Consider the following 111,030-nt stretch of genomic DNA (forward strand, 5'->3'; position numbering starts at 1 on the left):
GCGCTTTCCGGCTTGCCGGAAAGGTCAGCAGATCCGGTGCGATTCCGGAGCCGACGGTTATAGTCCGGATGGAAGAGAACGAGCGGATCAACGGTGGCGCAAGCTGCCGCTTTTCCGTGTCGTGCGTCCTGATTCTGGTTCGAAACGGAAGGAAGGACCCATGAATCAGCAATCCCAGAAACAGTTCGAAACCCGTCGCGTCGCCGTCATTCGTGCACGTTGGCATGCCGATATCGTCGACCAATGCGTCGAAAGCTTTACCAGGGAAATCGAAGCGTTGAGCGGAGGTAATCTGGTCGTCGACGTCTTCGATGTGCCGGGTGCCTATGAAATTCCGCTGCATGCCAAGACGCTTGCCCAGGCAGGCCGCCATGCTGCGGTGCTTGGCGTTGCCTTCGTCGTGAATGGTGGCATTTATCGCCACGAATTCGTGGCGCAGGCCGTGCTGGACGGCATGATGAACGTGCAGCTCGCGACCGGCGTTCCCGTGCTCTCAGCGGTGCTGACGCCACACAATTTCCACGACGGCGCCGAGCACCACCGCTTCTTCTTCGAGCATTTCACGGTCAAGGGCAGCGAAGCGGCCCATGCCTGTGTCGAGATCCTCAAGGCGCGTGAACTGATCGCAGCTTAAGCGGGGGAGTAAGGCATAAGGGGAGTAGGGCAGTGAGGTTTGGGCTGATACTGCCCTAATGCCTTACTGCCCTACTGCCTTTCCCGTTAGAACAGTCCCTCGATCTGTCCCTGGTCGTTGAGGAAGATCTTCTCCGACGATGGCTTGGAGGGCAGGCCGGGCATGGTCATGACTTCGCCGCAGATGATGACGACGAAGCCGGCACCGGCAGCCAGGCGAACCTCGCGCACCGGAACCGTGTGGCCGGTCGGAGCACCACGCAGGTTCGGATCCGTCGAGAAGGAATACTGCGTCTTGGCCATGCATACCGGCAGGTTGCCGTAGCCGGCCTGTTCCCACTGGTGCAGCTGGTCGCGGATCGACTTGTCGGCAATCGCCTCGTCACCACGATAGATGCGCTTGACGATGGTGTTGATCTTCTCGAACAACGGCATGTCGTCGGGATAAAGCGGCGAGAACTGCGAGGCGCCGCTCTCGGCGATCTCCACCACCTTGTGGGCAAGCTCCTCGATGCCGGCAGAGCCCTGCGCCCAGTGCTTGCACAGGATCGCCTCGGCACCTTGCGCCGCCACGAACTCCTTCATCGCCTCGATCTCGGCATCGGTGTCGGAGACGAAGTGGTTGATGGCCACCACCGCCGGCACGCCGAACTGCTTCACGTTCTCGATGTGGCGGCCAAGATTGGCGCAGCCCTTCTTCACCGCCTCGATGTTCTCCTGGCCAAGGTCTTCCTTCTTGACCCCGCCATTCATCTTCATGGCGCGCACGGTGGCGACGATGACGGCGGCGGCAGGCTTCAGGCCCGCCTTGCGGCACTTGATGTCGAAGAACTTCTCGGCACCGAGATCGGCGCCGAAGCCTGCCTCGGTCACCACATAGTCGGCAAGCTTCAAGGCGGTGGTGGTGGCAACCACCGAGTTGCAGCCATGGGCGATGTTGGCGAAGGGACCGCCATGCACGAAGGCCGGGTTGTTCTCCAGCGTCTGCACGAGGTTGGGCTGGATGGCATCCTTGAGCAGCACCGCCATGGCGCCATCGGCCTTGAGATCACGGGCATAGACCGGGGTCTTGTCGCGGCGATAGGCGACGATGATGTCGCCGAGGCGCTTTTCCAGATCCTTCAGGTCGGTGGCCAGGCACAGGATGGCCATGACTTCGGAGGCGACAGTGATGTCGAAGCCGGCCTCGCGTGGGAAACCGTTGGCGACACCCCCCAATGAGACGATGATCTGGCGCAGCGCCCGGTCGTTCATGTCCATGACCCGGCGCCAGGCGACACGACGGATGTCGATGCCCAGTTCATTGCCCCAGTAGATGTGGTTGTCGATGAGGGCGGAGAGAAGGTTGTGGGCGGTGGTGATGGCGTGGAAGTCGCCGGTGAAGTGCAGGTTCATGTCTTCCATCGGCACGACCTGGGCGTAACCGCCGCCGGCGGCACCACCCTTGACGCCGAAATTGGGTCCGAGCGAAGCCTCGCGAATACAGACCACCGCCTTCTTGCCGATGCGGTTCAGGCCATCGCCCAGGCCGACCGTGGTGGTGGTCTTGCCTTCGCCGGCCGGTGTCGGGTTGATGGCGGTGACCAGGATCAGCTTGCCGTCCTTGTTGCCTTTGACCGACTTGATGAACTCGGCCGAGACCTTCGCCTTGTCATGGCCGTAGGGCAACAAATGCTCGCTCGGAATGCCGATCTTCTCGCCGATCGCCTGGATCGCCTGCTTCTTCGCGCCTCGCGCGATCTCGATGTCACTCTTGTAATCGGCCATATCCGGTGATCTCCCAAATCATCAGGCGAGGCATTCGCCGTCGGTGTCGCGCGGCATAGAAGCCGAGTGTGGGGCGTTCCCGCCGTCTCAAAACAGCCGCGCAATACGCGAAATGCGACAGGTCTGTCGGGAGCGAATAGTGAATAGCGAGTGGCGAATAGAGGAAAGCATGACGATCTCAGCCAGCCAGCTTGCGACATAACCACAACCGGCTAACTTCATTCGCTATTCGCTATTCGCTATTCGCTATTCGCTATTCGCTATTCGCTATTCGCTATTGCGCCAGCACGTTGCTGATTTCGACCAGGTTCGAGCGGACGCGCAGGACATAGAAGCCCATCGTCGTCAGATGCGTGGCGAAGATGCCTGTTTCGTCGCTGTTGGCGATCAGCCATGGCTGAATGCGCAGGGCGGAGACGAACTGGGCATCCATCGTGTCCCACAGGCTCTTGAGATTCTTCTGCTTGAGCACGTCCTCGTAGTCGGCCTGTGCCGCCATCATCAATCCGTAATAGGCATAGAGCTGGCCGTAGGCGAACCAGAAACGATCATCCGCACGCGGATCGAAGAAACCGTAATTGTAGTTCTCCGCCCGGTCCTTGAGGATTGCCGAGGTCGAGCCGATGTCGGATGCGATGCGGTCGAGATACTGCTTGAGATTGTCGGCGCGGGCGTCGAAGACCGCCTGGCAGGCGCCGAGCCTGGCATTGAAAGCACGCAGCTTCTTGATGGCATCACGGTAATAGCTCGGCGTCGGCGTCTTGGGGCCGAACGGGCTCAAGCCGAAATACCAAGTATATTCGTCGAACTGCAGATTACCGCGTGCATCCTGCAGGTCGCCGTCGATCTGCGAGGTGGTGCGCACGCGGCCCATATTGTCGGCGAGTTCGGTGGCGGTGCGCCGCACCGCCTGGTTGATGCCGCGCTGGAACGAGGCCTTGTTGTCCATGAACGGCGTCTTGTCCCAATCATAGCCGAACAGGCCGACCTTGTAGAGGATCATCGACGAGATCCAGGCGTTCTGGTTCACGTTGAAATCGGTCAGGTCGGCCGCGACGCCCGCAATCGCAGAGCGCCCGCATGATTTGGTCGTGTCGGTGCCGCCACCGGCGGTCACCTGTTCACCGGCCGATACGTTGCGGCTCTCGAATTTGTACTTGTCGACGTAGTTCGGGTCGAAATTGTTCCACCACTGCGTCGCGTAGAAGAAGTTGGCATAGAGGGCGAGGAGGATGAGCAGGCCGACGCCCACCAGCGTCTTCAGGATCCAGCCGCGCCGAAAATACCAACGGCCCACCCACATGAACGGCCACAGGATGATACCGATCAGCAGGCCAATGCCTCGGCCGATCCACTGGAATATCCGGGTGATGAAATTCACGATCGGATCTAGCATGCCGTGGCACCCCCTAGTCGGTCAGGCCGTAGAGACGGTTTCTGAACGTCTCCTTGTCCCTGAGATATGTGGTTTTCAGGACGTCGACAACATGGGACCGCCAGGCCTCGCTGAAGCCTTCATAGTCCTTGTAGAAACCTTGCTTGTTGAAGACGTACCGGGCAACGAAATCCGACGGTACGAAATCCGAGATCAACCGGTTGGTCAGCCAGGCATCGGCATGCCTTGGTCTTGCGCGCACGACGAGGAAGCGCTGCCGAGGTTGCACATCCTCGATCCTGAGCTGGCCGAGCTGGCCGATCTCGCGCTTGGCGGCATTCAGGAAGGGGAAATCGCCGTCACGGTTGATCGTTGAAGCATTGTTGTGGATCCACGTCTGCAACCAGACCTTGTCGACACTGGACAGATTGCGATCCGGATCGGACTGCCAGATCAGGTTGCGCACCACCATTTCGGCGCGGTGCTCGAGATAGCCTGAGCTTTCGATCCACGAGGCGCGCGGCAGCTCGATACGACCGCTGGAAGCGAGGAAACGGAAGACGGCGTCAGGATCCTTGATCGACAGGTAGCTCACCTGCCATGGCCGGGAGCGCCGGAATCCCGGTGCGGCAGGGTCGCCGATGACGGTGGTCACATCTGGGTCGACGAAAACGTAGAGCCCGCCGAAATGGCTTGTCCAATAGGCGTTGTGGCGGAAAATGACCTGGTCGGGCACCAGCGCGTTTTCGCGGATGTCGCCGGTGACCTTGGCCAGTTCCACCATGCGCTCCAGCATCTTGTTGTCACGCCAGGCGTCGGGTTCCTGCTTCAGTCGGTCGACCAGCGTGCCCAGTTCCGAAGCCTTGCCGAGAACGTCCTCGGCCGAAAGGACACGGAATTCCACCTGGTTGATGGAAAGCAGGTCCTCGATGTCGTTCACCGTCGAGACCGAATCCTCTATCTCACCATAGATGACGTCCTTGATGGTCAGCGCATCGATGGCGCGGCTGTTCTTCGACATGAACTCGAACATCAGCTGCGAGGTGTTCGAGAAAGCCGTGTGCACCACCGGCAAGTCGATCTGCGACGGGGTCAGGATGATGAACCGGCGATTGATACCGTTGGGATCGAGATAGTCATAGTCGCCGCATTCCTCGGCGATCTCGGGCGAGAAGCCGGTGCGGTCGACGTGAAAGCTCTTCAGCCTGGTCGGCTTGAAGCCGAACGCCTTCAGCGCCTTGTTGTAACGGTCGATGAGATGCGGCTCGTCGACCGGCAGCAGCCGGCCGTAGATGAGTTCGTTGTCGCGCAGGAGGTCCATTACGCGTTCCACAGCCCCTTCTTCTTCAATTCCTCCATTTCCCTGGCTGCCCGTTCGCGCAGGCGGGCGTCGCGCAGCAGCCTGTCGACTGCGGCATCATCGGACTTGTCGGCGTAGCGGAATTCGGAATCGGCGTAGCGGTTGATCTCCTGCATGATAACGTCCATGTCGAATGGACGGCGCAACTCCTCGATCATCGCCTTCTTGTCGTCGTAGCTCTTGTGCATGAAGGCTTCCGGCTTTTCGAACCACTCGTCAGGCAATTCGATGTCCATGGCACGCATCTTGATGGCGTCGGTGACGTTCTTGATGGCGCGGCCGGTAAAGCGCGGCTCGGCCTGCTTGATCAGGTGCAGGTAGCTGCCGACATCTTCCAGCGTCTTCGGTTCGCCGCTTTCCTTGATGAAGCGGTCATAGACTTTCAGCAGCCCGTCCTCGTGCGGCTTGTCATGGCCCTCATAGGCCTCCGCCACGGCGCGCTGGATCTCCTGGGCGGCATAAAGCTTGTGGTCGCCGAGCGGAACCTTGTGGTTCTTGCCGGCAAGCAGCACGAAGATGTCGATATAGTCGTCGCGGGTCTGCGGGCCGTCGACCAGCCAGCGGGCGCCGGCGCGCTGGCGCAATGCGTCGTCGACATTTTCGGGATAGTTGGAAAACATGCCGAAGGCGCAGTTGCCGCGCACCACTGTCCCTGCGCCGGCAAAGGCGTCCATCAGGACGCCGGTGATTTCCTGCTGGCCGGCGGAAGCACGGTCGTCGGAACGCTTGGCCGCCACCTGGTCGATATCGTCGATGGTGCCGAAGCCGATCGCACGCGGATTGAGCACATTGTTGATGAATTGCCGGCAGTTCTGGCCGGACTTGCCCTGGTAGGACGAGATCTGGTCGACGCCGAAATTCTCGTAGGCGAAAGCATAACCGGCGACCTTGCAGTAGTCGTTGACCAGGCCGGCGATCATCTGGATCAGCGTGGTCTTGCCGGTGCCCGGTGCTCCGTCGCCGATGAAGGTGAAAAGGAAGCCGCCGAGTTCGACAAACGGGTTCAGCTCCCGGTCGAAGTCGTAGGCCATCAGCATCTTGGCCAGCTTCACCGACTGGTATTTGGCGATGTGATTGCCGACGACCTCTTCGGGCTTCTTGAAGGTCATGACAAGCGGTTTCGACTTCTTGCCGGGCGCGACATCGAAGCCGTCGATGGTGAAGTCGTCGGTGTCGATGCGAAGATGTGTGTTCTCGAAGGCCCCAAGCCCGTCGAAGCGGGCCTTGCGTGCAAGCAGGCCATCGATGGCGACGCGCGCGAAACTCTTCGCACGGGTCAAGAGATCGGCGTCGTCCCTGGTGCCGGCGAGCGCCCTGTCGAGGCCTGCAACAAGAGATTTCACCGCATCCTGCGGCGTGTCGAACAGAAAGTCGGGTTCGGCAATGTCGTTCGGCGCCTCACCATCGCTGTCGATGAGCTGAGCCAGATAGGAAGCAAAAGCGAAAGCGGCGACATAGGCGGAAGCGGAAAGCAGCTTCTTGAATTGCGTGGCTGGGTCACCCTCGAGCGGCGAACGCGCGTTCTGTGCCTGCAGGCCTTCAAGGTCGGTCGAGCGCGCAAAGATGTCCGAAACCGCCAATGCCACGGCAATGCCGCGTCGAGCACGGTAGAGCAGCGTGTGTTGCGGGATCGACATCAACTGGTCGTCCGGCCGGATGGAGGCCACTGTCTTCTGCAATTCGACCTCGCGCGTCTTGCGCAGCGATCCGGTCGAAACCGTGGAGACGAAGCGGCGACCCGTGCCGGCAAGCGCAGTGCCGGATTCGCCGGACGAATCCTCCAGTACGACGATGCGGTTGATGAAGCTCTGCGCGGTCGCGCGGTGCTTCTCGATGTCGGCCTCGGGAATGGTGGTAAGCCCGGTGTCCATTCGATCCCTCGTTACGTAGTCTCGGTCAGGCTCGTTGTTGTCGTCGCATGATCCAGTTCTGAAAAGCCTGGGCTTGCTTAGACGTCCGAAATCACCCGCCCGCCAGACAGGATGTGCACCTTGTAGCCGTTGAATATCTTCTGGGCTTCGCCGGCCGCATAGAGCGCCTGATAGGCTTCATGCGGCACGAGCGCATGGTTTTCGAAACTGGAAACGCCCTGACGCGTCGCTTCCAGGTCGTCGGTGTTGATGAAGAATTCCTGAGTGGTCTTCTCGCTGGAGAAAAGGCCGCGGCGGCCGGGCTTTTCGCCTTTCGAATAGACCTCCTGGATCGTCCAGGTGAGCAGCCAGGCGTTTTCCGGCTTGCGCACCTTGGCCAGCACCTCGGTCACCGTCGAGTTGTTGTCGGTGATGCCGGCGGAATAAAAGGGGCCAAGAACCACGCGCCGCAACTGCTTGGGATGCAGCGGCTCGAAATCCTTGTCGAGATTGACGGCGATCGTCAGCGGAGACAGCGAATAGGACGAGTTCTTTTCGGTGAAGTCGTCAAAGCGCCGTGCGAGATCAGGGTTCAGCAAGCCGTCCACGGGCAGCGGGATCTCGACCTTTTCATTGAGTCGACCATCCTTGCCGACCAACTGGCGCACGACGTCATCAGAAGAATCCTCCACTGTCACCATATAGACCAGCGGCAGGTTGGCGGTGCCGTCGAAACTTGCCCAATGCACCAGATAATAGGGCAGGCCGGACTTCGGATTGACCGAGACCTTGGCGGTCTGTGCCAGCGTAAAGGGACCAAAGGTCTCGCCGCTCTTGATGTCTTCCAGGTAAAGCCGCTCCGCCATCGACTTCTGCAGCGTCGTCGGAAATTCCTTGTGGCGCAGGATGAAGTCGGCCATTTCGGCGCGCAGTTCGCGCGCCGACGGAATGGTGGCCAGCCTGCTGTCGGCCTGGCGTCGGTCGTTCTCCAGCTCAAGCAGGTTCTGAAAGACCGGATAGCCGCTTTCGGCGCGGGAGATCTTGAAAGTCTCCATGAAGCCGAGACGGTTGCGCCAGCAGGTGAAGGACTTGTCGAGACGGCTTATGTACTCGGCCACGATCTTGGCGACGATGCCATGCCGGTAAAGCGGCGAGCGATCGTCGCGCATGAAGATCTCGAGACCGGACAAGGCGGCCGTTATAGCCGAGAAATAGCGCTCGGCCGCATCGGTTTCGATGCTCATGCCTTGGCTCCCTTCCGTATCAGGGGAGCCAAACAATTGGTGGGGTTACAAAAAGGCATGGATGAAGGTGAACTGTCCTGCCGGGCTAGCGCAATTCCAGGAAAAGTGTGCACGGTTTTCCGTTCGGAATTGCGCAAAAACAAAGAGTTAGAGCGTTTCCGCGTTTCCTTGAAAAACGGAAACGCTCTAAGGTCAGGACTGAACATAGTTCGCTGAATTGTGCTTCTTCATGACTTCGTCGAAGCGGCGGGCAAAGGCATCGTCGGCCAGCTTCTTGCGGCGCTGGATGTCGGCGGTTGCGACCATGTTCTTCTCGTGCATTTCGAGCAGGTCGCCAATGTGTTTCTGGGCGGCGGCGCCAATCCCGGCCATCGTCTCTTCAGCGGTGGTGTCCACCTGCGAGCCCAGCGTGTTGATCTTGTGCGCGACATCCTGCTGGGCGGCCGTCTTCAACGAATCCTCCAGCGCCTTGTAGAGTACGATGCGCTGTTCGGTATCGATGGTCAGCTTGTTGATCAACGTCGACTGTGCGGCAATCTGATTGTTCAGCGAGTCCACGAAGGTCTGGAACATCGACGTATAGCGTTCCAGCGTCTGGCTGGCCGCGAGCAATTCCTGTTCCTTGGCCTGACGCTCGTTGTATTCCGTGGCGAGCTTGGTGCGGTCGCTCTCCAGCGCGGTGCGCTCCTTCTGGCTGGTCGAGGCGGCGATCTTGTTTTCGATGTCCAGCAGCAGCGGGTTCAGCTCCTGGATACGCTTCTGGACGGCCTCGAGTTCGGCCATGGTCGCCTTGCGACGTTCGATCACCTGCGAAAGGCTGGTCTCGGAGGTCTTGTAGCGCTGGTCGAGCACTTCCTTCTGCGCTTTCAGGATGCCGACGATCGTGTCGGACTTGGCCAGAAGCTCCTGCAGGTTGCCGGCGAGCGACATGTTGCGTACGCGGTCGGTACGCATGCGCTGCTTCTTCTGCGCTGAAAAGATGCCGACGAAGCTCTCCCAGCCGGTGTAGTTCTTCATGCTTTCGAATTCGGAGCCGAAGACATTGGTCGCGTCTTCAAGGCCGATAATGAGATCGGCGATGTTGGCTTCCATCGTCTTTTGCTGCTTGAGAACGTCCTGGATGCGGGCGTTCTCAATGTCGAAATTGGCGTCACCGATCTTTTGATCGGCCTTGGCGAGCGTGTCGAGCACCGTACCGGACTGCTCGATCTTTGAACGCATGTCCTCGACGACCTGCCTGGTCTTGGCGATTTCGGTGTCGAAGTTCTGCAATGTCGCCATCAGATCCCCCTAGCGGTGGCAAACCCAAAACTGCGCGTGGCAGCCTGCGGCGAATATATGTGGGGCGATTGGCGATTGAAAGACACATGCGTTGCTTTCGCTGCGGAGGTGATCGTTGCCGGCAGCGATGCACACGACAATTGCCTTTGGGCTAAGGCTTTGGATCGGCTTTCAGATAGGCGATGACATTGGCGATCTCGGCATCGTCCTTCAGGCCCATGTAAGCCATCTTGTTGCCTGGAACCTTCTGTTTCGGGCTGCGCAGATATTCGGCCAGCGAGGTGTCGTTCCAGACCAGGCCCGCTGCGCCGGCGTCCTTCATGGCTTGCGAATATTTGGCGAGATAGCTTGGTGCGGTGCCGGCGGTCCGCCCAAAGACGCCCATCAGATGCGGCCCGAGCCTGTCCTTTTCCGATGTGGCGTCATGGCAGGCCATGCACTTGTTGAACACCTTCTTGCCAGCGACCGCATCACCGTCGGCGAGCGCGGGCAGGGCAAAAAGCGTGGTGAGAATGGCGATGGCTGGGCCGAGTGCCTGGCATTTCATGATCGTTCCTCGGATGGACAGTGACGCCGTCAGCGTATCAGCAGCTGCCGGCGAACGGCCATAGTACTCTTGGCCGCAGCTTGTAGCCCAAGTCGCAAACATGCGTCTCAGGGACGCGAAAAGCCGATGAAATCGTCGGGTTGCGCGCGGCCCATCTCTTCTTCCCAGTGACGACGGCAAAGCGAAACATAGATGTCCTTGCCGATCGCCACCTGCTCGCCCTGCCGGGCAACCTTGCCGTCGGGGCCGAGGCGCACGACCATCGTCGCCTTGCGGCCGCAGCGACAGATGGTGCGCACCTCGCGCAGGTCGTCGGCGATGGCCAGAAGCGCACGCGAACCGGTGAACAGATTGCCCTGGAAATCGGTGCGCAATCCGTAACACATCACCGGAATGCCGAGCCGGTCGGCAACACGGGCGAGTTGCCAGACCTGATCTTCCTCCAGGAACTGTGCCTCGTCGATGAAGACGCAATGCACGGTGGTGTGCTCGTGGTGCTCGGCGATGCGGGCGTAGAGGTCGTCGCCGCCACGGAACATCTCCGCCTCGGCTTCCAGGCCGATGCGCGAGGAAATGAAACCCGTGTCGCCCTTGCGATAGTGGCCGGCCACGAACAGCATCGTCGTCATGCCGCTTTCGCGATAGTTGTAGGAAGCCTGCAAGAGCATGGTGGTCTTGCCGGCGTTCATGGTTGCGTAATTGAAGTAGAGCTTGGCCATGACCCTTTATGCAGAAGTTGAGGGCGGCGGGGAGAGGTGCTTTCGGACCTTCCACCAAAAAAGCTTGGCCGTGTCGCTGATCGGCCAATGCGCGCCGTCAATCGTATCTCCTGGTGCTTGAAACAACACAAGAATGGTGTTTGGCTGACACAACAAGGCCAGGCGCAGGAATCCGCTTCGCCAAACAAACACAATGGGAGAAAGTTCATGTTGCGCATGAAGTCTATCGTCGCAGGATTCGGCCTGGCTGCCTTGCTGTCCACCAGCGCGGCATTTGCCGGCGACGCCGCAAGCTGCAAGAAAGTACGCCTGTCGGATGTCGGCTGGACCGATATCCAGGCTACCACGGGGGTTGCATCCGTGCTGCTCACTGCGCTCGGCTACGAGCCGGAGGTGATCCAGCTCTCGGTGCCGGTCACCTATGCCTCGCTGAAAAACAAGGACCTCGACGTCTTCCTCGGCAACTGGATGCCGTCGATGACCAACGACATCAAGGACTATACCGCTGACGGTTCGGTCGAGACCATTTCGGAGAACCTTTCGGGTGCAGGCTACGGCATCGTCGTGCCGACCTATGTTGCCGAAGGCGGCGTGAAGACGCTGACCGACCTCGGCAAATTCAAGGACAAGTTCGAGGGCAAGATCTACGGCATCGAGGCCGGCAATGACGGCAATCGCATCATCCTCGACATGATCAAGAATCCGGCCGACAACCTGCAGGGCTTCGAACTGGTCGAATCCTCGGAAGCCGGCATGCTGACGCAGGCCGAGCAGTCGATGAAGGACAACAAATGGATCGCTTTCCTCGGCTGGACGCCGCATCCGGTGATGGGTGCCATGAAGATCACCTATCTCGATGGCATGGGTGACTCGGGCTTCGGCGCGGCGACCGTCTCGACCAATGTTCGCAAGGGCTATCTGCAGGAATGCCCGAATGCGGGCGCCTTCATCAAGAACCTGAAGTTCAATCTGGATATGGAAGGCCAGATGATGGACGGAATCCTCAAGGGCGGCAACGCCAACGACGTCGCAAAGGACTGGCTGAAAAAGAACCCGGACGCCGTAACACCCTGGCTTGCCGGCGTGACGACCTTTGATGGTGGCGATGCTGCTGCTGCCGTGAAGAGCGCGATCGGCGGCTGACCGAAATCGCTCTAGCGGGCGACGTGATAGGGCGGCCGCCCGTCGGGGGCTGCCCTTTTTTGCAGGCTGTGACAAGATAACAATGCCCCGAGGGTGGGACGGAGGCATGACGAGGGAGGGCAGATGGATCCCGTTTCGAATTTCCTGCGTCGCTTGGAAAATACCGGTCGGCTTGTGGGGAAAAGCGTTCTTCACGTTCCTAACCGACAACTTCAACACCATCTTTCGCGGTTTCTCGAACGGGCTGAACACGCTGCTCGATGGTATCGTCAATCTGCTGTTGATGATGCCGCCGGTGGTCGTCGTCCTGCTGATCGCGCTGCTCGCATGGTGGCTGCAGCGCTCGAAGGCGCTGGCGATCGGCGTTCTGCTGAGCCTGCTTTTCATCATCAACCAAGGCCTGTGGAAGCAGACCGTACAAACACTCGTGCTGGTGGTGGCTGCCGCTGCCGCCTCGATGGCAATCGGCGTGCCGCTCGGCATCTGGGCCGCGCACAAGCCAAAGGTCTACAGGGTCATGCTGCCGGTACTCGACCTGATGCAGACGCTGCCGACCTTCGTCTACCTGATCCCGGTGCTTACGCTGTTTGGACTTGGCAACGCGCCGGGCCTTATCGTCACCATCATCTTCGTCATTCCGACTGCGGTTCGCCTTACCCATCTCGGTGTCACTTCGGTGCCGAAAGCGATCATCGAAGCTGGCGAAGCCTTCGGCGCCACCAAGCGCCAGCTTCTGTGGAAAGTCGAACTGCCGGCGGCGTTGCCGACCATCATGGCCGGGCTGACCCAGTGCATCATGCTGTCGCTGTCGATGGTGGTGTTCGCAGCGCTGATCGGTGCCGGAGGTCTCGGAACAGAAATCAACCGCGCGCTCGGTTCGCGCAAGATCGACCTCGGACTTGAAGCCGGTCTTGCCATCGTGGTGCTGGCAATCGTGCTCGACCGCATGACGCGTATCGGCGTGGGAGGCAAGAAATGACCATCGCCGTCGATTTCAAGAACGTCGACATCGTCTTCGGCCCGGATACGCGCGATGCGCTGGCGATGGTCGACAAGGGAGCGACCCGCGCCGAGATCCTGGAGCAGACCGGCAATGTGCTGGGCTGTGCCGGAGCCAACCTCACCGTCAACGAGGGCGAAATCTCCGTGTTGATGGGGCTGTCGGGCTCCGGCAAGTCGACGCTGCTGCGCGCCGTCAACCGGCTCAACATCGTCAGCCGCGGCCAGGTGATGGTGAAGAACGGTGACGGCATGGTCGATGTCGTCTCCTGCGACGAGGCGACATTGCGCCAGTTGCGCCAGCACCAGGTGGCCATGGTGTTCCAGCAATTCGGCCTTCTGCCCTGGCGCACGGTGGAGGAGAATGTCGGTCTGGGCCTCGAGCTTGCCGGTGTGCCGGAAGCCGAACGCAAGACGCGTGTGGAAAAGCAGCTCAAGCTGGTCAACCTCGATCCATGGGCGAAAAAGTACGCACACGAGCTGTCCGGCGGCATGCAGCAGCGTGTCGGCCTGGCACGCGCCTTTGCCACCGAAGCACCGATCCTGTTGATGGACGAGCCGTTCTCGGCACTCGATCCGCTGATCCGCACCAAGCTGCAGGACGAGTTGCTGCAACTGCAGAAGACGCTGAAGAAGACCATCATCTTCGTCAGCCACGATCTCGAGGAAGCTCTCAAGATCGGCAGCACGATCACCATCATGGAAGGCGGCCGCATCGTGCAATCCGGCCCGCCGGAAGACATCGTGCTGAAGCCGGCCAACGACTATGTGCGCGAATTCATTTCCAACGTGAATCCGCTTTCCGTGCTCACCGCCTGGAACGTCATGCGCGATCGCCGGGACCTGGAAACCACCGATGATGGCTGGATTTGGCTCGACCGGCGCAAGACGACCCGGTTCAAGATCGACAGCCACGGACTGGTGGCTGCCGCGGAGCGTGACGGCAAGCCGGCGGTGTGGATTTCCTGTGCGGACGTGGAGCGCCAGCCCGACGAGGCATCGCAGGTATTCTGGGCGACACCTGGAACTTCGCTCAAGACGGTGATGCTTGCGATGCATCGTTCGCAGACAGCGCCGGTGGCGCTGTTCGACGACCAGTCGCGGTTCGTCGGCGCCATCGGTATCCGCGACGTGCTCTCGGCTGTCCTGCGACGCTAGAGCAATTCCCCGCTTCCGTGAAAACGAAAGGAACGTCGGGCAGGCCGTATCGTTTCTGAAATTCGTTGCGGGCGGGTTCCGCCGGTATTTTCGAATATAAGCATATTGTGCCAGGCTTCCTGACCCGGTGGTCCATCGGGGCAGGGGAGGCTTGCTGGCTTTGGAATGTGACCCATATCGCTCGTCCGGTCTCCTGGGAGGGAATGAGATGAGTACCCGGAATGCTCCCGCTTCAGTCCGTATGGCGTACTGGTTCTGGATTGTCGCGATCATCACAGCGCTGACCGAACTGGCGGCGCGTTTCCTGAGTGATCCACGCGGACCGATGCAGGCGCTTTCCGAGAGCGGCACCGAGCTTGCAGTCCGCACCTGTGCCTATGTGCTGCTGTTTTCGCTGGCGACTTTCATGCGGCGCGGCTCGAATGTCGCGCGTCACCTGCTGGCGCTGATCTATGGCGGCCTCGGTACGCTTTCCCTGGTACTGGAACCGATCATGTGGGGCGCGGATGGAGGCGACGCACTGAACTTCCTCAGTGATGCCGGGCTGGCGATGTGGTCGATGATCATCAGCCGCGTCCTGCATCTCGTGGCTGTCTGGGGTGGCGTCATCCTCGCCTACCGCAGCGACGCCAGTGCGTATTTCCGCCGCCTGCCGGCAACACGAACTTTGTAAGCGTCGAATATCCGCTTGTTGACCGACAACCGACAGCCAAGCTTTTTACCCTCGGCCTTATGTGGCGAGTGGCAGGCGAAGTTCTGTCTGAAGTCCACCCTGGGGATGGTTTGACAGATAGATCTCGCCGCCCGCGGCGCGTGCAATGTTGCGGGCGATCGTCAGCCCCAGGCCGAGGCCACCCGTCTCGCGATTGCGCGATTTCTCCAGCCGGATGAACGGGCTGAACACGGCATCAAGCTTGGCCTGCGGTATGCCGGGGCCTTCGTCCCGGATGACCAGGGCAATCTGGTTGTCCGAATGGTGCAGACTGAGCTGCGCCCGCTGACCATAGGTCACCGCATTCTGGACGAGGTTGGTGACGCATCGCCTGAGTGCGACAGGTCTCGCCCTGCAGATCAACTCACGCGAAGGCAGTCCGTTGTCATCCAACGTCACTTCCGGGAAGCCATCGGCAATCGACTCCACAAGGGATACGAAATCGATGCGCTCGCTTTTCTCTTCAGCCACCTCGAAGGTGGCGAAGTCGATGACCGAGCGGGCGATGTCCTCGATATCGCCGAGGTCCCTGGCAAGGTCTTCGCGCAGCTTTGACTTGCGCAGCAGCGCAAGCCGCAGGCGCATGCGCGTGAGCGGGGTGCGCAGGTCGTGCGCCAGCGCAGCCGCCAGCTGTTCGCGGTCCTCGACATATTCGCGCAGCCGCGACTGCATCACATTGATGGCGCGCGCCGCGGTCCTGATCTCACGACTGCCGGCTTCGGATATCGCAGGACTTTTCAGATCCTTGCTGATGCGCTTCACCGCCGTTTCCATGATCCTGTAAGGTGCGGTCAGGCGGCGGATGGACCAGACCGACATCACCACCACCAGTCCGGCCATGATGCCGTAGAGCGGCAGGCTTTCCGGGCTCAGCACCGGTCCCGGCGGGATGATCGGCTCGGTGAAGTTCAGCCATTGACCGTCGGAGAACTGGATCGAGGCGGTCAGCTTGTCGCTGTGCGCAAACCCGGCGGAGAGCGTGAGCAGATCCTTTTCCACCTGACCGATGTCGGTGCCTGGCCTGCGCGGCGGCTTTTCGGACTCGGTGGCTGCGTCACGCCGCACCCTCGCTTCGATGACGCCGAAGCGCGACAGGCGGCTGACCAGGATGTCTTCCAGTTCCGCCAGTTGATCGTCCTGGGCGATCGACGAAGCGACGACCGGCGTGTCCGAAACCGTCAGCGCATAGCTGGTGCTTGCCACCCCCGAAGCCATGCGCTTGCGGTCCACGGGTGTGGCCGAATAGAGCAGCTGCACGACGGCGAAGGCCCGATCGTTGAGCCGATAGTAGTCGACGACGTCGGATGCCGCGGCGCGGTCGCGCGCAACGATGTAGAGGGTTGCAACCTGGCTGACGAGCAGGCTGGCGATCACCACCAACAGGACCCAGGCCGGCAGGGTCTGAGGCAGGAATCGCTTCATTCGCTGACGGTCTCGGGAATGAACTGATAGCCGCCGCTGCGTACCGTCTGGATCAGCTGCGGCGTCTTCGGATCGTCTTCCATCTTGCGACGCAACCGGCTGACCAGGATGTCGACGCTGCGGTCATAGGCGATGGCGCCATCGCCGCCCGAAAGCTCGATGAGCTGATCTCGCGTCAGCACGCGCTGAGCACTCTTGACGAACGTATGCAGCAGATTGAACTCGGCGGCGGTCAGTTCCACCCGCACATCGCCGGGCGCCACCAGGCTGCGGCGCGAACAGTCCATGGTCCAGCCGGCAAAACGGTAGATCTGCCGAGGCGGCAGACGCTTTGCTTCGACAGCTCCGCTGTTGCGCCTCAGCACGGCCCGGATCCGCGCCAGCAATTCGCGCGGGTCGAACGGTTTCGGCAGATAGTCATCGGCGCCCATCTCAAGGCCGACGACGCGGTCGGTCGTCTCGTTGACCGCTGTCAGCATGATGATCGGGATGTCCTGATTGGCACTGCGCAGTTCGCGGCAGAGTTCGAGGCCGCTTTTGCCCGGCAGCATCACGTCGAGGACGACCAGGTCGAAATGACCACGCCGCATGATGGTTTCCATCTCGGTGCCGTCCCGAGCCACCGAGGTGCGCAGGCCGCGTTTCTCGAAGAATTCCTGCAGCAGATCGCGGATGCCCCTGTCGTCGTCGACGATGAGAATATGCGGATCGGTTTTCACTCAATACCTGTCTTCTGGACTGGTCGCTCAGCCGGCCACGTGGTCGTGATTTGCGTCATATAGGATAGGGCCGCTCAGGTGTCTTGGCCAGCGGATCGACAAAATGTCCGCAGAAACAATCCAGAAACAAAATTCAACAAACCAGAAAAACTCCTGAAAAAAATCAATGGCATAACGATAACCGCAGCGGCCAGAACACCGGTCGCGGCGCCTCGCAACAGGGAGATCAGGACCCCGCCATGCCCAGAAGTTCGTATCGATGGATGGGAGCGCTGTTCGGCATTTCGCTCGCCATGGTCGGTGCCGGACATTCGAATGCGGAAGCGGCGATCACCCGAAGCGAACGTTGCAACCGGCTAAGTCAACAGCTCGACGAGGCCATCGAAAACCACGCCCAGGCGGTGCAGGTCGCCCAGGCAAAGGCGCTTCAGAAAAAGGCGACCCGATATTGTGCCGACCACAAGCAGGCGCAGGGTATCCGGACCTTCGCCAACGCATTGAAGCTCCTCGGAGTGACACCGGACGATTCCAGCCAGTGAAGCTCGAAATCCAGCCTGCGAACAAAGGAAAGTTGATCATGAAAAAGACCCTTCTCTCCGCTCTCGGCCTCGCCGTCGCTCTCGCCTTCTCGATGCCGGTTCTCGGCACCTCCGCCGCCAACGCCGCTTCGGCGACCGCGACGACCACGACGACCGCCCCTGCGGCTGCCCCGGCGGCTACCGCCACCACGACTGCCAAGAAGCCGGTCGAGAAGATGGCGGTCAAGAAGGTGAAGAAGCACAAGAAGGCTGCCAAGAAGGCCGAAGCCAAGAAGACGATGTAATTCGTCCTGGCGACCTCGAGGCCGTCTTCGAACCCCCTCACGAAGGCGGCCTTGCAATCCAGAGCGTTTCCGTTTTTCACGGAAATGCGGAAACGCTCTAACCCTTTGTTTCTAAGCAATTCCAGACGGAAAACCGCTACGCACTTTTCCTGGGATTGTTCTAAAACCCGCCGTGGCCATGCGGGCCCCTGCGGAAAGGCGCTTCGACGCGCAGAACGGGTCACGCCCGATTGGCCGCCCGCTGTTCCGCCCCAGCACCAGGGTTCTTGAAGACCGCTGGCAGTCGGCCCTCGGCCGTGCCTCCGGACAGGCCCGCGCAACAAGGAACAACTCCCATGAAGAAGTCCATCCTTTCAGCTCTCGGCCTTGCTATGGCGCTTGCCTTCGCGGTTCCTGCCCTCGGGACTGGTACGGCAAATGCAGCCGAAGTCGCCAAGCATGTCGTGCACAAGAAGCATCACCGTCATCACAGCGTCGCGCCCAAGAGGCATCACGCAAGCAGGCATCACGCCCGTAAGCATCATCGGCATCATGCCCGTCGGCACCATGTCCATATGGCCGCAAAAAAGGCTTGAGCCTCAGCGTCGACGGCAAAAGAGAAAGGCCGCCTCCGGTATCCGGCGAGCGGCCTTCCTTTTATCGATGGCCGATGCGCGTTGTTGTTTCGGCTGCCCAACCGCGAGAGACTGCTTGCTCTCGTCCTACCGGCCTTCGCGATACCACATGCTACCCATCGCCAGGAGCAGCAGACCCAACCCAAGGAAGCCGCCGAAAAGCGGGACACGCGAGACTGCTTTCAGCACGCTGTCATTGGTGGTCCTCAGCCCGATCCAGTCACGACCTGCCGCTTCAGCCTGGTCCCTGATCGGTACGATCGAGGGCAAGGCAACATCAGCGCCGGTCCCGGCGGCCACGCGCCGCACGCTGCCGCCGGTGGCCTCGGCTGCGGGTTTCAGGATGTTCTGCGTCGAAACCACGTCGCCGAATTCCGGTGCGTTGACGGGACCGACATGTGCCAGTGCGGTGAGCTCGCCGCTGGCGACCTGATAGAGGCCGATCTCGCTCACTTCGATGCTGCCGCTGAAGATGCCGGGTTCCGACTTCTGCAACTTGATCGTCAGCGCCTTGCCGGATGGGGTGATGATCCGCGCGCTGCCGGGATCCTCGCTCATGGTCTGGCGACGGACTTCGAGCGTCATGCCTCGACCTTCCGTCGTCAGGCGTTCCTCTTCGAGTTCCGGCTCCTTCATCAGCCAATGCGCGATCCGGCGGTAGAGTTGCACATAGGGGCCGCCGCCTTCGAAACCGCGTGCCCACAACCAGCCCTGATCGGACAGCAGCATGCCGACGCGGCCCTCGCCCTTGCGGTCAAGCACCAGCAATGGGCGATCGTCGGCGCCCTTCATGACAACCTCGCCTTCGGGTCGGTCGATACCGATGGTACGGAACCAGCGCCCCCAGCGTGGTGGGTTGAGCTCGGAGCCCTCGAGGCCGCGCGTAACGGGGTGCCGTTGGCCGAGATCGGTCAAGCGCGGGTAGAAAGCCTTGTCGATTACTTCACCCGTTGGCATGCCCGGCAAGGCTCCCATCAGGGGGGTGCGTGCGATGGTTGCCTGGCCGCCATATTCCGGACCGGCGGCGATGAGCAGGGCGCCGCCCTTTTCGACATATTCCGTGATGTAGTCGTAGTAGAGGGTCGGCAGCACATCGCGGTGCTGATAGCGATCGAAAATGATCAGATCGAACTCGTTGATCTTTTCGACGAACAACTCGCGGACAGGAAAAGCGATCAGCGACAGCTCGTTGATCGGCGTTCCATCCTGCTTTTCCGGCGGCCTCAGGATGGTGAAGTGAACCAGATCCACCGAAGCGTCGGATTTCAGCAGGTTGCGCCAGGTGCGCTCGCCGGCATGCGGCTCTCCGGAAACGAGCAGCACGCGCAGATTCTCGCGGATGCCGTCCACCAGCGCGATCGTGCGGTTGTTGACGTCGGTGAGTTCGCCGTCTTCCTTGGGAATGGCAAGCTCGACGATGTTGCGGCCCGCGGTCGGGACCGTGATCTGCAGCGGCATTTCCTGGCCGACGAAGGCGCGTTCGACGGCCACCTGCTGGCCGTTGACGGAAACGCGCACTTCGACCGGACCGGTCTGGCCGTCGGTGGCGATGACGCGGTAGGTCATGTCGAGCGGCTTGCCGACAAGTCCGAAGCGGGGCGCCTTGTCGAAGCGCACGCGGCGGTCCTTTTCACCCTCCTGGCCGGTGATCAGCGCATGCAGCGGCGCGTTGAGTTCCGAACGTCCGGCCGGTACGTCGTGCACTTCGCCATCGGTGATCATGACCGCACCGGCAACACGCGACGGCGGCACGTCGCGCAGGGCGCCGTTCAAGGCGGAGAACAGTCGTGTTTCGGTACGCTCTTCGGCTGCTCCACTCTTGCCCGCTTCGACAACACGCACGTCGAATTGCTTGAAACGGGCAATCCGTTCCTTCAGGCCGGCAAGGGCTGCGTCCGTCTGTGCCTTGCGATCGCCGATATCCTGGCTCTGGCTGCGGTCGACGACGACCGCCACGACGCTTTTCAAGGCTTCCCGTTCTTCATCGAGCAGAACAGGGTTCAGGAGAGCAAGCGCAAAGGCGGCGAGCGCTGCAAGGCGCAGAAGAGCGCCGCGCTGCCGGAACCACAGACCCGCACCTGCGATAAGCGCCAGCGGTGCCAGGATCGCCGCCAGAAGCGGCCAGGAGAGCAGGGGTTCTAACGCCACCGACCAGTTCATGTCACTGCCCAAGTCTTTGCAGCAGATCCGGTACGTGGACCTGATCGGATTTGTAGTTGCCCGTCAGCATGTACATCATGATGTTGACGCCCGAGCGGAATGCCAGTTCGCGCTGCATCGGGTCGGACGGCACGGTCGGCAAGAGCGGGCTGCCGCTGGCATCTTCCGCCCAGGCGCCGGCGAAATCGTTGGCGGTGATCATGATCGGGGTGACGCCGTCGCCCGTTCGCACCGGCCGGTTGTCGGGATTTGTCGCTTCCAGGGAAGCCTCCACCCACAGCGGGCTGCCCGCGAAACGACCCGGGAAATCGTTGAGGATATAGAATGATTTGGTCAGGACGTGATCGGACGGTACCGGTTCCAATGGCGGCACGTTGAGATTGCCGAGGATTTCGCGCAGGCGCAGGGTTGCCGGACTGGTCGAGGTTTCGATCGACGCCGCGTACTGGTCGCGCGTGTCGAACAGGATCGTCCCGCCATTCTTCATGTATTCGTCGATACGGGCGATCGCCGCTTGTGACGGTACCGGAACATTAGCGTCGACCGGCCAGTAGATGAGCGGATAAAAGGCCAGGTCATCGCTCTCAACGTTGACACCGGTTGCTTCTCCAGGTTCCAGGGCAGTCTTTTCGCGCAGGAACCGGGTCAATCCTGCCATACCGGCCCGGCTGACGGAATCGATGCTGGAGTTGCCGGTCAAGACATAGGCAAGACGGGTGACCGAGGTGGCCTCGATTGCCTGCTGGTCGTCCGGCTTGGCGTCGTTCGCCGACGCTGGCGGGACCGGCAGGAACAGCGCAGGAAGAATGATCAGTGCGAGGGCCGCCGTGGTGATGCGCCTAGCGTTCCGGCGCCAGAGGCCGGCAAGCCACAGCACAATGAGGCCATCGAGGATCAGCAAAGCGAGCGCAGCGAACAAGAGCGGGCCTTTCATATCGCGTGACTCGTCGACCGCGTAGCTCTCGGCGACAATCGGCACCGATGTCGCCGGCCTGGCGATCGGCGTCAGCGTGGCGTCGGCAGTGAGCAGGTTGTGCGCGAACACGCTGTCTTCCGTACCGTAAAGACCAGGCGGGTTCTCGATCGTCACGGCAAGCGGTCCTTTGCCGGTCTGCAGCGGTTTTGCATCACCATTGGGAGGTTCGATCTGCCCGTCGGCGGCGATCATCCGGTATGGCGGCAAAGAAGCAGCCGTTCCACTTTCCGCTGTTCCGGTTGCACCCTGATTGCGAGAGAGCTGGACGATCGCCCGCAGCATTTCCACGAAGCTTCCGGAGATCGGCAGGTTCGACCAGGTTGCCGCTGGCGTGATGTGGAAAAGCACGACGATGCCCTTGCCGCGGCGATCCGCCGTCACCAGCGGTGTACCGTCAGCCAGCGTGGCCCAGGTGCGTTCGGCAAGCGTTGGGGTCGGTTCTGCCAGGATCTGGCGGGTCACCGTGACATCCTGTGGTGGAGCGAGTTTCGCGAAGGGGCCGTTTGGCGGGAATTCGGTCACCTTCTGCGGTTCGGTCCAGGACAAGGTGCCGCCGAGCTGACGTTCGCCCAGCCGCAGTTTCACCGGCAGCAAGTCTTCGTCGTTGCCGGCGGTGAGCAGGCGCGTGCTGGCAAACCGGACCAATGTGCCGCCGTTCTGCATCCATTTGATCAACGGTTCGCGCGTGGCTTCCGGCACCGTGCCGACGTCGCCCATGACAATGACGGCAGGCTTCTGCTCGAGCAGTTCGGGAATGGCCTGCAGCAGGTCCGGACTCTTCGGCTCGATGATATCCGCCGAAGGCTCCAGCGCCCGGCGGATGTAATAGAGCGGGGAGAGGAGCTGTCTTGTGTCGTCTGTCGGCGCCTGGGAGAGCAAGCCGACACGGCGCCGTTTTGCCGTGCCGTCCAGCAACCTCACGCCAGCCGCCTGATTTTCGCCGTCGAGTGCAATGGACGCGAAATCGTTGCGCAATTCGAAGGGAACGACGATCTCGCCGGACGCCGATGTTTCGCCTGGCCGGAAAGTGATTGCAGCGTCGCCGATGCGGCGGCCCTTCTCGTCGAAAGCACCGGCAGTCACGAAGCGGGGAGTTGCACCTGACGGCGCGCGCACCGCCGTGACGCTGAAACGATCGAGGCCGTTGTCGGCCGTTGTGAGCCCGACCATGTCGAGGCGATCCGGCGTGGCCCAGACAATGTTGGCAAGCTTGCGTTCGAGCAGTGGTGCGAAGGCCTTCGCATCGTCTTTCGCGGCAAGGCCATCGGTCAGCAGAGCCAGAGTTACACCGGCCTTGTCGCCGATCGTGTTGGCGACCGCGAGAAAGACGCCTTCCCGATCGACTGGCACCGGGCGCGGCCGGACCGCATTGAGGCGACTGCGTGCTTCACCGGCGCCGTAGGGGCCGATGTCCTGATTGGCCTTCTCCGATGTGAAGGCCAGGATGATCGGCATTTCCTTCTTTTCGGCGTCGTTGATCAGGCGGCCGGCGGTCGCGACACGCTTGTCCCAGTCCGGCGCGCTCGCCCAGCCATTGTCGATGACAAGCGCGAGCAGGTTGCCGCCGACCGGGATGCGTTCACGCGGATTCCATACGGGTTCGGCGATCGCGAAGATGACGAGGGCGGCCATGACCAGCCGCAGCAGCGTCAGCCACCACGGGCTGCGGTTCGGCGTGTCATCGGATTTGAGGACCCTGGCCAGGATCCTGAGCGGTGGAAACACTTCCGTTTGCGGCTTTGGCGGCGTGAAACGCAGCAGCCACCAGATGATCGGCAGGACGATCAGGCCCCACAACACCATCGGCGCGCCGAATGAGAGCGGAAGCCAGCTCATGCGCCGACCCTTCCGAGATGGCTGTCGTCGGAGCTCAAGGCCATATGCAGGCCGACCAGCGCTTCCGAGGCCAGGCGGTCGGTATGGTTGACGGTGTAGCTCCAGCCGCGGGCGTTTCGCCCAGGTGGCGACCGTCTCGCGGCGGGCGATATAGAGATTACGATACTCGTCCGCCAGGATCTCGGCGCGACCCGCGGTCAGCTTGTCGCCGGTTTCAGGATCGGTGAATTCCGTCCGGCCGGCATAGGGGAAGGTCTCTTCGGCAGGGTCCACCACTTCGACCAGATGCGCGCGAGCGCCACGCCGCGCCAGACCATCGAGCCATTCGAGCGTCTCTTCGGCCGGATCGAGAAAGTCGCTAACCAGAACGACGTCGGAAAAGCGACGGATGCCAGAGAAATCCGGCTTTGCGGGCAAAATACTGGCCTGCGCCAGGCGCGACGCGATGCGCTCGGCACCGTTGCGATTGATGAACGGGTCGATGAGACCGGGCCAGGCGATACGCTCGCCGCTGCGCGACAGCAGTTCAGCCATGGCGAGCGTCAGCACGAGTGCGCGCGATTGCTTGGAAACCTTGGCTCCCGCCGATCTGTAGAGCATTGACGAAGACGGATCGGCCCACAGCCACACGGTATGGGCCGCTTCCCATTCGCGGTCGCGCACGTAGATGTGGTCGTCGCGTGCCGAGCGGCGCCAGTCGATGCTGGCAATCGCTTCGCCTTCGACATAAGGCCGGAACTGCCAGAAATCCTCGCCGATGCCGCGTTTGCGGCGACCGTGCCAGCCGGCGATCACGGTGTTGACGATGCGGCGTGCCTCGATCAGCAGATCCGGCACTAGCGAAGCACGCAGGCGTCCCCTGGCCAGCGCATCCCGCGCGGCTGCTGGTGCCTGTGCCTCGCCTATCCTTGCCATCAGGCCGCTAAAGTCCCTTGGTCAGCTTGGCCACCACGTCGCGCACGCTCATGCCTTCCGCGCGTGCCGCAAAGGTCAGCGCCATGCGGTGCTGTAATACGGGCTCCGCCAGGGCCCTGACGTCGTCGACGGATGGCGCAAGGCGCCCGTCATAAAGCGCGCGGGCGCGGGCGCACAGGGTCAATGCCTGGCTGGCGCGCGGACCCGGGCCCCAGGCGATGTTCTTGTCGGTCTCGGCGTCGCCCTGGCCTGGACGGGCGGACCGCACCAGTTTGAGGATCGCTTCGACAACGCTCTCGGGCACCGGCATGCGGCGGATCAACGTCTGGATGTCACGCAGCCTTGCCGGGTCGAGCACATTCCCGGGCTTCGCTTCGTCGACGCCGGTTGTCTCAAGCAGAATGCGCCGTTCGGCTTCGATTTCGGGATAGAGGATGTCGACCTGCATCAGGAAACGGTCGAGCTGTGCCTCGGGCAGCGGGTATGTGCCTTCCTGTTCCAGCGGGTTCTGCGTTGCGAGCACATGGAAGGGAGCGGGCAGGTCGTGTCGCGCACCCGCGATGGTGACATGGTATTCCTGCATCGACTGCAGCAGCGCCGACTGCGTGCGCGGCGAGGCACGGTTGATCTCGTCCGCCATCAGCAGTTGCGCGAAGATCGGGCCACGAATGAAGCGGAAGGAGCGCTTGCCGATGTCATCCTGCTCCATCACTTCGGAACCCAGTATGTCGGAAGGCATCAGGTCCGGCGTGAACTGGATGCGGCGGGCGTCGAGACCCAGCACGACACCCAGTGTCTCCACCAGCTTGGTCTTGGCGAGGCCCGGCACGCCAACCAGCAACGCATGGCCACCGGCCAGGATCGCGACCAATGTGCGTTCGATGACACTTTCCTGGCCGAAGATAACCTTGCCGACGCCATCACGGATGCGCGAGATATCGGAAAGCGCCTTTTCTGCTTCGGCGATCATCTGCTTTTCGTCGATCGGGCTTTCCTTGACCATCACGCTCATGAGGCATCGATCCTTGTCGTTGGGGACACCCGTGTTGTCGTAAACATGGGCCCCGCATCATCTCAGCGCTTATTATGCCGCGATTCGGCCGTCGCCGGGCTCTGGCCCCGAGCTTATTTGACCGTGTAAGGCTGACAAGCGCAACAACAGTGACTATTTCGTGACGATGACCGAAGCTTCCGGACAAACGCCTGACAGCCTGACCGCCGTCGCCGACGCGCGCGGACTGGAAGCGCTGGTCGCCCGCGCGACCCGCGCCGGCAAGGGGCTGCCGCCGGTGGAGCGGTGGAATCCGCCTTTCTGCGGCGATATCGACATGGAGATCCGGTCGGACGGTACCTGGTTCTATCTGGGCACCCCCATCGGCCGGATGCCGCTGGTGCAGTTGTTCTCGACCGTGCTGCGCAAGGATGACGACGGCAGGACCTATCTGGTCACGCCCGTCGAAAGGGTCGGTATCCGGGTGATCGACGCTCCCTTTGTCGCGGTCGAGGTCAATGTCTCCGGCACCGGAGACGGCCAGGTCATCACCTTCCGCACCAATGTCGGCGATGTCGTCGAGGTCGGACCGTCCAATCCGCTGCGTTTCGTGGACGAAGCCGAGACCGGCGGGCTGAAGCCCTACGTCCTGGTGCGCGGTCGGCTGGAGGCGCTGGTGTCGCGTGCCGTGATGTATGAACTGGTCGGGCACGGCGAAGAGATCGATGTCGATGGCGTTGCCATGTTCGCGGTGCGCTCGAACCAACAGACCTACCCGATCATGCCGATGGCGCGGCTTGCGGAGTTGAGCAGCTGATGGATCAGCCGGTTCCTTCGTTGTTTTCGGCTGCCGATTTTCGGGCGAGGGCGGCACGCGAGGACAATTTCATCGTCCATCCGGACGAGGATGGCGACCATCGTTTCAATCCAGGACATCCCCGCCTGAAGCGCAGCGAACCGCTGCGCGACGCGGCGGTGCTGATCCCGGTGGTCGACCGGGGCGCGCAGGCGACTGTCCTGCTTACCAAACGTGCCGAGACATTGCGCAGCCACACCGGGCAGGTCGCCTTTCCAGGCGGCCGTATCGACAGTGGCGACCGCTCAGCCGAATTCGCGGCATTGCGCGAGACCGACGAGGAGGTCGGGCTCGGACGCGAGTTCATCGAGGTCATCGGGCGCATGCCCGACTATGTCTCGGGCAGCGGCTACCGCATCGCGCCGGTGCTTTCGATCGTGCGGCCGGGTTTTTCCCTGACCTTGAACAGCGACGAGGTCGATGCCGCCTTCGAGGTGCCGCTCGGCTTCCTGATGGACCCGGCCAACCATCGCCGTGACAGCCGCTTCTGGAACGATCTCGAATGGTTCTTCTATGAAATGCCCTATGACGGGCAGCGGATCTGGGGTGTCACGGCCGGGATCATCCGCACCCTTTATGAAAGGCTGTATGCCTGATGAGCCAGGTCTCCATCGCAGACAAGGCCGATTGGCTCAACGACAAGCATCTCAAGCGGTTGCTCGAAACACTCTCGAGCGATGGCGAGGAAGCGCGCGTCGCCGGCGGTGCGGTTCGCAATGCGCTGATCGGCGAGCCCGTGGCCGACATCGATGTCGCCACCACCACATTGCCCGACGAAACGATGCGGCGTGCCAGGGCTGCCGGATTCAAGGCAGTGCCGACCGGCATCGATCACGGCACGATCACCGTCGTTGCATCGGGTAAGGGCTATGAGGTGACGACGCTGCGCGCTGATGTCGAGACTGACGGCCGTCACGCCAAGGTGTCGTTCGGCCGCGACTGGAAAGCGGATGCGGAACGGCGCGACTTCACCATCAACGCTTTGTATGCCGCGGCCGACGGTACGGTCATCGACCTGATTGGCGGCATCGCCGACATCGAAGCCCGTCGGTTGCGTTTCATCGGCGATGCCGAAAAGCGCATCCGCGAAGATTACCTGCGCATTCTGCGCTTCTTCCGCTTCTTCGCCTGGTATGGGGCAGGGCGTCCGGATGCGGAAGGTCTGAAGGCGTGTGCCCGGCTGAAGGAAGGACTCGACCAACTCTCCGCCGAACGCGTCTGGACAGAGCTCAAGAAGCTATTGTCGGCGCCGGACCCTTCGCGGGCGCTGCTGTGGATGCGCCAGGCCGGAGTGCTGTCGCGTGTGCTGCCGGAAAGCGAGAAATGGGGCATCGACGCCATTCACGGGCTGGTCGCCGCCGAGCGCGATCTCGGCTGGCCCGCAGAGGCGCTGCTCAGGCTGGAGGCGATCGTGCCGCCGGACGCCGCGCGCATGAAAACCCTTGCCGAGCGGTTGCGCTTTTCGACCGATGAGGGGAACCGGCTGCAGCGCTGGGCGCTCGCACCGGCGATCGAGGTGAAGATGACGGAAGGCACATTGGCCAAGACACTTTATCTTGGCGATCGCCAGTCTGTCGTGGACCGGTTGAAGTTGTCGCTTGCTTCGGCGCGTGCGCGCGTTGCGGCGCATGACAGTGCGGCATTGACCGACGTCGGCGGCTACGCGCGCCTGCTTGGCTTTGCGGAAAAGTGGGAAAAGCCGGTGTTTCCGATCAAAGGCGCGGATATTTCCGCCCTCGGCGTGCCGCCGGGACCGAAATTCGGAACCCTGCTCAAAAATCTGGAAGGCGAATGGATCGGCAAGGGCTTCCAGCCCGACCGCGGCGCGCTGCTCGAACGCGCCGCCGAGATGCTTGCGGATTAGAGCAATTCCAGGAAAAGTGCGTAGCGGTTTTCCGTCCGGAATTGCGTAAAACAAAAAAGCTAGAGCGTTTCATAACGGAAACGCTCTAGGGACGTTCGACGCGCCTGGTCAGGCCGCGTCGCGGACCTTGTCGATGCGCGAGCGGATCGCTTCGATCATGGTTTCACGGATGATGGTCTCGCCATGGGTCTCGCGCATGTGCTCGACGGCCCGGCGCATGACTTCGGCTTCTTCCTCGGCGCGGGTGTGCCATTCGCAACCGGGGACCAGCGAGCCGCAATGGAATTCCTTCATCGGAGTCCTCCTATCTCGTCATCTGGAACGTCCAGCATAACACGCGCCGGCCATTTTGGTTGCTTCGAAAACGGCGGAGCAGGGACATTGTGATTGCCGGGATGCGGCAGCCTAGAGCGTTTCCGCTTTTCACGGAAACGCGGAAACGCTCTAACTTCTTGTGTTTCGCAATTGTGGACGGAAACCGCTACGCACTTTTCCTGGAAGTGCTCTAGGGCCATTTCACCTGTGGCGGCAGGCTGGACAGGATGGAATTGACGTTGCCGCCCGTCTTCAGCCCAAACAGCGTACCACGGTCGTAAAGCAGATTGAATTCAGCGTAGCGGCCGCGCCGCACCAACTGCTCGTCGCGGTCGCCATCGGTCCAGTTCTCATTGAAATTGCCGCGCAAGAGGTGCTGATAGACGACCAGGAAGGCACGGCCGACATCCTGCACAAAGCGGAAGTCCGCCTCCCACCCGCCCTTTTCCTCAGTCGAGTGCAACCAGTCGAAGAAGATGCCGCCGACGCCACGCGCTTCGTTGCGGTGCGGCAGGAAGAAATATTCGTCGCACCAGTCCTTGAACCTCGCATAATCCGCGACGGTGAGGTGTTTCTCGCAGGCGAACTGCATGGCCCGGTGAAAGCGGAGCGTGTCGGGGTCATCCTGGGTGCGGCGGCGCTCGAGCACCGGCGTCAGGTCGGCGCCGCCACCGAACCAGTGCCGGGAGGTGACGACCATGCGCGTGTTCATATGCACGGCGGGCACATTCGGGTTCCAGGGGTGTGCGATCAGCGAAATACCGCTTGCCCAGAAGCTCGGATCCTCCTCGGCACCCGGTATCTGCTTGCGAAACTCCGGCGAGAATTCACCGTGGACAGTCGAGGCGTGCACGCCGACTTTTTCGAAGACGCGTCCGTGCATGATCGACATGACGCCGCCACCGCCTCGGCCTTCTTCGCGTTGCCAGGGAGTGCGCTCGAAGCGTCCCGGCGCCCAGGAAGACTGCGGGCCGGTCAGTTCGTCCTCGATCGCCTCGAAGGCGGTGCAGATGCGATCGCGCAATTCCTCGAACCATGTCCGCGCGCGTTCCTTCCTGTCCTGGATGTCTGCCGGCAAGCCGACCGGTATTTCGGGTCTTTCCAACTGCCATCTCCGCTCGCGGGCATGGTTGCCCGACAAATGACTCGTCTTTTTCGGGCGCGATCCCTAATCTCTTGAGACGTTGGGTCAAGGAGTTCTTTCATGCGTACTCCATCAAGACCACCGCTGGATGGCCTCAAAAAGAGGCTGGATCGGGCCCGCGCCGAGGCAACGCCGCGTGATGGCTTCCTGCGTGAGACCTTCGTCCTGCCGCGCACCGATGCCAGGCTGAAGGCCAAGGAATGGTTCGAGCGCTGGCCGAAACAGGCCTATTGGACCAGCATTGAAAGCTGGTTCGAGCGCCCTGGTGATGTGATCGAGTTCACCATCCGCAGGCTGCCGGCAGCGGATTGAGCGCCGTTGGCGTGCCAATATCCGGGTGAAGGTCCTTCAAAACAGATGATCAGAGCGCCGTGCCGATAAACCCCACTGAATTCGTCGCTTGACTTCAAGTTAACTTGAACTTTTAGAACAATGACCTTCGGGAACGAAGGTTGGAGCGATGTGTAAAACAGGCTGGGCTCTGTCGCAGAGTCATCCGGGAACAAGCCGACGGCAGCAACTTACCGAACCAGGAGGATTGAAAGCGGTCGCCAAGGCGGTCGGTGACGCATCATCCAAGCTGCCGCAGCGCTTCGCCGGCAACCATGGCCACCGAAAGCGCGACATTGAGGCTGCGAGCGCCGGCCTGCATCGGGATAAGCAGGCGGGCATCGGAGGTGTCGTGAACGGCCTCGGGCACGCCGGCCGATTCGCGCCCGAACAGCACGACGTCGTTCCTGTCGAAAATGAAATCGGTATAGGGCACTGCCGCCTTGGTCGACAGCAGCACCAGCCGGCGCGCTTCGCTTCGTCGCCAATCCTCGAAGCCCGCCCAGTCGACATGGCGGGTCAGCGCCGCCATTTCGAGATAATCCATGCCGGCGCGCCTGAGATTGCGGTCGGAGAGGTCGAAGCCGGCCGGTTCGATGATATCGACAGCAAGGCCCATGCAGGCTGCGAAGCGGAGGATTGTCCCGGTGTTGCCGGCGATATCCGGCTGGTAGAGCGCGACGCGCAGACCGTGCTTCATTTCCGTGTGTTCTCAAGTTCTGCCGCAGGTCCTGATCGCAAAGTGCGTGGCAGATCGGCCACAGGCGTCCCGTGGTTTCGGCGATTGCTGGACTGGCGTCTGGTCATTTTCTGCGAATGCGTGTATCAGGCCGGCATTGTCAACACGAGCCGACGGAGGCGTTCATGGAAATGATGACCATGCGTAATGCACGCTTTCTCGCCTGGGGCGTATGCCCGACGGCTGGCTCGGTTCGACGTTTCTCCTAACTCTTTAGGCCCAATCGCACCGATTCCAGCCGGACCTTCCTTCCGGCAACCAAGGGAATCCTGCGATGTTTTCTCATCTGTCCAAGGGACCTCCGGTCCCGTCCGAGTTTAACCAGTCTCAACCGTTTGGCGCTCCCGGTTCGCATTCCGCCGGCGCGCGCAATCCATCTTTCGACCTGTTCTTTTCAATGGAGGACGGACCCATGTTCGATCCCTTTAAGATACCGGGCTCCCGCAGCCTGCACGACCGCAAACTGGCGACCTGGGCGTTGCTGGTCGGTGAAACCCGTTCCTCGGCGGTCCACGCCGAAATGCGTCGCAGGCCGCATCGCGGCATGCTGCCGGACGTCGACTTCTCGCGCGCTGTTCCGGTTCCGGGCCGGCCGTCGCTGGTGCGTCGTTTCATCCGGCTGCTGCGACCTCGTCTGGTAAAGACGGAATCTCCTGCTGCAGCTTTCCAGGAGGGTGAGCGTAGCGGAACCGAGCATTCCGGTGCACATATCGATGGCGCCCGTAGTGCCGGTTCGGCAATGCCACGAGCCGAAGACGATCGCGAAATCATGACCCTATCGCGCGCAGCATAAGGCTGCGCGCGATCCCATTCCTTATTAGAGTACGAAACCATGTTCCGCTGGTTTGAAAAGAAACTGAACCCGTTTCCGGCTGCAGAGCCGGTCGAGCCGCCGAATACGTTGTGGGCTTTCTGCTGGTATTTCACCAAACCGGCATGGCCGTTCGTGCTGCTGGCAACGGTGCTGATGGCGCTGATCGCCTTCCTGGAAGTCTGGATGTTCGGCTTCCTTGGTCACATCGTCGACTGGCTGTCGGCTCAGAACCGGGAAACGTTCCTGCAGACCGAATGGTGGAAGCTGGCGGGCATGGCACTGGTGATCGCGATCCTGCTGCCGGCGGCAGTGACGCTTTCGTCCTTCAACACCTACCAGACGCTGTTCGGCAACTATCCGATGCGCATCCGCTGGCAGGTGCACCGCTATCTGCTCAAGCAGTCGATGGCCTTCTACCAGGACGAATTCGCCGGACGCATCGCCACCAAGCTGATGCAGACGGCGCTTGCCGTGCGCGAAACCGTGCTGAAATTCGCCGAGGTCCTGAACTACGTCGTCGTCTATTTCCTCGGCATGCTGTTCATCGTCGGTTCGGCAGATTGGCGCCTCGCGGCACCGATCGTGTTGTGGCTACTCGCCTATCTTGTTGCCTTGCGTTATTTCGTTCCGCGCCTCGGCAAGGTGTCGGAAGCGCAGGCCGACGCGCGTTCGGTCATGACCGGCCGCATTGTCGACAGCTACACCAACATCCAGACCGTGAAGCTGTTCTCGCATGGACGGCGCGAGTCCGACTACGCGCGTGAAGGCATGACCGAGTTCCTCGACACCGCCTACGCGCAGGGCAGGCTGATCAGCAAGTTCTACATCGTGGTGTACCTGCTGAACTCGCTGCTGCTGCTGGCTGTCGGCGCGATGGCGATCGGCTTCTGGCTGCACGAGATCGTGACCGTGGGTGCCGTGGCGGTGGTGGTGGGCCTGGTGCTGCGCCTCTACGGCATGTCGCAATGGATCATGTGGGAGGTGTCAGGCCTGTTCGAGAACATCGGAACCGTGCAGGATGGCATAAGCTCGATCTCGATGCCTCGGCTGGTCGAAGACAAGCCGCGCGCCGGTGACCTCGAGGTCAGCAAGGGCGAGATCCGTTTCGACGACATCCGTTTCCACTATGGCAAGCAGAAGGGTGTCATCGAAAACCTGTCGCTGACGGTGAAGCCGGGCGAGAAGGTGGGCATTGTCGGTCGTTCGGGCGCCGGCAAGTCGACGCTCGTCAACCTGTTGCTGCGCTTCTACGACCTGGAGGGCGGCCGCATCCTGATCGACGGCGACAACATCGCCGATGTCACGCAGGATTCGCTGCGCGCCCATATAGGCATGGTCACGCAGGACACATCGCTGCTGCACCGTTCCGTGCGCGACAACATACTCTATGGTCGTCCCGAGGCTGGAGAAGAGGCAATGCTCGAGGCCGCGCGACGTGCCGAGGCACTCGGCTTCGTCGGCGGGCTGTCGGATGCGAAGGGCCGCAAGGGCTTTGACGCGCATGTCGGCGAGCGCGGCGTGAAGCTCTCCGGCGGACAGCGCCAGCGTATCGCGATTGCACGCGTCATGTTGAAGGACGCGCCGATCCTCATCCTGGACGAGGCGACCTCCGCGCTCGATTCGGAAGTCGAGGCGGCGATCCAGGAGAACCTGTACAAGTTGATGCAGGGCAAGACGGTGATTGCCATCGCGCATCGCCTGTCGACCATCGCAGCGATGGATCGGCTGGTGGTCATGGACCAGGGCCGCATCATCGAGGAAGGTTCGCATGACGAGCTGGTCGCCAGGGGCGGACTCTATGCCCAGCTCTGGCAGCGCCAGTCGGGTGGGTTCCTGCTCCATGACGACCCCGGCCACGAACCCGCAGCCAAGATGAAGCTCGAGGTGACGGACGAGGCGGCGGAATAGACCGCGTCTCCGCTCCAGCCGGAACGGATGGGTATCCTGGGCTGTCCGAAAGACGATGCTGGGCGAGGTCCGGAACGGAAAACGAAACTATCAGAGTCCCTGGGGCCTGTAATCCCCAGGGACTCAAGCCCGCATGAGTGAAGAAGATGTTCGCCAAAGTTTTCGAGTGGTTTGAGACCCGCTACTCGCCCATCGCGCTGGCTGAAGAGCGTCAGCCGCCAATGGGGCTGTGGAACTTTTTCCGCTATTTCATCATGCAGTTCCGTGCCGGTTTCGCGATGCGCATGCTGTTCGTCGCCGCCGGCGCGATCGTGGACGCGATGCTGCCGATCTTCGTCGGCATCATTGTCGGCATGCTGGCGAGTTCGGATCCGCGCAGCTTCTTCCTGGAGCATGGAACGACGCTGGCCGTCATGGCAGGCGTCGTCTTCCTGCGACCGCTCACCATCGTGCTGGACGCGCTTGTGCGCAACCACGCGATCGCCCCCAACTTCATCGATCTCATCCGCTGGCAGAGCCATTGGCATGTCACGCGGCAGGACTGGACGTTCTTCCAGAACGATTTTGCCGGCCGCATCGGCACCAAGGTCATGCAGAGCGGCGATTCCATCGAGATCGCCGTCAACCTGACCATCGATACCGTCTGGTATGCGGTGGTGTTCGTCGTCGTGGCCATCACCGTGCTGGCGCAGTTCGACGTGACGCTCGTCGCGGCGATCGCCGTCTGGCTGGTGCTTTATGGTGTGCTGCTCAGATACTGCATGCCGCTGATCGCGCGGCGCTCGACGGACCTTTCGGAGGAATGGTCTGTCATGAGCGGCCGCATTGTCGACAGCTATACCAACATCCTGACGCTGAAGACGTTCTCGACCGGCGAACATGAGGACAGGTATGTTTCACAAGCGGTGGTGAAACACGCCCAGACCTTCTACCGGCTGATGCGGGTGTTCACCGGCATGTGGTCGGCCCTGTTCGTCATGAATGCCAGCCTGCTCGTTGCCATCAGCTGGCTGGCGCTGGCGCGCTGGAGCGCGGGCGGAATGAGTGCTGCGGCAGTGGCCACCGCCATTCCCTTCGCGCTGCAGATTGCGGGCATCTCCTACCGGATACTGGATGCGGGCGGCAACATCTTCCGCCAGATCGGTACGGCTGCCAACTCGATGACGACGATTGCCAGGCCGATCAGAATGTTCGACAGGCCCAACGCCGAAGCCTTGCAGGTGACCAGGGGCGCGATCGAACTCGATCGTGTCAACTTCAATTACGGGCGCAAGGACGGAAAGGGCGGGCTTATCGAAAACCTGTCGCTGAAAATCGCGCCGGGCGAGAGGGTCGGGATCGTCGGGCGATCGGGCGCCGGCAAATCGACATTGGTGAACCTGTTGCTGCGCCTCTACGACGTTCAGGATGGCCGCGTCCTGATCGATGGACAGGATGTGCGTGACGTGACGCAGGAGAGTGTCCGCGCCGCGATCGGATTCGTCAGCCAGGACACCTCGCTGCTGCATCGCTCCGTGCGCGAGAACCTGAAATACGGACGCCAGGATGCGACGGACGCCGACATCGCGCGGGTTGTGGATGCAGCCCAGGTGGCCGATGTCGTCGCCGGACTGGTGGACCGCGAGGGACGATACGGCTTCGATGCCCATGTCGGCGAGCGTGGGGTGAAGCTTTCCGGCGGGCAGCGCCAGCGCATCGCGATCGCGCGGGTGGTTCTGAAGGACGCACCGATCCTGATCCTGGACGAAGCAACCTCGGCACTGGATTCGGAAGTCGAGGCGGCGATCCAGGAGAACCTGTATCGTCTGATGGAGGGCAAGACGGTGATTGCCATTGCTCACCGACTCTCGACCATCGCGGCGATGGACCGGTTGGTGGTGATGGATCAAGGCCGTATCATCGAGCAAGGCTCCCATGACGAACTGGTCGCCAGGGGTGGCATCTATGCCCAACTCTGGCAGCGCCAGTCGGGCGGCTTCCTGCTGCGCGACGATCCTGCACAGGAGCCTGTCGCCGTCACGAATGCGGGGGTGGTCGAAGAGGCGGCGGAGCGATGACATAGGGCGTTTCCGTTTTTCACGGAAACGCGGAAACGCTCCAAGTTTTTGTTTTCGTCGCGTTTTGTAACGCCAAGTGATTCCACTTGGCTACAAAATGCTCTAGGGCGCCAGGCGACTGTATGCGACAGGAGACGGCACATCCGTCGCTCCGATCCGCGCCGAAGGTCGCTCTCGCGAAGACGTGAATCGGAACAAAAGGATGCGCGTGGCAATTGATGCCTTGATTCAGGTTCCTGATGCCAAGAGTGAGGACACCGATACGTGACCAGCGGACGTTTCCGTGACCGCATCTGGCGCTCCGTCGAAGGTGCCATCGACCCGTTCAGCGATACGGATCGTGAAGTGCTGCCGGCGGACGCCTGGCGGTTCATTCTCTACTTTGCCAATCAGGCCAAGGGCGCCTTTGTGCTGCTGCTGATCACCGGTGGCCTGGCCGGTGCGGTGGATGCGGCCATGTACTGGTCGGTCGGCTGGCTGATCGACCTGCTCGACAAGTCTTCACCCGCCACCCTGCTTGCCGATCACTGGCCGGCGCTGGTCGGGCTGCTGTTGCTGATCCTGGTCGTACGCGCGGTCATCATGATTGCTTCGGCGGTGGTCGAACAGCAGGTGGTGGTGCCCGGCTTCTACTCGATGGTGCGCTGGCAGGCATTCCGGCGTGTGATCCAGCAGCCCTACGGTTTCTATCAGAACGATTTCGCCGGCCGCATTGCGACCAAGATCATGCAGGGCGGCGAAGCCGTCGGGGATTTCATCATCAACGTGCTGCAGACGATGTGGTCGTTCCTGACTTTCCTGATCCTGGCAATCACCATCCTGATGTCGCTGGATCCCCTGATGGGCGTCGTCGTGGCGTTGTGGTTCGCGGGCTATGCCGCCATCGTCTGGTTCCTGCTGCCGGAAATGCGGCGCGCCGGCCGCGAGACCGCCGACCAGCGCTCGGTCTTCAACGGGCGCCTTGTCGACGCCTTCACCAACATCGTGGCGGTCAAGCTGTTCGACAGCGGCAAGCGCGAGCACGCCTATATCCGCGACGGGCTGGAAGGCTTCCTGACTGCGGTGGTGCGGCTGACGCGGGCGATCACCACCGTCCGTTCTTCGGTCGCCGTCCTCAACGGCATCATGATGAGCCTGATCGCCATCATCGCTGTCATGAACTGGACGTCGGGCCACATCTCGACCGGCGCGATCGCCGCAGCACTCGGTCTCGTCTTCCGGCTGAATCAGATGTCGGGCTGGATGATGTTCAACATCAACGGGCTGGTGCGCAACTACGCCACCGTGCAGGATGCCACGCGCACGATCTCGGTGACGCCGGCGATCCGCGATGCCGAGGATGCCGCGGTGCTGCCGCGTGCCAGCGGCGACATCCGTTTCGAAGATGTCTCTTTCCACTATGGCAAGGAAGGCGGCGTCATCGACAATCTGAGCCTGCATATCCGTCCCGGCGAGCGCGTGGCGATCGTCGGACCTTCGGGGGCCGGCAAGACGACGATCGTCAACCTGATGCTGCGGCTGTTCGATGTCGAAAAGGGCCGTATCCTGATCGACGGTCGCGATATCCGCGACCTGACCCAGGCTTCGCTGCGCGCGCAGTTCGGCGTGGTCAGCAGGAAGCGATGCTGATGCATCGCTCGATCCGCGACAACATCGGCTATGGCCGCGAGGGTGCTTCCGAAGCGGAGATCGTGGAGGCGGCCATGCGTGCTGCCGCGCATGACTTCATCGTGGATGTCGAGGACCCGCGCGGCCGCAAGGGGTACGAGGCGCAGGTCGGCGAACGCGGTGTCAAGCTTTCCGGCGGACAGCGGCAGCGCGTGGCGATCGCCCGCATGATGTTGAAGGATGCGCCGATCCTCATCCTCGACGAGGCGACCTCGGCGCTCGATTCGGAGGTCGAGGCGGCGATCCAGGACAATCTCTATCAGCTGATGGAGGGCAAGACCGTGATAGCGATCGCGCACCGGCTGTCCACCATAGCTGCCCTCGATCGCCTGGTGGTCATGGACAAGGGCCGAATCGTCGAAGAGGGAACCCATGAGGAACTGGTCGCCGCCGACGGCCTTTATTCGCGGCTATGGAAGCGGCAGTCTGGCGGTTTCCTGTTCAGCGGCGACGACTCACTGGACGCCGCAAGCGCAGCGGAGTGAGTTGTCATGGCATCCGGCAGGTATCGGGCGACACGTGAAAGGGTGAATCATGACGCTTAGGCCTCCTTCGGGTTACTCGGGCTCCTCCAGCGGTTCATTGGCCGAGGCGATGTTCGATGCGCTGGGGCACGAGGTGCTGGCGGAGAAGGCTGCAGCGCTCGGCCGAGCGGGTGAACGTGCCGAAAAAGCACTGTTGCAGCTTAAAAACCATGCCGGCAACGAGGCAGACAGGGCAAAGTTGCTCAAGGAGACGGCCGGTTTGGTCTATGCCTGGTTCATCCAGCGTGAATTGTGCGGTTTCCGGCGCCATGACGCGGTGATCCGAGATCTTCAGATACCACGCGAAGTGCTCGTCAGGCTGGGGGCGGCATAGGATCATTTTCCGGCGCGGCATTTCTCCCCGCGACAATCTGCCCTGTAGTCTTCACCCGACTGGACAAAAACGGGCCGCACGCATAAACCGAAATCCAAATGCCGGAGGAATTCGCTAGCCTGTTGCCATGCGCTGTCGGGCGGGTGCGGATTGAGCGGGGATGCTCAAGCGGGACAGGGGCTCGCCTTTCGGTACGGAAGAGGCGAAAGGACCAGGCAGCCGTGAGCGCAACCGACGAAACCCATGATCCCAATCGCCGTGATTTTCTTTACATAGCCACCGGCATGGCCGGCGTGGTTGGCGCGGCCTCGGTCGCATGGCCGTTCATCGATCAGATGCGTCCCGATGCTTCCACGCTGGCACTGGCTTCGGTCGAGGTGGATGTGTCCTCGCTGACGCCCGGCATGTCCCTGACGGTGAAGTGGCGTGGCAAGCCCGTCTTCATTCGCAATCGCACGCCGGAAGAAGTGCAGGCCGCGCAGGAGGTCAAGCTCGAACAGCTGAAGGATCCGCTTGCTCGCAACGCCAACCTTCCCTCGGATGCCACAGCCAATGACATTGACCGCTCCGCCGGCAAGGGCAAGGAGAACTGGCTGGTGATGATCGGCGTGTGCACCCATCTCGGCTGTATTCCACTTGGCCAGCAGGGTGAATATGGTGGCTGGTTCTGTCCGTGCCACGGCTCGGTCTACGACACGGCGGGTCGCATCCGCCAGGGACCGGCACCCGAGAACATGGCCGTTCCGGTCTTTTCATTCATCTCCGATACCAAGATCCGCGTCGGCTGAGGCAGGGGGGACATTTCCATGAGCGAGGGACACTCGACCTATACGCCAACGACCGGTCTTGGACGCTGGTTCGACGCACGCATGCCGCTGCCGCGGCTTGTCTATGATTCCTTCATCGCCTATCCGGTGCCCCGCAACCTGAACTACATGTGGACGTTCGGTGGCATTCTGTCGATCATGCTGGTGTCGCAGATCATCACCGGCATCGTGCTGGCGATGCATTATGTCTCCGACACGAGCCTCGCCTTCGGTTCGGTCGAAAAGATCATGCGCGACGTCAACAGCGGCTGGCTCCTGCGCTACATGCACTCCAACGGTGCGTCGTTCTTCTTCATCGCTGTCTATCTCCACATCTTCCGCGGTCTGTACTACGGCTCCTACAAGGCCCCGCGCGAATTGCTGTGGGTGCTGGGCTGCATCATCTATCTGCTGATGATGGCGACCGGTTTCATGGGGTATGTGCTGCCGTGGGGTCAGATGTCCTTCTGGGGCGCCACCGTCATCACCGGCTTCTTCACCGCCATTCCGTTGATCGGAGACTGGATTCAGCAGCTTCTTCTCGGCGGCTTCGCGGTCGACAATCCGACGCTGAACCGCTTCTTTGCACTGCATTACCTGCTGCCGTTCATGATCGCCGGCGTCGTCGTGCTGCACGTCTGGGCGCTGCATGTCACCGGACAGAACAACCCGACCGGCATCGAGGTGAAGTCGAAAACCGACACCGTTGCCTTCACGCCTTACGCGACCGTCAAGGATGCGCTGGGCATGGTGGTGTTCCTGCTGGTGTTCGCCTACTTCATCTTCTACATGCCGAACTATCTCGGCCATCCGGACAACTACACGGTTGCCGACCCGCTGAAGACGCCGGCCCACATCGTTCCGGAATGGTACTTCCTGCCGTTCTACGCGATCCTGCGCGCCATCACCTTCAACATCGGGCCGATCGATTCGAAACTTGGCGGCGTGCTTGCCATGTTCGGTGCAATCGCGATGCTGTTCATCCTGCCATGGCTGGATACCTCGAAAGTGCGCTCGGCGGTCTATCGCCCTTGGTACAAGCTGTTCTTCTGGCTCTTCACCGCAAATGCCATCTTCCTCGGCTGGCTCGGTTCGAAGCCGGCGGAAGGCTGGTATATTCCGGCCATGCAGGGCTCGACGCTGTTCTACTTCGCCTTCTTCCTGGTCGTCCTGCCGGTGCTCGGCCTGATCGAGACCCCGCGCCGCCTGCCCAATTCCATCACCGAAGCGGTGCTGGAAAAGAACAAGGCGGGTTCGGGACATCCCGCTGGTGCGACTGCCGCGCCGGAAACCAAGGGCTGAGCGACAAGAGAATCGAGGGGATATTGGTATGAAGAAGATTCTCATTTCGCTGGCTGCGGTTTCCGCACTGCTCGTCGGCGCGGCCGCCTACGCCGAGGAAGCCGGTAAGGCAGGTGAGGCCTCGCACGCGGCCAACCCGACCCATTTCCCGATCCATGAACCGAAGGAAATGAAGTGGACCTTCGCAGGGCCGTTCGGTACCTACGACAAGGCACAGCTGCAACGTGGCCTCAAGGTCTACAAGGAAGTGTGCTCGGCCTGCCATTCGATGAAGCTGGTGGCTTTCCGCACGCTTTCGGACCTCGGTTATTCCGAGGCGCAGGTGAAGGCACTGGCCGCCAGCTACACCGTGCAGGATGGCCCGAACGACGCCGGCGAGATGTTCGAGCGTCCCGGTCTGCCGTCCGACCATTTCCCTTCGCCCTATCCGAACGACCAGGCCGCCGCGGCAGCCAATGGCGGTGCGGTTCCGCCGGACATGTCGCTGCTCGCCAAGGCGCGCGGTCTGACGCGCGGGTTCCCGCAGTTCGTCATCGACATCTTCACACAATATGCCGAAAGCGGGCCGGACTATATCCATGCGCTGCTCAACGGCTATGACGAGCAGCCGCCGGCGGGCATGAAGATACCGGAAGGCACCCACTACAATCCGTATTTCAATGCGGGTGTGTCGCTGAAGATGCCGAAGCCGATTTCGTCCGACCAGGTGACTTATGACGACGGTACGGCGCAGACAGTCGAGCAGTACTCGGAAGACGTCACCGCGTTCCTGATGTGGGCGGCCGAGCCGAAGCTGGAAGATCGCAAGAAGACCGGCTTCCGTGTCATCGTCTTCCTGCTGCTGTTTGCGGTGCTGATGTATCTGACCAAGCGCAAGGTCTGGTCGAACGTCGCGCACTAAGCGACGTCATACGCTGTTCAAAAAGGGTCGGCCTGTTCGTTCAGGCCGGCCCTTTTGTTTGCGAGTTGCGTCACATGCCTGTCACCGCATGGGAAGAAGCTCCACCATCCCACTCGACAGGATGGTCCCCATGCGCAAAACGAGCTTCCTCGCCGGCTTTCTCCTTCTTGTCCTGACCACTACCGGTCAGGCTGAGGACGCCAAGCCTTTCATCACCAATGCCGATGTCGATCTGACCGCGATTCTGCCGCCGCCACCGGCCAACGATTCCGCCGCAACCAAGGCGGAGCTCGCCGAGGTCTTGACGCTGCAGCTCACGCGTACTCCCGAAATGGAAGCGCGGGCCAAGGCTGACGCCGAAGAAAATGTCTGGCGTTTTACCGACGTCATGGGGCCGAAGTTCACCAAGGAAGCGTTGCCGAAGCTCGATGCTTTCTTTGAACGGGTCGTGGCGACCGAAGGTGCCGTCGTCGATCCAGCCAAGGATGTCTGGAAACGCCCCCGTCCGCACATGCTGAGCGATCTGGTCAAGCCTATCGTCAAGCCGTCGACCTCGGGTTCCTGGCCATCAGGCCACACGACCCTTGGTACCATGATGGGGATCGTCCTTTCGGACATGGTTCCTGAGAAGCGTACCGAGATCATGGCACGGGCTTGGGAGTATGGTCACAATCGGGTCGTCGCCGGGATTCACTATCCTTCCGATATCGAGATGGGGCGGATCTCTGGCGCGGTGATTGCCTCCAACCTGCAGCACAATGCGGAATTCGAGACCGAATATGCTGCAGCCAAGGCCGAATTGCGGTCCGACCTGGGCATGTGAGACGGGCTGACATCGCTGCGGGAACGAGATGGAGGAGGGGGGCCTGTGCTGTCCCCTTCGGCTTTTCTGGATAAGTCGCCTGCCTGATAGACACCTCCACATGCGCATGTTTACGTTGCGGCCGGGGGGCGTCGTTAGGGAGGAAAGCCGTGGCTGGTCCATCTCACTCGACTGCCGCTGATTCCGGCATGCGCGAGCGCGTCGTTCGAAAAGTTGCCTGGCGGTTGATGCCGTTTCTCGGCCTGCTTTATTTCATCAATTATCTTGATCGCACCAATATCGGCTTTGCCGCACCGCACGGCATGAACGATGCGCTGGGCTTCGACAAGGCTGCCTTCGGGCTTGCCTCAGGCATCTTCTTCATCGGCTATCTGCTGCTTGAAGTGCCCAGCAATCTTATCCTGCACAAGGTGGGGGCGCGGCGCTGGATCGCGCGAATCATGGTGAGCTGGGGCATCGTCGCCTCGCTGATGGCCTTCGTGCCAAATGCGCTGTCCATGTATGGCCTGCGTTTCCTGCTCGGCATCGCCGAAGCCGGCTTCTTTCCCGGCATCATTCTTTATCTGACGTTCTGGTTTCCCAAGCGGGAGCGCGCGCGAGCGGTCGCACTGTTCATGATTGCGATACCGGTGTCGTCGGTGATCGGCTCACCGTTGTCCGCATGGCTGATCTCGGTCGGTCACGGACTGGTGTTCGGGCTCGATGGCTGGCGCTTCATGTTCCTGGTCGAAGGTCTGCCGGCCATCCTGATCGGCGTACTTTGCTGGTTCTATCTCACCGACAAGCCGCAGGACGCCGCCTGGCTGACGGCGGAAGAACGCAACTGGCTGCAGAACGAGATGGACACGGAGCATGCGCAGACGAGCCAGCGCTACCACTATCCGCTCAGAAAGGCGCTGACGCAGCCTCGTATCCTGGCGCTGGCCTTCGTCTATTTCGGCGTCGTCTACGGGCTCTATGCGGTCGGCTTCTTCCTGCCGACGATCATCGCCGGCTTCAAGCAGGCGTTCAACACCGAGTATTCGATCATCGAACAGGGCTTCATCGTCGCGATCCCTTATGCGTTTGGCGCGATCGCCATGTATCTGTGGGCACGCCACGGCGACAGCACCGGCGAGCGGGTGTGGCACGTGGCCATTCCGGCCATCGTTGGCGGCATAGCCATTCCGGTCGCGCTCTACATGCAGTCGCCTTTCACCACGATGATCGCGGTGACGATCTGCGCCATAGGCATCTGTTCGGCACTGCCGACCTTCTGGGCGCTTCCAACACGGTTCCTGACGGGAGCCGCAGCAGCCGGTGGCATCGCCCTCATCAATTCACTCGGCAACCTCGCCGGGTTCGTCGGTCCTTATGTGACCGGCTGGCTCACCGACCTGACGGGCAATCCGAAAGCGGGACTATGGGTGGTTGGTACCTTCATGATCGCCGCCGGCATCGTTGCCATCCTGCTCAAGGCGGCGCCGGAACCGGACGATGAGCGGGTGGCCGAGACCGATACGTTGCCGGCGTAGACGCCTGCAGTCGTGCGCCGGAAGTCGCATCTATGTCGGTTTCCGGCTTTTCTTTGCCTGCCGCAGCCGCTAGAGCGTTTCCGTTTTTCACGGAAACGCGGAAGCGCTCTACCTCTTTGTTTTTGCGCAATTCCAGACGGAAAACCGTTTCACACTTTTCCTGGAATTGCTCTAGAGCGTTTCCGTTTTCACGGAAGGCTGAAACGCTCCAATTTTTTACGCAGTTCCCGACGCAAAACCGCTACACACTTTTGCTGGAATTGCTCTATCGATTGGCGGAACAGGGAATGGATTCTTGATGTCATCGATCGAAGAGACGCTGCTTTCCGCCATCCGCACCATCCCGGACTACCCGAAACCAGGCGTCCTGTTTCGCGACATCACCACGCTGCTTGGCAATGCGCGCGCCTTTCGGCGGGCCATCGATGAGCTGGTTCATCCCTATGCCGGCCAGAAGGTAGAGAAGATCGCCGGCATCGAGGCACGCGGCTTCATCCTGGGCGGTGCCATCGCGCACCAGCTCTCGGCCGGCTTCGTGCCGATCCGCAAGAAGGGCAAGCTACCGCACGAGACCGTGCGCGTCGCGTACAGCCTGGAATATGGGCTCGACGAGATGGAGATGCACAAGGACGGTGTTGCGCCAGGCGAGAAGGTGATCCTGGTCGACGATCTGATTGCCACGGGGGGCACGGCGGAAGCGGCGGTGAAGCTGCTGCGCCAGATCGGGGCCGACATTGTAGCGGCCTGCTTTGTTATCGATCTGCCGGATCTCGGCGGGCGCAAGAAGCTCGAAGCACTCGACGTGCCGGTGCGCACGCTGATCGCCTTCGACGGGCATTGAGAGGCCCACTTTCCCGCAGGCGCTGTCTTGCCCGGCAAAGGCGGATTTCACATCCCCTTGATTGCTCGAAACAGCGTGAAGGCAGCGACGGCGATCAGCAGCAGACCGGCGCCGCGGCCGATCCAAACGGTTGCCGCGTGATTTTCAGTCAGTGCATCGCGGCCGCGCAAGGCAGCGAGCGCCAGCCCGCCATAGACGGCCATCTGCACGGTGATGGTCATGGTGCCCATGATCAGCGCCTGCAGCCAGATCGGGCCGTAGATCGGTTTCATGAATTGCGGGTAGACAGCCAGCACGAACAACCAGGCCTTGGGGTTGAGCACGCAGGTAAGCACGCCCTGAGCAAGGATGGTACCGAGCGGACGGACCGCTGCTGCCTCGACCCTGTCGACAGAAATCGCGCTGCGGGACAGCGTGAAGCCGATCCACATCATGTAGAGCGAGCCGGCCACCATCATCGCTGGCGCCACCACCGGCAGCAACGTGGACAGGCCGGTCACGAAGATCGTGCCGAAGATGGTGTGGCAGATGCCGCCAATCATGATGCCGGCGGTTGCTGCAACACCTGCCTGCCGTCCCCCGGTGAGCGCATTGGCCAACACAAACAGCATGTCCATGCCGGGCACGACGATGATGCCGACCAACAGAACGAAGTAGAGCCACAAGGCGCTGGCATCCATCGGCCGTATCTCCCAAACCGGATCCGCCGCTACGGCGAACCTCGCTCCCTATCGAGGGCCGACCCAATAGCGCAGCGATCCTGACACCCTGCTGTCAGGATCGATGGCAATGCTCGGGTTTTGTAAGGCTTATTCCGCCTTCACCAGTACGGAGCTTTCGAACTCGATCACCTTGTCGCCGGTGGAATCGAAGGCCTCGCACAAGATGGTCAGCAACCGCCAGCCTGGTCGCGAGGCCAATGCGCGGTGAGCAAGGCCGGTGCGTGTGAAGGTGACCGTTTCGCCCGCGAATACCGGTTTCAGCCATTTGAGATTGCGGAAACCGGGCGAGGGGCCGTATTCCGGTTCCGGACCGGGGCCATCCCAGGCGATATCGGGCCGCTTCGGCGTCTTCAGATTGTATTTCATCCAGGTCGAGGCCGTGTGCCATCCTGAAGCGCACAAACCGCCGAGCAGGCTTTTCCTGGCGGCCTCTTCATCGACATGGAAGACCTGCGGGTCGAACTTGCGGGCGAAGGCTTTGATCGCCTCCGGTTCGAACGTGTGAGAGCCAAGCGTTACGGTGACTCCGATGCCGAAATACTCGTCGAGCGTCATGCTTCGCCTCCCGCGCGGGTCAGGAACATGCCGGTGTTTTCCAGTTCGAAAACCGCCTCGTTGCGCTGGTTGAACAGCTCCGCGCGCATGCTGACGAAACCGAGCCTTGGTTTCGACTTGGACAGGCGCTTGGCAAGCACCGTGGTGCGGCCGGTCAGCGTATCGCCGGCAAGCACCGGCTTCTTCCATTGACCTGGTCGACGCCTGGCGCTCCCTGCGAAGTTGATTCCAGCAGGAAGGCGTCGCACAGCATGCGCATGAACATGCAGCAGGTGTGCCAGCCGGAAGCGGAGAGGCCGCCAAGCAGGCTGGCCTTGCCAGCTTCCTCGTCGAGATGCATGGGCTGGAAGTCGAATTCGGACGCGAATTCGATGATCTCCGCTGCCGTCACCTTCTTGGTGCCGAGATCAAGGATGGCGCCTTCCTCGAAATCCTCATAGGCCCATTTCTTGGCGGTCATCATGCAACCTCGTTCAAACTTGTACGATTATTTTGACCGTGGCGGTGCTTTCCCGCAAGACCAGCACCCGTCCTGGTTCAGCGCTTTACCCATTTAAAGCCAACCGCGCCGGCGGAAGTAGAGATAGGGCAAGATCGCCGAGACGATCATGAGGCCGATTGCGAACGGATAGCCGACCGCCCATTTCAACTCCGGCATGAGTTCGAAATTCATGCCATAGATGGAGGCCACCAGCGTCGGCGGCAGGAAAATGACGGCTGCGACCGAGAAGATCTTGATGATGGCGTTCTGCTCGATCGAGATCATGCCGAGCGTGGCATCAAGCAGGAAGCTGATCTTCTGCGACAGAAACGTAGCATGGTCGGCGAGCGACAGAACATCGCGCGCCAGCGTCTTGATGCGGGCACGGGTGTCCTTGCCCATCTTGGTCTGCGTGGCGGCATGGGTGAGGAAACCCGCCACCCGCTGCAGCGAGGTCAGGCTGTCGCGCACGCTGGACGCAAGATCCTCCTTGCGACCGATGCTCTTCAGCAGCTCCTGGAAGTCGCGGTCGCGGCGCGAGGCTTTGGTCGCCGTCGCTTCGAAGATGTCGCGCGAGATCGTCTCGATGTCGCGGCCGGCCTTCTCCAGGATGTCAGCGAGGCGGTCGACGATCGCCTCGAGCAAGCCGATCAGGATGGTGTCCGCGCTGGTGCAGCCGGTGGCCACCTTTTCGGCACGCAGCGGAAAGGTCTTGAAAGCGCGCGGCTCATGATACCGCACCGTGATCAGACGCTTCGCCGCCAGAACGAAGGTTACCGGCGACATTTCCGGCTTCTCGCCTTCAGTCTGGGAGGGCAGGTTGGCGGTCATGAAATATCCGCCGTCCTCGACATAGAGGCGGCTGGAAATCTCGATCTCCTCCATCTCCTCGCGCGTCGGCACGGCGATGGCGAACACCGCCTCGATGACAGCTTCTTCTTCCTTGGTGGGATTGAGCAGATCGACCCAGACGATCGCGTCGCGGTTCTGCTCGAGGTCGTCGGCGAGGCGCAGGCGGTCATTGTCCACGACGAAGGCTTTGATCATCGCGTGGTCTCCATGCTGGAAACGATATGAGGCCCCAAGGGCACAGGCTCATGGCGGCGCCGAGGGGAGAAATCCAGCCGGCGCAAAGGCGCGATAGACCCGGGGCCGGGCGGCGTCAAGTTGCAAATGGAGAGAGGTCTGGGCGATGCCGCGAATGTGTTGCCGTCACCCATGCAATCGGTTCAGAAAAACTCGTCGAGCAGCTGGTAGTACGAAAGTTTCGCCGGATCGGCGTCTGGTTTCCCATACAAGGCGAGAAAAGGCGCGATCCATTCCTCGCCGAAATCGTCGCGGATGCTTCGGCAGGCCAGCGCAAGATCCTGACAGCGGTCGGCAATGCCGAGCCGGCCACAATCTATGAAACCGGAGAAGCGGCCGCTATCGACCATGAAATTCGGCAGGCAGGCATCGCCGTGGGTGACGACAAATTCCTCGCTTGCAGGGCGTAAAGCGATGAGGTCCGCGAATACATCCGGTGCGGAGCGGCCCAGACGTTCGCCGTCGAAATCCTCTTCGTCGATCAGCCCGGCCTCCACACGCGCCCTGGCGTCGGCAATGCGTCGATCTAGGCTGTGGTCGAACGGGCAGAAGCGAACATCGAGCGCATGCAGGGTCCGCAGGGCATTGGCCATTACAGTGATGGTCTTTTCGGCGGGCAGGGGGCCGGCCGATTCCAGATCTTTGCCTGGCATGGCGCTCATCAAAAGCCAGTTGCGGTCGGCATGCGCCTCAAATGCCAGAACCTTGGGGCAAGATATCCCCTGAGCCGCAAGCCAGCGCAGGCGCTCTGCTTCGGCCGGTACTTCGGCGAATTGACCGATCTCGTCGCACTTGAGGAACAGGTCTGGCTTACCTGCCGCCTGCAGCTTGAAGACACCGGCATCAGAGAGGCCGATGGTCTGTTGGCGCGCGCGGTAGTCACGGATGAGCTCCGGAAATGGCAATGACAAGGGGAGGGCGTTCATGTTCACGCTCTTGACCGGAGATGTTTCACGAGCCTGTCGAAGACGCGGCGAGTGCCAGCGTTGTCGCGATGTTTTTCTCGTGGACGGCTTCGTAGGGCTCGAAATAGTGAACCCAGCCCGCTTCCAGTTCCGGCGCGATGAATTCGCGCAGGCTCAACGAACGCAGGCGGGGGGCCTCGACGCAGCGCAAAAGGCCTTTGACGTAGGCAGCCGTGGCATCGATCAACGTATCGGGATAGCCGCCGGCGGCAATCACTTCGGGAGCGCCGTGATTGGGCAGTATCGCTGCGGGATGCAGCAAACGAAGTCGCTCCAGATCGACAAGATGCTGCGCGAAATGCTGCGGTTCGCCGACATAGGTGACGGTGTCTTCAAGCGTGTCGCCGGCAAGAAGCAACCGCGTCTGCGGCAGCCACAGCACCGTCGCGTCATCGCTGTGTATGTTGAGTTCGATCAGCCTGACTTCGTGTCTGCCGATCGTAAGCGTCATCTCGCCGTCGAATAAGGTGGTCGGCAGCACCAGCGGTGAAATCGCGGGCGGGCCTTCGAGCGTCCCGGCCTCGATGTCACCCTTCTGTCGCTCGAGATGAGCTGCGGTGCGCCGATTGGCGATGACGGCGCAGTCATCAAAAACGCCGGTGCCGGCAACATGATCGAGATGCCAGTGGCTGAGCACGACGGTGAATCTTTTCACCCCCTTGGCTTCAAGGGTGGAGCGGATCAACGCCGCATGGTCGAGCGAGACATGCGTGTCGTAGACCAGCGCTTCGTCATCGCTGACCAGTGCATAGCTGGCGACGCCGAGCGAAAGCGCCCCGTCGTCCACCCAGTTCGGGTGGTCGGCAAATCGCTGGCCCTCGACGCGCCCATCGTAGAAAGCATACACGTCGGGGGCCGGCTGCAGGATGCGCATATGTCGGGTTACCGCCGAAATCATCGCTCACCTACTGCGTTGCCCCGTCGGGTTCATGTCACCCGGACGATCAGGTGTTGAATTTGAACAGCATGACGTCGCCGTCCTGCACGACATATTCCTTGCCTTCGTCGCGTGCCTTGCCGGCTTCCTTCGCCGCCACTTCGCCGCCCAGCGATACGAAATCATCATAGGCGATGGTCTGCGCGCGGATGAAACCACGCTCAAAATCGGTGTGGATGACGCCGGCAGCGCCTGGTGCCTTGGTGCCGCGCTCGATTGTCCAGGCACGCGTCTCCTTGGGACCGGCGGTGAAATAGGTGATCAGGTGCAAAAGCTCGTAGCCGGCGCGGATCAGCCGGTCGAGACCTGGCTCGTGCAGCCCCATCGCTTCCAGGAACTCCTTCTGCTCGCCGTCGGGGAGCTGGGCGACCTCGGCCTCGATGGCGGCCGAGATGATGACGGTGGAGGCGCCCTGGGACGCCGCCATCGCTTCGACCGCCCTGGTGTGCTCGTTTCCGGTCGCAGCCTCTGCCTCGGCAACGTTGCAGACATAGAGAACCGGATGGGCGGTGAGCAGGTTGAGATCCTGCAGGATCTTCAGGTCCTCGGCAGCGATGCCCTTCAGCAGGACGCGGCAGGGCTTGCCATCCTGCAGCAGCGCCAGCGCCTGTTCCATCACCGGCAGGACGGTCATCGATTCCTTGTCCTTGGCCTGGGCGCGCTTGCGCACATTGACGATGCGGCGCTCCAGGCTCTCCAGATCGGACAGCATCAGTTCGGTCTCGACCGTGTCGGCATCCGCCACCGGGTTGATGCGGCCTTCGACGTGCGTAATGTCGTCATCCTCGAAGCAGCGCAGCACATGCACGATGGCGTCGACCTCGCGGATGTTGGCGAGGAACTGGTTGCCGAGGCCCTCGCCCTTCGAGGCACCGCGCACCAGGCCGGCGATGTCGACGAAGGAAATGCGGGTCGGGATGATCTCTTTCGACTTGGCAATCTCCGCGATCTTCTTCAGGCGCGGATCCGGCACCGCCACTTCGCCGGTGTTCGGCTCGATCGTGCAGAAAGGATAGTTGGCCGCCTGGGCCGCCGCGGTGCGTGTCAGCGCGTTGAACAGCGTGGACTTGCCGACGTTGGGCAGCCCAACGATGCCGCATTTGAAACCCATGATGATGTGGTCCTATCGGGAGTGCGAATTTTGTTCAGGGCTATGGGCGAAACGGCCTTGGATCGTCAAGTCTTTCGGCGTCGCAAGCGGCATTGCTGCTGCCGTCAGTCGGGATTCTTTTCGTAGGCCTTGGTTCCCTCGGGCAGGGCGACCCACGAATGGCGCCGGCAGTCGTAGACGGAGTCCTCCGGCGGCGGGAAATCCGGATCGGCGAAACAGCCGATCGCCACGGCCACGTACATGGCTTCGGCGCCCTTCTCTGTGTGGAACAGGCTGGTGCCGCAGACCGGGCAGAACCTGAACAGATAGTGCGAACCCCCGTCGCCGACGCGTAGATATTCCGTAGCGGTGCCAGTTGTCCTGTAGGGCGGGGCAAAGGCGGCAAGCGCGGCGAAGACGCTGCCGGTACGGCGCTGGCAAGCGAAGCAGTGGCAGATACCGGCGCCGAGCGGCGGATTGTTGACCTTGATGCTCAGCTGCCCGCAGGAACAAGTTGCGGTTCGGGTTTGCATGGCAGGCGCCTCGCGGTTGCCTAGGACAGTGCATGCCCTTCATCGCATGAAGCGCCGCCGATGTCTTGGCGGATGCTCAATCCTTGTTGCCGAGCAGCTTCTTCAGCATCGCCGCCATCGGTCCGTTTTCAGGGACCTTGACGGCGGGCTGCTGCGGCCTCGCCTGGCGGATGTGGCTTTGCGCCTTGGGTGGGGTCGCCTGTTTGGGCGCCTTGGCCGGAGGCGTGTCGTCCGGGCCGGTCGGCTGCAACTTGTCGCGCAGAGCCAGCGTCACCCGGTTCATGAAGGAGTTGTCGTCGCCTCTGGCGATCAGGTCGGCGCTATCGGCCATGCTGTCCAGCAACACGTCCAGCCACTCCTGGTCGGCCTTAGAGAAGTCGCCCAGCACGTGACCGTGCACCATTTCCTTGGCGCCTGGATGACCGACGCCGATGCGCACGCGCCGGTAGTTGTTGCCGATATGCTGGTCGAGCGAGCGGATGCCGTTATGGCCGGCGGAGCCGCCGCCGATCTTGACCCGTATCTTGCCGGCCGGCAGCTCGATCTCGTCGTAGAACACGGTCACTGCCGTAGCGTCGAGCTTATAGAAGCGCAGCGCCTCGCCGACAGCCTGGCCGGAAAGGTTCATGAAGGTCAGCGGCTTGATGAGCAGTATCTTTTCGCCACCGATCCTGCCTTCGGCGATCTCGGCCTGGAATTTCTTCGACCAGGGCGAAAAGGAATGGCGGCGGGCGATAGCGTCCGCCGCCATGAAACCGACATTGTGCCGGTTGTTGGCATATTTCGCGCCGGGATTGCCGAGACCAGCAAACAGAAGCATGGTGACGGCCCTCCCGGGCTGCGAAAATTACTTCTCTTCGCCGGCTTCCGCAGCGGCCGGGGCAGCTTCCGCTTCCTCGGTCTCCGGCTTCATCGCGGCCGAGCCGGCGATGGTGGCGATGGTGAAGTCGCGGTCGGAAATGACCGGCTTAACGCCAGCCGGCAGCTTGACCGCCGAAATGTGGATCGAGTCGCCGATGTTGGCGCCAGCCAGATCGACCTCGATGAATTCCGGGATCGCGTTGGCCGGGCAGTGGAATTCCACCTCGTGGCGAACGATGTTGAGCACGCCGCCGCGCTTGATGCCGGGCGACTTCTCTTCATTGATGAAGTGAACCGGAACCTCGACGTTGACTTCGGTGTTCTTGCCGACCCGCAGGAAGTCGACATGCATCGGGAAGTCCTTGACCGGATCAAGCTGATAGTCCTTCGGCAGGACCTGGATCTTCTTGCCGTCGACGTCGATCGTGGCGACCGTGGTCAGGAAACCACCGCCATGGATCTTGTAGAAGACGTCCTTGTAGGACAGGGCGATAGCCAGAGGGGGCTGCTTGTCGCCATAGATAACTGCAGGCACTTTGCCTTCGCGGCGAACTGCACGGGCGGACCCCTTACCGACCTGTTCGCGCGACTCGGCCTTGAGCTCGTAAGTATCGTGGCTCATGGTATTTCCTTTCGCGTTGCTGGAGCATTCCCGGTCTCCGGCAAGCCGGGTTCCGAAAATGTCGAAAGCCGCGAAATCCGCGGCCCTCGTCCGCGTTGCCTCCAAGGGTGTCTACGCGGGTGGCGGCTCTATAGCGGAAGGCGGCCAAACGCGCAAGCTTGGCCGCCTTCGCTGGTTTGCTCCCGGCTTATGCCGCCTTGGCGGCCTTCTTCGCTTCCTTCATGTTGGGCAGGAAGATGGTGAGCAGCCCGAGCAGGGGCAGGTACGAACAGATCTGGTAGACGAAGTCGATGCCCTTGGCATCCGCCACCACGCCGAGGATGGCGGCGGCGATGCCGCCCATGCCGAAGGCGAAGCCGAAGAAGATGCCGGCGATCATGCCGACGCGGCCCGGCACCAGTTCCTGTGCGAACACGACAATGTTGGAGAAGGCCGACGACAGGATCAGGCCGATCAGGATGGTGAGGATCACCGTCCATTCCAGGTTGGCGTAGGGCAGGATCAGGGTGAATGGCAGCACGCCGACAATCGAGAACCAGATCATCGCCTTCTGGCCGTAACGGTCACCGAACGGTCCGCCGAGCAGGATGCCGAGCGCGGACGAGCCGAGGAAGGCGAACAGCAGCACCTGTGACATCTGCACGGAAACGCCGAACTTCTCGATGGTGTAGAAGGTGTAGTAGCTGGACAGGCTGGCAATGTAGGCGTTCTTGGAGAGCACCAGCACCGTCAGGATCACCAGCGACCGGGTAACCCGGCCACGCGAGAAGGGCGAGACATGCACCGCCGCCGGCCGGTTGCCGGTCGCCTTGCGGTAGCGGATGTACCAGTTGCCGACCTGCCAGAGCACGATGATGCCGATCAGCGAGCCGATGGCAAACAGGAGATGCTGGTCTGGCCGAACGGCACGACGATGAAGGCCGCGGCAAGCGGGCCCATTGCCTGGCCGAAATTGCCGCCCACCTGGAACAGCGACTGGGCAAGTCCATGCTTGCCGCCGGACGCCAGCCTGGCGATGCGCGAGGATTCAGGATGGAAGATCGACGAGCCGATGCCGATCAGCGAAGCGCCGAGCAAAAGCAGCCAATAATGGCCGGCATAGGCGAGGACGATCAGGCCGAGCAGCGAGGAGGCCATGCCCCAGGGCAGGGAGAACGGCATCGGTCGCTTGTCGGTGATGATGCCGACCACCGGCTGCAATAGCGAGGCGGTGACCTGGAAGGTAAAGGTCAGAAGGCCGATCTGCCAGAAATCGAGGCTGTAGTTGTCCTTGAGGAGCGGGTAGATGGCCGAAAGCAGCGACTGCATAATGTCGTTGATGAAGTGGCCGAAGCTTACCGCCAGGATGACGGTGAAAGCTGTGGTGGTCGCCGCGGTCGTCGCGCGACCGGCTGTCGCTGCGGTATCGGTCAAGATCATGCTCCTTGCTACGGCGCGCTGATATTCGAGCGAGGCCGGCCTGCGAATGGCTGCTTTCCGCGCTTCCGGTGCTCGCGTGCTCAAACGCGTGCTGCCGCGTCGCGGCCGTGAAAGCCAACCATCTCCGGCGCGTCCTGGCTTGAATCGAGCCGCACCCTTGTCGCTGACGGCAATTTGCCGCCGCGGAGGCGCTTATAATCCTGTTGCTGCGCTGCTTCTTTCGTGGTTTGGTCCATTTATTACGCAAGTGGGCCAAACCATGCCGACGAGTGTCTCCTATCTGGAAATGCCGGTCACCGATCTGCATCGCCGCCACCGCGAGCGGCTGGAATGGCTGGACCACGCCAGGGACCTTGTGATTGCGCTGCCGTCGGAATATCCGGACGGCTACACCGTCCCTGACCATCGTCACAACCGCAGCCAGCTTCTGCATGCCCTGACCGGGGTGGTTCTGGTGAAGACGCATTTCGGCCGCTGGATGGTTCCGCCCGACCATGCCATGTGGATCCCGGCCGGGATCAAGCATGCGGTGGAGATGCAAGGCAACGTCTCGATGCGCTCGGTCTATGTCGCGCCCGACTCGGTTGCCGGCCTGCCGACGAACCTGCGCGTCGTCGGCGTCAGCGACCTGATGCGCAGCCTGATCATCGAGGCGGTTACGCTGCCGACCGACGAGCCGCCAAGCGAGCGCGCCGCTCTTCTGATGGCACTGCTTCTGCATGAGATACCAGCCATGGAGGAGCGGCCGCTCGGTCTGCCGTTCCCGCATGATCCACGCATCGCGGCATTGTGTCGGCGCTTTGTCGCCGAGCCGTCGCCGCACGCCATCATCGACGACTGGGCCGAGACCGTCGGCATGAGCCGACGCACCTTCACCCGCGTGTTCCACCGCGAGACGGGATTGTCGCTGTCGACCTGGCGCCAGCAGGCGCTGCTGCTCGCTGCCTTGCCGCGCCTCACCGACGGCGAGCCGGTGACGCGCGTTGCGCTCGATCTCGGTTATGACAGCGTGCCGGCCTTCACCACCATGTTCAAGCGCATGCTGGGCATCTCGCCGCGCGGGTATCTGAGAGGTGCGCGCGAGGCTGGGTAAGGCGAGCAGTCATCATCAGACGTCCCGCTTGCGGTGCGCCATAGGCTGCAATGTTCTGGGTCCTATCCATCGGCGAAAGGGGAGGATACGAAGATCAGGCAACCATCTTCGTATTTTCGCTCAAAATGTCCGCTTCCCTCCTCGCCGGCACTTCGAACCAGGCTCTGTTCGCCATCGTCGCGATCGCGTTGATCGCGGGACTGGCGCGTGGCTTTTCCGGCTTCGGTGCGGCGCTCATCTTCGTGCCGCTGGCGAGTTCCGTAGTTGGTCCCAAGATTGCGGCGCCGCTGTTGCTGGTGGTGGACGGCGTGATGGCCGCCGGTTTTGTGCCAGGAGCATGGCGGCTGGCCGACAAGACCAATGTCCTGGTCATGGCGCTTGGAGCGGTGGTCGGCGTACCGCTCGGCACCTATGCGCTGGCAAACCTCGACCCGCTGACGATCCGCTGGTCGATCATCGTCGTCGTCGTTGCGCTTCTGCTGCTTCTGATGTCGGGCTGGCGCTATCACGGTCGCCCCAAGGCCTATCTCACCATCGCGGTTGGGGCGATATCAGGCATTTTCTCCGGCGCGGCGCAGGTTGGCGGGCCGCCAGTGGTGGCCTATTGGCTGGGCGGCGGCTTTGCCAGCAACACGGTCCGGGCCAATATCATCTTCTATTTCGCCGTTTCCTCAGCGATCACCGCCGTCAGCTATCTCTGGGGTGGCCTGATCACCGCACCGATCGTTGCATTGGCTATCGTCGCGGCACCTGCCTATGGACTTGGGCTGTGGCTCGGCGCGCATATGTTCGGCATTGCCAGCGAGCAGACCTTCCGCAGGCTGTGTTTCGGCCTGATCGCGCTTTCGGCGCTGATCAGTTTGCCGTTGCTGGACGGGCTGTTGCGATAAGCAGAGCGTCTGAAAGCTAGTCGAACAAGCTCGAAACCGACTCTTCCGTGGCGGTGCGCGAGATGGCTTCGCCCATCAGGTCGCCGATCGAGATGACGCGGACATTGTGTGCGTCGATGACGGCCTGGGTCGGCTGGATCGAGTCTGTGATGACCAGTTCCTGCAGCTTGGAGCCGGTGATGCGGGCCACCGCGCCGCCCGAAAGCACGCCGTGGGTGATATATGCCGTGACGCTGGTGGCGCCGTTGGCGAGCAGGGCATCGGCCGCATTGCACAGCGTGCCGCCGGAATCGACGATATCGTCGATCAGCAGGCAGTCCTTGCCGCGCACGTCGCCGATGACGTTCATCACTTCCGATTCACCCGGCCGTTCGCGGCGCTTGTCGACGATGGCGAGCTGGGCATCGATGCGCTTGGCAAGTGCACGGGCGCGTACGACGCCGCCGACGTCCGGCGAAACGACCATGACATTGCCGAGCTGCTTGTATTTTGCCTTCACGTCGCGCGCCATCACCGGCACCGCGAAGAGGTTGTCGGTCGGGATGTCGAAGAAACCCTGGATCTGGCCGGCATGCAGGTCGAGCGTGAGCACTCGATCAGCCCCGGCGCGGGCGATCATGTTGGCGACCAGCTTGGCTGAGATCGGCGTGCGGCCGGAGGCACGACGATCCTGCCGGGCATAGCCGAAATAGGGGATGACCGCCGTGATGCGCCTTGCCGACGAGCGCATGAAGGCGTCGATCATGATGAGCAGTTCCATCAGATGATCGTTGGTCGGATAGGAAGTCGACTGCAGGATGAAGACATCCTCGCCGCGCACATTTTCCTGGATCTCGACGAAGATCTCCTGGTCGGCGAAGCGCCGGACACTAGCCTTGCCCAACGGGATGTTGAGATAGCGGGCGACCGCTTCGGCCAGCACCCTGTTGGAATTGCCCGCGAAGAGTTTCATGCACCGTACCTGGTGGTGGAGTTTAAGGGGGCTTTTAACCAGCCGTGCTGGTATTGCAAGCACCGTATTGACGAATCCGCAGCTGAATCCCAACAAAGGTTTAACCCAGGGGAAGGGTTGTCAGCGCTCTAGCCGGCTAGATTCCCGGAGCAATAGCAGCAAATGTGCGTAGTGGTTTGCGCCTGGACTTGCCTCAACAAAAAATCAGAGCGTTTCCAAGAAAAACGGAAACGCTCCAGGATCAGCCGGCGGGGCGGCCAGCCAGCCAGTTGGTCAATTGGGCGATGGTCTGGTCGGCAATCGCCTGCATGGTGGCTGGCGGCACGGCCGCCCAGCCTTCTGCGCCGCCGACGGTCGGTGCTTTCTGTTGGCCGTTGATGCGATGCAGACGGGTGCCCGCTGGGTCATAGACGTCCCAGACGTAGATGACGGTGGTGTCCTTGCCCTCGGAAATGGTTGAAAAATAGCCCTTCAGCACGTGGGTGGCACCCTGGCCGGTGCTGCCGGCGAGCGTGATGCCGCTTTCCTTGGCGCGTGCGGCGAGGCGCTGGGTGAGGGGCGTGGCCGCTTCCACCGAGGCTCCGACGATCGGGGCAATCTGCAGCCGGGCCTTGCCGAGGATGGCGGCGGCCTGTGCCGGCGTTGGTGCAGGCGTGGTCACTCCGGCAGCGGCGGGCACTGCCGCCCCGGCGATCGGGTTCGCGGGCGTGCCAGCTTGCGCGGAGGCCGCTGCGGTGGGTGAGCCCGGTGCAGGTTGCGTCGTCGCTTGCGCGGTGGGGGCAGGCTGCAGGGCGTCACTGGCCCTGTTGCAGGCCGACAGCGCCACGGCAACAAGCAATGGCGCGATGGTCAGGCATGATCGCCTCATCGACTGACGAACTCCTCGGCGACGAACAAATGCCCTTCCCGGCATCGATTCAGCGCACGATCAAGTCGAGATCATGGCGCGAGAGCGGCTTCGGCTGCGATTCGGTGGTGAGATAGGTGCGTCCGAGCGTCATCGCGGTCTCCGTTTCGGAATCCATGATGATCATGTGCGCAAACAACGTCATGTTGGGAGCGATCGGCTCGGGATTGCCCTGGTAGAACATCGGCATGTCCATCCAGGACGGGGTAAAGCGGGCGCCAACCGAATAACCGCAGGCATTGAGCCTGTGACGGGTCAGCCCGTGCGTTTCCAGGGTGCGGGCATGGGCGTCGAAGACATCGCCGAAGCTGCTGCCGGGCGTCATCGCCTTTTCGACCGCCAGCAGTGCGGCGCGGGAGGCATCGAACAGTTCCTGGTGGCGCTTGGAGACCTTGCCGGTAAGGACCGTGCGCATCATCGGCGCATGATAGTGATGGAAGACGCCGGCCCATTCCAGTGTGAGCTGGTCGTTCTTGGTGAGCTTGCGGCGGCCCGCCTTGTAGCGGCACAGAAGTGCGTCGGCGCCTGAGCCGATGATGAATTCGTTGGCGGGATAGTCGCCGCCACCAGCAAAGACAGCGCCTTGCATGGCAGCCAGGACCTGGGCCTCGTCGCCGCCTTGCTTGATCAGCGGCAAGGCCGCGTCCAGGGCGTCGTCGCTCAATGCGGCAGCCTTTTCGGCCTTGGCGATCTCGGCCGGACTCTTGAACAGGCGCAGACGGCCGACGATGCCGGAAGCATCCGCGATCTGGCCGAAGGTCTGCAATTGCTCATCCAGCCGACGACCGTTGTAGGCGGTGAGGCCGTGGGTATCGTATTCGACGCCGATGCGTGCGCCGAGCAGGTCGAGATCGTTCAAAAGATTGCGCAGGTCGATTGCCGGATTGGCGTCGGCCCGATCCATCCAGACCACGATGTTGTCGATGGTCGAGGTATGACGGGCCTGCCGCAGGTCGGCTGAGCGGGTCAGCAGCACCATCGAGCCGTCGGCCTTTACCACCAGGCACTGGAAGAAGCAGAAGCCGAACGTGTCGTATCCGGTCAGCCAGTACATGCTTTCCTGTGCGAACAGCAGGATGGCGTCGAGCTTCTTCTCGGCCATCTCAATCATCAGCCGGTCGCGGCGGGCGTCGAATTCGGAGCGTTCGAAATGCAGTGCCATCAGCCATTGTCCTCCAGCACGATCGCCGACAACTGGCGCCCGTAATCCGCCTCGTTGCGGTGGACGGTGCGGCGATAGGAAAAGAAAAGGTCTTCTTCCGCATAAGTGCAGCGGTCGAGTGCATCGGCGATAACGCCAGCCTGTCTCAACCGGTCTGTCGTATAGCGGTTGAGGTCGAACATCGCGTGGCCGGCCTTGCCCGACGGCACGAAATAACGCTCGTTGCCGGCATCTGCCTCGACGAAGCGGGCAACGAACTCCGGCCCAACCTCATAATTGCGCGGGCTGATCGAAGGGCCGAGCACGGCGACGATGTTTTCGCGCCTGGCGCCCAGGCCCTCCATGGCAGCGATGGTATTTTCGAGAACACCAGTGAAGGCGCCTTTCCAGCCGGCATGGGCGGCGCCGACGACGCGGGCGCTGGAATCGGCGAACAGCACCGGTCCGCAATCCGCGGTCGTCGCGGCAATGGCGATGCCGGGCCGGTCGGTAACGATGGCGTCAACCTTGGGCCGCTCTCCGTCGAAGGGCGCGCGCGCAACGACGACGTCGGGCGAGTGGATCTGGTGGGCGCTCAGGAGATGCGTGGCGGATACGCCCATCCAGTCGGCGACACGGCGACGATTCTCGCGCACCAGTTCGGGGTCGTCCTGCGAGCCCGCGCCGATGTTGAGACCGCGATAGATACCGCTGGAGACACCGCCGACGCGGGTGAAATAGCCATGGCGGATGCCTTGCGCCGCCGCCTTTTCGAGCATCGGAGAGCGGATCGGCTCCGGCTTCGTCTCGTTCAACATGTCTGTCTTGTCTTCGTCAGGTCTGGATTCGTCTGGGCGCCGCGCCGACGGTTCGGAGCGCGGACAGTGGGACAGGGCGGGGCCTGAAGTCAATCGGGATTGGAGGCATGCTTGGCTGACAGGTCAGCGCAATGCGGCTGCCCAGTGCGCGAAATGGTCGATCATGAAGGGAACCCGTGCTGCGTCATCCACAGCCTCCGCCAATTCCCACAGACGATGCGCACCGGTCAGCACCTCGACACGCTTTCGCTCGAGTTGGCAACCCGAAAGCGCTTCGTAGCTGGAGATGATGCGTTCGGTCAGGTCGGTGGAAATGAAGTTCGAATAGATGAAGTCCCGGTGCAGCGGTCCGAAGCCGGAATCGGCGAAATCATAGACACCGCTCAGGCGGTTGTTCTCGTGATCGAAAGCCATGTTCCAGCCGTGGCCGTCGAAGAAGCCATAGGTCTCGCCGTAGGGATCCGGCGGTAGATCGGCCCAGGATGCGATGATCCGCTCGGCCTGCGTTTTCAATTCACCCGACAGAAATGGCAGCGCCTTGTCGCGGACTTCGTCGGGTTGCGACCAGGTTTCGACCGGGCCGGCGCCGGCCGCACGCATCATATCCATGTCGAGGCCGTGCAGGTCGACGTAGAAACGCGCCAGACGCTGCGCCAGGTCCGCGCGCGCTTCGTCGGGCAGGCGGGCATAGTGAGGTGTCTCCAGGTAGCTGCCTTTCAACTTCTGATGGCACGAGAAGGTCCGGGGAGCATCGACCAGCCGGATGTCGGGAACCGGCATGGTGACGGCAGGGCGGATCACGTCGAGAAGGCTGATTTCCCTGATCAGCGACTTTTCCGCGATCTCGTTGCGCGGGAATTTGAAGATCAACCGGTCGTCGACATCGACCGCGATTGAATCCCAGCCCTGGGTGAGCAGGCTGAAGCGCGATGCGGTCAGGTCTGGGAAACGCGCAAGGATGATCGCCTTCAATGCGTCGAGTTCGGTTTCCTGCATCGTCTGCATCTTGCCCATGCCCCTTAGCCGTCGCGGTCGCGGAACACCGGCAGCACGATCTGCTCTGGAGCGATGGCCAGTACCTTGAACAGCTCGCCCATCGCCCGTGGTCCGGCAAGGCGCTCGACTTCGCCGGCCAGGCGCTCGCGGGTCGCCTCGTCTGCGTTGGCGCCGAGGTGCCCCGCGCGTTCGAGCAGCCCCATGGCAAGCAGGAACGAGCCCTGTGTCCTGCAATCGGCGCGCAGGCCGGCAGTCCGGGCCGAGGCAGCAAGGGCAGCGAAATCGACATGCGCGGTGAGATCGGCGTCACCGGGGCTGGCAAGCACATCCTCGTATTGGTGGTTGCGCAAAGCCTGCAAGGTGTCGCCGACGCCGGGCTTCAGATGACCATAGTCGAAGAAAAGGCCTGCGCCGCCATGTGCTGCGACGCGGTCGGCGATCGCCTGCATCAAGGCTGAACGTGCCGGGGCGAGTTCAACAATGGCACCGTTGAGCGCACCCTCGGCATCGCGTGGCAACAGCGCGGGATCAAGTGAGGCCGCACCGGCAAAAAAAGCGAGCTCACCGGTGGCGTCCAGCCCAACCATGCGTTCGCGCCAGCCATCGGCGGTTCGCACGAATTGCCGTACCGGAACGGCGTCGAACAACTCGTTGCCGACGATCAAGAGCGGCTGATCGAGCAAGGTCGCAGTCGTTTCATGCCATTCGACACCGGCGGCCATTCCGTTCAGCGTGTTCTTCTGGACTTCGCGCAGGCGTGGGCTGGTCTCGATGAGGGCGATCGAGGCCCCCGTGGCAAAAACCGGATCGAGGCGCTGCAGCGTGCGCAGCATGTCCTTCATCAAGGTGCCGCGGCCCGGTCCGATTTCGGCCAACGTAACGGGCATTGGCGAGCCGATGGCGCGCCAGGCCTCGTAGCACCAGACCGCCACCAGTTCGCCGAACATCTGGCTGACCTCCGGTGCGGTGATGAAGTCACCGCCTCTGCCGAAGGGTTCGCGCGTCGTATAATAACCCGCCTCGGGATCGAACAGGCAAAGCGCCATGTATTCGCTGGCAGGGATAGGCCCGACCGTCGTGATCACCTCGATGATGCGGCGTTTCAGGCCGCTCATGCCGGCTGCGTATGCGTGACCGGCCTGGCTGACGCCATGCACCAGAGGCCGATGAGAACCATCGGCGCTGACAGCACCATGCCCATGGTGAGCCAGCCGCCGAAAAGATAGCCGAGCTGCTGGTCGGGCTCACGGAAGAATTCGACGAATATGCGCGACAGGCCATAGCCGGCGACGAAAGCGCCCGAGACGAAACGCGGCGTCATCAGTTTCAGTCGCGAATGGGTCAGGAAGCGCAGCACCAGAAAGAGCACGAGGCCTTCGAGCAACGCCTCGTAGATCTGGCTGGGATGGCGGGCGAAGGGGCCGCCGTTCGGAAACTCGACCGCCCAGGGCACTGTGGTAAGCCGTCCCCAAAGCTCGGAGTTGATGAAATTGGCAAGCCGGCCGAGGCCCAGGCCGACAGGCACGCCCGCGGCCACCACGTCGAACAGCGACCAGACATGGATGCCGCGCGAGCGGGCGAAGAAATACATCGCCAGTATGGTGCCGGTGATGCCGCCGTGGAAGGACATGCCGCCGTCCTGGAGGTAGAAGATCTCGATCGGATTGTTGAAGTAGCGCGGGAAATTGTAGAAGAGCACATAACCAAGCCGGCCGCCGGCGACGATGCCGACTGCGGCCCAGACGACAAAGTCGTCGATGTCGATGGGCTTCATCGGCAGCTTGCCGTCCGGCCACAGCCTGGTGTTGGTGATGAGGCGCTTGGCATACCACCAGGCAAACAGGATGCCGACGACATAGGCGACGCCGTACCAATGCACTTTCAAGGGTCCGAAACCGAAGAACGGGCCGATCTGGAAGATGACCGGATCGATGTTCGGAAAAGAAAGGGCAGCCAGCGGCAGCAGGTCGCTCAAGGAAATCTCCCATGCGGATCGTGTTAAAGCGGAATGCGACGTTGTATCGCCGTTCCGCTCTATCTCTTTGTTTTGCCGCACGATCTTATTCGAAAAGTCGGCAACTTTTCGGCATCATGCTTTGAGGCGCGGACCATGGGCCAGGCTTTTGGCGGGGTCAAGGCGGAGCAACCTTGCATTCTGGCATGCGGCTCATTAGGTCAAATCAGCTAACAGGGGTTTTGCCATGTCGACCGGACCGAACCGCATCCTCGATGAATTCGCCAAGCTGGTGACCGATGCAGCGGGAGCCGCGCAAGGCGTGCGCCGCGAGGTGGAAACCGCCTTCCGCGCGCAGGCCGAGCGGTTGCTGAACTCCATGGAGATCGTGCAGCGCGAGGAATTCGAGGCGGTGCGCGAGATGGCGACCAAAGCACGCGAGGAAAACGCCAGGCTGGCGGCGCGTGTCGAAGCACTGGAAGCGCAGCTTGGCGGCTCGGCCGCCGCCAAGACCGAGAAACCCGCTTCAGCCACCACCGCGAAGCCACGCGCAAAAAAATAATTCGTTAAATCTTTCCACAACCCGCCGTCTGAAAAAGCGCTTTGTCGTGAATCGCTTAACAGCGACGTGTGACTCTTTGTGACTCCGCTTTCCACATGCGAATGGCCCGCCCCAAAAAATTGGGCTGGTCACGCGACTCCCGATCAATAGACTGAATTTGCTGCATGATTCGGAACGGGGTCATGCGCCGGGCGGTGGGGTCCGGTCATGGGGTGTTGCGTCGAGCAGTCCAGGCCGTCCGAGTTCTAGAACATTTGTTCGTTGTGCGTGCCTCCCCCGCGGAGCGTGCGGTGGCGCTCCCAGAACGACAGGAAGCATTCCATGGAACTTCTCGAACTCGAATTTTCCCGCGAGATCCATCCAGTCGATGTGATCGAGCAGGTGGCGCACAACAACGACTGGTCCTTCGAGCGGGCCGGTGACGACGAAATCTCGATCTCGGTGACCGGAACCTGGACCGATTATCACGTGTCATTTTCCTGGATGGAGGATTTCGAGGCGCTCCATCTCGCCTGTGCTTTCGACATCAAGGTTCCCGAGAACCGCACGCTCGAGGTGATGCGGCTGCTGTCGCTGATCAACGAACAGATGCTGTTCGGCCATTTCGACCTTTGGGAGCAGGAAGGCGCGATCATGTTCCGCCAGTCGCTGCTGCTTGCCGGCGGTGTCGAGCCATCGAGCCAGCAGGTGGAAGTGCTGTTGTCCTCGGCATTGGAAGCGTGCGAATGCTACTTCCAGGCGTTCCAGTTCGTCGTCTGGTCCGGCACCTCGGCCAAGGACGCACTGTCGAGCGTGCTGTTTGAAACCTATGGCAATGCCTGATCGCCGAGAAAAATGACTGCCAGTACCGAGCGTAAACCCGAGATCACCTTTGCCGATTTCGACCGTGTCGACATCCGTGCCGGCACGATCGTCGAGGCCGAGCCCTTTCCTGAAGCGCGCAAGCCGGCGATCAAGCTGAAGATCGATTTCGGGCCGGAGATCGGCGTGAAGAAGTCCTCGGCGCAGATCACCAAATATTATTCGCCGGACAGCGTCGTCGGTCGGCAGGTCTTCGCGGTGGTGAATTTCCCGCCGCGCCAGATCGGCAAGTTCATGTCGGAAGTCCTGACACTCGGTTTTCCCGATGGCGATGGCGACGTCGTGCTTGGCGCGATCGAGCGCAAGGTGCCTGACGGTGGCCGGCTCTTCTAGAGCGTTTCTGTTTTTAACGAAAACACTCCAGCCCTTTGTTTTACGCAATTCCGGACGGGGAACCGCTCCAAGTCCGTCTTGGAAATTCGGCGGCATCAGGCCGCTAGTTTCTCGCGTCTGCCGAGCGCTTCGTGGACGGTATCCATGAACATGTCAGCGCAGGCCTTCCACGTGTAGCGCATTGCGCGTTCGCGCGCTTCAGCCCGGCTCACGGTCAGGGCGTCGAGGCAGGCCTGGCGCAGGTCGTCGGAGACCTTGCCGCCGATGCCGTCGCCGACGATGTCTATCGGTCCCGTCACCGGATAGGCGGCGACGGGTGTGCCGCTGGCCAGCGCCTCGATAATGACGTTGCCGAACGTGTCCGTGCGGCTGGGAAACACGAAAACGTCCGCCGAAGCGTAGATTTCTGCGAGTTCCCCGCTCGGGCGATGGCCGAGGAAATGTGCGTTGGGATAGCGTGCCGACAGCTTGGTGCGTTCCGGTCCGTCGCCGACGATGACCTTGCTGCCGGGCAGGTCGAGATCGAGGAAAGCCGGCAGATTCTTTTCGATGGCAACGCGGCCGACCGACAGGAAGATCGGGCGTGGGAAGGGCAGCTCGCCGCGCTTGTCGGGGCGGAAATGCTCGATATCGACACCGCGCGTCCAGGGCTTCAGCTTGTTGAAGCCGCGCGAGGTCAGATCGTCGGCCAGCGACTGGGTGGCGACCAGCGTGCCCTGGCCGGAATTGTGGAAATCGCGCAGCCAGTTATAGGCCCAGCGTTCCGGTACCGGCAGGCGGGCGCTGAGATATTCAGGAAAGCGCGTATGATAGCTGGTGGTGAAGGGGCGGCCGTTTGCCCGGCAGTAACGTCGCGCCATGATGCCCAGCGGGCCCTCGGTGACGATGTGGATGTGATCCGCGTTCGAATCCGCAATCAGCCGGGCGACATGGCGCGGCGTGGTCAGCGCCAGCCGGATGTCGGGGTAGGTCGGGAGGGGCAGAGTGCGGAAGGTGTTGGGGGTCAGGAACTGGGTTTCGACGCCTTGCGCCTTCAGGGTTTCCGTCAGCCGCTCCAGTGTGTGAACGACGCCATTGACTTGCGGGCGCCAGGCGTCAGTGACCATCAGGATGCGCATGGGACCTCGCCGCAATGCCGTGGGTTTTGTGCGCGCGCGTTCGGAAAGGAAGGCCAGTCAACAGCCATTCCTCGCGCCAGTCCGGCCTGGCGGGCAGGACGCCGGGATCCAGGCGCCAGATCGAATCATGGACTACCGCGCGTTTCATGGGCGCTGTTGACCATGTTTTCATGACGTGGCGATGAATTGGAGCGGGGCGGCCTCGAAGCTCCGGAGCCTAAAGCATTCCCGCTTTCCGGATGCGAAACCGTACTTTGCTGGAACTGCTCTAGGACGGCACTCTGATGATGGCGCGCAAGCCACCGAGCGGACTGTCTTCGAGCGCAATGTCGCCGCCGTGGGTCCGTGCGATGTCGCGCGCAATGGAAAGGCCGAGGCCGGTGCCGCTGGCATCGAGGTTGCGGGCTTCGTCCAGCCGCACGAAGGGTTTGAAGACTTCTTCGCGCTTGTCCTCCGGGATGCCGGGACCATCGTCATCGATGGTCACCACCAGCGCGCCGCGGCTGTTGACGGCCTTGATCTCGACCGTCTTGCCATAACGGAAGGCATTGCCGGCGACATTCGACAGCAGTCGCTCGAAGGCATTCGGCCGCACATGCACGAGCTTGGGTCCGCTGACCGTGGTGGTCAGCTTGCGCTTGCGCAGAGCGGCTTCGTCGCGCAGCTTCTGGAAATAGGTTTCGAGGTCGAAATCGCCCTGGTCCTCCGAGGCTTCGCCGCGCGCGAAGGCGAGATACCCTTCGAGCATCGACTGCATGTCCTGATGTCCTGGTTGAGCGCCTCGGTGTCGGTGCGCTTGCCGCCGATCAATGCCAGTTGCAGTTTGAAGCGGGTGAGTACGGTGCGCAGGTCATGGCTGACGCCGGTCAGCATTGCCGTGCGTTGTTCCATCTGCCGCTCGATGCGTTCGCGCATCTGGATGAAGGCAAAGCCGGCGCGCCGCACTTCCTCGGCGCCGCGCGGCCGGAAATCGCGCGGCATCGGCCGGCCCTTGCCAAAACTCTCCGCAGCTTCGGTGAGCGCCAGGATCGGCCGGATCTGGTTGCGCAGGAAAGGGATGGCGATCATCAGGAGCACGAGCGAGGCGCCGACCATCCAGATCAGGAAGACGATGGTGTTGGAGGCATAGGCCTGGCTGCGTCGTACGAAAACACGCAGAACCTTGTCTTCGAGCTGGATGCGCACCTCGATGACGTTGGAGTTGCCGACGGTATCGATCCAGAAGGGGCGATTGATCTGGCGCGTGATTTCGGCTGGAAGCACGTCGTCCAGGATGGAGAAGAAAGGTCGCGGTCCTGGCGGCGGCAGTGGGTCGGGGGGCAAAAGGTCGACCTTCAGTTGCATGCGGTCCTGCGCCATGCGGATGATGTTGGCGTAGTCGGCTTCGCGCGGATAGGTTTCCATCAGGTCGACGACGGCGGCGATATCGCGCACCACCGCCTGCGACAGGCGCTGGGTCATCTGCTGCCAGTGCCGTTCGAGGAAAACGTAGGCAACAACCGACTGCAGCAGGATCATCGGTGCGATGACGATGATCAGCGAGCGGGCATAGAGCCGCTTCGGCATATAGAAAGAAACCAGGCGCCAGAATTTACGCCAGCCGCGCGGCAACGCACCCAACGTGCGCGCGATGCGTCCGTCCTGCGGTTGCGGTCCCTGCAATTCCGAAGTCGCCATTCACCTACCGGTTTGCGCGATGCCGCTGCCGAAGCGGCGACGCTGCATTCTATTCCACGCTCAACCGATACCCAATACCGCGAACGGTCTGCAGCCAGACTGGATTGGCCGGATCGCGCTCGATCTTGCGGCGCAGACGGTTGATCTGGACATCGATGGTGCGCTCGCCCACCTCCGAATCGTCGCCGACAAGTTCATGTCGCGGGATCGTCTCGCCGGCGCGGGCAGCGAAGATCGCCAGGATCTCCTGTTCGCGATCAGTCAGCTTCAATGCCTCGCCACCCTTCTTCAGTTCGCGCTTGGCGATCTGGAACGTATAAGGGCCAAACACCAGCTGCTCGACCTTCGGTGTGGTGGCCGGGCCGCCGCGGCGCAGGATGTTGTTGATGCGCAGGATAAGTTCGCGCGGGTCGAATGGCTTCGGCAGGTAGTCGTCTGCACCGGCCTCGAGCCCGCTGATGCGGTTGTCGGTTTCCGATAGCGCCGTCAGCATCAGGATAGGCACGTTCTTGTCGGTCCGCAGCGAGCGGGTCAGATCGACACCACTTTCGCCGGGCATCATGATGTCGAGCACCAGAAGGTCGAAATCGAGACCGATCAGCTTGCGCCTTGCCTCGTCGGCGTTGCCAGCCACGGTGATACGGAAGCCGTTCTCGGTGAGATACTGTTTCAGCAGGTTGCGAATGCGGGTATCATCGTCGACCACCAGGAGATGCGGCGCATCGTCATTCGGAGCGGGCGGCCTGTCGGTCCTCTCAATGTTCTCCATCATCGTCCCCTGATCGTTGCTGGGTAGGGTTCGCGGGCAAGATATCAATCTGCGCCCTCAATTCCGGATTGACCATCGCCTTTAGGAACAACTCAATCGAAGTGCGGTTCCCTAAACCGGAATCTCCCAATGCAGTATGGATGCGGCGTGACTGTGGCCGCGCCAGCGCCAATGCCAGCGCACGGCCCTTTTCGGTCGGATAAAGTTCGCGCTGTCGGCGGTCGCGTGGACCCGGCAATTGCACGATATGATCGGTGTCGATGAGCTGCTTGAGCACACGCGCCAAGGATTGCTTGGTGATCTTGAGCACTTCCAGCAGTTCCGCAACGGTGAGGCCGGGCCTGCGGTTGACAAAATGCAGCACGCGATGGTGTGCGCGACCGAAACCGTAGTCGGCCAGTATCTCGTCGGGATCGGAGGTAAAGTCGCGATAGGCAAAAAAGAACAGCTCGATGAGGCTGAAATCAATGCCGTCCTGCCCGCCTACCGGCGTTTTGATCGGCGCTCCTCGAACGGTCTTGCGGTTAGCCATGATGGTCCTGTGTTTAGCCGAAAAATATGTCAGCATTATTGACGTATTTTTCGGGCAGTGGTAATTTTCGATAAGCTTTAGGGCTGATTGCGCACGAAAAGGCAAGGCGGCAACGCCTTTCCCGCATTTTTCATCGATGTGCCTCCGACCCCTGCGCAAGCATCGCGCGGATCGCCCTCAAGCCGAATCGACAGCAACGCAACGTGACAACGCTGCGCAGGCCTGCCTGCGCCCGGGAGGATTCCATGACGACTGTTCCCTTCGACCAACTGGATGGATCCATCTGGATGAACGGCCGGTTCATCCAATGGGCCGATGCGAAAGTTCATGTACTGACCCACAGTCTGCACTATGGTGGCGCCGTCTTCGAAGGCGAGCGGGCTTACGGCGGCGAGATCTTCAAGCTGACCGAACACAGCGAACGGCTGCATGAATCTGCGCGCATCCTCGGCTACACCATTCCCTATTCAGTGGCTGAGATCGACGAGGCGTGCCGCGCCCTCCTGAAGATGCAGGGCTTTCAGGATGCCTATGTCAGACCGATCGCCTGGCGCGGCAGCGAGCAGACTTCGGTGGGCGCACAGAACAACCGCATTCATTGCGCGGTCGCCATCTGGCAATGGCCGAGCTATTTCGATCCGGAGCTGAAAATGCGCGGATTGAGACTCGACTGGGCGGAGTATCGCCGGCCGGACCCGCGTACGGCGCCCTCGAAATCAAAGGCGTCGGGTCTCTATATGATCTGTACCATGTCGAAACACTTCGCCGAGGCCAAAGGCTATGCGGACGCCCTGATGCTCGACTGGCGCGGGCAGGTGGCCGAGGCGACCGGCGCCAATGTGTTCTTCATCAAGGAAGGCAAGCTGCACACGCCGACCGCTGATTGCTTCCTCGACGGCATCACGCGGCGCACCGTGATGGATCTGGCGCGTCAGCGTGGTATCGAGGTCGTCGAACGCGCCATTCTGCCGGAAGAACTCGCGAGCTTCGAGGAGTGCTTCCTGACAGGCTCTGCTGCGGAGGTCACACCGGTGAGCGAGGTTGGCCAATATCGATTCGCCGTGGGCGCCATGAGCAGAACACTCGTGCAAGCCTATGCAAACGCTGTTCAACCCGCAAAAGCAGTCGTCGCTGCCTAAGAAATTTGGCGGTTTGTGCTCAAAGGGCAGTTATGCGCTGCTTTTTTGTTCGCACGTTTTTCTGCCATTTGACTTTCAGCCGATTCGCGGTCTCACTTCGGTAGTCTGCCTGCGGCGGCAGGCATCCAAGGAGGGACTAAAGAATGGAAACACTTCTCCCGATCATCGTCCAGGTGGTCACCGGCATCATCGGCGGTCAGGCGGTGGGTGCAGCGCTGCAGCAGGCGGCAATGTCCCAGCTTCCCAAGATCCTCGGCGGTGCCATTGGTGGTGTTGGCGGCGCGGCCATCCTCGGCAGCCTGCTCGGCGGCGGCGCGGTTGACCCGGCTGCGGCTACGGCAGCTGTCGGTGGTCTGGGCAGCGCGCTTAACCTTAACAACATCGTCGGCGGCGCCGGCGGTGGCGCAATCCTGACGGGCATCATCGGCTTGGTCATGAACGCGATGAAAAAGTAAGCGCAGTCACTTCAAGTTTTCAAAAATGGGCGGCTTCGGCCGCCCATTGCATTTGCCGATCCCTGACCGCCCCTTGTGTCGACGAACTGGACGCGAACGCCTTCGCCCTCTAGTTGAAGGGAAGTGATCAAGGAGCCATCATGGGTCAGCTCAATGCCGGTATCGTGCCGGTCACACCGTTCCAGCAGAATTGCACCATTCTATTCGACGGCGACAGCAAGGCTGGGGTGATCATCGATCCTGGCGGCGATGTCGAACGCATCCTGGCGGCAGTGCGTGACAATGCCCTTTCGGTCGAGGCGATCTGGATCACGCACGGCCATATCGATCATGCCGGTGGTGCGATGGACCTCAAGGACGCGCTCGGCGTTGAGATCATCGGTCCGCATGAGGACGACCGGTCACTGCTCGACAATCTCGAGAACCAGGCTCGCCGTTTCGGCATAACCGACACCATCCGCAACTGCGTGCCGGACCGTTTCCTGACCGAGGGTGAGACGGTGTCGTTCGGTGACCACAGCTTCGAGGTGCTGCATTGTCCGGGGCATGCGCCGGGACACGTCGTCTTCTTCAATCGCGCGGCGCGTTTTGCGCATGTCGGCGATGTGCTTTTCCACGGCTCGATTGGACGTACCGATCTTCCCGGCGGCAATCACGAGACCCTGATCCGCATGATCAAGGAAAAGCTGCTGCCGCTGGGGGACGATATCGGCTTCCTGTGCGGGCATGGTCCCGGCAGTCGCTTCGGGGACGAGCGCCGCTCCAACCCTTTCCTCGTCTGACATCCAGAGCCCCGATTCCCTGACGAGTGCGTGAAAAAAGCGCCGCTGGGGAGGCGGCGCTTTTGGGATCGGACAGCGGACTTGAAAGTCTGTGTTCGTCAGTTGGCGGTGCAGAAATGCTGCAGGCCGTCATATCCTGTAAACGTGCCTGAACGCGCGTTGAACGAACGGTAGCGGTTCGAACAATAGCTGTACCATTCCGGGCTCCACGGCTCGACGCCGGCGTAGGAATAGTATTGCCGCACGACGGGCCGCGGGCGCACGACATAGCGGGGCCGTGGCTCGTAATACGGATCGTAGTCGTCGTAATAGGCGGGTTCGCGATAGCGCGGCTGAGACAGGGCGCCTGCGATGATCGCGCCGGCCGCGAGGCCGACAACACCGGCTGCCAGGGCATCGCCACCGCGATCACGGTGATGACGGCGCCAGCGCCAATCATCTGCACTCGCAGGGGAAAAGGTTGCCAGGGTCGTCGCGCCGACGGCAACGGACAGGATGGCGGCTTTGACAAATCGGTTCATGACGGTCTCCTTCGTTCCGGTTCGCCCGCTTCTTTCGGAGGCGTCGTCCGGTCTTGCAGCCAGTAATAGGCGGTCGTGGCTGAACGGAGGCTGAACGAAATCGCTGCCGCGAAAATCTGTCAAAGATGCCCCACCGCGCCATTTTGCGATGGGCAATGCTCAGTCGATCGAGGTCGTCCGTAACGGATCGGCTCAACCGACCGTCAGATTGACCGCCTTGGGACCCTTGCCGCGCTTGTCCGGCTCGGTGTCGAAAGTCACTTTCTGTCCATCTTCAAGAGCAGGAAGCCCGGATGCCTGCACCGCGGAAATATGAACGAAAACGTCCTTTGCTCCGTCGTCCGGCGTAATGAAGCCGAAGCCCTTGGCATGATTGAAGAATTTGACAGTGCCGGTCTGCGGCATGGGAAACTCCTTGTGAACCCCATCAGTCCAGTCTCCGGGCACATGGTGACCCAGAGTGGAAATTTGTCGTTTATTTTGACGGTATCGGCAAGAAAAACTTTTGCCGTTGGTTAGCCGTCGACCGGCGAATGCTTGGGCGGTCAGACAAAAGGCGCGGCGAAAACCGCCACGCCTTTCGGATTTGTTGCCGCGCGCTGATCGGGCGCTGTCTTAAGCTGCGGTCAGATTGACCGCCTTCGGTCCCTTGCCCTTGCGATCAGGCTCAACTTCGAAGCTGACTTTCTGTCCGTCCAGCAGCGTGCGCAGGCCGGAGGCCTCGACTGCTGAAATATGAACGAAGACATCCTTGTCGCCGTTGTCGGGCGTGATGAAGCCGAAGCCTTTGGTGGAGTTGAAGAACTTTACGGTACCGGTCTGGGCCATTGGAATAACTCCTCACCCGTTCAAGGATGGGTTCCGCCCTCGTCCTGCGCCGATGGGCAGTTCCCGGTGGTTTTTTCGGCGCTCATGCATTTGCGCATGACAAAACCCCCCGCCGAAAAACGGGGCTGTCAGAGATTCACATTATCGGGGAAAGGGTCGTTCAAACGTTCCAGTCTCCGGGTCGCAAATGCCCGAACACGGAATCTATCGCACGGAAATGTGATCGTTGCAAGCTGGAGCAGGTTGCTTGGCTCCCAGCCTGCGCTCGCACTAGACCTTAGGCAAGCCGAGGTCATCTGCCACAGACCGGCAAAGATAGGTGCAGAGCCCAAGCCGGGCCGTTCACCACGGCAGGACGTGGCGCTTGCGTAAGCTTCCGCAACGTCTATTCAATCGGGAATAATACAGCGCCGCGGTCGCGGCGTTGTATTACCGGCGCATGCGCCGGTTTGGGGGTGATGGAGAGAGGGCCATGACATTTCTGAAATTCTTCCTGCGGCCGCAAAGCCTCGCACTGGCGGTTCTGGCGATCGTTCTGGCGGCTTGTACCGTTGTGGTGGATGAGGGGCCGGGACTTCGGCCGCGTCCGCCCTATCCAGGCCCGGGGCCGCAATTCTGCACGCGCGAATACGAACCCGTCTGTGCGCGGCGTGGCGGCGACAGGCAAACCTTCGCCAACGCCTGCATGGCACGGCGTTCCGGATATCGCGTCATCGGTGACGGCCAGTGCCGCGGCGGCGGCTGGGATGACGGCGATGACCGCCCGCAGTTCTGCACCCGCGAATATGCCCCGGTCTGTGCACGCCGGTACGGACAATTGCAGACCTTCCCGAATGGCTGTGAAGCGCGTGCCGCAGGCTGGCGCGTCGTCGACGACGGGCCGTGCTGATCAACCTGCAAGCGCCCATTGCCGATGGCGGTGGGCGCCCCTTAGCACGCCGCGCTTGAAAGCGCCTGCCGGATGGCCTAGAGCAATTCCAGCAAAAGTGCGCAGCGGTTTTGCGTCTGGAATTGCGTAAAAACAAAGAGTTAGAGCGTTTCCGCGTTTCCGTTAAAAACGGAAACGCTCTAGGTCGCAACAGGCTCATACGAACAAGGCAGGTGTCCCATCAACCGGGCGTTGAGACGGCGCGAAGGCGCAAAGGGCGGGGCAGGCGGCTCCGGGCAGCCTCCACGGGGGGGCGATCTTGATCGGGCCGTCGCCCGAGGCGTTGCAACTGCACCAGACGGGGCGGCTGCAAGAAGCGGAAAGCCTTTATCGGCAAGTTCTTGCCGCCAAGGCCGGTCATTCGGCTGCGGCGCATTTCCTCGGGCTCTTGCTCCACCAGACTGGTCGCAGCACCGAAGGACTTGTCTTGCTTGAACAGTCGCTGCGTGCTGAACCTCGCAACCCCGATTTTCTCAACAACTATGGCACCGTGCTGCGCGATGCCGGCCGCACGGTTGCTGCTGCCGACCAGTTCCGTAAAGCGGTTGCCGCAAAGGCCGATCACGCTGCAGCGCGCGAAAACCTCGGTTCCACACTGCGCCAGATCGGCCATTTCGATGCCGCCGAGGAAGTTTTCCGGGCCACGATCGGTCGCAATCCCTTCCATATGCGCGCAAGGGCCGCGCTCGCCGAAACACAGCAGGAGGCTGGCCAGCTGGACGACGCGCTCGCCACGTTCCGCGAGGCGCTGACCATCCGTCCAAAGGATGCCGACCTCAACCATGGCTACGGCGTCGGGCTGATGGAGAAAGGGCGCCTGGCCGAGGCGGCCAACCATTTCCGCACCGCGCTGGCGGCGGAACCGGCTCAGGCAAAATCCTGGATGATGCTTTCGCAGGTGAAGCCACAACGCGAGCCTGACAACGAACTTGCCGCCATGGAAGCACAACACGCCAAGGCGCCGGCCGACAGTCTGGCACGCATGCAGCTATCCTTCGGTCTCGGCAAACTGCATGACGATCTCAAGATCTATGACAAGGCTTTCGACTATTTCGCCGAGGGCAACGCGATCCGCCGCAAGGGCATCTCCTATGACGGCGCAAGGACGCGCGCAGAATTCGAGGCGATGAAGGCGACCTTCACCAACGAGTTCTTCGAAATACACAAGCCGAGCACCATCGAGGACGATGCACCCATCTTCATCGTCGGCATGCCGCGTTCGGGTACGACGCTGGTCGAACAGATCATCGCCAGCCATCCGCAGGTGTTCGGCGCAGGCGAGTTGACCATCCTGAAGACGGCCGTCGGCAAGGGTTTTCCACTCGACATGAAGGGCGGCTTCCCGGCGGGCATCGCCGACATGCCGGGCAAGGCCTTTGCCGACGCGGGGCACGACTATCTCGACATGCTGCATGCCCGCTATCCAGGGTTCAAACACATCACCGACAAGATGCCGGGCAATTTCCTGCTGGTCGGCTTCCTGCATTTGATGTTGCCGAAGGCCAGGATCGTGCATTGCAGCCGCAATGCGGTGGCGACATGCCTGTCGATCTTCAAGTCGCATTTCCGTGGCGATGGCCATCTCTATGGCTACGATCTCACCGAGCTGGCCGACTTCCACAATCTCTATGTGGATATGATGGCACATTGGCACGCGGTTCTGCCGGGTGTCGTGCATGATGTGCGTTATGAGGATTTCGTCGCCGATCAAGAAGGTCAGAGCCGGGCGCTGATCGACTATCTCGGCCTGCCGTGGAGTGAAGCGGTGCTGTCGTTCCACGAGAATGAGCGGCAGGTGCGCACGGCCTCGGCCGCTCAGGTGCGCCAGCCTATGTACAAGGGCTCCGTCGATCTCTGGAAACGCTACGGCGAGCGGCTCAATCCGCTGATCGAGCGGCTGAAGTAGCGCTCGTTGAAGGACAAACCGCCGGATCATCTGGGGATATGACCCGGCGGCTGGAAGCCAGCCTGACGTGAGGTCGGCCTCTGGCTACTTGGGGGCGTTCATTGCCCAGTTGATGCCGAACGGATCGCGCAGGCTGCCCCAGCGGTCGCCCCAGAACATGTCGCCCAGCGGATTCTCGATCTCGCAACCGGCTTCCACCGCGCGCTTCCACCAGCCGTCGATATTGTCGGCCTGAAGGATGAGCTGCATCGTATAGCCTTGAGCCGGTTTGTGCGGATGGCCATGCTCGGGGAAGGCATCGCTTAGCATCAGCGATGAACCATTGACATAGAGATGGATGTGCATGGTGCGACCCTGTTCATCCGGCGGATAGGAAAACACTTCCTCGGCGCCGAAGGCATGCTTGTAGAATTCAGCGGCCTTCACGGCGCCATCCACCTGCAGATAGGCGATCAATCCACCAAGCACTTTCGGGCGGGGGTATTCGGTCTGTGCTGTCGTGTCGTTCATAGGGGGCTCCTCTCGTTTGTTGGGGCAGCTTACGGGTTCAGCGAATTCGCACGGGCGATCAGCCCGAACGGCCGGTTCGCCCAGCCATCGGCTGTCTCGGGCCAACCGATATCCTTGCGCAGTTCGATCGGCAGCGAACGAAGCACGCGCTCGGTCCGGGCGCGGGTGCGTGCCGCCGAATATTCGGTCGCGATGCGACCAATGGATGACAGGATCGACATGGTGCATTCTCCCTTGTTGGCGGCGACATCATTGTGCCGACATCCAAGGAACGAATGGTGCGACTGCTTCCCGACAGCGGGGGCGAGATTTTTTTCGCAACAGGCTTACTGGCGAACGCGATGGCGGGATGACTGGCCGAAATGTGCCGGTTAAACGCTGCGCCTCAGCATGTAGTAAAGGATACCGAACAGCACCGGTGAAAACGGAACCGTCATAAGCAGATAGCCACCTTGGCCAAGAGCGCTTTCGAAGAAATATGAACAGACGACTACGGCCAGTGTCAGCCCGGCAGCGAGGAGTGCTGCAGCGCCGCGGCCGTCAGAACCATCCGATGAGATGTCAGTTCTTCTGTCTGGCTTCATTGGAAACGCCGCCCCGGTTGAGAGCCCGTTTCGCCGAGAATAAAGCGCAACCATTACCTCTTTCTGAAACCGGCACTGCCCTTCCCGGCAAGTGTGGTTACCGAGGATGTCAGTGTCCTGGCCGGCCTGTCTTGCCCGGGCGCCGCTTCTGCCTGGCCTTGTCCCCCGGATCCTCGTAGGAGCCGATGCCAGCGCGCTCACGCACGATCGGCTTGACGTCCTCGGGTTTGACAGGAAGCGTGCCTTCGACGGGCTTTTCGGTGCGCCGCACCGTCATCTCGTCGAGCGAGTTCTTGCGGAACAGCGACTTGCCGTCATCCGGCGTGCCGTAATCCGAGCCATGCGCTTCGGCAGCCGTCTGCTTCTTGAACAGCGAACGTGAGATTGCGCCGGCCGGTGTCTCCTGATCGGTTCCTGGGCCCATGTCGTCGATGGAGGGTTTCTGGAACAGCGGTTTCTTCACCGGAACCGCGCCATCGGCGCCCATCTCGTCGAGGTGCGGTTTGCGGAACAGGTTGGGCCGGGCAGCCTTGGTGGCTTCTTCGGCGGCACGCGCTTCGTCGAGCTTGCGGAAACGCTCCTGTTCTTCGGCGGTACGATGTCTGGCGACACCCTTGTTGTGCTTGCCCTTCTCACGACCAGAGGCGGGACTCTGCCCTTCGACTTCACGCGCCAGCGGGTCGTCGGAAATGGCGAGTTCCATCTCGCGCAACCGCTTGATCTCGTCGCGTACGCGGGCGGCCTTTTCGAAATCGAGATTGGCGGCGGCATCGCGCATCTGCTTGTCGAGCGCTTCCAGATGGGCCTTGAGGTTGTTGCCCATCATCGCGCCGGCATTGTCGGTAAACTGCGAGATGTCGGCGCGGACGTGATCCTTTTCGTAGACCGAATCCAGGATGTCCGCGATGCGCGACTTCACGCTTTCCGGGGTGATGCCGTTGGCGGTGTTGTATTCCATCTGCTTTTCGCGGCGGCGATTGGTCTCCGCCATCGCGCGTTCCATCGAGCCGGTGACGGTATCGGCATAGAGGATGACCTTGCCGTCGACATTGCGCGCGGCGCGGCCAATGGTCTGGATCAGCGAAGTTTCCGAACGCAGGAAGCCTTCCTTGTCGGCATCGAGGATGGCGACGAAACCGCATTCGGGAATGTCGAGGCCCTCGCGCAGCAGGTTGATGCCAACCAGCACGTCGAATGCGCCGAGGCGCAGGTCGCGCAGGATCTCGATGCGTTCCAGCGTATCGATGTCGGAGTGCATGTAGCGCACGCGAATGCCATTCTCGTGCAGATATTCGGTCAGATCCTCGGCCATGCGCTTGGTCAGCACCGTCACCAGCGTCCGGTAGCCCTTGGCGGTGGTTTCACGGATTTCGCCGACGACATCGTCGACCTGGCTCTTGGCTGGACGGACCTCGACTGGCGGGTCGATAAGGCCGGTGGGGCGGATGACCTGTTCGGCGAAGACGCCGCCCGACTGCTCCAGCTCCCAGCTGCCCGGCGTGGCCGAGACGCCGACGGTGAGCGGGCGCATGGCATCCCATTCCTCGAAGCGCAGCGGCCGGTTATCCATGCAGGACGGCAGGCGGAAGCCATATTCCGCCAGCGTCGCCTTGCGCCGAAAGTCGCCCCGGTACATGCCGCCGATCTGCGGTACGGTGACGTGGCTTTCATCGATGAACACCAGGGCGTTGTCCGGGATGTATTCGAACAGCGTCGGTGGCGGATCGCCGGGGTTGCGACCGGTGAGGTAGCGTGAATAGTTCTCGATGCCGGCGCAGGAGCCGGTTGCCTCGAGCATTTCGAGGTCGAAGCGCGTGCGCTGTTCCAGCCGCTGCGCTTCCAGCAGGCGTCCGGCTTTTTCGAGCTCGACAAGGCGATGCTGCAACTCTTCCTTGATCGACTTGATGGCCTGGTTGAGTGTCGGCCGCGGCGTCACATAATGCGAGTTGGCGTAGATCTTCACGCTCTTCAGGTCACCGGTCTTGGTGCCGGTCAACGGATCGAATTCAGTGATCGACTCGATCTCGTCGCCGAACATCGAGATTCGCCAGGCGCGGTCCTCGAGGTGGGCCGGGAAGATCTCGATCGTATCGCCTCGCACGCGGAACGAGCCACGCACGAAGTTGGCGTCCTGACGCTTGTACTGTTGCGCGACGAGGTCGGCGAGCAACTGCCGCTGGTCGAGGCGGTCGCCGATCGTCATTTGGAAGGTCATCGCCGTATAGGTTTCGACCGAACCGATACCGTAGATGCAGGACACCGACGCCACGATGATGACGTCGTCACGTTCGAGCAGCGAGCGCGTCGCCGAGTGGCGCATGCGGTCGATCTGCTCGTTGATCGAGCTTTCCTTCTCGATAAAGGTGTCGGTTCGCGGAACATAGGCTTCCGGCTGGTAGTAGTCGTAGTAGGAGACGAAGTACTCGACCGCGTTGTCGGGGAAGAACTTCTTGAACTCGGCATAGAGCTGCGCGGCCAGCGTCTTGTTCGGCGCGAGGATCAGGGCGGGGCGCTGCGTCTCCTCGATGACCTTGGCCATGGTGAAGGTCTTGCCCGAACCGGTAACGCCGAGCAGCACCTGGGTGCGGTCCTCATTGGCGACGCCTTCGACCAGATCCTTGATCGCCGTCGGCTGATCGCCGGACGGCGTGAACTCGGTCTCCATCTTGATGGTGATGCCGCCTTCGGACTTTTCCGGACGCTCGGGGCGGTGCGGTGTCCACAGCACGCCGTTCTTGTGCAATGGGTTGCCGCTCTCGATCAGGTCGGCCAACGCCTGAACTGTCGCGGTGACGCCCGAATTGGATAGGAAGGCTGCGTCTTCCAGGCTGATGTCGAGACCGGCGACCGGGTTGAGGCCTGCAGCTGCCCGCTCCTTGGCGGAAGCTGCGCCGCCCATCGAGGTACCACGCGCCGTACGGGTCGGAGCGGCGCTCTTCTCCGGCACTTTCTTGGGTTTTGGCGGGGCCTTCTCAGCTTCCTTGGCGATCTGCTCGGCCCAGCCCGAGATCGAACCGCTCAACGGCGTGCCGGTGAATTCAGCCTGCTGTGCCTCCTCGAAGCCGCCGCCCCGATGCAACGGTTCCGAAGCGTCGAGGTAATCGGTGACTCCGTTGCCGCGCTTGCGCGGTGCGGAACGATCCTCCGGGCGAGGCGGGTTCTTTTCAGGGGATTTGGCCATGCTCCGAATATGGGAGGAGTCCGCTGAAATGGGAAGAGCCGAAAGGTTAGGAACGACCTCACGACTGCAATGTCAGCTGGGCTCCTGACATGAGGTTGTCAGGAGCGGATTCGGGATCGCAGTCCATGCTGCCTCAATGGCGGTCACCTTTCAGGCCGGATCGTGCTGGCCCGGCACAGATGGTCGATCTGCTCCATTCAGCACGCGTTGAGCAACCCTATCTTGTTTCATGTTGGGGACGGGCGAGGGGCCGGACCGGGATCGTATTCGGCTGGCGATCGGTCAGCCGCATTCTCTGGGAGGAGAAACATCGTGACAAACCTGCAGGATGTCTATGTCCAATCCGATGCGCTCGGGGTTGCGGAACTGGTGCAGCGTGGCGAAGTCTCGCCGCTGGAGGTGGTCGAGACCGCGATCACGCTGATCGAGCAACTCAATCCCCGGCTCAACGCGGTCGTCCATCGAACTCTATGAGATGGGGCGAGCGACCGCAGCCGAGGTCGACCGTAAGGCGACGTTCGCCGGGGTTCCGTTCCTTGCCAAGGAACTCGGCAGTTCATGGCAGGGCGCGCCGCTGACCAATTCGTCGTCCTACATGAAGGATCTCGTCGCCCAGGCGGATTCCGAGACCGTGCGCAGGGTCAAGGCGGCGGGGTTCGTGCTGGTCGGCAAGTCGAACGCGCCGGAAAACGGTTGGTCGATTTCGACCGAGCCGAAACTCTACGGCGCCACCATCAATCCATGGAAAGAAGGCATAACGGCCGGCGGCTCCAGCGGTGGCACGGCTGCGGCGGTCGCGTCCCGCATGGTGCAGGTCAGCGAGGCGAGCGACGGCGCCGGTTCCATCCGTATTCCGGCTTCGTGTTGCGGCATCGTTGGCCTGAAACCCTCGCGCGGTCGAGTCACGCTCGCTCCCGATGGCGACTTCTGGTATGGCGGCGCCTATTTCCTGTGCCATTCGCGCACGGTGCGCGACACCGCAGCCTATCTCGACGCCGTGGCAGGCGCATTGCCGGGCGATGCCTATGTTCCGCCGAGACCTGCCGAAAGCTGGCTCGATCTGTCACGGCGCGCGCCGAAGCGGCTGCGCGTTGGTTACACCGTGACCTCGAACAATGGCACGCCTGTCGACCCGCAGGTGAGGGCGACGGTCCTGGCCACCGCCAAGGCACTGGAGGGCCTTGGGTATGATGTCGAGGAGCACGATATGGCGCTCGACGGCAATGATGCGTGGAGCACCTACTGCCACATGGGACCGGTCGAAACGGCAGCGATGTTCGAAAACCTGGGCGAGGCCGTCGGCCGACCCGTCACGCGCGACGACGTCGAGCCGATCACCTGGGCCGTGATCGAGCGCGGCCGGTCGATCAGCGGTGTCGAGCATGTGCGTGATGTTGAAAAACTGCGCCGGCTCAGCCGTGCTATCGCGCAGGATCTTTTTTCTTACGACATCTATGTCACGCCGACATTGACGCAATTGCCGCGCCCGATGGGGCATTACGACATGTCGATGAGCGATCTCGACCGCTACAACGCAAGATGGGCGGATGCCGGCTTTGCCTATCCGTTCAACATTTCCGGCCTGCCGGCGATCTCGCTGCCGCTCGGCTGGTCGGATGAGGGCATTCCGATCGGCGTGCAGTTGGTTGGCCGCTACGGCGACGAGGCCGTGGTGCTTGCTGTCTCAAGCCAACTCGAGCAGGCAATGCCCTGGAAAGACAAACGCCCGCCGATCAGTGCGTGAGGCGAGGAGGCAAGCAGTCCAGCCGAGTCTCCCTGTCGAAAGCTCCAATGCTGACACATTTCCGGCCTATATCTGGGCGGATCAGACGGCTGTCAGGCAAGGCTAAACCGCTGTCGCGGTTATATAACGAAAGCCTGAAATGAACCGTGATCAGGTTCCTATTGCGGTGCAACATAGCGGACTCTAATTTGCGGCCGTCTTGGTAAGCGGCAGGGGCGAACGAAGACAGGCGCGTGCGGAAATCCCATAAGGATTGTCGCCGTGACCGGTTCCGATTGGAGTACGGCTTGGTACCGGCGGACATCGCTCTAGAGCAATTCCAGCAAAAGTACGCAGCGGTTTTGCGTCTGGAATTGCGTAAAAATGAAGAGTTGGAGAGTTTCTGCGTTTCCGTGAAAAACGGAAGCGCTCTGGCGGCGCTCGAAATGCCCGGAAGAACCACTCGCCTTCTGGCGGCGCACATCGTTCCATCTGATGGAGCGGGCGTCGTCGCATGAGCAGCATCACCGGACGCCTCGTCAAGGGAAGCATGTGGCTCAGCCTGTCCAGGGCGATCGTCAATGCTTTGGCGACGCTCTCGACCTTTATCCTGGCCTGGTATCTGACACCTGCCGATTTCGGCCTTGTGGCACTGGCCACGACGATGTTGCTGATCGTCGACACGGTCACCCAGATTTCGCTTTCCGAAGCGCTGATCCGCCACAAGGCTCCGGATGAATCGCATTTCAGCGCCGCCTGGACGCTGAACGCCTCGCGCGGGTTGCTGCTCGGCCTGTTGTTCGCGGTTTTCGCCTATCCGGCGGCGCTCCTGTTCAACGAGCCACGGCTTACCGGCGTCATGCTGGCGCTTGGCGTCAGCATCCTCTTGGGCGGTCTGATCAATCCGCGCCGGATCATGCTGCAGCGTGACCTGATCTTCTGGCAGGAATTCGTGCTCGCGGTCTCGCAGAAGCTCACGGGTTTCGTCGCGGCAGTGGCGATCGCCATGATCTATCACAGCTACTGGGCACTGGTGATCGGCACGTTGGTAAGCCAGGCCACCAATGTGGTGGTCTCCTACATGGTGCTGCCGTTCCGGCCGAGGGTCACGTTCCAGCACATGAAGGAGTTCTTCTCCTTTTCGGCCTGGCTTACGGCCGGCCAGATCGTCAATACGCTCAACTGGCGCTTCGACTATCTGCTGGTCGGGAAGATGCTCGGTGGTTCAGCGCTCGGCTACTACTCGCTGGGCAGCAATCTGGCGATGATGCCGACGCGTGAGGCGACCATGCCGCTGACGCAGACGATCTATCCGGGCTTCGCCAGCATCCGCCAAGATCCGGCTCGTCTCGCTGCTGCCTATCAGCGCGTCCAGGCGCTGGTCGCGGCGATAGCGCTGCCGGCCGGCATCGGTGTCGCGGTGATCGCCGATCCGCTGGTCCGGCTGACGCTCGGCGAGAAATGGGCGCCGGTGATCTTCATCATCCAGGCGCTGGCCTCGGTCTTCGCCTTGCAGACGCTGGGATCGCTGGTGCAGCCACTCGGCATGGCCAAAGGCGAGACGCGGCTTTTGTTCATCCGTGACACCCAGATGCTGCTGGTGCGTGTGCCGGTGATGGTGATCGGACTGGTCATGGCTGGCCTGCCGGGTGTGATCATCGGTCGTGTCTTCACCGGCCTGTTCAGTTCGCTGGTCAACATGATCCTGGTGCGGCGTTTCATCGGCGTCAGCGTGTCGAAGCAGCTTTGGGCGAATGTACGCGCGCTTGCCAGCATCGCGCTGATGGCCGCCGGCGTCGCGGTGGCGTCACATTATCTGGACTACACAACCGACAAGGTCGAACTCGCCAAGCAACTGGTGGTTCTGGTGAGCCTTGGAGGCTTTTTGTACTGCGCTTCCACCCTCATGCTCTGGATTTTGATGGGACGGCCCGAGGGGCCGGAAACGGAAATCCAGAAAATCCTGGGCAAGATCTATTCGAAAGTACGCCCCGCCTGACGATACACGACGACCACGCGCGGCCGTCCAACATGCCAGATGGAGACATTCATGACGCCGAAATCAAATCAGGTCCTGATCAAGGAATTGCAGGACAGGATCCATGACTGCCTCAAGGACTATCTGTCGGTCGAGGAGCCTATGGCCATCCTCGATTTTCCGGACATCCGCAACTGCGGTGATTCCGCGATCTGGCTGGGTGAGATGGCCTATCTGAAGGATCGCTTCGGCAAGCGGCCAGCCTACGTCTCGCGCATCGATGATTTTTCGGCGGAAGAGCTGGAACAGGTGATGCCGAGTGGGCCGATCTTCATCCATGGCGGCGGCAATTTCGGCGACATCTGGGTTGCGCATCAGGATTTCCGTGAACGGATTCTCGAGCGTTTTCCGAACCGCCAGATCATCCAGTTCCCGCAGTCGATCCACTACGCGTCGGCCGAACGCATCCAAGAAAGCGCACGCGCCATCGCACGGCACAAGAACTTCGTGTTGCTGGTGCGCGACGAGGAATCGATGGCGTTCGCCGAGAAGCACTTCGATTGCCAGGTACGCCTCTGTCCGGACATGGCCTTCGCCATTGGCGCCATCAAGCCGGCGGCGGCAGAGTTTCCGGTTCTCGCCATGCTGCGGTCAGACAAGGAAAAAGCGGGTGATGCCGATCTGTCCGCTTATGGCGATATTCCGGTCGAAGACTGGACGAGCGAATCCGCGCGAAGCGTACGCGTTTCCAAGGCGATCGGCGCTGCATCCGGCTTGCTGTCGCTGAAGCCGGGCGAGGTGCGGCTGCGCAAACTCGATGCAGCGGCGCACAACCGCTTCCAGCGTGGCATTCGCCAGATATCGCGCGGGCAAGCCATCGTCACCGACCGGCTGCATGTCCATATCTGCTCGCTGCTGATCGGGCGTCCACACGCCGTGCTGGACAACAGCTATGGCAAGGTGCGGCGTTTCATGAATGCCTTCTCGGGCGGAACCGATCTCTCCTACAAGGCAACGTCGCTGGACGATGGCATAAACTGGGCGCGCGGCCAGGCCCGACAGAGGATCGCCGCATGAGGTCGCAGATGTCGAAGAAACACGGAGGCAAGCTGCGATGAGTCTCGTTACCTTCATCATCCCTGTTCGTCATCAGGACAACGCCCGCGACTGGGGGCTGCTCAAGGCGAACCTTACCCAGACAGTTGCGTCGATTTCGAACCAGACCAACGGCGATTGGCAAGGCATCATCGTGGCCAATGAAGGCGCGGATCTCCCGGACCTGCCGGCAGGCTTCAGCGTCGTGCGCGTGACCTTCCCGCCCAATGTCCTGCATGAGATCGACAAGGCCAATGTCGAAGACGTCTACGACGCTTTCCGCGCGGACAAGGGGCGGCGCGTGCTGATGGGCATGCTGGCCGCGCGCGACAGTAGCTTCTTCATGATCGTGGACGATGACGATTTCGTCAGCGCCCGCATCGTCGAACATGTGGCGGAAAATCAAAACACCAATGGCTGGACGATCGACAAGGGTTACATCTGGGACGACGGTGGCAAGATCCTGCTCGGGTATGACGACTTCAGCCATCTGTGCGGAACATCGCTCATCATTCGGGCCGCGCTCTATGGCCTGCCCGAGCGTTTCGAAGATGCGTCGCTGGACTGGATCAAGTCGATGCTGGGCAGCCATGTCCGCATCGCCGACATCCTGGCCAAAAATGGTACGCCGTTGGCGCCACTGCCGTTCCGTGGCGCTGTCTACCGTGTCGGCCATGCCGGCTCGCACAGCAAGGCGCCCAGCCTGCTGGTCAAATATTTCCTGAGCTGGGAAGCCCTGAAACGGCCACGGCGCCTGCTGCGCAACATGGGCAAGCTTCGGCTGGTTGACGATGGCGCAAGGCGGGAGTTCTTCGGCCGGGCAGCGTAGCGCTTCGTCCTCGTAATGTACCACTTCACCGCTTGCGGCGGAGTGTATAAACCGGGGTGAAAAATCCTGGGTCGCGCGTGTCGAACTATCCGCTTTCCTACAAGCTCTCCTGGCTGCCGCGTTTCCTGAAACCGTCGCTGCACAGCGATGCGGAGGATTTCGGACCGGCAGCGGCGGACCTTTTGGTGCCTCGGCCAGCCAGGACTGTGCGACTGGCTTTTGTCGGTGATATCTCGGCTGTCGCTTCCAGCCAGGCGCCGATTTGTGATCCAAGGCTGAAGGAGTTGCTGGGCTCCGCCGATCTGGTAATCGGCAATTGTGAAAGTCCGATCGTCGAGTGCGTGCGGGCGAGGTTTGGCACGTGGCTCGGTACACACCACGCCATGAAGGAGGCTTTCTTCATTGAGGCGATGGCCGCGGTCGGTATCCGTCATGAACGGCTGGTGCTGTCGCTCGCCAACAACCACATGCTCGACCAGGGTATCGAGGGCTTCGAGGAGACGGTCGGTGCATTGCAGCGGCTCGGCATCCGTATGATCGGGACGGCACACGGTGGCCCAATGCTGCCGGTCAACGCGGGCGGTCTCACCATAGGTTTTGCTGCCTTCACGCTTTGGCGAAACGCTGCCGAGGCATTGTTTTCTGGCCGCGTATCAACAGAATCCAACCCCGAGCGCTGGCCCACGGGCAGCCTAGGGAATGCGGATCTCTTATGTGCGGTGCCGCATTGGGGCTGGGAATTCCGGCATTTTCCGCAAGCGGAAACGTTGGTGCTGGCGCGGCGGCTGACCGAATACGGCTTCGGCCTGGTTGTCGGACATCATGCGCATGTCCTGCAGCCGGTGGACCTGATCGGACAGGCACCTGTTGCTTATGGGTTGGGCGACTTCCTGGGCACAGCACTGGCACGGCAACCCTGGCCGGGGCGTATCGGCGGGATCTTCACTGTCGACATAAGCGCTGAACCGGAGAGTCTCGGCAAGGTCGCAGGATATCGGATGCATCCGTTTGTACGGCTGAGGGACAGCGGCCGCGAACGACTGGTGCCGGCGACGGATCTTGGCGGAACTTTGCGTGCACGTGTCGACGAGAGGCTGGCTCGGGTTCTGGGGGCAGCTCAGCCGTAGCGCAGTTTCATGGCGACGATGGCGCCGACCAGCATGAAGGTGAAGCCGTTGGCGAGAATGACCGGCCAGGAGCCGATCAGGATGCCATACAGCGCCCACAGCAGGATGCCGAAGGCGAGGACGCCGGTGGTGACAAGCGAGATGTCGCCTGCGCGACGCTCGCGGGCGATCTTGGCGACTTGCGGAATCCATCCGACCGTCGTGATGAAAGCAGCGACCGCGCCGATAATTTCGATCGAGGGGTGCAAGACGTAAACTTTCAGAAGATCGGCCGGGAGCGCCGATTGAACCGGTCCAATATGCCAGAATGCGCGATTCTTGGGAAGAGAGGTGCGAACTGGACCAAAGAAGAATTGGGCTCATCGAGGGGCATCGAGGTAAAAATGTCCTGGGTGTGTGATTTTTGCCCTAACCAGCTGAAGGAGAACGAAAAACAGCGTTTCCCGCCGAGTTGCATGGCTTTAAGTCTATGATTTCGTTTGGCAAAGTTATTCAATGTGATTTGGTCCCGGCGCCTTGGGCTCCTTAGTTTCTGATGTCCCGTCGTTTTCGCAGCGCCGCAGGTGATTGTGTGAAGCTGACGGGGCGCTTCCGATCCCAAAAAACGGAGCTCTGACCATGAATAAAATCAAGATGCTTGCTGCGACCGCTTTCGTCGCGCTGTCTGTATCGGCCGGCTATGCCGCGACAGTGCAAGGCACGATAAAATCGATCGACCCGGATACCAAGTCGTTCACCCTCGATGACGGCAAGATCTATCAGCTTCCGGCGGAGTCGACGGTCGACAAGCTTAAGGTCGGCATCAAGGTGGCGGTGACCGTCGACGACAAGACAGGCATTGTCACCTCGATCGTCAAATCATCCTGAGTCCGACGCGAAGGCGTTTCTTCCCAATCTGTATGCTGTTCGGAGAAAGCCGGCCGACAGGTCGGCTTTCTTGTGTCTCGCGGCTGCCGATCGCACCGTCGCGGTATGGCCTTTGCAAAAGGCCCGCGCTATCGGTTGGAAAACGAGGGCAACATGGCCGTGCAACGCATGGGGAACCGTCAAAGCGGCTGGCGACCTACCCGACGACTGTTGCTCGGTGCGGCGGTGGTCGGCGGTGCCGTTTTGTGGGGCGGAAACACCATAGCCCGACTGATGCGCAGCCCTTCCTCAGCGAAGGACGCCGGACGTATCGCCGACGTGGATGGTCACGCCTTGCCTCTCCAGCCACTGGAAAATGCGCCGAGCCATGATGCGGGTCTGACCTGGCTGACCAAGGGCGGGACCGTGAATGATGCCAGCGGGCTTTCGCGCACACCCATCTACGGCATGGTCGAGGTGGGCAGCGAAAAGGATGTCGCGGAAGCGCTTTCGTTTGCGCGCGCCAATGGCCTGAAGGTCTCGATGGCGGCGGTACGCCATTCGATGGGTGGTCATGCCTTCGACGACAATGCCGTCGTCCTCGATATGCGCAACTTCAACGCCGTCTCGGTCGACGCGACTGCCAAGACGATGACGGTGCAGCCCGGTGCCACCTGGCACGACATCCAGAACATCCTGCATCCGCGTTTTGCGGTGAAGGCGATGCAGTCGACCGATATCTTTTCCGTCGGCGGCTCGCTGTCGGTCAATGCGCACGGCATGGACCATCAGGCCGGCTCGGTTGCCGGTTCGATCCGGTCGCTGCGCGTCATGCTTGCCGACGGCTCGGTGCTGAGGTGTTCGGCGTCAGAAAATGCCGACCTGTTTCGCCATGTCGTCGGCGGCTATGGCCTGTTCGGCGTGGTGCTGGAAGCAACGCTCGACATCGTCGACAATGCTGTCTACCGGACCAGCCGCGAAATCATAAAATCCGAGGAGTTTCCGCGGTTCTTCAGCGAGGTCCTGGAACCAAACCGCGAGATCGGCCTGTTCTACGGCCATCTGTCGACGGCACCGGGAAACTTCCTCGAAGACATGATCGTCTATCGCTACGAAAAAGTGGCCGAGCAACCGCCCGGCGATCAACCACCGATCGGCGAGCCCGGTGCGGTCGGTGTCAAGCGCCTGATCATGAACCTGGCGAAATGGGGTGCGCCGTTCCAGGAAGTGAAATGGTTCACCGAAAAGACTCTGGAGCCGCGCTTTGAAAGCTGCACGGTGGCGCGCACCGCGGCGATGGGCGAGGGGGAGGCCTGTCTCGTGACCCGCAACAACCCCATGCACGATTCCGTGCCGTATCTGTTCAACGATCTGGCGGGTGAAACCGATATCCTGCACGAATATTTCGTGCCGCGCGCTGCCTACAATGCCTATGTCGCCGAGGTGCGCACGATACTGCGCAACCAGCCCTTGCCGGTGCTGAACGCCTCGGTGCGAGTGGTGCACAAGGAGGACATTGCGCTGAACTATGCGCCGCAGCCCGCCTTCTCGCTGGTGCTCTACATCAACCAGCCAACATCCGAAGAAGGCAGTGCGCAGATGCGGCAATTGACGCGCGCACTGATCGACGTGACCATCCAATATGGCGGTCGTTTCTTCTTGCCCTACCAGTTGCACTACACCGGCGCGCAATTGCTGGCATCCTATCCGGAACTGCCGCTCTTCCTGGTACGCAAGCGCAGCTACGACCCCGACGAGCTGTTCTCCTCGACCTTTTATCGGGCCTTGAAGGCACTCAGCCCCACAACCTGACGCAGCGGAGAATTGGGATGCGATACGGAGCGACGATGGCAGGTGTCATTGCTGTCATGCTTGTCTCTGCCCCAGCGGTTTCGGAAGATCTCAAGGCTTACAAACTTACCATCGACGGCGTTTCAATCGACATCGATCCCGGCGAGGACGCGACCGTGACCCTGCCGAACGGCAAGGATGCGCGGATCAGGTTGGAACGCAATGCATTCGCGACCTTCAGCAGCAACAGCTTCTCTTTCGTGCACCCGAGCACGGTGACGGTGACGAAGACCAGTCTGTCCAAGGGAATCGACCAGCATCTGATGGCCTCGGCGGTCGGCTCGATGGTCATAATCCAGGAATATTCCGATATGAACCCGGTCATGCTCAACCAGCTCATGCTGCAGGAAATCACCAAGGAATCGGTACGAGCGGGTGGAAAGCTCACGCAGAAAGCCGGCTCACGCAAGCTTGCCGACGGCAAGGTGCTGCAGGGGCTGACGGCTACGGTGAAGTCCCGCACCGACCAGGTTGCTTACGAGGTAATGAGCTACGGAACCGCAGACCAGGGTGTGGTGGTGATCACCAGCCTGGATGATGATAACACAGCAGCCGACCTGCCGATGATCGACAAGTTCTGGCAGAGCCTGAAACTCCACATGGGCAAGTAGACGGTGATCACCATCCGCCCTGCAGTTGCGCCGAAAGCCAGCCGGCGGAGCGTTTCAGGATCATGGCGGTGTTCGAGACGGTCCGGTCCAGCCTGGTCCTGACCAGCGTGTAACCACTCTCTGTCCGATAGAGGGTTGCGTCACTGCCGTCGACATCGGGTTCGCGGGCCTCCGTCCTGATTTTGATTGCCGCTGCGGGACGTGGGCCGACCGGATTTTCCGGTCGATGCAGGCCAAGTGCAGCGATCTCGTCATCGAGCGGAGCCGACGCGACTTTTGGCAGAGCGGCTGAGACGGTCATAGCCGTTTGCGGCTGGACGGTGCGGCATATGCCGGAGACCACCGGATAGCTGAATCCTTTGCGGTGCTGCAGCATCTGGTTTTTCATCGCAGCTTCACAGTCGGCGACCGTCGACCATTTGGCCGGTGTTTCGCCGATATATTCACACAGCTTTGCGTCGCAGTCGCATCCCACGATGGTCATGGCGACAAGTGCGGTCTTGATCACGGCTGAGCCCCTCGAAATCAGAAACAGGATCGCTCAGCAACACGGCGGGATTTCGCTGCGATTGTGAAATCAGCGTGGCGGAAAGGGTCAATAATCGTAGAGGTGCTCCAGTCTTGCCCCACTCTCGATCAAAGTGCGGACGACGGTATGGAGCTTGCGCACGGCGACGACGAGGCCGGTGCGACGCAATGCGTGGTCGGCCGGCAGCGGATAGGAGAACAACTCGCGAGCGCCTTCGGGAACAGCAACCGGGGCATTGGACAGAACCGTGGCCATGATCTCGTCATTGCCGCCGATCTCGACGAAGGAAACGCCTTTCCCGATCAAACGCGGGATCATCTCCGTGAAGACCTGGTAGCGCTTGGTGACGAAGACGGCGCCATCTGCACCATGATCGCGTTCCAGCAAGGTGTCAGGCTCGCCGCGCGTCGCCTCACCGACCGGTCCCTTGGCCCAGACATGGATGTCGAGCAGTGCGGGGTCGGAGGTGGCGGCGAGCGCCTGTTTGATCAGATCCGCGTAGCCCTGCTTGATCGTGTCAGCGAGGCCGAAGGCGAGCTTGCGTTCATTTGGGCGCACCGCGCCGTCACTTGCCGCGGGCTCGACCGCAAACAGACCTGCGCGCTTTTCGGCATAAGGGAATTGATACCACGGTACCTGGTCGAGGAAGGCGGCATAGTCTGCCGCCACCCTGGCCTGGTAGACATCTGCGGTCGTGCGATGGCCACCGATCGCTTCCGTGACGCGGCCGACCGTGTTCTCATAGGCCCATTGGATGACGTGCTCGATCGTATGGCTAGTGCCGATGACCGCCAGCATCTGATGGTTCTGCCAGTTGAACGGGTATGCGGAACTGGCACGGATAACCATCGCATAGTCCTGCCAGAAGCGACCGATGTAGGACCAGTAGGGAAAGCCGCTCGGCGGATTGTCTTTCACATAGCCGGCATATTCGCGCGCGGCATAGACGATGGCCCATTCCGGATAGGTGAGGAAGGTCGATTCTTCCGGCCGCTGGTAGCCGGGAATCTCGGCGCGCACCTTGTCTGCCAGTTCCTTCGGTGGTGCGCCTTCGGCAATGCCGGGCAGGGGGGCGGTATCGAGGGGTGAGGTGGTGAGCCAACCATAGGCAAGGCCCAGGATCGGGATGAGCAGGACGATGACGGCCAGCCAGACGATCGTCTTCAGGATGCGTTTCAGCCAACGCAGCACGAACATGGTTCAAGCCGTCGCGAAGTGGTCGTGTACACGTTTGGCCAGCCGGAAGCCGATGTAGACGGCAATGCCTCCGATCAGGATATGCGGCAGGTTGGCGAAGAAGCGTGTCGGGAACTCTATGTCGCTGAAGGAACGGAAGCCGTTTATGAAGATGCCTCCGTCAAGGCAGCCGGAGCCGGTGATGAGGCCGAGCACGCCGTCGAAAAGATAAACCGAGCCGAACAGCTTGAAGTAAAACACCGACTGCCGGTGCGAGACGAAAGCGGCGACCGCAGCCCAGACACCTGAGAAGGCATGCAGCAGATCATCGTACCACTGTAAGGAAAACAGGCCGAAGAGGTAGCCGTTGGCATCGTTGAAGGCGGGAACATAACCGATCGCCACGACGGCGAAGAAAAGCACGGCATAAGCCAGGGCGAGTTTCTGGATCAGCGTCATGGAAAGTCCCTCTCTCCTCGAATGACAAGGGGACGATAGCCGATTCCGTTCCTGTGTGCAGCCGTGGCGCGTTGGGTCCCGCAGTGGCCGTGCCGGCGACCGGAGCATCTGGAAATCGCCATTGTGAAGCGGGCCCCAAAAACAGTTGGCGCCGGGATCTCTCCCAGCGCCTCCCTGTCAGACCAGGACCAGTCAGCGGCGGCAATTTCCGAAGGACATTGCACCTGCCGGCCTTGATTTTGACGACCCGTCCGTCGGCCTCCCCGAAGGGCTGCGTTCATCCGGATCACGCCGGTCTCTACCCTTGCGGGCTTCGGTCGACGTGCCATCGAAGGTCTTGCCCGGCCTTCATGGCTCGCATCGGTCCGCCGTTGGCGTTCGCACGCTTTCCGCGGCCCCGCACATCGCGGCTCTTGATTTCGCAACGAGCAAGCCCGTTGCTGATCTGCGCGGTGCAGGCCTCAGGAGTTCCGCGCGGTTGCCGTTGTCTTTCGACCGTTCAATCCGTGGCCGCCTGAGATGATTTAACCATACGCCCGATCACCGGGATGCGGAACCACGGACGGCCTGTGAATACTGGGGTTATCGGGAATAACGTGTGGTAAAAGGAGTTTTTTCGGGTAAACGGGACGGTTTTGCCCAAGCCGCCAACTTGCGTGCAACCGCCGCCGCCCTTGCCGAGTTCTGAGTGAGACGTTTTCATACGGGTAGGGCCACCGCAAGGGGAGACGCGGTTGAAGGTCGGCATCATTCTCAATCCCATTGCCGGTGATGGTCGGCTGAAGCGCGACTGGGTCGACGTCGCCGGCGCGCTCGAACGCCACCTCGGCCGCTTCGAGATGCGCGAGACACTGGCGGAAGGAGATGCAGAGCGCCTGGCGATCGAATTCGCAGCCGAGGGATACGAATTGGTCATTGCCGCCGGTGGTGATGGTACAGCCTCCGAAACCGCGGATGGCCTGCTTCAGGCGGCAAGGGAGGGGTATGACAGCGCGGCGCTCGGCCTGCTTGCGTGCGGTACAGGATCGGATTTCGCGCGCGGGCTCGGCTTGCCGGACGATGTCGACGCGGTGCTCGAGCGGATTGCCGCTTGCCAAATACGGATGATCGATGTCGGGCGCATCTCCTACATCGACGATCACGGCGCCTTGGCCAGCCGGCATTTCATCAACATTGCCAGCCTCGGCCTGTCCGGTCATGTCGATCGCGCGGTGAACGCGGACAGGCGCAAAGGACGGATCCCGGCAAAGGCCTTGTTTCTGTGGCGGACGGTCACGGAATTCTTCAATTACCATTTCGACGATGTGATCGTCACGATCGACGACGGGGAACCGATCGCGGGGCGTGTCGCCCTGGTGGCCATTGCCAACGGCCCCTTCTTCGGTGGCGGCATGATGATCGCGCCCGACGCCTCGCTGGACGACGGACAGTTCGACATCGTCATCCTGCGCGCTGGGGGCAAGGTCGCGCTCATGCGGGACATCCGCCTGCTCTACACCGGACAGCACCGCAACCATCCGGCGGTTACCATCCTTCGCGGCAGGAAGGTCCTGGTCGAGCCAGCAAGCGGTGCTTTCGACAACAGTGCTTTGGTCGATATCGATGGGGAAGCGCCGGGCCGTGTCCCTGCAGAGTTCGAGGTCATGCCCCGTGCCCTGAAGTTGAGGTGCTGATTCAAGCGCTTCGCATCTTGAATCAGCTTCCTGTCGAACTGATTCCGGAGATTTCAGCAAGTTGCTGAAAGAGTTCGAGTTTTCGACTTCTCTCTCGCGATCTCAGGGAAATAGCGGGTCCGGCGCCATTTCCAGATGCAGTTGCTTGCCATTCCATGGATGGGCCTCGCAGACCGCTTCGTCGAGTTCAACGCCGAGGCCGGGTTCCTTTGATGGAATGACCCAGCCGTCCTGCCATTCGATCTTCTTCTTGAGCAGAGTGGCGTGGAAACCATCCCACTGCTTCAGGGATTCCAGGATAAGGAAGTTCGGCAACGTTGCCGCGACCTGGATGTTTGCGGCGCCCACGATCGGGCCGCAATAGCAATGCGGTGCGATCTGGATGTGATAGGCCTCGGCCATTGCCGCGATCTTCTTGGTCTCGAGAATGCCACCGGAACGGCCGAGGTCTGGCTGCAGGATCGTGGCAGCGCGGTTTTCGATGACGCGAGCGAACTCAAACTTGGTGGTCAGCCGCTCGCCCGTGGCGATCGGGATCGAGGTGCCGCGTGCCACTTGCGCCATCACTTCCGGCATATCCGGCGGCACTGGTTCCTCGAACCAGAGTGGGTCGTAGGGTTCGATGGCGCGGGCCATGCGAAGCGCACCGGAAGCCGTGAACTGGCCGTGGGTGCCGAACAGGATATCCGCTCGGGTGCCGACCGCCTCGCGGATCGCCTTGATCATGCGGGCCGAGAGGTCGATGTCGAGGAGGCGCGGCTGATGGCCGTCGAAGGCTGTATACGGACCGGCGGGGTCGAGCTTCACGGCGTTAAAGCCCTGATCGACGTAAAGTGCCGCACATTCGGCGGCGAGATCGGGATCGTTGTAGACGTTCCGACCTTGTGCATCCTCGGAATGGACGCTGCCCTCGTGCGGATAAAGGTAGGTGTAGGAGCGCAGCTTTTCGTGCACCTGGCCACCGAGCAGCTTGTAGACCGGCTTGCCCGCCTCCTTACCGATGATGTCCCAGCAAGCCATTTCGAGCGCGGAGAAACAGCCCATGCCCGACACGTCCGGGCGTTGGGTGAAGCCTGACGAATAGCAGCGGCGGAAGAAACTTTCGACATCATGCGGGTCACGGCCGATCAAGTAGCGTTCGGCCATGTCTTCGATCATGCGGGCGGTGACGTGTCCGGAGAAGGTGGCGTTGTAGGCTTCGCCATAGCCGACGATATTGGAATCGGTCGTCAGCTTGACGAAGATGAAATATTTGCCGCCGATGCCGGGCGGCGGGTTGCCGACAACCCAGGTCTTTACGTCTGTGACTTTCATCGATTGTCCTCCAGAACCATTTCAGCGCCTTTCCACCCCGTCATGATCGAGGCGGCGTTGGTGTTGCCGGCGATGTTGTCAGGAAAGATCGACGCGTCGATGACGCGCAGGCCGCTCAGGCCATGGACCTTCAGGCGTGGATCGACCACGGCACGGGCAGGGTCCGGGCCCATGCGGCAAGTCGATACGGGGTGATAGACGGTACCGGAACGCTTCCTGAAATCCTGAATCAGGTCGGCATCGGAAGTGATTGAAGGTCCAGGTAAAACCTCCTCCGCGATGATGTCGGCGAGCGCCGGTTGCGCTGCGATCCGGCGCAGGAACTTCACGGCGTCGAGCATTTCCGACACGTCTTCGTTGGTCGAGAAAGCGTTGGGGGTGATCCTCGGATGGTCCTGTGGATTCTTCGAACGGATCATGATCTCGCCGCGGCTGGATGGACGGCAGTTGGAAAGGCCGATGGAAAAGCCAGGCCACGGATCCGGCGAGAGGATCGGCCGTTCGCCTGGTTTCGGCAGCACGGTGGAAAAGGCCTGGAAGTACAGCTGCATGTTTGGACGAGGCTGGTCGGGATCGGTGCGGAAGAAACCGCCGCCCTGGTTCATCGACATCGACAGTGGGCCGGAGCGCAATACAAGATAGTGCAGGCCGACCAGCAGCTTGCCCCACCACGGCCGCAGGACCTGGTTGAGGGTGGGCCATTTGGCCTTCCAGGTGTAGTTGACACCCTGGTGGTCCTGGAGATTCCGACCGACATTTTCCGACTGCTGTACGGGCGCAATGCCAAGGCTGGACAGCAGATCGGCTGGACCCACGCCGGAGAGCTGGAGAAGCTGGGGCGAATTGATCGAGCCGCCGGACAAGATCACTTCGCGGCCGGCGCGCACGGTTCTGGTTTCGCCGTTCTGCATATATTCGATGCCGACCGCGCGCCTGCCTTCGAACAGGATCTTCGTCGCCAGCGCATGTGTTTCGACGCGCACATTGGCGCGCTTCATGGCAGGGCGGAGGAAGCCCCGGGCCGTCGACATGCGGCGCCCATTCCTGGTCGTGATCTGGTAGATGCCTGCGCCCTCCTGGCCGGCACCGTTGAAGTCGTCATTGGCGGGCAGCCCGGCCTGTTCGGCGGCCTTCAAGTAGCGGATCGTCAGCCGGTGGACACGGGCGCGATTGTCGGTGACGTGGATCGGGCCGCCGCGACCGCGCCACTGGTCCGCGCCGGCCTCGTTGTCTTCGATGGCCTTGAAGACGGGGAGAACATCGTCATAGCCCCAGCCGGGATTTCCGGCGGCCGCCCAGGCGTCGAAATCCTCGCGGGCACCGCGGATCCAGACCATGGCGTTGATGGAGCTCGATCCGCCCGGATCTTGCCACGCGGCCAATGATCGGCATTGCCGGCAAGGCCCGGATCGGGCTCGGTCTTGTAGTTCCAGTTCACCGCGGGGTCGAAGAAGGTCTTGCCGTAACCCAGCGGCATCTGCACGAAGAAACGCCTGTCGCTGCCGCCGGCTTCGAGGATGAGTACGGAAAAACGTCCCGATGCCGAAAGCCTCTCCGCCACAACCGAGCCGGCCGAGCCGGAACCGACGACGATAAAATCATAAGTCTGCATGGCGAATGGCGGTGCCCGGTCTGCTTTTTTGCCAGACTAGCTGTCGCATTCGTCGCTATCACCGGCACTTCCGGCATGCGGTGTGAGAAAAACGACCGAAACAACCGAGCTGTTCATTTCCCGCAAGGGCGGTGTTCCTGCCTGCCGGCGTTGACGCTTTCCCGTCGCGCCGCTACGGCATCATGACATTCGGCACGAGGGATTTCGCATGGTGCACTACGCAGACGGAAAACCGAACGGCGACCTGACGCTACGGACACTGGCCATGCCTTCGGATGCCAATGCAGCCGGAGATATTTTCGGCGGCTGGGTGATGGCGCAGATGGATCTGGCCTGCGGTATCCGGGCTGCCGAGCGTGCCAAGGGCAGGGTGGTGACCGCAGCGGTGAAAGAGATGTCCTTCGCCAAGCCGATGAAGATCGGCGACACGCTCTGCATCTACACCGTCGTGGAACGCGTCGGCCGCACCTCCATGACGCTGAAGGTCGAAGCCTGGGCGCAACGCTACCTCTCCGATCTCATGGAGATGGTGACACATGCCGACTTCGTCATGGTTGCGCTTGACGGCGAAGGCAAGCCGAAACCCATACCTGCCGAATGATCCTTTCGGGCGTCAGGCCGCAGCCTTGACGCCGTCGAAACGGGCGCGGGCTGCGCTGACGCGACCTGCATTGGCGATGGCCCATTCGGCGAGGCCCTTGACCGGTATCAGCAGCTCGCGGCCAAGGTCAGTCAACTCATAGTCGACCCGTGGTGGAATGGTCGGAAAGACCGTGCGTGTGACAAAGCCGTCGCGCTCCAGACTGCGCAGTGTCGTCGTCAGCATCTTCTGGGAGATGTTGCCGATACAATGCTTCAATTCGTTGAAGCGCTGCGGGCCTCCACCCAGATTCTGGACAACCAGCAACGACCATTTGTCGCCGATGCGCTGCAGAATATCGCTGACTGCCAGGCAGTCGCCGGTGACATGCGGGTGCCTCGGTTTCAAAAAAGTGCCTCCTTGCCAATCGAGTTGACAGTATCAGATATAGCGTCGGTATCCAAATGATACTCCCAATTCGTCCCTGCAAGGAGTCTCCGATGTCAAAACCCAAGATCGCCGTCGTGATTGGTTCGACGCGCGCAACCCGCTTCGCTGACGTGCCGGCTGAATGGATTACCAAACTTGCCGCCAGGCACAGTGAATGGGACGTAGAGCTTGTCGATCTGCGTGATTATCCGATGCCGTTTTTCGACGAACCGGCATCCTCGCTTTGGGCGCCATCCAGGAACGAGGTCGCGCAACGCTGGCAGAAGAAAGTCGATGAGTTCGACGGTTTCATCTTCACGGCCAGCGAATATACGCATGGGCCGAGTGCCGTGCTCAAGAATGCGCTCGATTATGCCTATACCGAATGGAACAAGAAGCCGGTCGGTTTCGTAGGATATGGCGGCGTCGGTGGCGCCCGCTCGATCGAACAGCTGCGCCTTCACGCGATTGAGCTGCAGATGGTGCCCGTGCGCACCGCGGTCCATATCGTCTGGGCGGACTACATGGCCGTGAAGGGCGGCACCAAGTTGTCGGAGCTCGAACATGTCAACCAGGCCGCGGAAGACATGCTGAACCAGCTGTCCTGGTACACGCGTGCGCTGAAGGCGGCTCGCGATGCCGATCTGGCGACGGCTGACGTCGAAGCCGCCTGAGGTTGTTCCTTCAAGCAAAGGCGGCTTGCCGCCTTTGCTTTGGATTTAGCGCGTCGCGCCTTGCTGCCCGCCGGCCAGCCGCGCTGCGATGACCTTGTCGATGCGGCGGCCGTCGAGGTCGACGACTTCAAAGCGCCAGCCCTGGGCGTCGACAGTCTCACCCGTGGTCGGCAGGTGGGCAAGGTGCGACAGGAGATAGCCGGCAACGGTCTCGTAGTCGCGATCTTCCGGCAGGTCGAAACCGAGCAGGTCGGCCATCTCGTCGGCCGGCATATAGCCGGCGAGCAGCCAGGAGCCATCCTCGCGCTGGACGGCGCTTTCCTCGTCGTCGCCGGCATCGAGATCGGATCGGAACACACCGGTGATCGCTTCCAGGATGTCGGCCGGTGTGACAATGCCTTCGAAATGGCCGTATTCGTCATGGACGAGCGCCATCGGCACTTCGGATTCACGCAGGGTTGCGAGTACGTCCAGCGCGTCGGCCTGATCGTGCACGATCGGCGCGGTCTTGACGTGCTTGCGCGGATCGAGCGTGCGGCCTGCGAGCAAAGCAGCCAGGACGTCTCTCGTCTGTACGACGCCGATCATGGCGTCGACGCTTTCGCCAGCAGGCAGGCGCGAGTGCTGCGTCTCCATCAGAAGTTTGCGGATCGCCGTGTCGTCGGCCTGAAGGTTGATCCAGTCAACGTCCGTACGCGGCGTCATCACGGCGCGCACGGCGCGGTCGCCCAGGCGCATGACGCCGGCAATCATGCGGCGCTCGTCCGACTCGATCGTGCCGTGGTGTTCGGCTTCGGCTACCAGCATCTTGATCTCTTCGTCGGTGACCTTTTCCTCGCTTTCGCCGCGAAAGCCGAGCAGCCACAGAACGGCGCGGCCGGAGATGTCGAGCACGAAAACGATCGGCGCCGCGATCTTGGCGAGCACCGCCATGAAGGGCGCCGCACGGGAGGCGACACGCTCAGGATCCCGCAACGCAATCTGCTTCGGCACCAGTTCGCCGACGATCAGAGAAGCATAGGTGATGATCGCCACGACGATACCGACGCCGACCGGATTGGCAAAACGCGGGCCGACACCGGAATCGGCCAGGAAATCGGCGAGCCGCTCGCCGAGCGTGGCGCCTGAAAAAGCACCCGACAGAATACCGACCAGCGTGATGCCGATCTGGACGGAAGACAGGAATTTGCCAGGATTGGCGCCGAGCTCCAGCGCGCGCGCCGCACCGCTGACATGGCGATCGATCATCGCCTTGAGCCTTGCCGGACGGGCAGAGACGATGGCGAGTTCGGACATTGCCAAAAGGCCGTTCACGCAGATGAGAGCGACCACGATAGCGATTTCAGCGTAAAGCATGCGCGCTCAATAGCATCCCGCCTGCCACTTCGAAAAGCGGTGGCAGGCGTTTTGTCCAAAGCGCATTGAACTTTGATTGAGTGCGCTGCCCTGGAGCGTTTCCGTTTTCACGGAAACGCGGAAACACTCCAACGCCTTGTTTCACGCAATTCCAGACTGAAAACCGTTTTCACACTGTTCCTGGAGTTGCTTTAGCGACAGGCGCGATAGCCGTTCCTGCGGTTCTTGATGTCGAAATGGAAGTGGTTGCGGTGATCGTAATTGTAGCCCGGGCCGAGCACGGTGGTGAAGTAGTCGCAGCCGTCGGAACGCACCGAATCGAGGAAGCCGCTGGTGCGGAAGGCGAACCAGCCGGGCTTGCGCACGTCGATGTCCTCCCCATTGTTGAGTTCGATGCTCATCACGTCGAGCGCGTTGCCCTTGCCATGTTCCGACAGCACGCCTTCCCCGGCGATCCTGCGACAGGAATAGCTTGACCCCTGGCGGATGGTTTTGACGCCTGACAGATAACGCCAGCGTGCGGTCGGCACCAGTTCGCGCTTGGTCCATGCGGCAAAGGTCGCGGCCATATTGCAGGTCAGCGTCGCTGCCGGCTTCATCTGGACGCTGCCGATCGCCGTCACCTTGACCGGATGTGCGATGCCGCATTGTCCTTCGCGGATCGGAGAGAGATCGGTGTAGGCGACGTCGAGCCGCTTCAGTTCGCTGCGGCAGTCGATCTCTTCCGAGGACAGTTGCTCCACGGGCGACATGGGCTCGTCCATGCGCGGATAGGCCGCCGTCATGTAAGGGTTGGACGGTACCAGGGTTTGCATGCCTGACAATTCCGGTGCGGCAGGTGCCATCCTTGGCACTGCAGAGGTCGTCGAGCCGACATCGACTGCAGGCTTCAGTTCGAAGACATCGCCGGTCGTGCAGGCGGCGACCGTCGCCAGAATGCTCAGCGCGGCAAGTCGCCTTACCGCGGTCCACGGTTCGCGCCTGGGTCGCCCGGCGATGAAAGTTACTCCGGCCATCGTTCTTCCCGTCCCTCGGGCAAGCCCCTCGAGCCAAGGCTGTTTTACGCCTGAACGGTAAAGGAAAGCTCAGCGGAGCGGTTTACGGCTGTGGTCGAAATGCGGCGGAGGGGCTATTGGCAGAAGGTGCCGCCATTCTTGCGCGGGGCGAGATCGAGATGCAGATGAAGGGCATGGTCGGCGTCGCTGCCGGGGCCAAGCACCGTCTTGAACGGTCCACAGGCTGCCTTGCGGATCCGGTCGATCAGCTTCGCCTGCGGCGCCGATGAGGTCTTGCCGACCTCGACGGTGGTGCCGTCCTTGAATGTGAACGCAGCAATGTCCAGGGCGTTGCCGAAAGCATGCTCTGAAAGCTTGGAACTGCCGTTGCGAGGGCGACAGACATAGCCGGACGCCTGCGAGATGGATTTCAACTCCTGGCCGAGTTCGGCTTTTGCAGCAGGTGCAACCACATCCTTGACGAAGCGGGACATGGTTTCGGCCATGGCGCAGTCGAGTTCGACATCCGGTGTGACTTCGACCGACTGTCCCAGTTTCTTCAGCATCAGAGGATAAGGCAGCGAGCAGCCAAGCGCATCGTCGTGCTTTGCCTTTGCCTCGTCGAATTCCGCACCAAGCGTTTTCAGCCGTTCACGACATGCGGTTTCCTCAGCAGGCATCCTTTCAGCGGGTGCGATGTTCGAGCGAGGATCGGGCAACGGCTTCGTGGCTACGGGTCTTTTCCAGTCCGATGGTAGTTCGGGCCCCTGAAACGGTTTGCGACCTTCCTGCTCATTTGCAGCCTTGTCCGGAGCCTTGTCGGGGCGCGCCTGTGGCAGTGGCACGTCAGAGGGGGCAGGGGTCTCAGGAGAGATAGGCGCGATTTCGTCCATGTCCCTGCGATGGGCTTCCGGGATTGGCGCCGTTGCGGGCAGTTTCGGAGATCTTGCCGAGGCCAGGGAGCCGTCGAACGAGGCGACGGTACCCAGAAGCGTGATTCCGATTGCCGCCAGCGGCCGTTTCAACAGCGTCATGAAACGCAAACGACGACTGCTCCCTTTGGTTGCCTGGTGCCGAGAACTCTTCGTTCACAATGGGTTACGGCATTGTTGCAGAAGGCTCGCTGCCGCAATGGACAAAGGCAGTTGACTGGTGCGGCGGGTGGCTTGAAATGGGCATCCCTCCTTGTCTCTGGATTTCCCCGATGTCGCTGATACTTTCGCCTCGCGTCCTGCCGATCCTCATGCTCATCGCTTCGAATGTCTTCATGACGTTCGCCTGGTACGGGCATCTGAAATTCAAAAGCTCGCCGATCTGGATTGCCGTCATGGGCAGCTGGCTGATCGCCTTCTTCGAATACTGGCTGGCCGTGCCAGCGAACCGCATCGGCAACCAGGTTTATTCGGCTGCCGAACTCAAGACGATGCAGGAGGTGATCACGCTGACCGTCTTTGCGGTGTTCTCCGTGCTCTATCTCAAGGAAACGCTGACCTGGAACCATGCCGTCGGCTTTGCGCTGATCGCCGGTGGAGCAGCGTTCATTTTCAAGGGATAGATTATGGACATGGCGGGATGAAATCGAACTCCTTCGGCGTTATCCTGTCATTGATAGGCCAGGAGGAGTTCCCCCAATGCACAAGCGACTTCTGATCCACGCGGCGGCCGTTCTTGTCGCCATGCCGTTTGTCACCGTCCAGGTCCAGGCTGCCGGTGGTGGCGGTGGTAGCGATACGCCCAGCCCGACGGTGACCAAATGCAAGAAGGGCGAGGTCTACGACACCAAGTCAAAGAAGTGCGCGCCGCCCAAGCAAGGCATGCTGGACGACGACAACATCTACGAGGCAGGGCACGATCTGGCTATGGCCGGTCGCTATGACGAGGCGATCGCGGTCCTGACGCTAGCCTCGAACAAGAAGGATCCGCGCATCCTCAATTATCTCGGGTACTCGCATCGCAAGTCCGGTCGTATCGTCGTCGGGCTCGGCTATTATGAAGAGGCGCTGCGGCAGAATCCTGACTATACGCTGGTGCGCGAATATCTGGGCGAAGCACGCCTGCAGATGGGCGATGTCGCCGGTGCGCGCGAACAGCTGGGCGAGATCGAAAAGCGTACGGGCAAGCAGTCGCGCGAATACGGCATGCTGTCCGAGCAGATCGACCACTACGACAGAAGCTGAGTGCCGGCCTGGCGGAATCAGGAGAACGAGGCCAGACGTCGCGGTCGGCGGAACCTGCCGATACGGGAGCTTGCGCCCTGCTTTTTTGAGATGAAAATCGGCTAGAGATTGCTATATTACGGGAATCTGAGGTGAGACGGTTCCGTCAGCCAGAAGCTGCCGGACCGTTTTCTTTTTGTACCCAGCGACAGGGTTGGTCCCGCTTCAGGGGCCGGCAGGAAAAGGTGAGATGATGAACAAAGTGCCGATGACAGGCGGAGGTTTCGAGACTCTCAAGGAAGAGCTGCGCTGGCGCCAGCAGGAAGAGCGGCCGCGCATCATCGAAGCGATCTCCGAGGCACGTTCGCATGGCGACCTTTCGGAAAACGCCGAATATCACGCCGCCAAGGAGCAGCAGAGCCTCAATGAAGGCCGCGTCAGCGAACTCGAGGATCTGGTGGCGCGTGCTGAAGTCATCGACGTCTCCAAGCTCTCCGGCAGCACCATCAAATTTGGTGCCACCGTCGTCCTCGTCGATGAAGACACCGAAGAGAAGAAGACCTACCAGATCGTCGGCGACCAGGAAGCAGACGTGAAGGCGGGCAGGATTTCGATCTCCTCGCCGATCGCTCGCGCCCTCATCGGCAAGGGGGTCGGCGACGCCATCGAAGTCAACGCGCCAGGTGGTGCCCGCGGCTATGAGATCGTGAAGGTCCAGTTCGTCTAGGCCCGGTCGATATTCGAGGCCGGGCCGTCGTCCAGGCACAGCCTCTCCTTTGGCTATCTGCCCTGCAGCCTCAGCAAAGCCATCGCCTCGGCGACCGCTGCCTGTGGTGTCACAGGCTGGTCGCCATGAGCGACAAGGGTCGAGGCATATTGCCCGCGCGGGCCGGTGAGGCCCGGCTCCGTCGTCAGGAAAATCGCAACTGTGGGCAAGCCGAATGCCGCTGCCAGATGGGTGAGGCCGGTATCAGCGCCGATGACGAGCGTGGAGCGGCCGATCAGCCCGGCGACCTCCGACAAGGGCGATTTCGGCAGCACCAGCGTTGCCGGCACGGCCTTGCCGATCGCCTCGGCCACAGCTCGTTCCTTTTCGTTCGACCAGGTCGTGACCGGCGTAAATCCCTGCCCGACCAGCAGCCCGGCAGTGGTGATCCACTCCTGAACCGGCCACTTCTTGTCCTCGCGGCTGGTGCCGTGCAGCAGGGTCGCCACCTGTCCGGTCGGGATCGGCGTATTGCCCGAGGGCACGGCGATGCCGGAATCGAGTATCGACAGGTCGGGCTCGTAGCCAAGAGCCAGCGCAAACAGGCGTCGCGTGCGCTCGATGGCGTGCAGATCGCGCGGGACGCCGTAGCGCTGATCGTAGAAAAGGGCGGCGGAAGGTTCGCGCGCGCTTGCCTTGTCGAAGCCGGCAATCGGCGCACCGGCGAATCTCGCGACGAAGGCCGATTTCAGCAACCCCTGCGCGTCAAGCACCAGGTCGTAGCGAGCGGCGCGCAAGGTCTTGCGCAAGGCGGCTCCTTCGCGCCAGGTGTCAGGCGACAAGATCTGCCTGCGCCAGCGTCGCAGCGCTACCTTGTGGATCGTGCCGATTGCTGGATGCAACGCCACGATGCCGGCGAACGCTTCTTCCACGCACCAGTCGAAGCTGATGTTGGCCCGGGCACGCAGGGCGTCCTGAACGGCCGGAAAGGTGTGGATGACATCGCCCATCGACGAGGTCTTGACGATGAGGACTTTCATGCCGCCGTCGCTTGTTCCATCAGCCGATCCGCCGCCTGGACGACACGTTCGACATCAAGCGTGTTGAGGCAATTCATGTGGCCGAGCGGACAGACCTTCTTGTGGCAGGGTGAGCAGGAAAGCTGCAGCCATACCAGTTCGCGTTTTTCAGCGAGCGGCGGCGTGTTTTCCGGCGACGTCGAGCCGTAGACGGCGACTATCGGCGTGCCGACGGCCGCGGCGACATGCATCAGGCCGCTGTCGTTGGACACTGCCAGCTTCGCCGCGGCGATGACGTCGATGGCGTCTTCCAGGCGGGTCTTGCCGGCAAGGTCGACGCAGCCAGGTGCCAGTGCCGCGATCTCCGCCGTCACCGCGCTGTCGTTCTTCGAGCCGAAGAGCACGACCTTCAGACCCTGCACCATCATCGCGCGGGCAAAGCCGGCATAGGATGCGCTTGGCCAGCGCTTGGCCGGGCCGAATTCCGCTCCCGGCATCATCGCCACGAACCTGCCCGGCTGGAGATCGTTGCGCGCAAGCAGTTCGGACTGGTTCGTCGCGTCCACGGTCAGTTTGGGGGGCTGGAACGTGCCGCCACGCGCCAGGGAAAAGAAGCCGTAGGCGGTACGCCGCTTTTCCTTCTTGGGTTGCCCGACGATGTCGGTGAGCAGGCCGTAGCGCATTTCGCGCAGATGGCCGACGCGTTTCGGAATCCGGGCAAAGAACGGGATCAGGGCCGATTTCAGGCTGCCTGGCAGCACATAGGCCATGTCATAGCGGCCCTTGAGCATGCGGCCGTATCTGCGCCGAACGCCAAGCTCCAGCTTGCCCGACGGCACCGGCATTTCGATCTGCTGGCGGACTTCCGGCATGCGCCCGACCAGCGGGGCCGCCCATGCTGGCGCCATGACGTCGATTCCGGCATTCGGATAGAGCTCTTTCAATGCCGAAAACAGGCATTGCGCCATGACCATGTCGCCCACCCAGCGGGGGCCGATCACGAGGATCGTCGGGCTTTCAGCCATTCGACATAGTCTTTCACACCGGTTTCCACGTCGCGGAACTGTCCGTTGTAACCGGCAGCACGCAGGCGGGACATATCAGCTTGGGTGAAGCTCTGGTAGCTGCCCTTCAGATGGTCGGGGAAGTCGATATATTCGATGCTGCCCTTGCCGAGCGATGCGATGACGGTCTCGGCGATGGCACGGAACGGTTGGGCACGGCCGGTGCCGCAGTTGAAGATGCCGCTGGCTCCGCGCTTCCAGAGCCAGAGATTGACGTCGGCGACATCGCCGACATGGATGAAGTCGCGGCTCTGCTCGCCCGGGCCGAATCCGTCATAGGCGCCGAACAGCTTCGGGTTTTCGCCGCGACCGACCTGATTGAACAGATGGAAGGCGACCGAGGCCATGGTGCCCTTGTGCTGTTCGCGCGGGCCATAGACGTTGAAATAGCGCAAGCCGGCGACCTGCGAATGGCCGGGGCCGACCACGCGGCGGACATAGTCGTCGAAGAGTTTCTTCGACCAGGCGTAGACGTTGAGCGGCAGCTCGAAGTCCTGCTCTTCCCGGAACACCGAACCGCCGCCGTAGACGGAGGCCGAGGATGCGTAAAGGAACGGGACACGCTGTTCGAGGCAGGCATGCAGCAGGCGCTTCGAATAGGCGAAATTCACCTCCATCATGAATTTGCCGTTCCATTCGGTGGTGGTCGAGCAGGCGCCCTGATGGAAAACCGCTTCGATCCGACCGAGCTTGCCGGCCTCGAATGCGGCCGGGAATTCGTCCTTGTCGAGATAGTCGGCGATCCTGAGATCGGCCAGGTTGATGATCTTGTGGCCGTCGGTCAGATCGTCGACGACAAGGATGTCGTCATGGCCTTCGGCATTGAGCGCGGCGACGATGTTGGAGCCGATCATGCCGGCGCCGCCGGTTACGATGATCATCGGGACCTCGAATTGTTGAGCGGATCGCGGTCCTTATAGGAGAGGCAAGGGAGCGTGTCGACAAGGGTGCATCGCATGACAGGCAAGGAACGTCGCCGCAGTTGCGCTGCCCAGCTTTGCGGTATATCCGCTTGCGCATGAGCGAGTTGCACCTGTCTTCTCCCGAAATCCTTCACCGCGCGATCGCCCGGTTCGCCGATATCACCGTGCTGGTGGTCGGTGACCTGATCCTCGACCGCTTCGTCAACGGCGTGATCGAACGTATCTCGCCGGAAGCGCCGATCCCGGTCCTGCATGGACGTGGTGAAACGCAGGCGGTCGGCGGCGCCGGTAACGTCGTTTCCAACATCGTCTCGCTGGGTGGCAAGGCAATCCCGATCTCGGCACTCGGCGACGATGCCGCCGCCGGCAACATCCTGCGCATGTTCGCGGAACTGGGTGTCGATACGGATGGCATCGGACAGACGCGCGATCGCATGACGTCATCGAAGAGCCGTTTCAGCGCGCTCAACCAGCAGGTTCTGCGGTTCGACGAAGAGGAAATCCGGGCGCTGGATGCCGCGGAGCGGGCAAGACTGCTCACGGATTTCCGGGCAGCACTTGCCGGGGCCGACATCGTCATCCTGTCCGACTATGGCAAGGGCATCCTGCTTGATGGCGTTGCCGCCGAATTGATCGCGATCTGCCGCGAGGCTGGCAAGGCGGTTCTCGTCGATCCGAAGGGGCGTGATTATGCATGCTACCGCGGTGCGACCGCGGTGACACCCAACCGCAAGGAACTGGGCGAGGCGGTTGGGCGCTCGGTCTTCGCCGACGACGATATCGTTGCCGCCGCGCGCGCACTGATCGCGGCGAATGGTTTCGACTTCGTCCTGGCGACCCGCAGCGAGAAGGGCATGAGCGTGGTCGATGCGCAATCGGCGCGCCACATCGCGACGCAGGCGCGTGAGGTGTTCGACGTTTCCGGTGCCGGCGATACCGTGATTGCCTCATTCGCACTTGCCCACGCTGCAGGCGCTGACCGTGCGGCCGCCGCAGCCATTGCCAATGCCGCCGCCGGGGTCGTGGTCGGCAAGCGTGGAACGGCGCGCCTGACGGCGGATGAGTTGACCGGCGCGTTGTTCCGTTCGCATGGCGCGGTCCACAAGGATGCCGTGCTCGACATAACCGCCGCGCAGCGGCTGGTTGCAACGTGGAAGGAAGAAGGCCTGACGGTCGGCTTCACCAACGGCTGCTTCGACATCCTGCATGCCGGTCATGTCAGCCTGCTCAATGCCGCACGCGGCCAATGCGACAGGTTGGTGCTTGGGCTGAACAGCGATGCCTCTGTGCGGCGGCTGAAAGGCCCCGACCGACCCGTAAATGACCAGCATGACCGTGCCTGCGTGCTGGCGGCGCTGGCTTCCATCGATGCCGTGGTGGTCTTCGAAGACGATACTCCGCTGAAACTGATCGAGGCTCTGCAGCCCGATATCCTGGTCAAGGGCGCGGACTATACCGTCGATCAGGTCGTGGGCGCCGACGTGGTGCAAAAAGCCGGCGGCCGTGTGGTTCTCATCGATCTCGTTGCCGGCAAAAGCACCACCGGCACCATAAGCAAATTGCGCGCCCGTAGCGGAACCTGAAAACCCCATGTCCAACCTGAATGACTATCTTGTCCGCTCGGCGGCCGCGATCACAGCCATGGTCGAACGCGACCTGACGGCCGAAATGCAGCGTGCGACCGACGCGGTTGTAACGGCATTGTCTGCAGGTAAAGCCTTCCTGATCTGTGGCAATGGCGGATCGGCGAGCGATGCGATCCACATCGCCGGCGAACTGGTTGGCCGCTTCCTGAAGGAACGCAAGGCCTACAACGTCATTGCCTTGCCCGCCAATGCGGCCGTGCTGACAGCCTGGGGCAACGACTATGGCTTCGACACCGTGTTTTCACGGCAGGTGGAAGCGCATGGCGCCGAGGGCGCGGTGCTGCTGGCCATCTCGACCAGCGGCAATTCCCCGTCGATCCTGGCGGCTGCGGAACAGGCACGCGCCATGGGCATGACGGTGATCGGCATGACCGGCGATACCGGCGGCAAGCTGAAGCCGTTGTGCGATGTCCTGCTCAATGTACCGTCCGGTTCCACACCGATCATCCAGCAGGGCCATATCTGCCTCTATCACTATCTCTGTGAAGAGGTGGAAAACCGGCTGAGCAACGGCCCGACGGCCTGATGTTCGGATCAAAGCCTCCGTACCCGCTCGAGGAGCCGGGGCTTTGGGTGGAGCGGGTCGGCGATAAGGCCTTTCCAGATGGAAGTCCGGCGCTGTTCCTTGATCGGGACGGCACCATCAATGTCGACACCGGCTATCCGAGCGATCCAGCGCAAGTGGCGCTGCGCGATGAAATCCTCCCGGTCATCCAGGCGGCCAATCGTGCCGGCTGGCCGGTGGTGATTGTCACCAATCAGTCCGGTATCGCGCGCGGGTATTTTGGATGGGATGTTTTCGCCGCGGTCAATGGCCGTATCCTGGCACTGCTGAGTGAGAAGGATTGTTTTGTCGACATGGTGCTCGCCTGCGCCTACCACGAAGCAGGAAAGGGCGTGCTCGGCATGGGCGATCATCCGATGCGCAAACCCAATCCCGGCATGCTGCTGAAGGCAGCCGCGATGTTGAGAGCCGACCCCGGGGGCTCGGTCCTGATCGGCGACAAGGATGCCGATATCCAGGCCGGACGCCGGGCAGGGCTGTCGCGTTTGTTTCTGGCACGAGAGGCGAATACCGCAGCGGAGCAGGCGGCGATCGCCGAGATCCAGGCTATTTCCCGGCTTTGAGGTTCGCTCGATCGGCGCGGCGTTCATCGCGTGCCTCGAACAGCTTCGCCTCGGTCACGTAGGAGTAGAGGAAAACCATCGCCGAGTGGACGTAGCCGTGGCGGCCGCACAGGAAATAGCGCTTGCCGACGTAGAATTTGAGGAAATTGATCCAGGGCGAGAACATGAGCCGCGACATGCTCGGCTTCGCGCCTTGCTCAACCTGCGCTTCGACCTTGAGCGACGAATAGGAATTCGTGCGGTTCATTTCGTCGGTCAACGATGTCGCGCGCCGGTGCAGCAACATGCCTTTCTCGATGATCGCGGTCTTGCCAGGTACCCTGAACGATTCATGCACACGCTGAGCAACGTCCATCGTCGCTTTGTCGCGGCGGAAAAGGCGGAAGATACGGTTGTGTGCCACCCAGCGGTGGGCATAACCATAGCCTTTCAGATAATCGCGGCGGCGGACGTACCAGCCGTCGATATCGGTTTTGCCGGAACGCGTGATTTCGACGATGGACTGCTTCAATTCGGCATCGGCGCGCTCGTCGGCCTCGATGCAGAGGCACCAGGGCTGGGAGGCTCGTTCCAGCGCAAAAAGCCGCTGCCTGGCGAAACCCGGCCAGTCATTGTGCATGAGGCGGATTGGATAGCCTCTGGCGATGAATTGCTGGACGCACTCCAGGGTGCCGTCCGTCGAGCCCGAATCCACCACGACGATCTCGGCGCAGAAGTCGACGCTCTCCAGGCAGTCGGCAATCATGTCGACTTCGTTCCTGCAGATGATCAGTGCGGAGACGGGCGTGTTGAACTGAGACATGAGGGGAAAATTAGGAGCGGGACAGGCTGTGTCCAGCCATGCGCCTTTACTGCGTTTGGTTCAAGGCGTTGATTTCGACTAGGCCTTCATCTTTCACCTGGCGGATGGTCAATGCGGTGCGCACCGTATCGACGTTCGGGGTGGAAGTCAGTTCTTCGATGACGAAGCCCTGGAACGTCGCCAGATCCCCGGTCACGCAATGCAGCAGGAAATCGGACTCGCCCGATACCATCCAGGCATCACGCACGATTGGCCAACTGCGGGTACGCTCGGCGAAGGCTTTCAATTCCGCGTCGGCCTGATGATGCAGGCCGATCAGGCAGAACGCCACCACGTCCATGCCAAGTGCCGGCGCATTAAGCAGGGCGCGATACCCCCGGATGATACCGGTTTCCTCGAGTCGTTTGACGCGGCGCAGGCAGGGGGGCGCGGAAATGCCGACGCGACGCGAAAGCTCGACATTGGTCATGCGTCCGTCGCGTTGCAATTCCCGCAGGATCTTCCAGTCAATGGCGTCGAGATCGGCCTTAATCGGCATGGTTGTCCGCCTGTCGCGCAAGAATCTTTCGCAAACACGTCATTAAACGAGTTTGCGGGCCGCGCCATCCCCGCACACCCGGAATTTTCGGCATTCATCCCGGATTAACCATGAGGTGTCGGTTTCCCGCGGCCACACAAGCATTGTGGGGACACTTGTCGCACGTCCTTGCTGGCGGACTGGGCAGCACTTACATTGCGCGCAACAGTTGCCGCTCGTTTCGGGCCGCTTGACGCGGCCGTCTTTCGCAAAAGGCCGTTCCATGACCGTCAAGCACGCGCCCGTCCTTATCATCGGCTCCGGCCCGGCCGGTTATACCGCGGCCATCTATGCCGCTCGTGCCATGCTGAAGCCCGTGCTGGTCGCCGGTCTCCAGCAGGGTGGCCAGCTGATGATCACCACGGACGTCGAGAACTATCCCGGTTTTGCCGACCCGGTGCAGGGTCCGTGGCTGATGAGCGAGATGCTGAAGCAGGCCGAACATGTGGGCACGGAAATCATCAACGACATCATCACCGAGGTTGACCTCGATGTTCGCCCATTTGTGGCCAAGGGCGATTCCGGCACGACCTATACGGCCGATGCGCTGATCATCGCCACCGGTGCGCAGGCGAAATGGCTGGGCATCCCTTCGGAGCAGACTTTCATGGGCTTCGGTGTTTCGGCCTGCGCCACCTGCGACGGGTTCTTCTATCGTGGCAAGGATGTCGCGGTGATCGGTGGCGGCAACTCGGCGGTCGAGGAGGCGCTCTATCTTTCCAATCTGGCCAAGACGGTTACTGTCATCCACCGCCGTAGTGAATTCAGGTCGGAGCGCATCCTGCGTGAGCGGTTGATGAAGAAGGACAATGTCCGCGTCATCTGGGATACGGTGGTCGAAGAGATCACCGGGCGTCCGGGCAAGACCCCGCTGCCGCCTTCGGTCGAAGGGCTGACGTTGCGCAATGTGGCGACCGGACAGGAAAGCCAGCTGAAGATCGACGGCGTGTTCGTGGCGATCGGCCATGCGCCGGCAGTGGAGTTGTTTGCCGGTAAGCTCAAGCAGAAGTCGAACGGCTATCTGTGGACCGCGCCGGATTCGACGCGCACCGATGTGCCTGGCGTGTTCGCCGCTGGTGACGTGACGGACGATATCTATCGCCAGGCGGTGACGGCGGCTGGCATGGGCTGCATGGCGGCGCTCGAAGCGGAAAAATATCTCGCTGGGATAGAGGTGCATCGGGAAGCGGCTGAGTAAGCCGCAAAATCTCCGAAATCTTTCTTCAGACGCCAAAACGAAACGAGGGGAATCATGGCGCTGGATTGGGACAAACTTCGCGTGTTTCACGCAGCCGCCGAGGCTGGGTCGTTCACGCATGCGGCCGAGACACTGCATCTTTCGCAGTCGGCTATTTCGAGACAGGTCAGCGCGCTGGAGCATGATGTCGGCGTGCCACTGTTTCATCGCCATGCGCGCGGGTTGGTTCTGACCGAACAGGGCGAGATGCTGTTTCGCACGG

At 61.6% G+C, this 111,030-nt stretch carries 108 protein-coding genes, 7 pseudogenes and 1 riboswitch (2 of these 116 running past the window's edge); of the genes and pseudogenes, 53 read left to right on the plus strand and 62 right to left on the minus strand.

Going from position 1 to position 111,030, the window contains the following annotated elements; translation table 11 throughout:
* Positions 1–84, plus strand: a riboswitch (FMN riboswitch) (it extends 63 nt beyond the left edge of the window).
* A gap of 76 nt (positions 85–160) precedes the next feature.
* A complete protein-coding gene (locus ACFJIU_RS03690; protein WP_379067607.1) occupies positions 161–634 on the plus strand; it encodes a 6,7-dimethyl-8-ribityllumazine synthase in 474 nt (157 codons plus the stop codon).
* A gap of 86 nt (positions 635–720) precedes the next feature.
* Here ACFJIU_RS03690 and ACFJIU_RS03695 read toward each other — a convergent pair whose 3' ends face one another.
* The 8 genes from ACFJIU_RS03695 to ACFJIU_RS03730 form a co-directional block, all read right to left on the minus strand.
* Positions 721–2,400: a formate--tetrahydrofolate ligase gene (locus tag ACFJIU_RS03695; RefSeq protein WP_379067609.1), complete on the minus strand. Its 1,680-nt coding sequence runs from the start codon at positions 2,398–2,400 to the stop codon at positions 721–723.
* Positions 2,401–2,674: 274 nt separating this feature from the next.
* Positions 2,675–3,796 carry a DUF2333 family protein gene (locus tag ACFJIU_RS03700; RefSeq protein ID WP_379067611.1) on the minus strand — a complete coding sequence of 374 codons (1,122 nt, stop codon included), beginning with the start codon at positions 3,794–3,796 and terminating at the stop codon, positions 2,675–2,677.
* A 13-nt stretch (positions 3,797–3,809) separates the two neighbouring features.
* On the minus strand, positions 3,810–5,096 hold the full coding sequence (locus tag ACFJIU_RS03705) for a DUF6638 family protein (RefSeq protein WP_379067613.1): 1,287 nt from the start codon (positions 5,094–5,096) through the stop codon (positions 3,810–3,812).
* Positions 5,096–7,006: an AAA family ATPase gene (locus ACFJIU_RS03710; protein WP_379067615.1), complete on the minus strand. Its 1,911-nt coding sequence runs from the start codon at positions 7,004–7,006 to the stop codon at positions 5,096–5,098. Before ACFJIU_RS03710 ends, ACFJIU_RS03705 begins: the two co-directional genes overlap by 1 nt.
* 77 nt (positions 7,007–7,083) lie before the next feature.
* Positions 7,084–8,229 carry a hypothetical protein gene (locus ACFJIU_RS03715; RefSeq protein ID WP_379067617.1) on the minus strand — a complete coding sequence of 382 codons (1,146 nt, stop codon included), beginning with the start codon at positions 8,227–8,229 and terminating at the stop codon, positions 7,084–7,086.
* Between the two features lie 192 nt (positions 8,230–8,421).
* Positions 8,422–9,510, minus strand: coding sequence for a hypothetical protein (locus tag ACFJIU_RS03720; RefSeq protein ID WP_129413787.1), 1,089 nt, complete (start codon positions 9,508–9,510; stop codon positions 8,422–8,424).
* Between the two features lie 151 nt (positions 9,511–9,661).
* Positions 9,662–10,057, minus strand: coding sequence for a c-type cytochrome (locus tag ACFJIU_RS03725; protein ID WP_379067619.1), 396 nt, complete (start codon positions 10,055–10,057; stop codon positions 9,662–9,664).
* Positions 10,058–10,164: 107 nt separating this feature from the next.
* Complete coding sequence (locus ACFJIU_RS03730) at positions 10,165–10,776, minus strand: thymidine kinase (protein ID WP_379067621.1); 612 nt, start codon at positions 10,774–10,776, stop codon at positions 10,165–10,167.
* Positions 10,777–10,983: 207 nt separating this feature from the next.
* Between ACFJIU_RS03730 and choX the strand changes: the two genes are divergently transcribed.
* The 4 genes and pseudogenes from choX (at position 10,984) to ACFJIU_RS03750 (ending at position 14,749) form a co-directional block, all read left to right on the plus strand.
* Positions 10,984–11,919, plus strand: a complete 936-nt coding sequence (gene choX / locus ACFJIU_RS03735) for a choline ABC transporter substrate-binding protein (protein ID WP_379067623.1) — start codon at positions 10,984–10,986, stop codon at positions 11,917–11,919.
* A 123-nt stretch (positions 11,920–12,042) separates the two neighbouring features.
* Positions 12,043–12,898, plus strand: a pseudogene (gene choW / locus ACFJIU_RS03740) (choline ABC transporter permease subunit).
* Positions 12,895–14,076 carry a choline ABC transporter ATP-binding protein gene (choV, locus tag ACFJIU_RS03745; protein WP_379067625.1) on the plus strand — a complete coding sequence of 394 codons (1,182 nt, stop codon included), beginning with the start codon at positions 12,895–12,897 and terminating at the stop codon, positions 14,074–14,076. The pseudogene choW and the gene choV overlap by 4 nt, the downstream one beginning before the upstream one ends.
* Before the next feature lie 208 nt (positions 14,077–14,284).
* Complete coding sequence (locus ACFJIU_RS03750) at positions 14,285–14,749, plus strand: hypothetical protein (RefSeq protein ID WP_379067627.1); 465 nt, start codon at positions 14,285–14,287, stop codon at positions 14,747–14,749.
* Between the two features lie 57 nt (positions 14,750–14,806).
* On the opposite strand, the gene ACFJIU_RS03755 is transcribed toward ACFJIU_RS03750, so the two are convergent.
* Both ACFJIU_RS03755 and ACFJIU_RS03760 read right to left on the minus strand, forming a co-directional pair.
* Positions 14,807–16,210: an ATP-binding protein gene (locus tag ACFJIU_RS03755; RefSeq protein ID WP_379067629.1), complete on the minus strand. Its 1,404-nt coding sequence runs from the start codon at positions 16,208–16,210 to the stop codon at positions 14,807–14,809.
* Positions 16,207–16,929 (minus strand): response regulator, encoded by a 723-nt coding sequence (locus tag ACFJIU_RS03760; RefSeq protein ID WP_379067631.1) that lies wholly within the window; start codon positions 16,927–16,929, stop codon positions 16,207–16,209. The genes ACFJIU_RS03755 and ACFJIU_RS03760 overlap by 4 nt, the downstream gene beginning before the upstream one ends.
* Before the next feature lie 83 nt (positions 16,930–17,012).
* Between ACFJIU_RS03760 and ACFJIU_RS03765 the strand changes: the two genes are divergently transcribed.
* Positions 17,013–17,468, plus strand: coding sequence for a hypothetical protein (locus ACFJIU_RS03765; protein WP_379067633.1), 456 nt, complete (start codon positions 17,013–17,015; stop codon positions 17,466–17,468).
* A gap of 38 nt (positions 17,469–17,506) precedes the next feature.
* A complete protein-coding gene (locus ACFJIU_RS03770) occupies positions 17,507–17,752 on the plus strand; it encodes a hypothetical protein (RefSeq protein WP_129413796.1) in 246 nt (81 codons plus the stop codon).
* A 353-nt stretch (positions 17,753–18,105) separates the two neighbouring features.
* Here ACFJIU_RS03770 and ACFJIU_RS03775 read toward each other — a convergent pair whose 3' ends face one another.
* From ACFJIU_RS03775 to ACFJIU_RS03795, 5 genes and pseudogenes are all read right to left on the minus strand, one after another.
* Positions 18,106–18,306 carry a hypothetical protein gene (locus tag ACFJIU_RS03775; RefSeq protein WP_379067635.1) on the minus strand — a complete coding sequence of 67 codons (201 nt, stop codon included), beginning with the start codon at positions 18,304–18,306 and terminating at the stop codon, positions 18,106–18,108.
* Between the two features lie 147 nt (positions 18,307–18,453).
* On the minus strand, positions 18,454–20,526 hold the full coding sequence (locus tag ACFJIU_RS03780) for a hypothetical protein (protein ID WP_379067637.1): 2,073 nt from the start codon (positions 20,524–20,526) through the stop codon (positions 18,454–18,456).
* Between the two features lies 1 nt (position 20,527).
* Positions 20,528–23,338 (minus strand): DUF4159 domain-containing protein, encoded by a 2,811-nt coding sequence (locus ACFJIU_RS03785; protein ID WP_379067639.1) that lies wholly within the window; start codon positions 23,336–23,338, stop codon positions 20,528–20,530.
* A pseudogene (locus tag ACFJIU_RS03790) lies at positions 23,335–24,253 on the minus strand (DUF58 domain-containing protein). The gene ACFJIU_RS03785 and the pseudogene ACFJIU_RS03790 overlap by 4 nt, the downstream one beginning before the upstream one ends.
* A gap of 7 nt (positions 24,254–24,260) precedes the next feature.
* Positions 24,261–25,265 (minus strand): AAA family ATPase, encoded by a 1,005-nt coding sequence (locus ACFJIU_RS03795; RefSeq protein WP_379067641.1) that lies wholly within the window; start codon positions 25,263–25,265, stop codon positions 24,261–24,263.
* Positions 25,266–25,431: 166 nt separating this feature from the next.
* Here ACFJIU_RS03795 and ACFJIU_RS03800 point away from each other — a divergent pair, with 166 nt between their 5' ends.
* The 3 genes from ACFJIU_RS03800 to ACFJIU_RS03810 are packed head-to-tail and all read left to right on the plus strand — an operon-like array spanning position 25,432 to position 27,964.
* A complete protein-coding gene (locus tag ACFJIU_RS03800) occupies positions 25,432–26,061 on the plus strand; it encodes a DUF1285 domain-containing protein (protein ID WP_379072946.1) in 630 nt (209 codons plus the stop codon).
* Entirely contained in the window at positions 26,061–26,696 is a 636-nt protein-coding gene (locus tag ACFJIU_RS03805) for a CoA pyrophosphatase (protein WP_379067643.1), read from the plus strand. Before ACFJIU_RS03800 ends, ACFJIU_RS03805 begins: the two co-directional genes overlap by 1 nt.
* A complete protein-coding gene (locus ACFJIU_RS03810; protein ID WP_379067645.1) occupies positions 26,696–27,964 on the plus strand; it encodes a CCA tRNA nucleotidyltransferase in 1,269 nt (422 codons plus the stop codon). The genes ACFJIU_RS03805 and ACFJIU_RS03810 overlap by 1 nt, the downstream gene beginning before the upstream one ends.
* 108 nt (positions 27,965–28,072) lie before the next feature.
* Here ACFJIU_RS03810 and ACFJIU_RS03815 read toward each other — a convergent pair whose 3' ends face one another.
* Together ACFJIU_RS03815 and hemF are read right to left on the minus strand one after the other, a co-directional pair.
* Complete coding sequence (locus tag ACFJIU_RS03815) at positions 28,073–28,258, minus strand: DUF1059 domain-containing protein (RefSeq protein ID WP_054310583.1); 186 nt, start codon at positions 28,256–28,258, stop codon at positions 28,073–28,075.
* Positions 28,259–28,469: 211 nt separating this feature from the next.
* Positions 28,470–29,384, minus strand: coding sequence for an oxygen-dependent coproporphyrinogen oxidase (gene hemF / locus ACFJIU_RS03820; protein ID WP_379067647.1), 915 nt, complete (start codon positions 29,382–29,384; stop codon positions 28,470–28,472).
* A gap of 99 nt (positions 29,385–29,483) precedes the next feature.
* On the opposite strand from hemF, the gene ACFJIU_RS03825 reads away from it, so the two are divergent.
* Positions 29,484–29,735, plus strand: a complete 252-nt coding sequence (locus ACFJIU_RS03825; RefSeq protein WP_129413806.1) for a hypothetical protein — start codon at positions 29,484–29,486, stop codon at positions 29,733–29,735.
* A gap of 259 nt (positions 29,736–29,994) precedes the next feature.
* Here ACFJIU_RS03825 and ACFJIU_RS03830 read toward each other — a convergent pair whose 3' ends face one another.
* Positions 29,995–30,453 (minus strand): tRNA (cytidine(34)-2'-O)-methyltransferase, encoded by a 459-nt coding sequence (locus ACFJIU_RS03830; RefSeq protein ID WP_379067649.1) that lies wholly within the window; start codon positions 30,451–30,453, stop codon positions 29,995–29,997.
* Positions 30,454–30,904: 451 nt separating this feature from the next.
* Here ACFJIU_RS03830 and ACFJIU_RS03835 point away from each other — a divergent pair, with 451 nt between their 5' ends.
* The 11 genes and pseudogenes from ACFJIU_RS03835 (at position 30,905) to ACFJIU_RS03885 (ending at position 43,984) form a co-directional block, all read left to right on the plus strand.
* Positions 30,905–31,285, plus strand: coding sequence for a hypothetical protein (locus ACFJIU_RS03835; RefSeq protein ID WP_379067651.1), 381 nt, complete (start codon positions 30,905–30,907; stop codon positions 31,283–31,285).
* Positions 31,286–31,324: 39 nt separating this feature from the next.
* Positions 31,325–33,214: an ABC transporter ATP-binding protein gene (locus ACFJIU_RS03840; RefSeq protein WP_379067653.1), complete on the plus strand. Its 1,890-nt coding sequence runs from the start codon at positions 31,325–31,327 to the stop codon at positions 33,212–33,214.
* 146 nt (positions 33,215–33,360) lie between these two features.
* Positions 33,361–35,271, plus strand: a complete 1,911-nt coding sequence (locus ACFJIU_RS03845; protein ID WP_379067655.1) for an ABC transporter ATP-binding protein — start codon at positions 33,361–33,363, stop codon at positions 35,269–35,271.
* Between the two features lie 264 nt (positions 35,272–35,535).
* A pseudogene (locus tag ACFJIU_RS03850) lies at positions 35,536–37,424 on the plus strand (ABC transporter ATP-binding protein).
* 49 nt (positions 37,425–37,473) lie between these two features.
* A complete protein-coding gene (locus ACFJIU_RS03855; RefSeq protein WP_379067657.1) occupies positions 37,474–37,797 on the plus strand; it encodes a DUF6665 family protein in 324 nt (107 codons plus the stop codon).
* A gap of 284 nt (positions 37,798–38,081) precedes the next feature.
* Positions 38,082–38,585, plus strand: a complete 504-nt coding sequence (petA, locus tag ACFJIU_RS03860) for a ubiquinol-cytochrome c reductase iron-sulfur subunit (protein WP_245488630.1) — start codon at positions 38,082–38,084, stop codon at positions 38,583–38,585.
* Positions 38,586–38,603: 18 nt separating this feature from the next.
* On the plus strand, positions 38,604–39,905 hold the full coding sequence (locus ACFJIU_RS03865) for a cytochrome bc complex cytochrome b subunit (RefSeq protein ID WP_379067659.1): 1,302 nt from the start codon (positions 38,604–38,606) through the stop codon (positions 39,903–39,905).
* A gap of 28 nt (positions 39,906–39,933) precedes the next feature.
* Positions 39,934–40,806, plus strand: coding sequence for a cytochrome c1 (locus ACFJIU_RS03870; protein WP_379067661.1), 873 nt, complete (start codon positions 39,934–39,936; stop codon positions 40,804–40,806).
* 130 nt (positions 40,807–40,936) lie between these two features.
* On the plus strand, positions 40,937–41,629 hold the full coding sequence (locus tag ACFJIU_RS03875; RefSeq protein WP_379067663.1) for a phosphatase PAP2 family protein: 693 nt from the start codon (positions 40,937–40,939) through the stop codon (positions 41,627–41,629).
* Between the two features lie 149 nt (positions 41,630–41,778).
* Positions 41,779–43,143 carry an MFS transporter gene (locus tag ACFJIU_RS03880; protein ID WP_379067665.1) on the plus strand — a complete coding sequence of 455 codons (1,365 nt, stop codon included), beginning with the start codon at positions 41,779–41,781 and terminating at the stop codon, positions 43,141–43,143.
* Between the two features lie 298 nt (positions 43,144–43,441).
* The gene (locus ACFJIU_RS03885; protein ID WP_379067667.1) at positions 43,442–43,984 is read left to right on the plus strand and encodes an adenine phosphoribosyltransferase; all 543 of its coding nucleotides are present in this window, start codon (positions 43,442–43,444) and stop codon (positions 43,982–43,984) included.
* A 47-nt stretch (positions 43,985–44,031) separates the two neighbouring features.
* Here the strand turns inward: ACFJIU_RS03885 and ACFJIU_RS03890 are convergent, their stop codons facing one another.
* The 11 genes and pseudogenes from ACFJIU_RS03890 to ACFJIU_RS03940 form a co-directional block, all read right to left on the minus strand.
* Positions 44,032–44,664: a LysE family translocator gene (locus tag ACFJIU_RS03890; RefSeq protein ID WP_379067669.1), complete on the minus strand. Its 633-nt coding sequence runs from the start codon at positions 44,662–44,664 to the stop codon at positions 44,032–44,034.
* 129 nt (positions 44,665–44,793) lie between these two features.
* Positions 44,794–45,261: a MaoC family dehydratase gene (locus tag ACFJIU_RS03895; RefSeq protein WP_129413817.1), complete on the minus strand. Its 468-nt coding sequence runs from the start codon at positions 45,259–45,261 to the stop codon at positions 44,794–44,796.
* Positions 45,258–45,721, minus strand: a pseudogene (locus ACFJIU_RS03900) (MaoC family dehydratase). The gene ACFJIU_RS03895 and the pseudogene ACFJIU_RS03900 overlap by 4 nt, the downstream one beginning before the upstream one ends.
* Positions 45,722–45,814: 93 nt before the next feature.
* On the minus strand, positions 45,815–46,789 hold the full coding sequence (gene corA / locus ACFJIU_RS03905; protein WP_379067671.1) for a magnesium/cobalt transporter CorA: 975 nt from the start codon (positions 46,787–46,789) through the stop codon (positions 45,815–45,817).
* A 182-nt stretch (positions 46,790–46,971) separates the two neighbouring features.
* Complete coding sequence (locus ACFJIU_RS03910; protein ID WP_379067673.1) at positions 46,972–47,754, minus strand: APH(3')-II family aminoglycoside O-phosphotransferase; 783 nt, start codon at positions 47,752–47,754, stop codon at positions 46,972–46,974.
* Positions 47,755–47,779: 25 nt separating this feature from the next.
* The gene (locus ACFJIU_RS03915) at positions 47,780–48,691 is read right to left on the minus strand and encodes an MBL fold metallo-hydrolase (protein ID WP_379067675.1); all 912 of its coding nucleotides are present in this window, start codon (positions 48,689–48,691) and stop codon (positions 47,780–47,782) included.
* A 46-nt stretch (positions 48,692–48,737) separates the two neighbouring features.
* Positions 48,738–49,841, minus strand: coding sequence for a redox-regulated ATPase YchF (ychF, locus tag ACFJIU_RS03920; RefSeq protein ID WP_379067677.1), 1,104 nt, complete (start codon positions 49,839–49,841; stop codon positions 48,738–48,740).
* 104 nt (positions 49,842–49,945) lie between these two features.
* Complete coding sequence (locus tag ACFJIU_RS03925) at positions 49,946–50,353, minus strand: GFA family protein (RefSeq protein WP_379067679.1); 408 nt, start codon at positions 50,351–50,353, stop codon at positions 49,946–49,948.
* A 76-nt stretch (positions 50,354–50,429) separates the two neighbouring features.
* Complete coding sequence (gene pth / locus ACFJIU_RS03930; protein ID WP_379067681.1) at positions 50,430–51,173, minus strand: aminoacyl-tRNA hydrolase; 744 nt, start codon at positions 51,171–51,173, stop codon at positions 50,430–50,432.
* 27 nt (positions 51,174–51,200) lie between these two features.
* Complete coding sequence (locus ACFJIU_RS03935) at positions 51,201–51,836, minus strand: 50S ribosomal protein L25/general stress protein Ctc (RefSeq protein ID WP_379067683.1); 636 nt, start codon at positions 51,834–51,836, stop codon at positions 51,201–51,203.
* Between the two features lie 187 nt (positions 51,837–52,023).
* Positions 52,024–53,249 (minus strand): annotated as a pseudogene (locus ACFJIU_RS03940) (MFS transporter).
* A 265-nt stretch (positions 53,250–53,514) separates the two neighbouring features.
* Here ACFJIU_RS03940 and ACFJIU_RS03945 point away from each other — a divergent pair.
* Together ACFJIU_RS03945 and ACFJIU_RS03950 are read left to right on the plus strand one after the other, a co-directional pair.
* Positions 53,515–54,348 (plus strand): AraC family transcriptional regulator, encoded by an 834-nt coding sequence (locus ACFJIU_RS03945; RefSeq protein ID WP_379067685.1) that lies wholly within the window; start codon positions 53,515–53,517, stop codon positions 54,346–54,348.
* Positions 54,349–54,473: 125 nt separating this feature from the next.
* Entirely contained in the window at positions 54,474–55,238 is a 765-nt protein-coding gene (locus tag ACFJIU_RS03950) for a sulfite exporter TauE/SafE family protein (RefSeq protein ID WP_379067687.1), read from the plus strand.
* 16 nt (positions 55,239–55,254) lie between these two features.
* Here ACFJIU_RS03950 and ACFJIU_RS03955 read toward each other — a convergent pair whose 3' ends face one another.
* The 7 genes from ACFJIU_RS03955 to lgt form a co-directional block, all read right to left on the minus strand.
* Positions 55,255–56,190: a ribose-phosphate pyrophosphokinase gene (locus ACFJIU_RS03955; protein WP_129413832.1), complete on the minus strand. Its 936-nt coding sequence runs from the start codon at positions 56,188–56,190 to the stop codon at positions 55,255–55,257.
* 241 nt (positions 56,191–56,431) lie between these two features.
* Complete coding sequence (locus tag ACFJIU_RS03960) at positions 56,432–57,058, minus strand: hypothetical protein (protein ID WP_379067689.1); 627 nt, start codon at positions 57,056–57,058, stop codon at positions 56,432–56,434.
* A gap of 49 nt (positions 57,059–57,107) precedes the next feature.
* Positions 57,108–58,259 carry a M24 family metallopeptidase gene (locus tag ACFJIU_RS03965; RefSeq protein ID WP_379067691.1) on the minus strand — a complete coding sequence of 384 codons (1,152 nt, stop codon included), beginning with the start codon at positions 58,257–58,259 and terminating at the stop codon, positions 57,108–57,110.
* Complete coding sequence (pgeF, locus tag ACFJIU_RS03970) at positions 58,259–59,056, minus strand: peptidoglycan editing factor PgeF (RefSeq protein WP_379067693.1); 798 nt, start codon at positions 59,054–59,056, stop codon at positions 58,259–58,261. Before pgeF ends, ACFJIU_RS03965 begins: the two co-directional genes overlap by 1 nt.
* A gap of 123 nt (positions 59,057–59,179) precedes the next feature.
* Positions 59,180–60,070, minus strand: coding sequence for a phosphotransferase family protein (locus tag ACFJIU_RS03975; protein ID WP_379067695.1), 891 nt, complete (start codon positions 60,068–60,070; stop codon positions 59,180–59,182).
* Positions 60,071–60,075: 5 nt separating this feature from the next.
* Positions 60,076–61,167 (minus strand): class I SAM-dependent methyltransferase, encoded by a 1,092-nt coding sequence (locus ACFJIU_RS03980; protein ID WP_379067698.1) that lies wholly within the window; start codon positions 61,165–61,167, stop codon positions 60,076–60,078.
* Positions 61,164–62,018 (minus strand): prolipoprotein diacylglyceryl transferase, encoded by an 855-nt coding sequence (lgt, locus tag ACFJIU_RS03985; RefSeq protein WP_379072947.1) that lies wholly within the window; start codon positions 62,016–62,018, stop codon positions 61,164–61,166. The genes ACFJIU_RS03980 and lgt overlap by 4 nt, the downstream gene beginning before the upstream one ends.
* A gap of 235 nt (positions 62,019–62,253) precedes the next feature.
* Between lgt and ACFJIU_RS03990 the strand changes: the two genes are divergently transcribed.
* The 3 genes from ACFJIU_RS03990 (at position 62,254) to ACFJIU_RS04000 (ending at position 63,762) form a co-directional block, all read left to right on the plus strand.
* Positions 62,254–62,568: an accessory factor UbiK family protein gene (locus ACFJIU_RS03990; protein ID WP_379067701.1), complete on the plus strand. Its 315-nt coding sequence runs from the start codon at positions 62,254–62,256 to the stop codon at positions 62,566–62,568.
* A gap of 321 nt (positions 62,569–62,889) precedes the next feature.
* Positions 62,890–63,390 (plus strand): YbjN domain-containing protein, encoded by a 501-nt coding sequence (locus ACFJIU_RS03995; protein ID WP_054310552.1) that lies wholly within the window; start codon positions 62,890–62,892, stop codon positions 63,388–63,390.
* A gap of 12 nt (positions 63,391–63,402) precedes the next feature.
* On the plus strand, positions 63,403–63,762 hold the full coding sequence (locus tag ACFJIU_RS04000; RefSeq protein ID WP_379067704.1) for a tRNA-binding protein: 360 nt from the start codon (positions 63,403–63,405) through the stop codon (positions 63,760–63,762).
* A 95-nt stretch (positions 63,763–63,857) separates the two neighbouring features.
* Here ACFJIU_RS04000 and ACFJIU_RS04005 read toward each other — a convergent pair whose 3' ends face one another.
* The 4 genes and pseudogenes from ACFJIU_RS04005 to ACFJIU_RS04020 form a co-directional block, all read right to left on the minus strand.
* Positions 63,858–64,880, minus strand: coding sequence for a glycosyltransferase family 4 protein (locus ACFJIU_RS04005; protein ID WP_379067707.1), 1,023 nt, complete (start codon positions 64,878–64,880; stop codon positions 63,858–63,860).
* Between the two features lie 268 nt (positions 64,881–65,148).
* Positions 65,149–66,446: pseudogene (locus ACFJIU_RS04010) on the minus strand (ATP-binding protein).
* A 160-nt stretch (positions 66,447–66,606) separates the two neighbouring features.
* Positions 66,607–67,326: a response regulator transcription factor gene (locus ACFJIU_RS04015; RefSeq protein WP_326893995.1), complete on the minus strand. Its 720-nt coding sequence runs from the start codon at positions 67,324–67,326 to the stop codon at positions 66,607–66,609.
* Positions 67,313–67,858 (minus strand): MarR family winged helix-turn-helix transcriptional regulator, encoded by a 546-nt coding sequence (locus tag ACFJIU_RS04020; RefSeq protein ID WP_379067710.1) that lies wholly within the window; start codon positions 67,856–67,858, stop codon positions 67,313–67,315. Before ACFJIU_RS04020 ends, ACFJIU_RS04015 begins: the two co-directional genes overlap by 14 nt.
* Positions 67,859–68,103: 245 nt before the next feature.
* On the opposite strand from ACFJIU_RS04020, the gene ACFJIU_RS04025 reads away from it, so the two are divergent.
* The 3 genes from ACFJIU_RS04025 to ACFJIU_RS04035 all read left to right on the plus strand — a co-directional run bounded on the left by ACFJIU_RS04025 (position 68,104) and on the right by ACFJIU_RS04035 (position 70,234).
* Entirely contained in the window at positions 68,104–68,997 is an 894-nt protein-coding gene (locus ACFJIU_RS04025) for a branched-chain amino acid aminotransferase (protein ID WP_379067712.1), read from the plus strand.
* A 143-nt stretch (positions 68,998–69,140) separates the two neighbouring features.
* Entirely contained in the window at positions 69,141–69,452 is a 312-nt protein-coding gene (locus ACFJIU_RS04030) for a hypothetical protein (RefSeq protein WP_379067715.1), read from the plus strand.
* 140 nt (positions 69,453–69,592) lie between these two features.
* Entirely contained in the window at positions 69,593–70,234 is a 642-nt protein-coding gene (locus ACFJIU_RS04035; RefSeq protein ID WP_379067718.1) for an MBL fold metallo-hydrolase, read from the plus strand.
* Between the two features lie 98 nt (positions 70,235–70,332).
* Here ACFJIU_RS04035 and ACFJIU_RS04040 read toward each other — a convergent pair whose 3' ends face one another.
* From ACFJIU_RS04040 to ACFJIU_RS04050, 3 genes are all read right to left on the minus strand, one after another.
* Complete coding sequence (locus ACFJIU_RS04040; RefSeq protein WP_101939641.1) at positions 70,333–70,755, minus strand: BA14K family protein; 423 nt, start codon at positions 70,753–70,755, stop codon at positions 70,333–70,335.
* A 192-nt stretch (positions 70,756–70,947) separates the two neighbouring features.
* Positions 70,948–71,160 (minus strand): cold-shock protein, encoded by a 213-nt coding sequence (locus tag ACFJIU_RS04045; RefSeq protein WP_379067721.1) that lies wholly within the window; start codon positions 71,158–71,160, stop codon positions 70,948–70,950.
* Positions 71,161–71,370: 210 nt separating this feature from the next.
* The gene (locus tag ACFJIU_RS04050; RefSeq protein ID WP_129413846.1) at positions 71,371–71,583 is read right to left on the minus strand and encodes a cold-shock protein; all 213 of its coding nucleotides are present in this window, start codon (positions 71,581–71,583) and stop codon (positions 71,371–71,373) included.
* 472 nt (positions 71,584–72,055) lie between these two features.
* On the opposite strand from ACFJIU_RS04050, the gene ACFJIU_RS04055 reads away from it, so the two are divergent.
* Positions 72,056–72,472, plus strand: a complete 417-nt coding sequence (locus ACFJIU_RS04055; RefSeq protein WP_379067725.1) for a Kazal-type serine protease inhibitor domain-containing protein — start codon at positions 72,056–72,058, stop codon at positions 72,470–72,472.
* Positions 72,473–72,770: 298 nt separating this feature from the next.
* Positions 72,771–74,417 (plus strand): tetratricopeptide repeat-containing sulfotransferase family protein, encoded by a 1,647-nt coding sequence (locus ACFJIU_RS04060; protein WP_379067727.1) that lies wholly within the window; start codon positions 72,771–72,773, stop codon positions 74,415–74,417.
* Positions 74,418–74,501: 84 nt separating this feature from the next.
* Here ACFJIU_RS04060 and ACFJIU_RS04065 read toward each other — a convergent pair whose 3' ends face one another.
* The 4 genes from ACFJIU_RS04065 to uvrB form a co-directional block, all read right to left on the minus strand.
* Positions 74,502–74,927 carry a VOC family protein gene (locus ACFJIU_RS04065; RefSeq protein ID WP_379067730.1) on the minus strand — a complete coding sequence of 142 codons (426 nt, stop codon included), beginning with the start codon at positions 74,925–74,927 and terminating at the stop codon, positions 74,502–74,504.
* Positions 74,928–74,956: 29 nt separating this feature from the next.
* Positions 74,957–75,148: a hypothetical protein gene (locus tag ACFJIU_RS04070; protein WP_101939646.1), complete on the minus strand. Its 192-nt coding sequence runs from the start codon at positions 75,146–75,148 to the stop codon at positions 74,957–74,959.
* 150 nt (positions 75,149–75,298) lie between these two features.
* On the minus strand, positions 75,299–75,511 hold the full coding sequence (locus tag ACFJIU_RS04075) for a hypothetical protein (RefSeq protein WP_379067733.1): 213 nt from the start codon (positions 75,509–75,511) through the stop codon (positions 75,299–75,301).
* 109 nt (positions 75,512–75,620) lie between these two features.
* A complete protein-coding gene (gene uvrB, locus ACFJIU_RS04080) occupies positions 75,621–78,692 on the minus strand; it encodes an excinuclease ABC subunit UvrB (RefSeq protein ID WP_379067736.1) in 3,072 nt (1,023 codons plus the stop codon).
* Between the two features lie 312 nt (positions 78,693–79,004).
* Between uvrB and ACFJIU_RS04085 the strand changes: the two genes are divergently transcribed.
* From ACFJIU_RS04085 to ACFJIU_RS04115, 7 genes are all read left to right on the plus strand, one after another.
* Entirely contained in the window at positions 79,005–79,166 is a 162-nt protein-coding gene (locus tag ACFJIU_RS04085) for a hypothetical protein (protein ID WP_379067738.1), read from the plus strand.
* A gap of 1 nt (position 79,167) precedes the next feature.
* Positions 79,168–80,436: an amidase gene (locus ACFJIU_RS04090; RefSeq protein ID WP_379067741.1), complete on the plus strand. Its 1,269-nt coding sequence runs from the start codon at positions 79,168–79,170 to the stop codon at positions 80,434–80,436.
* 287 nt (positions 80,437–80,723) lie between these two features.
* Positions 80,724–80,933: a hypothetical protein gene (locus ACFJIU_RS04095; RefSeq protein WP_379067743.1), complete on the plus strand. Its 210-nt coding sequence runs from the start codon at positions 80,724–80,726 to the stop codon at positions 80,931–80,933.
* Complete coding sequence (locus ACFJIU_RS04100) at positions 80,930–82,414, plus strand: lipopolysaccharide biosynthesis protein (RefSeq protein ID WP_379067745.1); 1,485 nt, start codon at positions 80,930–80,932, stop codon at positions 82,412–82,414. Before ACFJIU_RS04095 ends, ACFJIU_RS04100 begins: the two co-directional genes overlap by 4 nt.
* 51 nt (positions 82,415–82,465) lie before the next feature.
* Entirely contained in the window at positions 82,466–83,470 is a 1,005-nt protein-coding gene (locus ACFJIU_RS04105) for a polysaccharide pyruvyl transferase family protein (RefSeq protein ID WP_379067748.1), read from the plus strand.
* Between the two features lie 37 nt (positions 83,471–83,507).
* The gene (locus tag ACFJIU_RS04110) at positions 83,508–84,317 is read left to right on the plus strand and encodes a galactosyl transferase (RefSeq protein WP_379067751.1); all 810 of its coding nucleotides are present in this window, start codon (positions 83,508–83,510) and stop codon (positions 84,315–84,317) included.
* Between the two features lie 77 nt (positions 84,318–84,394).
* Positions 84,395–85,444: a CapA family protein gene (locus ACFJIU_RS04115; RefSeq protein WP_379067754.1), complete on the plus strand. Its 1,050-nt coding sequence runs from the start codon at positions 84,395–84,397 to the stop codon at positions 85,442–85,444.
* Here the strand turns inward: ACFJIU_RS04115 and ACFJIU_RS04120 are convergent.
* Positions 85,435–85,692, minus strand: coding sequence for a SemiSWEET family sugar transporter (locus tag ACFJIU_RS04120; RefSeq protein WP_379067756.1), 258 nt, complete (start codon positions 85,690–85,692; stop codon positions 85,435–85,437). The two genes, ACFJIU_RS04115 and ACFJIU_RS04120, sit on opposite strands and share 10 nt — an antisense overlap.
* A 370-nt stretch (positions 85,693–86,062) precedes the next feature.
* Here ACFJIU_RS04120 and ACFJIU_RS04125 point away from each other — a divergent pair, with 370 nt between their 5' ends.
* The 3 genes from ACFJIU_RS04125 to ACFJIU_RS04135 all read left to right on the plus strand — a co-directional run bounded on the left by ACFJIU_RS04125 (position 86,063) and on the right by ACFJIU_RS04135 (position 88,752).
* Positions 86,063–86,311 (plus strand): DUF1344 domain-containing protein, encoded by a 249-nt coding sequence (locus tag ACFJIU_RS04125; protein WP_379067759.1) that lies wholly within the window; start codon positions 86,063–86,065, stop codon positions 86,309–86,311.
* Between the two features lie 153 nt (positions 86,312–86,464).
* The gene (locus ACFJIU_RS04130) at positions 86,465–88,102 is read left to right on the plus strand and encodes an FAD-dependent oxidoreductase (RefSeq protein WP_379067762.1); all 1,638 of its coding nucleotides are present in this window, start codon (positions 86,465–86,467) and stop codon (positions 88,100–88,102) included.
* Positions 88,103–88,119: 17 nt separating this feature from the next.
* Positions 88,120–88,752: a hypothetical protein gene (locus ACFJIU_RS04135; RefSeq protein WP_379067765.1), complete on the plus strand. Its 633-nt coding sequence runs from the start codon at positions 88,120–88,122 to the stop codon at positions 88,750–88,752.
* A 7-nt stretch (positions 88,753–88,759) separates the two neighbouring features.
* Here ACFJIU_RS04135 and ACFJIU_RS04140 read toward each other — a convergent pair whose 3' ends face one another.
* The 3 genes from ACFJIU_RS04140 to ACFJIU_RS04150 form a co-directional block, all read right to left on the minus strand.
* Complete coding sequence (locus tag ACFJIU_RS04140) at positions 88,760–89,260, minus strand: hypothetical protein (protein WP_379067768.1); 501 nt, start codon at positions 89,258–89,260, stop codon at positions 88,760–88,762.
* 87 nt (positions 89,261–89,347) lie between these two features.
* The gene (locus tag ACFJIU_RS04145) at positions 89,348–90,478 is read right to left on the minus strand and encodes a hypothetical protein (protein ID WP_379067770.1); all 1,131 of its coding nucleotides are present in this window, start codon (positions 90,476–90,478) and stop codon (positions 89,348–89,350) included.
* 3 nt (positions 90,479–90,481) lie between these two features.
* On the minus strand, positions 90,482–90,916 hold the full coding sequence (locus ACFJIU_RS04150; RefSeq protein ID WP_379067772.1) for a hypothetical protein: 435 nt from the start codon (positions 90,914–90,916) through the stop codon (positions 90,482–90,484).
* 734 nt (positions 90,917–91,650) lie between these two features.
* Between ACFJIU_RS04150 and ACFJIU_RS04155 the strand changes: the two genes are divergently transcribed.
* Positions 91,651–92,589, plus strand: coding sequence for a diacylglycerol/lipid kinase family protein (locus tag ACFJIU_RS04155; protein WP_379067774.1), 939 nt, complete (start codon positions 91,651–91,653; stop codon positions 92,587–92,589).
* Between the two features lie 102 nt (positions 92,590–92,691).
* Here the strand turns inward: ACFJIU_RS04155 and ACFJIU_RS04160 are convergent, their stop codons facing one another.
* Both ACFJIU_RS04160 and ACFJIU_RS04165 read right to left on the minus strand, forming a co-directional pair.
* Positions 92,692–93,903, minus strand: a complete 1,212-nt coding sequence (locus ACFJIU_RS04160) for a mandelate racemase/muconate lactonizing enzyme family protein (protein ID WP_379067776.1) — start codon at positions 93,901–93,903, stop codon at positions 92,692–92,694.
* A pseudogene (locus ACFJIU_RS04165) lies at positions 93,900–95,515 on the minus strand (GMC family oxidoreductase). The gene ACFJIU_RS04160 and the pseudogene ACFJIU_RS04165 overlap by 4 nt, the downstream one beginning before the upstream one ends.
* Before the next feature lie 208 nt (positions 95,516–95,723).
* Between ACFJIU_RS04165 and ACFJIU_RS04170 the strand changes: the two are divergent.
* Positions 95,724–96,116, plus strand: a complete 393-nt coding sequence (locus tag ACFJIU_RS04170; protein ID WP_129416279.1) for an acyl-CoA thioesterase — start codon at positions 95,724–95,726, stop codon at positions 96,114–96,116.
* A gap of 12 nt (positions 96,117–96,128) precedes the next feature.
* On the opposite strand, the gene ACFJIU_RS04175 is transcribed toward ACFJIU_RS04170, so the two are convergent.
* Positions 96,129–96,503 carry a winged helix-turn-helix transcriptional regulator gene (locus ACFJIU_RS04175; protein ID WP_379067778.1) on the minus strand — a complete coding sequence of 125 codons (375 nt, stop codon included), beginning with the start codon at positions 96,501–96,503 and terminating at the stop codon, positions 96,129–96,131.
* 92 nt (positions 96,504–96,595) lie between these two features.
* Between ACFJIU_RS04175 and ACFJIU_RS04180 the strand changes: the two genes are divergently transcribed.
* The gene (locus tag ACFJIU_RS04180) at positions 96,596–97,198 is read left to right on the plus strand and encodes an NADPH-dependent FMN reductase (protein ID WP_379067780.1); all 603 of its coding nucleotides are present in this window, start codon (positions 96,596–96,598) and stop codon (positions 97,196–97,198) included.
* Positions 97,199–97,243: 45 nt separating this feature from the next.
* Here the strand turns inward: ACFJIU_RS04180 and ACFJIU_RS04185 are convergent, their stop codons facing one another.
* The 3 genes from ACFJIU_RS04185 to ACFJIU_RS04195 all read right to left on the minus strand — a co-directional run bounded on the left by ACFJIU_RS04185 (position 97,244) and on the right by ACFJIU_RS04195 (position 100,583).
* Complete coding sequence (locus ACFJIU_RS04185; RefSeq protein WP_379067782.1) at positions 97,244–98,554, minus strand: hemolysin family protein; 1,311 nt, start codon at positions 98,552–98,554, stop codon at positions 97,244–97,246.
* Positions 98,555–98,745: 191 nt separating this feature from the next.
* On the minus strand, positions 98,746–99,570 hold the full coding sequence (locus ACFJIU_RS04190) for an extensin family protein (protein ID WP_379067784.1): 825 nt from the start codon (positions 99,568–99,570) through the stop codon (positions 98,746–98,748).
* A 113-nt stretch (positions 99,571–99,683) separates the two neighbouring features.
* On the minus strand, positions 99,684–100,583 hold the full coding sequence (locus ACFJIU_RS04195) for an extensin family protein (RefSeq protein WP_379072948.1): 900 nt from the start codon (positions 100,581–100,583) through the stop codon (positions 99,684–99,686).
* A gap of 170 nt (positions 100,584–100,753) precedes the next feature.
* On the opposite strand from ACFJIU_RS04195, the gene ACFJIU_RS04200 reads away from it, so the two are divergent.
* The 3 genes from ACFJIU_RS04200 to greA all read left to right on the plus strand — a co-directional run bounded on the left by ACFJIU_RS04200 (position 100,754) and on the right by greA (position 102,432).
* Complete coding sequence (locus tag ACFJIU_RS04200) at positions 100,754–101,104, plus strand: DMT family protein (protein ID WP_379067787.1); 351 nt, start codon at positions 100,754–100,756, stop codon at positions 101,102–101,104.
* 76 nt (positions 101,105–101,180) lie between these two features.
* The gene (locus tag ACFJIU_RS04205) at positions 101,181–101,726 is read left to right on the plus strand and encodes a tetratricopeptide repeat protein (RefSeq protein ID WP_379067790.1); all 546 of its coding nucleotides are present in this window, start codon (positions 101,181–101,183) and stop codon (positions 101,724–101,726) included.
* 232 nt (positions 101,727–101,958) lie between these two features.
* Positions 101,959–102,432 carry a transcription elongation factor GreA gene (gene greA, locus ACFJIU_RS04210; protein WP_379072949.1) on the plus strand — a complete coding sequence of 158 codons (474 nt, stop codon included), beginning with the start codon at positions 101,959–101,961 and terminating at the stop codon, positions 102,430–102,432.
* A gap of 53 nt (positions 102,433–102,485) precedes the next feature.
* On the opposite strand, the gene waaC is transcribed toward greA, so the two are convergent.
* From waaC to rfaD, 3 genes are read right to left on the minus strand one after another with little or no spacing between them, the layout of a single operon-like run.
* On the minus strand, positions 102,486–103,451 hold the full coding sequence (gene waaC, locus ACFJIU_RS04215; RefSeq protein WP_379067793.1) for a lipopolysaccharide heptosyltransferase I: 966 nt from the start codon (positions 103,449–103,451) through the stop codon (positions 102,486–102,488).
* Entirely contained in the window at positions 103,448–104,455 is a 1,008-nt protein-coding gene (gene waaF / locus ACFJIU_RS04220) for a lipopolysaccharide heptosyltransferase II (protein WP_379067795.1), read from the minus strand. The genes waaC and waaF overlap by 4 nt, the downstream gene beginning before the upstream one ends.
* Positions 104,428–105,375, minus strand: coding sequence for an ADP-glyceromanno-heptose 6-epimerase (gene rfaD, locus ACFJIU_RS04225; RefSeq protein ID WP_379067798.1), 948 nt, complete (start codon positions 105,373–105,375; stop codon positions 104,428–104,430). Before rfaD ends, waaF begins: the two co-directional genes overlap by 28 nt.
* A gap of 137 nt (positions 105,376–105,512) precedes the next feature.
* Here rfaD and rfaE1 point away from each other — a divergent pair, with 137 nt between their 5' ends.
* Genes rfaE1 through ACFJIU_RS04240 form a run of 3 tightly spaced genes read left to right on the plus strand, consistent with a single transcriptional unit; the run spans position 105,513 to position 108,191 of the window.
* Entirely contained in the window at positions 105,513–107,000 is a 1,488-nt protein-coding gene (gene rfaE1 / locus ACFJIU_RS04230) for a D-glycero-beta-D-manno-heptose-7-phosphate kinase (RefSeq protein ID WP_379067800.1), read from the plus strand.
* 7 nt (positions 107,001–107,007) lie between these two features.
* On the plus strand, positions 107,008–107,589 hold the full coding sequence (locus ACFJIU_RS04235; RefSeq protein ID WP_379067803.1) for an SIS domain-containing protein: 582 nt from the start codon (positions 107,008–107,010) through the stop codon (positions 107,587–107,589).
* Positions 107,589–108,191, plus strand: coding sequence for a D-glycero-alpha-D-manno-heptose-1,7-bisphosphate 7-phosphatase (locus ACFJIU_RS04240; protein ID WP_379067806.1), 603 nt, complete (start codon positions 107,589–107,591; stop codon positions 108,189–108,191). Before ACFJIU_RS04235 ends, ACFJIU_RS04240 begins: the two co-directional genes overlap by 1 nt.
* Here ACFJIU_RS04240 and ACFJIU_RS04245 read toward each other — a convergent pair.
* Together ACFJIU_RS04245 and ACFJIU_RS04250 are read right to left on the minus strand one after the other, a co-directional pair.
* Entirely contained in the window at positions 108,175–108,993 is an 819-nt protein-coding gene (locus ACFJIU_RS04245; RefSeq protein ID WP_379067809.1) for a glycosyltransferase family 2 protein, read from the minus strand. The two genes, ACFJIU_RS04240 and ACFJIU_RS04245, sit on opposite strands and share 17 nt — an antisense overlap.
* 46 nt (positions 108,994–109,039) lie before the next feature.
* Positions 109,040–109,531 (minus strand): Lrp/AsnC family transcriptional regulator, encoded by a 492-nt coding sequence (locus tag ACFJIU_RS04250; protein ID WP_379072950.1) that lies wholly within the window; start codon positions 109,529–109,531, stop codon positions 109,040–109,042.
* Positions 109,532–109,793: 262 nt separating this feature from the next.
* On the opposite strand from ACFJIU_RS04250, the gene trxB reads away from it, so the two are divergent.
* Both trxB and ACFJIU_RS04260 read left to right on the plus strand, forming a co-directional pair.
* Positions 109,794–110,768: a thioredoxin-disulfide reductase gene (gene trxB / locus ACFJIU_RS04255; RefSeq protein WP_379067812.1), complete on the plus strand. Its 975-nt coding sequence runs from the start codon at positions 109,794–109,796 to the stop codon at positions 110,766–110,768.
* A gap of 54 nt (positions 110,769–110,822) precedes the next feature.
* Positions 110,823–111,030 carry the beginning of a LysR family transcriptional regulator gene (locus ACFJIU_RS04260; protein ID WP_101937785.1) on the plus strand. The gene runs 689 nt beyond the window's last position, so only the first 208 of its 897 coding nucleotides appear in the window; it begins with the start codon at positions 110,823–110,825; the stop codon falls past the right edge of the window.

This window comes from Mesorhizobium sp. UC74_2 (assembly GCF_042701485.1).
Lineage (GTDB): Bacteria > Pseudomonadota > Alphaproteobacteria > Rhizobiales > Rhizobiaceae > Mesorhizobium.

Excerpts from the sequence above, each read along its gene's own strand:
- ACFJIU_RS03690 (WP_379067607.1), top strand. The coding sequence starts at position 161 with ATGAATCAGCAATCCCAGAAACAGTTCGAAACCCGTCGCGTCGCCGTC.
- ACFJIU_RS03695 (WP_379067609.1), bottom strand. The coding sequence starts at position 2,400 with ATGGCCGATTACAAGAGTGACATCGAGATCGCGCGAGGCGCGAAGAAG.
- ACFJIU_RS03700 (WP_379067611.1), bottom strand. The coding sequence starts at position 3,796 with ATGCTAGATCCGATCGTGAATTTCATCACCCGGATATTCCAGTGGATC.
- ACFJIU_RS03705 (WP_379067613.1), bottom strand. The coding sequence starts at position 5,096 with ATGGACCTCCTGCGCGACAACGAACTCATCTACGGCCGGCTGCTGCCG.
- ACFJIU_RS03710 (WP_379067615.1), bottom strand. The coding sequence starts at position 7,006 with ATGGACACCGGGCTTACCACCATTCCCGAGGCCGACATCGAGAAGCAC.
- ACFJIU_RS03715 (WP_379067617.1), bottom strand. The coding sequence starts at position 8,229 with ATGAGCATCGAAACCGATGCGGCCGAGCGCTATTTCTCGGCTATAACG.
- ACFJIU_RS03720 (WP_129413787.1), bottom strand. The coding sequence starts at position 9,510 with ATGGCGACATTGCAGAACTTCGACACCGAAATCGCCAAGACCAGGCAG.
- ACFJIU_RS03725 (WP_379067619.1), bottom strand. The coding sequence starts at position 10,057 with ATGAAATGCCAGGCACTCGGCCCAGCCATCGCCATTCTCACCACGCTT.
- ACFJIU_RS03730 (WP_379067621.1), bottom strand. The coding sequence starts at position 10,776 with ATGGCCAAGCTCTACTTCAATTACGCAACCATGAACGCCGGCAAGACC.
- choX (WP_379067623.1), top strand. The coding sequence starts at position 10,984 with ATGTTGCGCATGAAGTCTATCGTCGCAGGATTCGGCCTGGCTGCCTTG.
- choV (WP_379067625.1), top strand. The coding sequence starts at position 12,895 with ATGACCATCGCCGTCGATTTCAAGAACGTCGACATCGTCTTCGGCCCG.
- ACFJIU_RS03750 (WP_379067627.1), top strand. The coding sequence starts at position 14,285 with ATGAGTACCCGGAATGCTCCCGCTTCAGTCCGTATGGCGTACTGGTTC.
- ACFJIU_RS03755 (WP_379067629.1), bottom strand. The coding sequence starts at position 16,210 with ATGAAGCGATTCCTGCCTCAGACCCTGCCGGCCTGGGTCCTGTTGGTG.
- ACFJIU_RS03770 (WP_129413796.1), top strand. The coding sequence starts at position 17,507 with ATGAAAAAGACCCTTCTCTCCGCTCTCGGCCTCGCCGTCGCTCTCGCC.
- ACFJIU_RS03775 (WP_379067635.1), bottom strand. The coding sequence starts at position 18,306 with ATGGACATGGTGCCGACGGGCATGATGCCGATGATGCTTACGGGCGTG.
- ACFJIU_RS03780 (WP_379067637.1), bottom strand. The coding sequence starts at position 20,526 with ATGAACTGGTCGGTGGCGTTAGAACCCCTGCTCTCCTGGCCGCTTCTG.
- ACFJIU_RS03785 (WP_379067639.1), bottom strand. The coding sequence starts at position 23,338 with ATGAGCTGGCTTCCGCTCTCATTCGGCGCGCCGATGGTGTTGTGGGGC.
- ACFJIU_RS03795 (WP_379067641.1), bottom strand. The coding sequence starts at position 25,265 with ATGAGCGTGATGGTCAAGGAAAGCCCGATCGACGAAAAGCAGATGATC.
- ACFJIU_RS03800 (WP_379072946.1), top strand. The coding sequence starts at position 25,432 with ATGACCGAAGCTTCCGGACAAACGCCTGACAGCCTGACCGCCGTCGCC.
- ACFJIU_RS03805 (WP_379067643.1), top strand. The coding sequence starts at position 26,061 with ATGGATCAGCCGGTTCCTTCGTTGTTTTCGGCTGCCGATTTTCGGGCG.
- ACFJIU_RS03810 (WP_379067645.1), top strand. The coding sequence starts at position 26,696 with ATGAGCCAGGTCTCCATCGCAGACAAGGCCGATTGGCTCAACGACAAG.
- ACFJIU_RS03815 (WP_054310583.1), bottom strand. The coding sequence starts at position 28,258 with ATGAAGGAATTCCATTGCGGCTCGCTGGTCCCCGGTTGCGAATGGCAC.
- ACFJIU_RS03825 (WP_129413806.1), top strand. The coding sequence starts at position 29,484 with ATGCGTACTCCATCAAGACCACCGCTGGATGGCCTCAAAAAGAGGCTG.
- ACFJIU_RS03830 (WP_379067649.1), bottom strand. The coding sequence starts at position 30,453 with ATGAAGCACGGTCTGCGCGTCGCGCTCTACCAGCCGGATATCGCCGGC.
- ACFJIU_RS03835 (WP_379067651.1), top strand. The coding sequence starts at position 30,905 with ATGTTCGATCCCTTTAAGATACCGGGCTCCCGCAGCCTGCACGACCGC.
- ACFJIU_RS03840 (WP_379067653.1), top strand. The coding sequence starts at position 31,325 with ATGTTCCGCTGGTTTGAAAAGAAACTGAACCCGTTTCCGGCTGCAGAG.
- ACFJIU_RS03845 (WP_379067655.1), top strand. The coding sequence starts at position 33,361 with ATGTTCGCCAAAGTTTTCGAGTGGTTTGAGACCCGCTACTCGCCCATC.
- ACFJIU_RS03855 (WP_379067657.1), top strand. The coding sequence starts at position 37,474 with ATGACGCTTAGGCCTCCTTCGGGTTACTCGGGCTCCTCCAGCGGTTCA.
- petA (WP_245488630.1), top strand. The coding sequence starts at position 38,082 with ATGGCCGGCGTGGTTGGCGCGGCCTCGGTCGCATGGCCGTTCATCGAT.
- ACFJIU_RS03865 (WP_379067659.1), top strand. The coding sequence starts at position 38,604 with ATGAGCGAGGGACACTCGACCTATACGCCAACGACCGGTCTTGGACGC.
- ACFJIU_RS03870 (WP_379067661.1), top strand. The coding sequence starts at position 39,934 with ATGAAGAAGATTCTCATTTCGCTGGCTGCGGTTTCCGCACTGCTCGTC.
- ACFJIU_RS03875 (WP_379067663.1), top strand. The coding sequence starts at position 40,937 with ATGCGCAAAACGAGCTTCCTCGCCGGCTTTCTCCTTCTTGTCCTGACC.
- ACFJIU_RS03885 (WP_379067667.1), top strand. The coding sequence starts at position 43,442 with ATGTCATCGATCGAAGAGACGCTGCTTTCCGCCATCCGCACCATCCCG.
- ACFJIU_RS03890 (WP_379067669.1), bottom strand. The coding sequence starts at position 44,664 with ATGGATGCCAGCGCCTTGTGGCTCTACTTCGTTCTGTTGGTCGGCATC.
- ACFJIU_RS03895 (WP_129413817.1), bottom strand. The coding sequence starts at position 45,261 with ATGACGCTCGACGAGTATTTCGGCATCGGAGTCACCGTAACGCTTGGC.
- corA (WP_379067671.1), bottom strand. The coding sequence starts at position 46,789 with ATGATCAAAGCCTTCGTCGTGGACAATGACCGCCTGCGCCTCGCCGAC.
- ACFJIU_RS03910 (WP_379067673.1), bottom strand. The coding sequence starts at position 47,754 with ATGAACGCCCTCCCCTTGTCATTGCCATTTCCGGAGCTCATCCGTGAC.
- ACFJIU_RS03915 (WP_379067675.1), bottom strand. The coding sequence starts at position 48,691 with ATGATTTCGGCGGTAACCCGACATATGCGCATCCTGCAGCCGGCCCCC.
- ychF (WP_379067677.1), bottom strand. The coding sequence starts at position 49,841 with ATGGGTTTCAAATGCGGCATCGTTGGGCTGCCCAACGTCGGCAAGTCC.
- ACFJIU_RS03925 (WP_379067679.1), bottom strand. The coding sequence starts at position 50,353 with ATGCAAACCCGAACCGCAACTTGTTCCTGCGGGCAGCTGAGCATCAAG.
- pth (WP_379067681.1), bottom strand. The coding sequence starts at position 51,173 with ATGCTTCTGTTTGCTGGTCTCGGCAATCCCGGCGCGAAATATGCCAAC.
- ACFJIU_RS03935 (WP_379067683.1), bottom strand. The coding sequence starts at position 51,836 with ATGAGCCACGATACTTACGAGCTCAAGGCCGAGTCGCGCGAACAGGTC.
- ACFJIU_RS03945 (WP_379067685.1), top strand. The coding sequence starts at position 53,515 with ATGCCGACGAGTGTCTCCTATCTGGAAATGCCGGTCACCGATCTGCAT.
- ACFJIU_RS03950 (WP_379067687.1), top strand. The coding sequence starts at position 54,474 with ATGTCCGCTTCCCTCCTCGCCGGCACTTCGAACCAGGCTCTGTTCGCC.
- ACFJIU_RS03955 (WP_129413832.1), bottom strand. The coding sequence starts at position 56,190 with ATGAAACTCTTCGCGGGCAATTCCAACAGGGTGCTGGCCGAAGCGGTC.
- ACFJIU_RS03960 (WP_379067689.1), bottom strand. The coding sequence starts at position 57,058 with ATGAGGCGATCATGCCTGACCATCGCGCCATTGCTTGTTGCCGTGGCG.
- ACFJIU_RS03965 (WP_379067691.1), bottom strand. The coding sequence starts at position 58,259 with ATGGCACTGCATTTCGAACGCTCCGAATTCGACGCCCGCCGCGACCGG.
- pgeF (WP_379067693.1), bottom strand. The coding sequence starts at position 59,056 with ATGTTGAACGAGACGAAGCCGGAGCCGATCCGCTCTCCGATGCTCGAA.
- ACFJIU_RS03975 (WP_379067695.1), bottom strand. The coding sequence starts at position 60,070 with ATGGGCAAGATGCAGACGATGCAGGAAACCGAACTCGACGCATTGAAG.
- ACFJIU_RS03980 (WP_379067698.1), bottom strand. The coding sequence starts at position 61,167 with ATGAGCGGCCTGAAACGCCGCATCATCGAGGTGATCACGACGGTCGGG.
- ACFJIU_RS03990 (WP_379067701.1), top strand. The coding sequence starts at position 62,254 with ATGTCGACCGGACCGAACCGCATCCTCGATGAATTCGCCAAGCTGGTG.
- ACFJIU_RS03995 (WP_054310552.1), top strand. The coding sequence starts at position 62,890 with ATGGAACTTCTCGAACTCGAATTTTCCCGCGAGATCCATCCAGTCGAT.
- ACFJIU_RS04000 (WP_379067704.1), top strand. The coding sequence starts at position 63,403 with ATGACTGCCAGTACCGAGCGTAAACCCGAGATCACCTTTGCCGATTTC.
- ACFJIU_RS04005 (WP_379067707.1), bottom strand. The coding sequence starts at position 64,880 with ATGCGCATCCTGATGGTCACTGACGCCTGGCGCCCGCAAGTCAATGGC.
- ACFJIU_RS04015 (WP_326893995.1), bottom strand. The coding sequence starts at position 67,326 with ATGGAGAACATTGAGAGGACCGACAGGCCGCCCGCTCCGAATGACGAT.
- ACFJIU_RS04020 (WP_379067710.1), bottom strand. The coding sequence starts at position 67,858 with ATGGCTAACCGCAAGACCGTTCGAGGAGCGCCGATCAAAACGCCGGTA.
- ACFJIU_RS04025 (WP_379067712.1), top strand. The coding sequence starts at position 68,104 with ATGACGACTGTTCCCTTCGACCAACTGGATGGATCCATCTGGATGAAC.
- ACFJIU_RS04030 (WP_379067715.1), top strand. The coding sequence starts at position 69,141 with ATGGAAACACTTCTCCCGATCATCGTCCAGGTGGTCACCGGCATCATC.
- ACFJIU_RS04035 (WP_379067718.1), top strand. The coding sequence starts at position 69,593 with ATGGGTCAGCTCAATGCCGGTATCGTGCCGGTCACACCGTTCCAGCAG.
- ACFJIU_RS04040 (WP_101939641.1), bottom strand. The coding sequence starts at position 70,755 with ATGAACCGATTTGTCAAAGCCGCCATCCTGTCCGTTGCCGTCGGCGCG.
- ACFJIU_RS04045 (WP_379067721.1), bottom strand. The coding sequence starts at position 71,160 with ATGCCGCAGACCGGCACTGTCAAATTCTTCAATCATGCCAAGGGCTTC.
- ACFJIU_RS04050 (WP_129413846.1), bottom strand. The coding sequence starts at position 71,583 with ATGGCCCAGACCGGTACCGTAAAGTTCTTCAACTCCACCAAAGGCTTC.
- ACFJIU_RS04055 (WP_379067725.1), top strand. The coding sequence starts at position 72,056 with ATGACATTTCTGAAATTCTTCCTGCGGCCGCAAAGCCTCGCACTGGCG.
- ACFJIU_RS04065 (WP_379067730.1), bottom strand. The coding sequence starts at position 74,927 with ATGAACGACACGACAGCACAGACCGAATACCCCCGCCCGAAAGTGCTT.
- ACFJIU_RS04070 (WP_101939646.1), bottom strand. The coding sequence starts at position 75,148 with ATGTCGATCCTGTCATCCATTGGTCGCATCGCGACCGAATATTCGGCG.
- ACFJIU_RS04075 (WP_379067733.1), bottom strand. The coding sequence starts at position 75,511 with ATGAAGCCAGACAGAAGAACTGACATCTCATCGGATGGTTCTGACGGC.
- uvrB (WP_379067736.1), bottom strand. The coding sequence starts at position 78,692 with ATGGCCAAATCCCCTGAAAAGAACCCGCCTCGCCCGGAGGATCGTTCC.
- ACFJIU_RS04090 (WP_379067741.1), top strand. The coding sequence starts at position 79,168 with ATGGGGCGAGCGACCGCAGCCGAGGTCGACCGTAAGGCGACGTTCGCC.
- ACFJIU_RS04100 (WP_379067745.1), top strand. The coding sequence starts at position 80,930 with ATGAGCAGCATCACCGGACGCCTCGTCAAGGGAAGCATGTGGCTCAGC.
- ACFJIU_RS04105 (WP_379067748.1), top strand. The coding sequence starts at position 82,466 with ATGACGCCGAAATCAAATCAGGTCCTGATCAAGGAATTGCAGGACAGG.
- ACFJIU_RS04110 (WP_379067751.1), top strand. The coding sequence starts at position 83,508 with ATGAGTCTCGTTACCTTCATCATCCCTGTTCGTCATCAGGACAACGCC.
- ACFJIU_RS04125 (WP_379067759.1), top strand. The coding sequence starts at position 86,063 with ATGAATAAAATCAAGATGCTTGCTGCGACCGCTTTCGTCGCGCTGTCT.
- ACFJIU_RS04130 (WP_379067762.1), top strand. The coding sequence starts at position 86,465 with ATGGCCGTGCAACGCATGGGGAACCGTCAAAGCGGCTGGCGACCTACC.
- ACFJIU_RS04135 (WP_379067765.1), top strand. The coding sequence starts at position 88,120 with ATGCGATACGGAGCGACGATGGCAGGTGTCATTGCTGTCATGCTTGTC.
- ACFJIU_RS04145 (WP_379067770.1), bottom strand. The coding sequence starts at position 90,478 with ATGTTCGTGCTGCGTTGGCTGAAACGCATCCTGAAGACGATCGTCTGG.
- ACFJIU_RS04150 (WP_379067772.1), bottom strand. The coding sequence starts at position 90,916 with ATGACGCTGATCCAGAAACTCGCCCTGGCTTATGCCGTGCTTTTCTTC.
- ACFJIU_RS04160 (WP_379067776.1), bottom strand. The coding sequence starts at position 93,903 with ATGAAAGTCACAGACGTAAAGACCTGGGTTGTCGGCAACCCGCCGCCC.
- ACFJIU_RS04170 (WP_129416279.1), top strand. The coding sequence starts at position 95,724 with ATGGTGCACTACGCAGACGGAAAACCGAACGGCGACCTGACGCTACGG.
- ACFJIU_RS04180 (WP_379067780.1), top strand. The coding sequence starts at position 96,596 with ATGTCAAAACCCAAGATCGCCGTCGTGATTGGTTCGACGCGCGCAACC.
- ACFJIU_RS04185 (WP_379067782.1), bottom strand. The coding sequence starts at position 98,554 with ATGCTTTACGCTGAAATCGCTATCGTGGTCGCTCTCATCTGCGTGAAC.
- ACFJIU_RS04190 (WP_379067784.1), bottom strand. The coding sequence starts at position 99,570 with ATGGCCGGAGTAACTTTCATCGCCGGGCGACCCAGGCGCGAACCGTGG.
- ACFJIU_RS04195 (WP_379072948.1), bottom strand. The coding sequence starts at position 100,583 with ATGACGCTGTTGAAACGGCCGCTGGCGGCAATCGGAATCACGCTTCTG.
- ACFJIU_RS04200 (WP_379067787.1), top strand. The coding sequence starts at position 100,754 with ATGTCGCTGATACTTTCGCCTCGCGTCCTGCCGATCCTCATGCTCATC.
- ACFJIU_RS04205 (WP_379067790.1), top strand. The coding sequence starts at position 101,181 with ATGCACAAGCGACTTCTGATCCACGCGGCGGCCGTTCTTGTCGCCATG.
- greA (WP_379072949.1), top strand. The coding sequence starts at position 101,959 with ATGAACAAAGTGCCGATGACAGGCGGAGGTTTCGAGACTCTCAAGGAA.
- waaC (WP_379067793.1), bottom strand. The coding sequence starts at position 103,451 with ATGAAAGTCCTCATCGTCAAGACCTCGTCGATGGGCGATGTCATCCAC.
- waaF (WP_379067795.1), bottom strand. The coding sequence starts at position 104,455 with ATGGCTGAAAGCCCGACGATCCTCGTGATCGGCCCCCGCTGGGTGGGC.
- rfaD (WP_379067798.1), bottom strand. The coding sequence starts at position 105,375 with ATGATCATCGTAACCGGCGGCGCCGGCATGATCGGCTCCAACATCGTC.
- rfaE1 (WP_379067800.1), top strand. The coding sequence starts at position 105,513 with ATGAGCGAGTTGCACCTGTCTTCTCCCGAAATCCTTCACCGCGCGATC.
- ACFJIU_RS04235 (WP_379067803.1), top strand. The coding sequence starts at position 107,008 with ATGTCCAACCTGAATGACTATCTTGTCCGCTCGGCGGCCGCGATCACA.
- ACFJIU_RS04240 (WP_379067806.1), top strand. The coding sequence starts at position 107,589 with ATGTTCGGATCAAAGCCTCCGTACCCGCTCGAGGAGCCGGGGCTTTGG.
- ACFJIU_RS04245 (WP_379067809.1), bottom strand. The coding sequence starts at position 108,993 with ATGTCTCAGTTCAACACGCCCGTCTCCGCACTGATCATCTGCAGGAAC.
- ACFJIU_RS04250 (WP_379072950.1), bottom strand. The coding sequence starts at position 109,531 with ATGCCGATTAAGGCCGATCTCGACGCCATTGACTGGAAGATCCTGCGG.
- trxB (WP_379067812.1), top strand. The coding sequence starts at position 109,794 with ATGACCGTCAAGCACGCGCCCGTCCTTATCATCGGCTCCGGCCCGGCC.